Origin of the sequence: Aquamicrobium terrae (genome assembly GCF_040545735.1) — a bacterium.
Taxonomy (GTDB): Bacteria; Pseudomonadota; Alphaproteobacteria; order Rhizobiales; family Rhizobiaceae; genus Mesorhizobium; species Mesorhizobium terrae_A.
In genome coordinates this window covers 1-113,779 of the sequence record NZ_JBEPML010000005.1, presented here as the reverse complement: position 1 = coordinate 113,779, position 113,779 = coordinate 1, and the positions used below count along the sequence as shown (strand labels likewise).

Here is a 113,779-nt window from a genome sequence, read left to right as displayed (position 1 = left end):
GTTGCAGAGCGCCCGCGACAACCAGCTCGTCGGCTACGGCCTCGTCATCGGCCTTGCCGGCTCGGGCGATAGCTTGCGCAACTCGCCCTTCACAGAGCAGTCGATCCGCGCCATGCTGGAAAACCTCGGCATCGCCACCGAGGGCGGCAGCGCTCGCGCCCGCAACGTCGCCGCCGTCATCGTCACCGCCAACATGCCGCCCTTCGTCCAGTCCGGCGCCCGCATCGACGTCACCGTCTCCTCCATGGGCGACGCCACCTCGCTGGCCGGCGGCACGCTGATCATGACGCCGCTGAAGGCGGCCGACGGCGAAATCTACGCGGTCGGCCAGGGCCCGGTCATCGTCTCCGGCTTCAGTGCACAGGGACAGGCCGAGCAGGTGACGCAGGGCGTGCCGACCGCCGGCCGCGTGCCCAACGGCGCCATCATCGAGCGCTCCGTGGCCGCGGAATTCGGCGATCAGGCCGAACTGACCCTGCAACTGCGCAATCCGGACTTCTCGACCGCCGTGCGCATCGCCGACGCCATCAACGCCTACACGCGCCAGCGCTTCGGCGCGCGGGTGGCGGCCGAGCGGGATGCCCGTACCATCTCCATCCGCAAGCCGAAGAACATCTCGGCAGCCCGCTTCTATGCCGAGATCGAGAACCTCATCATCCAGTCGGACACCCCCGCCAAGGTGGTGATCGACGAGCGCACCGGCACCATCGTCATCGGCAATCAGGTCCGCATCTCGCGCGTCGCCATCAGCCATGGAACGCTGACCGTGCGCATCACCGAGGCGCCGCGTGTCGTGCAGCCCGAGCCCTTTTCCAGGGGCGTGACGGCGGTCGAGCCCGATACCGCCATCGACGTCCAGCAGCCGGACGCGCGCGTCGCCGTACTCGACGGCCCCGATCTGCAAACGCTGGTCTCCGGCCTCAACCGCCTCGGCGTGAAGCCGGACGGCATCATCGCCATCCTGCAAGGCATCAAGTCCGCCGGTGCCCTGCAAGCCGATCTCGTGGTGCAGTAGCCATGCCGATTCCGAAAAACAGCCGTCAGATCCTTCTTTGCGCAGCCTTCGTCGCGCTGGCATCCCTGCCCGCCGGTGCCGGCGAGGTGCGTCAGGTGCTGCCCGGCGCACCGGCTCCCCTCCCCCCGCAGGAACTGACGCGGGAGGCCGCGCCTGCCCTCGATGCCTCGGCCCTCGACCCCAATGCCAGCGAGGTCCAGCGCTTCTGCTCCAACATCGCCGACGCCGCCCGCGACCGCCGCTATGCCTTGCAGGCGGCCGAGCTGCAGCAATTGCAGGGGGAAGTCGACAAGCGCATCAAGGCGCTGGAGGAAAAGCGCCTCGAGTATGAAACCTGGCTCAAGCGCCGCGAGGTGTTCCTCGCCCGCGCCGAAGAGGGCGTGGTTTCGATCTATTCGGGCATGAAGCCCGATGCCGCCGCCGAGCGGCTGGCGATGGTCGAGGCGGAACTGGCCGCCGCGATCCTGATGAAGCTCGATGCCCGCAAGGCGAGCGTCATCCTCAACGAAATGGACCAGAAGGCCGCCGCCAGGCTGACCAGCGTCATGGCGAGCGCCGCACGCAGGACGGACCCCTCATGATGCGCAGGCTTGCACTCATCCTGGCTTGTTCGGCGCTGGCGGGCTGCGCCTCGGACCTGCGCGAGGTCAACAGGGAGCCGACGCTCTCCCCGGTCGGTTCCGGCATCGAAGGCGGCAGCGTCTCGGTCTACCAGTATCCGGAAACGCCGGCCAAGCCGGTCAAGCGCTTCTCGCTATGGGACGACCGGCAAAGCCGCCTGTTCACCGATCCGCGCGCGCTGCGCGCCGGCGACATCCTCACCGTCAACATCAAGATCAACGACCGCGCCCGCTTCAAGAACCAGAACGACCGCAGCCGCACCGCCAGCCGCACGCTGGGCTTCGACGCCAACATCGGCTGGGACGGCTCTTCCACCGGCGGCGCGGGCGACGGCAGCCTGAAATCCAAGACCGTGACCAATGCCGACGGCGCGACCGAGCGCTCGGAAAACATCATCCTCAACGTGGCGGCGGTGGTGACCGAGGTGCTGCCGAACGGCAACCTGATGATCAAGGGCTCGCAGGAAGTGCGCGTCAATGCCGAGTTGCGGGTGCTGCACATCGCCGGCATCGTGCGCCCCTCCGACATCGGCGCGCAGAACACGATTTCCTATGAGCGCATCGCCGAGGCCCGCATCTCCTATGGCGGACGCGGCCGTATTTCCGAAATCCAGCAGCCGGCCTATGGCCAGCAGATACTGGATCAGGTCCTGCCGTTCTAGGAAGCAGCGCGATGGCGATGGCAGATGCCGAAACCGCACCGATGGCCAAAGGACCGTCGATCCTCATCCAGATCGCCATGCTGGCGGGCCTCACCGTGGTCGCGCTCGGCATGGGCTGGGGCGCGGGTGCCTACCTGAAAAGCCAGCAGGCCGCGGCGCCGAAGCCCGCACAGACAAAAGCGGCGGGGTCCGAGGCGGCACCGGCAGCTTCCAGCGTCAAGCTGGTCACGCAGGACCTTCCGCCGATCACCACCAACATGGCCGCGCCGACGGAAACCTGGGTGCGCATGGACCTGTCGCTGCTGCTCGATCTTCCACTGCCGACGGAGACGGTGGCCGCCATACACCAGGACCTCCTGGCCTTCATGCGTACCGTCAAGATGCATCAGGTCGAGGGGCCGAGCGGCTTCCAGCATCTCAAGGCGGACCTGCGCGAGCGGGCCATGATCCGCAGCGACGGCAAGGTCCGGGACGTGCTCATCAGGACGCTCGTATACGAATGAGAGCATTGGCACTCGCAGGCGCCGTCCTGCTGGCTCTGACGGGCGCCGCCGCCGCGCAGCAGATCGACCTTGGCGGCATCGGCCAGATGAGCGGCTCGACGGTCGGCACCATCATCCAGCTTTTCGGGCTGGTCACCGTGCTGTCGGTCGCGCCCGGCCTGCTCATCATGGTGACCAGCTTCACCCGCTTCATCATCGCCTTCTCGATCCTGCGCGCCGGCATCGGCCTGCAATCCACGCCGGCCAACCTGATCCTGATTTCGCTGTCGCTGTTCATGACCTTCTACGTCATGTCGCCCACCTTCGACCGGGCCTGGAACGAGGGCGTGCAGCCACTGATGGAAAACCGGATCGAACAGGCCGAGGCGATGGACAAGATTGCCGACCCGTTCCGCACCTTCATGCTCGACAATGTCCGCGACAAGGATTTCGACCTGTTCGCCGACCTTGCCCGCGAGCGCGGCCAGACCGTGTCGCGCGAGGAGGTCGACCTGCGCATCCTCGTGCCGGCCTTCATGATTTCCGAGATCAGGCGCGGTTTCGAGATCGGCTTCCTGATCGTGCTGCCCTTCCTCGTCATCGACCTGATCGTGGCCACCATCACCATGGCCATGGGCATGATGATGCTGCCGCCGACCGTGGTGTCGCTGCCGTTCAAGATCATGTTCTTCGTGCTGATCGACGGCTGGAACCTTCTGGTCGGCTCGCTGGTGCGCTCCTTCACCTGAAGACGGCCGGAAAACGCCTGCTTACCAACCGTTAACCACGTTGCTTATGCTTTTCGAAGCAACTTTCCGCCATAGTCCCGGAAATGGCGGTTGATCGCGCTTGGCAGATCATTGGCATGATGCCGTACCGTCATACCGGCCGGCCCGGTATGTCATTTTCCCAGTAAAATCAGGGTACGTGTATCCATGGCCAGTATCATGACCAATTCGTCGGCTTTGACGGCGCTTCAGAGCCTGAACGCCACCAACAAGTCGCTTGAAACCACCCAGAGCCGCATTTCCACCGGTTACCGCGTCGCCACCGCTTCGGACAACGCCGCCTACTGGTCGATCGCCACCACCATGCGTTCGGACAACAAGGCCAACTCGGTCGTGCAGGACGCCCTCGGCCTCGGCGCCGGCAAGGTGGACACCGCCTACACCGCGATGAACAAGGCCATCGAGGTGGTCGACAAGATCAAGGAGAAGGTCCTGCTGGCCAAGACCGCCGGCACCGAGGACCGCGCCAAGATCCAGAGCGAAATCGACACCTACGTCGCCCAGCTCAAGGACAATGTCGGCGGTGCCAACTACGCCGGCTCGAATCTGCTCAAGACCGACTCCACCGCCGACTCGCAGAAGCTGAGCGTCATCACCTCCTATAACCGCAGCGACACCGGTGCGGTGACCACCGGCACCATCGATGTCTCCTTCGGTTCCACGCGTCTCATCGATTCCGACGCCGGCGGCGCAGCTACCGGCATTCTCGACAAGACCGGCACGGCCTCCGGCGCCTGATCCTGGAAATCGACGTCACGGACGTTACCGGCGTTACCGGTCACTCCGATGCCAATGAGGGCGCTTCCTTCGACAAGCTGCTGACCGACATCGAGTCCGCCCTGGCCGACATGGCCACGGGTGCTGCCGAACTCGGCGCCGCCAAGGCCCGCATCGACCTGCAGTCCTCCTTCGTGTCGAGCCTTTCCGACTCGATCGACAAGGGCGTGGGCCAGCTCGTCGACGCCGACATGAACAAGGAGTCGACCCGTCTGCAGGCCCTGCAGGTCCAGCAGCAGCTCGGCATCCAGGCGCTGTCGATCGCCAACGGCAACTCGCAGCAGATCCTGTCGCTGTTCCGTTAAGGACAGGCCGGCTTCAGCCGGCATCCCAACAAGATGGAAGGCCGCGCTTCACCCGAAGCGCGGCCTTTTCCTGCTCTGCGGCCGGTTCCCTCAAGCCTCTTAATCGTCTGTTAACCACGACTGCGTAGTTATGGTTAACCGGAAGTTTCGCCACATGGCAAAACGGAACGATTTGTTGACCGAGGGGTGGCACCAGTGTCGAGCATCATGACGAATGCATCCGCGATGACGGCTTTGCAAAGCCTGAGCGCGACCAACAAGGCCCTTGAGCAGACTCAAGGGCGCATTTCGACCGGCTTCCGCGTGGCCGAGGCGAGCGACAACGCCGCCTACTGGTCGATCGCCACCACCATGCGCTCGGACAACAAGGCCAACTCGGTCGTGCAGGATGCGCTCGGCCTCGGTGCCGGCAAGGTCGACACCGCCTACACCGCCATGAACTCGGCGCTCGATGTAGTCGACAAGATCAAGCAGAAGGTCCTGCTGGCCAAGGCCAGCGGCGTCGAAGAGCGCGCCAAGATCCAGAGCGAGATCGACACCTATGTCGCCCAGCTCCGCGACAGCATCGGCGGCGCCAGCTATGCCGGCTCGAACCTGCTCCAGACCACCGGCGCCACCGGCAAGGTCTCGATCATCTCGGCCTACAACCGTGATTCCGGCGGCACGGTTTCCACCACCACCATCGACATCGCCTTCACCAACATCAGGCTGATCGACTCGGGCGTCACGCCGCCGGCGGCAGGAACCGGCATCCTCGACACGACCACCGGCGCCGTTTCGGGCGTCTCGATCCTCAACATCGACCTGACCGATCTCTCGGGCGTGACCGGCGCCGACGAAACGGCCAAGTTCGACAATCTTCTGACCGACATCGAATCTGCCCTGGCCAAGATGACGGACGCTGCCGCCGAGCTTGGCGCCGCCAAGTCGCGCATCGACATGCAGAAGGATTTCGTCTCCAAGCTGATGGACTCCATCGACAAGGGCGTCGGCCAGCTCGTCGACGCCGACATGAACAAGGAGTCCACTCGCCTCCAGGCCCTGCAGGTGCAGCAGCAGCTCGGCATCCAGTCGCTGTCGATCGCCAACACCAATTCGCAGAACATCCTCGCCCTGTTCAAGGGCTGAGGTAACCGCCTTCCTGCTTCTGCCTGATCGGGCTGCCCCACCGGCGGCCCGATTTCATTTTCGCACAAGCTTCGCCAGCTAGGCTCTGCATGGGCCAACATGCGGGAGCCGTGGGGCAGTGCCGGAGCAGATCCAGACCATCATCGACAACCTCAAGGGGTTCGGCACCAGGCGCCTGGCGCTGATGGGGGCCATGGCGGCCCTGATCATGGCCACCATCGTCGTCGGTTCGATCTACCTGAACCGGCCCGCCTACGAGACCCTTTACGTGGGACTGGAACGCTCCGACATCAGCCAGATCGGCGTGGTGCTGGGCGATGCCGGCATTCCCTTCGACGTCGGCTCTGAAGGCACCAGCGTGCTGGTGGCGACGGGCAGCACCGCCCGCGCCCGCATGCTGCTGGCCGAGAAGGGCCTGCCCAACAGCGCCAATGCCGGCTACGAACTGTTCGACAATGTCGGTTCGCTGGGGCTGACCTCCTTCATGCAGCAGATCACCCGCGTGCGGGCGCTGGAAGGCGAGATCGCGCGCACCATCCAGTCGCTCGCCGGCATCAAGGCCGCGCGCGTCCACATCGTCATGTCGGAGCGGGCGAACTTCCGCCGCGAGGAACAGCAGCCTTCGGCTTCCGTCGTCATCCGCTACGGCGGCGTCGATGGCGTGCGCACGGCCGAGTCGATCCGCCATCTCGTTGCCGCCGCCGTGCCCGGCCTCGGCGCCGAGAAGGTGACGGTGCTCGATTCCGCCGGTAAGCTCCTGGCCGCCGGCGACGATCCGTCCAACACCAGCGCCGCGCGCGCCCTCGGTGTCGAACAGACCGTCGAAGCCCAGATCGAGGACAACATCCGGCGCGCCCTGACGCCCTATCTGGGCACCGACAATTTCCGCGCCAGCGTCAAGGCCGACGTGAACACGGATTCGCGGCAGATCGAGGAAACCACCTTCGATCCCGCCTCGCGCGTCGAGCGTTCGGTGCAGAGCGTGCGCAACAACGAGGCGAGCAGCCAGCGCCAGTCCGCCGTCCCCACCAGCGTCGAGCAGAATCTGCCCGAGACGCAGCCGGTCGCCTCCGACGGGCCGCAGTCCAGCTCGCAGAACGACCGCCGCGAGGAGATCACCAACTACGAGATCAACTCCAGGCGCGTCGCCACCGTTTCGAACGGCTATACGGTCGACCGCATGTCGGTCGCCGTGGTGGTCAACCAGCAGCGCCTGCTGTCCGTGCTGGGCAAGGACGCCACGCCCGAACAGCTTGCCGAGCGCGTGGCCGAGATCCGCAAGGTCGTCGCCTCCGCCACCGGATTCGACGAGAAGCGCGGCGACGTCATCGACGTGTCGGCGGTCGAGTTCATCGACGGGCTCGACGGGGAAGCCCTGCCGCAGCCCGGCATGATGGAATCGCTCGGCAAATACACCGGCACCCTCATCAACGCCGCCGCCTTCGTGACCGTCGCCTTCCTGGTCGCCTTCTTCGGGCTGCGGCCGATGGCGGCCGCGCTGACCGCCCGGCCCGCCCCGGCGCTGGCCGGCTCGAGTTTCGAGGAGATGCAGCGCTCCCTGCCGACGCCGGACATCGCCGCCGACAGCGCCGAAATGCCGGCGCTGGCCGATGCCACCTATGCCCCGGCCCCTGCCCCGCAACTCGACGACATCGGGCGCAAGCTGCGCCCTGCTCCTCAGGAGCGGCTGGTGCGCATGGTCGACCTCAACGATGAACGCGCCGCCCAGATCCTGCGCAAATGGGCCGCCGCCGAAAGCGCCGCCACGCCCATCGAGGCGGCCGCCTGATGTCCACGCTCGCGCTCTGGGATCTGCTGCCGGATTTCGGCCCCGCAAAGGGCCAAGCCGAAGCGCCGGCCCATGCGGCGCCCATGCACAGACCCGCGGAACCCGATATCGGCACGCTGATCGCCGAGGCGGTCGCCAACGCCGAGGCCGAACTCGAAGCGCGTCTGGCCGAGGCGCACGCGGCGCAATTGGCCGCAGTCCAGGAAGCTGCGGCAAACGAGTCGCGGGCGTTCATGGAAACCCTCGGCGCCGATATCGGCGAGCGCATCGCGGCACGCATGGACCAGTTGCAGGAGCAGGTTTCCCAGGCGATCGGCGCGGCGGCCGCCCGCACAATCGGCGGCCTCCTTTCGGATGCATTGCGCGAGCGGTCGCTGGCCGCACTGGCCGAAAGCATCGGCGCGGCCCTCGACGACGCCGAGGCGATCCGCATCCAGGTTCACGGCCCGGCGCATCTCTACGAAAAGCTTGCCGTCATGCTCGGTGACCGCACGAAAAACCTCGACTTCAGCGAGGCTCCCGGCTTCGACCTCACCGTCTCCATCGATGAGACGGTGATCGAGACCCGCATGAGCGAATGGTCGACAGCCTTGTCCGAGATGTTGTCATGAGCACCAGCGCCACCGACGAACCCCGGCAGGAGATCATCATCGTCCGTCGCAAGCACAACGAGGACGAGGCCCATCACGGCGGCGTGTGGAAGATCGCCTTCGCCGACTTCATGACGGCTATGATGTGCTTCTTCCTGGTCATGTGGCTGATCAACGCCGCCAATGAGCAGACCCGCGCCGCGGTGGCCAGCTATTTCAACCCGATCAAGCTGATCGACCGCAATGCCAGCCGCAAGGGGCTGGAGGATCTCGGCGATGGCCCCGCCTCTTCCGGACGGGCGGAAAACGACCCGTTGGAAGCCCTGGCCAAGATCGGCACGGACGGCGAAGGCAATGCCGGTTCCGTGAAGGAACAGAACGAGCTGGAAAGCGCCGGTGCGCCGACGCTTTCGGCGGACGAGAAGCTGTTCGCCGACCCCTATGCGGTGCTGGCCGAGATTGCCGCCAATACCGGTCGGCTGCAGAACATCAGCGAGAAGGGCGACGGCGGCGCGCAGAATTCCGGGCCTGCTTCCGGCGCCTCCGGCGGCGAATTCTACCGCGATCCGTTCGCGCCCGATTTCTGGTCGCAGCAGATGACCGACCCGATGGCCGAGGCGAGCGCCGAGGGTCCGAAATCCGAGGGACAGGACAAGGCGGAGCCTGCCGAGCCGGCCAAGCAGGCCGAGCCGGCAACCGTCGTGGAGGAAGTGAACCGCATCCTGGAGGCGGCCGAGGCCCCGAAGACGGAGATTGAACCGCGCGAAGACAAGCCCGCGCCGGCCGAGCCCAGCCAGAAGACCCGGCAGGCCGCAGCGGACATTCGCGAGCAGATCGCGCAGGCCTTCGGGACCGGCGACAAGATCGGCGACGGCATATCGGTGGAAGCCACGGATCGCGGCGTCATCCTCTCGATCACCGACCAGCTCGACTTCGGCATGTTCGAGATCGGTTCGGCGCTGCCCCGGCGCGAGCTCGTCATCGCCATGGAGAAGATCGGCAAGATCCTCGAGGAGCAGAAAGGATTTTTGTCCATCCAGGGTCACACCGACGCCCGCCCCTTCCGCAGCGCCGCCTATGACAACTGGCGCCTGTCCACCGCCCGCGCCCATGCCGCCTACTATATGCTGGTGCGCGGCGGCGTCGACGAGAGCCGCATCAAGGAAGTGTCCGGCTTCGCCGACCGCGAGCCCAGGAACAAGGCCGACCCGCTGGCCGCCGTCAACCGCCGCATCGCCATCCTGCTGGAGACGCAAGGATGAGGCGCCTCCCCCTGTGCTGGTCCCTCGCCGGCCTCTGGCTCGCCCTGCCGGCGCAGGCCGCGGCGCCGAGCGAAGGCTTGCAGCCCTATCAGCTCGTGCGTTCGCTGCAGCTGGTGCAGGACCGCATCGCGGCCGGCGACCATGCGGCCCTGCCCATGCAGGGCAAGCTGCTGGAACTCACCGACGCGCGCCTGCGCAAGGCCGCCACGGCGGACTTCGCCGAGCCGCGCAACTTCCGCGCTTTGCTCGTCTACGGCATGAGCGGCGGCAATCCCGTTACCTTGCAGACCGCCGTCTCCCGCCTCCAGCTCGACGACCGCGACAAGGCGCTGGCCACTGGCGTGATCGCATACCTGGACGGCGACCCGGCCACCGCGCTGAAGGCGTTTGAAAGCCTCGACCTGACTGCCCTTCCCGACGACATCGCAACTTTCGTGGCGCTGGTGAAGGGCTCGCTGCTCGCACGCGAGGCTCCCGCCACGGCCCTCGGCCTGCTCGACAAGGCACGGCTTCTGGCCCCCGGAACGCTGGTGGAGGAAGCGGCCCTGCGCCGCTCGATCACCATTGCCGCGACCGCCGCGGACGCCGAACGCTTTTCGCAAGCCTCCACGCAATATGTGGCCCGCTTCCTGCATTCGCCCTATGCCAGCCAGTTCGCCGACGCTTTCGTCGCCGGCGCGGTGGCGCTCGACCCTGCCATGGGGCGCGACAGGCTGGCCGGCATCGTGTCGCTGATGGATACGGAGCGCGGGCGGGTTATCTGGCTGCGCATCGCCCGCAGCGCCGCCATCGAGGGGTTGAGCGACCTGTCGGCTTTCGCCGCCGCAAAGGCCAGGCTCGGCGATGACGGGACCAGCAGCGGCGACGACCCGCGCACCCTGCTCTATTCCGGCCTGTCCAACGTGACGGGCGAGCCGGTGAAGGACCTGGCCGAGAAGCTGCGCGGGATCGACCGCGACAAGCTCTCCCCCGGCGACCGCATGCTGCTCGATGCGGCGCGCGCCATCACCAGCGAGGTGGTGGCCCCGCCTGCCGGCGTCTTTGCCGATGATCCCGCACCGAAGGCCGAGCCGGCAGCCCGGCAGGCCACGACGCCCGAGGCGGTTTCGCCGCAGGACGAGGCGGAACTGCCTCTGGTCGAAGGCATCATGCCGGAGCCGGAAGCGAAGCCGGCTGCCCCGGCACCGGCGGTCGCCGCCGACAGACCCGTGGCGACGAAGCCGGACCAGACCGACGAGGCCATCGCCAACATGCGCCGCACGATCGACAAGATCGACCAGTTGCTGGGGACCGCACCGCTATGAGTGTCAGCATCGCACAGGCCCTGACCGTCGCCGCCCCCCAGGCGACAGCCGGCCGACACGGCGGCAAGGAAGACACCACCGATTTCGGCGAAGTCCTCGACCGCCACCCGGGCAGGCGCGCTGAAACCGGGACCGGCAGGAAAATGGCCGTCCCCGGTCCCTCCGACGACGGGGACAAAAGCACGGTCGAACGTGACGAGGCACGGCACGACAAAGAAGACAGCGCCCAAGCCGGCACCATGCCCGGCATGGCTCCGCCAGTTGCCGAGCGCCTGCCGCTGCTGATGAGCTGGCGCGAAATGGAACGCGCCGCCTCTCCCGCCGACAACACCAACGGTGAGGAGATGGCCCCGGAGGAGCCGCTGCCGCGGCGGCCGGAAACCGCCGCCATCCCGGCAATGAACGACGGCCGCTCCGGACATCCGGTCCCGAACGAGGCAAAAGCCTTCAGGGCCTTCCCCGCAGCGGAGAAGCCGGCCATGAGCGAACCGGCTTCGCCGGCTGCCACACCAGCCGGCATGCAGGCCGAAAGCCAGCCGGAACCGGATTTGCCCGTCAGCCTCCGGCCGCAGGCCGAAGCCGACGACCCGGCCACGCCCGGTCCGCGTGCGGATGCGCGCCCCCGGCAGGAGCCCGTTCCGCGTGTGACGGTGACGGCAGCGCAGAGTTTCGCAGCGCCCGCACCCCTCGCTTCCGACCCGACATTGGCGGGACTGGTGGCATCGATCGCCGGCGACGAAGGCTTGAAACAGGCCGTTTCCGCCCCCGCCTTGCCAGCTTCTTGGGCGCAAAAAAACGCCGCCCCGGCCTATACGCTCAGGATCGAGCTGCACCCGGCGGAGCTTGGCATGGTCAGCGCCCGCCTCCATCTGGCGGGAGATCAACTCTCGATTGAAATCGCGCCGGACACCCATGAGGCATGGCGCCACCTGTCCTCCGACAGCGAAACCATCGTCCGCTCCATGCGCGATCTCGGTTTCGACATCGCCAAGGTCACGGTGCTGCCGCCTTCGGGCACTGCAACGCCGGCCGCGCGCGCGGATGCGGCAGGCTTTGCCGGCCGCGACGGTTCGGCCTTCCAGCCCGGCCAGTCAGGCAGCGGGGGCGGCTCGCAAGGGGAACGACATGCATCCGGAGGCACCGCGTATGACAGCGAAACCAGCGCGCATCCGCCATCGTCTCCTCGCGGCGATAGCGGCGGCGGCCTTTACATCTAGCTTTCCGGCGCTCCCGGCCAAAGCTTCTGCCAATGCCTGCGAACGGGAGATATTGCGCGCCTCGGAACGCTACGGCATCCCCGCCGGCATTCTCTACGCCGTCGGCCTGACGGAAACCGGAAGGAAAGGCAGCCTCCAGCCCAACGCCTTAAATATAGAAGGAAAAGCCCTGTTTCCCAAAAGCCGGGCGGAAGCGGTGGCGGCTTTCAACGACGCCCAGCGGCAGGGCCGGAAGCTGATCGATCTGGGTTGCATGCAGGTCAACCACCACTATCATGCCGGCAATTTCCGCAGCGTCGAGGACATGCTCGATCCGCGCCGCAATGTCGACTACGCCGCCCGCTTCCTTGCCAGCCTCCATGCCCGCCACACGACATGGTCGATGGCTGTGGCCCGCTACCATGCCGGCCCGGACAACGACCCCGCGCAGAAGGTCTATGTGTGCCGCGTCATCGCCAACATGGTGGCGGTCGGGTTCGGCAAGTGGACGGACAATGCCCGCGCCTTCTGCCGGCCGTGAATTGTAGCCAGGCCACCCTGTCCGGCATGAAAACCTCCCGAACGACATAGAAACAAGCGGAACCGCCTACAACCAGAGCGTTTGTCCACTCCCCAAAATCATGGCCATAAAAATTGACGGTTGGTCAGGATTCCGGCCCGCCGTTAACCCTTTCCAAGGGGTTAATGAATTGATTCGGAAGGCGGGCCGATGATCGTGGTCGTAGACGAACGCGAACTCGTAACTGCGGGTTTCAACTCACTTTTCGACAGGGAAGGCGTAGCCTGCACTGGTTTCGCGCCGACCGAGTTCGACGAATGGGTGTCGAGCGCGGCGGAAGACGATCTGCGCTGCGTCAGCGCCTTCCTCATCGGCGATTGCCGCGAGGGCAGCATCTCGCCGCGCCAGATCAGGGGCCGCACCGGCGCACCGGTGATCGCGCTCAGCGAACAGAACTCCCTAGAGAACACGCTGAAACTGTTCGAAAGCGGCGTCGACGACGTGGTGCGCAAGCCCGTCCACATCCGCGAGATCCTCGCCCGTATCTCCGCCATCCGCCGCCGCGCCGAGACCGAACCGGACTACACCGAGGTCGGCCGCATGCGCATCTTCATGGACGGGCGCGACCCCGAAATCGACGGCCAGCCGCTGCCGCTGCCACGCCGCGAGCGCCGCATCCTGGAATTCCTGGCCGCCAATCGCGGCCGGCGCGTCACCAAGACCCAGGTCTTCAACGCCATCTATGGCATCTTCGACGACGAGGTCGAGGAGAACGTGGTGGAAAGCCACATCTCCAAGCTGCGCAAGAAGCTGCGCGAGAGGCTCGGCCACGATCCGATCGAGTCCAAGCGCTTCCTCGGCTACCGGCTCGTTCTGTGATGGGCACCGAGGCCCGCACCAGCCTCGCGCAAGACAGACGGCCTATCCTGTTTCCCACACAAGGTGGATCTGAGGAGACGTCTCGATGAGCCTCTATGGAATGATGCGGACCAGCGTTTCCGGCATGGCTGCCCAATCAAGCCGGCTGGCGACCACGGCCGACAACATCGCCAATTCCGACACCACCGGATACAAGCGCGCCTCGACCGAATTCTCGTCCATGATCATGCCGAACACCGGGCGCAGCTACACCTCCGGCGGCGTGACCACGACGGTCATCAATTCGATCAGCAAGCAGGGCATCCACAAATACACCACCTCGGCCTCGGATCTGGCCGTGGACGGCAACGGCTTCTTCGTCGTGCAGGACCCCAGCGGCACCAATTTCCTCACCCGCGCCGGGGCCTTCGTGCCCGACGGGATGGGCCGGCTGGTCAATGCCGGCGGCTTCCAGCTCATGGCCTATGAATACGGCACGGCCCCGACCGGCGGCGTCGGCGACTATGGCGGCCTCGTTCCGGTGACGATCCCGCAGGCAGGTTCCGATCCCGAGGCAAGCACGCAGGGCGCCTATCACGGCAGCCTGCCATCGGGCGCAACCCCGGTCGCAGCCGGGGACCTGCCCTCCGCAAACGGCGCCAGCGCCCAGTACACGGCGAAATCGTCCCTCGTCGTCTATGACACGCAGGGCAACCAGAAGACGCTGGACGTGTATTTCACCAGCACCGGCCCCGATAGCTGGGAAGTGTCGGTGTTCGACCGTGACGATGCCGCGACCGGCGGCTCCTTCCCCTACGCGAACGGGCCGCTCGGCACCACGACCCTGAACTTCAACCCGGATGGAACGCTTGCCGGCGCCGGCACCCTGGCGCTGACCGTGCCCAACGGCGCGGCCCTCAACCTCGACCTGTCCAGCCTCAAGCAGGTGGGCAGCGAGTTCAAGGCCATCGGCGAAGTGAACGGACACCCGGCCACTTCCGTGGAGAAGGTGGAAATCGGCCGCGACGGCACCGTTTATGCCCTCTACAGCGACGGCACCACGCTGGCCCTCTACACGATTCCGCTGGCCGAGGTGCCGAGCCCGGACCGCCTCACCGTCCTGCCCGGCAACGTGTTCACCGTCAGCGGCGATTCCGGTCCCGTCACCATCGGGCGCGCCGACAGCGAGTCGCGCGGGTCCATCGTCTCGGGCGCGCTGGAGAATTCCAACGTCGATATCGCCGAGGAACTGACCGACATGATTGCCGCGCAGCGCAGCTACACGGCCAATTCCAAGGTGTTCCAGACCGGCTCGGAACTGATGGACGTCCTCGTCAACCTCAAGAGATAAGGCGGCGCCAGCCGTGAACCTTTAGCATGTCGCTGTCATCCGCACTCAGCATCGCACAATCGGCGCTTCTTTCGACGTCGCGCCAGACCAATGTTGTGACGCGCAACGTGGCGGATGCCTCCAATCCGGACTATTCGCGCCGCATCGCCCAGGTCGTTTCCAATGCGCCGGGGGCGCGCATGGTCGTCGTCCAGCGGGCCGTCGACCAGCAGCTTTTCCGCCAGAACCTCTCCGCCCTGTCGGCCTGGAGCGGCCAGAGCATCCTGTCGAGCGGGCTCGACCGGCTGCAACTCGCCGTCAACGGCGTCGACAATGCCGGCTCCGCCTCCACGGCCATCGGCAAGCTGCACAATGCGCTGCAACTCTACGCCACCACGCCGTCGAACCCGAATGTCGGCGCGACGGTCATCGACGCGGCCCGACAGGCGGTGCGCTCGCTCAACAGCGGCACCGAAGCCATCCAGGCCTTCCGCGCCGATATCGACAGCCAGATCGCGACCTCGGTCGGCGAGCTCAACCAGTTGCTGGCCCAGTTCGAGAGCGTCAATAAGGCGATCGTTGCCGGCACCCGCACCGGCACCGACGTTTCGGACGCGCTCGACAAGCGCGACGCGCTTCTGAAGAAGATTGCCGAGCATGTGCCGGTCACCACCCACCTGCGCGCCGACAACGACATGGTCATCACCACCACCGGCGGCGTCACCATGTTCGAGACGGTGGCGCGCCCGGTAAGCTTTACGCCCTCGCCGGCCTACGCGCCGGGCATGGCGGGCGCCACGGTCTATATCGACAACGTGCCGGTCGCGGGCAGCACCGGCGAGGCTTCCGGCAAGCTGGCCGGCCTGCTGCAATTGCGCGACGGCGCCTCGGTCACCATGCAGGCGCAACTCGACGAGATCGCCCGCGGCCTCATCGGCGCCTTCGCCGAAACCGCGCCGCCGCTGCCGGACGCAGCCGGCCTGTTCACCTGGTCGGGCGCGCCGGGCGTGCCCGGAACCCTGGTCAACGGCCTGGCCGGACAGATCTCGATCAATGCCGCTTTCGATCCCGACCAGGGCGGCAACGTCAACCTGCTGCGCGACGGCGGTGCCAACGGCGCCGCCTATGTGGCGAACACGGGAGGCACGGCCTCCTTCGCGGACCGGCTGATCGCGCTGGGCGACAGGCTCGACCAGCCGATGACGTTCCATCCCGCCGCCGGCATCACCGCCGCTGCCAGCGTCACCGCCTATTCCGCCAACGCCATCGGCTGGCTGGAGAATGCCCGCCAGCAGGCGACGACGTCTGCCAACACCAAGGAAGCATTGGCCGCGCGCACCGCCGAGGCCCTGTCCAACGCCACGGGCGTGAACATCGACATGGAAATGTCGCTCATGCTCGACCTCGAACACACCTACCAGGCATCCGCCCGTCTGCTCAGCACGGTGGACGAGATGCTGAAAACGCTACTGAACGCCGTCTAGGACCTGCCATGAAAGCAGTTTCCGTCTCCTCCGCCGCCATCTCCAACGCAATGCGCTATTCGCAGACGCGCATGCAGGTCGATCTGGTCAAGGCCCAGAAGGAGATGGACTCGGGCAGGGTCGCCGATACCGGCCTCGCACTGGGGGCCAGAAGCGCGCAGGCGGTGAATTTCCACCGCGATCTCGACCGCCTGAACGCGCTGGTCGATTCCAACGCGCTGGTGTCCGCACGCCTGAAGTCGACGCAGGATTCGCTCGGCCAGATCGTCTCGGTCACGCAGGATCTCGTCAATGCGCTCACCGTGGCCGTCGCCGGCGATTCGCCCGACAGCGTCACCGCCAAGAGCGGCAGCACCATGCTGCAATCGCTGACCACGATCCTCAATTCCAGCATGAACGGCGAATATCTGTTCGCCGGCACCAACACCGATGTGCGCCCGGTCGAGGACTACCTCGACCCGGCCTCGCCGGCCAAGGCGGCCTTCGACGCCGCCTTTCATGCCCGTTTCGGCTTCACCAAGGACGACCCGGCCGCCGCCGACATCTCCGCGGCGGACATCGAATCCTTCATAACCGACCTCGTCGAGCCGCAGTTCCTCGGCGCCGGCTGGGAGGCCAACTGGTCGAACGCCACCGACCAGACCATCGTCAGCCGCATCGCCCTCAACGAGACGACCCCGGCCTCGGTCAGCGCCAACAACGAAGGGCTTCGCAAGGCCGCCATGGCCGCCGTGCTGGCCTATGAGGCCTTCTCCGGCAATCTTGGCGAGGAGGCCAAGTCGGCCGTGGCCAGGCGCGCGCAGGCTCTCGCCGGCGAGGCCATCGCCGATCTCGGGCAGTTGCAGTCGCAGACCGGCATCATCCAGAACCGCGTTTCGGAAGCCAGCACCCGCATCAACACGCAGATCGACCTGTTCGAGCGGCACATCATCGACCTGGAAGGCGTCGACCCCTACGAGGCCGCCAACCGCGTCAACGACCTGATGGCCCATATCCAGACTTCCTTCGCGCTGACAGCGCGCATCCAGCAGCTCAGCCTGCTGAACTACCTCACCTGACGGGGCGGATTTGCGATGTACCAATTCTCCTACGCCGACATTCAGACCGACTCGGTGGCCGACGCCAGGGACCGCGAGCACCAGTTGCTGAGCCGTTCCATCGACATGCTGACGGCGGCGGCCGCCGCCGGCCCCGAGACCCGCGAGGCCGTCGAGGCTCTCCATTTCACGGCGCGCGTGTGGGCCACGCTCCTGGAAGACCTCGGCTCCAGCGACAACGCCCTGCCAAAGGAACTGCGCGCCAACCTCATCTCGATCGGCCTGTGGGTGCTGCGCGAGGCCGAGGACATCCGCCAGGGCCGGACGACCGATTTCCAGGGCATCATCGAAATCTCTCAGATCATCCGGGACGGCATCCAATGAAGAGCACCCTCAAGCTCTCCCTGAAGGCGAATGAGAAGATCTACATCAACGGCGCCGTCATCCGCCCGGACCGCAAGGTCACGATCGAATTGATGAACGATGTCCAGTTCCTGCTGGAGAACCACGTGCTCCAGCCGGAGGACGCCAGCACGCCGCTGCGCCAGCTCTATTTCATACTGCAGGTGATGCTGATGAACCCGCAAGGCGCGCCGGATGCCCGCGACATGTTCCGCAAATCGCTGCCGCTGCTCCTGGCCAGCTTCAAGGACGAGCAGATCCTTGCCAGCCTCAAGCAGGTCGACCGCATGGTCGGCGAAGGCGATGTCTATGGCGCGCTGAAAGCCATCCGCGCCCTCTATCCGATCGAGGAGGCCGCCCTGCGGGGCGGCCGCGACCGGGAGTTGCACGAGCGCGAACCGATAGCCGTGGGAGCCTGATGACCATGAACGTCGACATGACCACCTCCATCCCCAATGGCGCCAACCAGGCTTCCTCCGCCCGGTCCAAGGCCATGGTGGACTACAATTCCTTCCTGCGGCTGCTGATCGCCCAGATGAAGAACCAGGATCCCACCCAGCCGATGGATTCCACCCAGTATGTGGCCCAGCTCGCCACTTTCTCGCAGGTGGAGCAGTCCATGCAGGCCAACACCAAGCTGGACCAGATCCTGCAGGCATCCAGCCTGTCACAGGCCACCGACCTGATCGGCCATCATATCAGCTCCCTCGACGGCGAGGTTTCCGGTATCGTCAAGGAGGTGCGCATCTTCTCCGACGGCATGGTCGGCATCCTGGAGGACGGGACCCAGGTGCTCATCGGCCCCGGCGTCAGCATCAGCGCGCCGCCGGCCGGCAATTCGGACGGGGAAACCGGAGAAACGCCGGCGTAGGAACGCCTGGGGCATGCGAGCCCCGGAGCGGAGGACCGGGCTGAAGCCATGAACGAAGCCGATGCGCTCGACATCATGCAATATGCGGTGTGGACGGTGCTCGTCGCCTCCGCGCCCGTGGTGCTGGTCGCCATGATCGTCGGCATCGGCATCGCCCTGGTGCAGGCCCTGACCCAGATCCAGGAAATCACCCTCACCTTCGTGCCCAAGATCGTCGCCATCATGCTGGTGGTGGCGCTGTCCGGTCCCTTTGTCGGCAGCCAGATTTCCGCCTTCGCCAACGTCATCTTCGAGCGCGTCGAAAACGGTTTCTAGACCAGTTCCGCCCCCTGCACCGGTCCACGTCCGCCACCACCTGCCCCGGCACTTGACAGCGCGACGCGACGCATCCTTGTTAGGCACAGGCCTTCTCCGAACCGGGCCCCGCTCCATATTGGCGACGAACAATCCGGATTGAAGAGGTCCGCCAATGGCGGAACGAGACGCTTGATCGACGACGAAAACGGCACGCATAAGAGCTCGACCCTCGCCCCTTTCCGGCACGGTATTTTCCGCGCAGTGTGGACAGCCAGCCTCGCCTCCAATTTCGGCGGGCTGATCCAGAGCGTCGGCGCGGCATGGCTGATGACCTCCATCACCACCTCCTCCAACATGGTGGCGCTGGTCCAGGCCTCGACGGCACTGCCGATCATGCTGTTCTCGCTCGTCTCCGGGGCCATTGCCGACAGCTTCGACCGCCGCAAGGTGATGCTTGTGGCGCAGGGCCTCATGCTGCTCGTGTCGGTGCTGCTCACCATTTTCGCCTACCAGGGCCTCATCACACCCTGGCTGCTCCTGTCCTTCACTTTCATGATCGGCTGCGGCACCGCCCTCAACAATCCCTCATGGCAGGCATCGGTGGGAGACATGGTGCCGCGCGAGGACCTGCCGGCGGCCGTGGCGCTGAACTCGATGGGCTTCAACCTGACCCGCTCGGTAGGCCCGGCCATCGGCGGCATCATCGTCGCGGCGGCCGGTGCCGCCGCCGCCTTCGCCGTCAATGCCGCCAGCTATGTGGCGCTGCTCACCGTCCTGTCTCGGTGGCAGCCGAACCTCACGGCCTCCAGGCTGCCGCGCGAGACGTTGGGAGCGGCGATGGGTGCCGGCATCCGCTACGTCGCCATGTCGCCCAATATCGGCAAGGTCCTGTTGCGGTCGTCCGTATTCGGCTTCACCAGCGGCTCGATCCTGGCGCTGCTGCCGCTGGTTGCACGCGATCTGGTCAGGGGTGGCCCGCTCACCTACGGCATCATGCTGGGGGCCTTCGGCCTCGGCGCGGTGGTCGGCGCGCTGCTCAGCGGCCGGCTGCGCCAGATGCTCGCCAGCGAGGTGATGGTGCGCTGTGCCTTCATCGGCTTCTCGATCTGCGCGCTGACCGCGGCCCTCAGCTCCAATGCCTGGCTTACCGCCGCGGGCCTGCTGATCGGCGGTGCCTGCTGGGTGCTGGCGCTGTCGCATTTCAACATCACGGTGCAAATGTCTACCCCGCGCTGGGTGGTGGGGCGGGCGCTTTCCATCTACCAGACATCGACCTTTGGCGGCATCGCGCTTGGAAGCTGGGTATGGGGCGTGGTGGCCGAAGCGCATGGCGTCGAAGCGGCGCTCATCGCCTCCTCCATCTCCATGCTGGTCGGCGGCGCCCTCGGCTTCGCCGTGCCGTTGCCGCAACTGACGACGATGAACCTCGATCCGCTCAACCGCTGGACCGAGCCGCTCCTGTCGCTCGACCTGAAACCGCGCAGCGGCCCCATCGCCATCCTGATCGAATATGTCATCAGGGAAAAGGACCTGCCCGAATTCATCGAGCTGATGGCCGAGCGCGGCCGCATCCGCCGCCGCGACGGCGCCCGCAACTGGACGCTGGCGCGCGATCTCGAGAACCCCGACATCTGGATCGAGAGCTACCACACGCCCACCTGGCTGGAATATGTGCGCCACAACACCCGCGCCACCTTTGCCGATGCGGAGATCTCCGAGCGCATCCGGGCGCTGCACAGCGGCTCGGAACGGCCGCGGGTGCGCCGCATGATCGAGCGCCAGACCAGCGCACAGCAGGCCATCGTCACACCCAAGGGTCCGATCGACCTGCACTGACCGTGCCGTCCGGGAATGCCCCTCGCGTCAGCCTGCCAGCGGCCGGGCCTTGAGCCAGAGAAACAGCGGGATGCGATTGTAGCGCTGAAGGCCCGCAGTCTCCGGCGCCGGCAACGGCTCGCGCAGCGCCGTGATGGCCAGCCCGGCATCTTCGAGCGCCGCCGCATAGGATTCGAGCGGCTGCGACCAGCCCGCGAAATCCATGCGCAACCCATCCCGCTCTTCCATGCCCTCGAAGCGCTCGATGCCGAAATAGCTGCCTTCCAGCATGAACGGGGCGTCCAGTTCGGGGCCCGCGAAGCGGCCACGGTCGCGGAAGGGATGCACCAGCGAAACGATCAGCTCGCCGCCCGGCTTCAGCACGCGGCGGATTTCCTTCACCGTGGCCGGCACGTCCTGCACGTCCATCAGCACATTGTAGGCGACGGCCTTGTCGAAACGCCCGTCCTCGAACGGTATCGCATCACCGCCGGCCACCACATAGACGTCGGCCGAATCCGCCTGCCGGGCAGCCTCGATCATCTCGGCCACCGGATCGAGGGCGGTCACCCGATAGCCGAGCGCCTTCAATTCGCGCGACACCCTGCCCTCGCCGCAGCCTACGTCGAGCACATCGCCTGTGCCGCTGCCGATGAACGCCAGCAGCGCATCGCGATAGGCCCAGAACGCGTCATGCCCCGGCGCCCGCGCCCAGCGGATCCAGTCCGCCGCCACCCGCGTCCAATGATCCTTGTCATCCTGCCCGTTCATGACGCCTCCTGTGCTTTCCATCGCAAAGGCGCGGTCTATAGCGGACCGGCGGGGCGGTTTCCACCTTCGCCCTCCCATTCTCGCACAAGCTTCGCCTTCTAAGGTTGCAGCGCCCGAACTGCGCGCCGGCGGGCATGGAATGTGGAGAAGCAGGTGGCCCTGGCAGAAACAGCGATATCCGGCAGCGCCGGCAAGAACAGCCGCGACATCTTCTTCGCGCTGGGCATCGTCGTCATTCTCGCAGTGCTGTTCCTGCCGATTCCCGCCTTCCTGATCGACATGGGGCTGGCCTTTTCCATCGCGCTGTCGGTGCTGATCCTCATGGTCGCGCTATGGATCCAGCGCCCGCTCGACTTCTCCTCGTTCCCGACCATCCTGCTGATCGCCACGATGCTGCGCCTGTCGCTCAACATCGCCACGACGCGCGTCATCCTCTCGCACGGCAACGAAGGGACGCATGCGGCGGGCCACGTCATCTCGGGCTTTTCCAGGCTCGTCATGTCGAGCGACTTCGTCATCGGCCTGATCGTGTTCCTGATCCTGATCGTGGTGAACTTCATCGTCATCACCAAGGGCGCGACGCGTATCGCCGAGGTCGGCGCGCGCTTCACCCTCGACGCCATTCCCGGCAAGCAGATGTCGATCGACGCCGACCTTTCCGCCGGCACCATCGACGACAAGACCGCGCAGCTGCGCCGGCGCGAACTGGAAGAGGAATCCTCCTTCTTCGGCTCCATGGACGGCGCGTCGAAATTCGTGCGCGGCGACGCCATCGCCGGCCTCATCATCACCGCCATCAACATCGTCGGCGGCATCGCCATCGGCTATCTGCGCCACGGCATGAGCATGGGCGAGGCCGCCGACGTGTTCATCAAGCTTTCGGTCGGCGACGGCCTCGTCACCCAGATTCCGGCGCTGATCGTCTCGCTGGCCGCCGGCCTGCTGGTCTCCAAGGGCGGCACGCGCGGCTCGGCCAACCAGGCCGTGTTCGGCCAGCTCGGCGCCTACCCGCGCGCGCTCTATGTCGCCGCCTCGCTGCTGGCCCTGCTCGGCCTGATGCCCGGCCTGCCGCTGTTCCCCTTCCTGGTGCTGGCCTGCGCCATGGCCGGGCTCGGCTACGTCATCCCGATGCGCCAGAAGCGCGAAGAGGCCGCCGAGGAGAACGCCCGCAGGACCGAGGCCGCCGCCAAGGCCGACGAGGAAAAGAACTCGGTCAAGGCCTCCCTCGCCACCGCCGAGATCGAGCTGCTGATCGGCAAGCAGCTTTCGACGCGGCTGCTCACCTCGCATCAGGAACTCGCCTTCCGCATGGGCAAGATGCGCAAGAAGTTCGCGCAGCAATACGGCTTCGTGGTGCCCGAAGTGCGGCTGACCGATGACTTCGCCATTCCGCCCAAGAGCTATCAGATCAAGATCCACGGCACGGTGGTGGCCGAATACGAGATGCGCGTCGGCGAGATCATGGTGCTGCTGGGCAACCGCACCCTGCCCGACATTCCGGGCGAGGAGGTCAAGGAACCGGCCTTCGGCATGCGCGCCTATTCAGTGCTGGAAACCTTCGCCGAGGATTTGAAGCGCGAGCGCTTCACCTTCGCCGACAACATGTCGGTGCTGCTCACCCACCTTTCCGAGGTGGTGCGCAACAACCTGCCGCAGCTTCTTTCCTACAAGGACATGAAGGCGCTTCTGGAACGCCAGGACCCGGAATATCGCAAGCTTGCCGACGAGATCTGCACCACCCACCTCTCCTATCCGGGCCTGCAGGCGGTTCTGAAGCTGCTTCTGGCCGAGCGCGTGTCGATCCGCAACCTGCACCTCATCATCGAGGCCATCGCCGAGATCGCGCCGCATATCCGCCGCACCGAGCAGATCGTCGAGCATGTGCGCATCCGCATGGCCCAGCAGATCTGCGGCGACCTGTCCGAAGGCGGCGTGCTCAAGGTGCTGCGGCTCGGCAACCGCTGGGACCTCGCCTTCCACCAGAGCCTCAAGCGCGACGCCAAGGGCGAAATCCGCGAATTCGACATCGACCCGCGCCAGCTCGAGGAATTCGGACAGGACGCCACCAAGGCGATCCGCAGCCATCTGGAGGCCGGCGAGCGTTTCGTGCTGGTCACCGCGCCCGACGCACGCCCCTATGTGCGCATGATCATCGAGCGCCTCTACCCGACCTTGCCGGTGCTCAGCCATGTCGAGATCGCGCGGGGCGTCGAAATCCGCGTGCTGGGGACGATTTCGTGACCCGCTTGAGGCACTTGTGAGCGTGACCGGGGCTGTACCCCCACCCCTGCCCGGAACGGGTCCATGACGGGTCTTGCCGATCTCAGCCAGACCGCCATACTGGCGGCCTTCCTAGCCTTCTGCCGCATCGGCGCGTGCATGATGGTGATGCCCGGCTTCTCCAGCGCGCGCGTGCCCATGCAGGTGCGCCTGTTCACCGCCGTCGCCGTCACCATCGCCCTGCTCGCCTTCCTGTGGGATCGCATCCACCCCTTCGTCGATGTGCGTCCGTCCATCCTCGCGCCGATGATCGTCTCGGAGCTGCTGGTGGGCGGCCTGATCGGCGCGCTGACCCGGCTCTACATGGAAGCGATGCGCTTCATCGGCACCGCCATCGCCATGCTGATGGGGTTCAACAGCATGGGCGGCACGGCGATCGAGGAGGCCGATCCGCAGGGGCCGCTTGCCGCCCTCATCTCAATGTCGGCGCTGCTTCTCCTGTTCGTGTTCGACTTCCATCAGGAAATCATCCGCGCCCTCATCGCCTCCTATTCGATCGCGCCGGTCAACGTGTTCTTCAACCCGCAGGCGGCGCTGATCGACGTGGCCGACACGGTGTCGGAGAGCTTCTTCCTCGTGCTGCGGCTGGGCAGCCCCTTCATCGCCTATGCCATACTGGTCAACCTGACCGTCGGCTTCGTCAACAAGCTGACGCCGCAGATCCCGATCTACTTCATCTCCCTGCCCTTCGTCGTCGCAGGTGGGCTGATCCTGTTCTATTTCGCCTTCTCGACCATGCTTTCGCTGTTCGCCAACGGCTTCCTCGGCATGACGCTGGCAAGGTGACCCCATGACGCCACGCACCCGGCGCCTGAAGAAACTCGTCAAGGTCCAGGACCAGCTCAAGGCCCTGCACGAAATGCGCCACGCCATGCACCTGGCCGCCGCCGCCGCCGCAAAGCGCGAGGCCGAGGAACTGGTCGCCGGGTTCGACGCACCCGGCTCGCTGTCTTCCCTGTTTCCGGAGGTCTACCATCGCAGGATCGCCGATGCCGTCACCCGCGCCGGGACCGAGCTTGAGATGGCTCACGGCGAGGCGGCGCAACTGGCCACGGCAACGGCACGCACCAACATGGTGCAGCGTGATTACCGCGAGGCCCGGCGCGCCGACGAACGCCGCCTCGCCGAGCGCACTTTGCTCGACCTCATCGAGCAGAAGCAGGCCGGCAAGTAGACTCACGTCAGCCTGCGGCAAGCTTTCCGAGGCATGATCTAACTTGAGAAAAACGGCGGAAGGTTCTTTTCTTGGCGATCTCTCCCCCCAGCGACATCGTGCTCGACGTGGCCCGCGCCGCCGATCCGGCCGATGTCCGCAAGGCCCATGCCGAGTTGCTGAACCGCACCGGCGGCACGGACGCCGCATTCGAGGCCGCCGGGACCGCATCCGTTGCGGCGCGCGCGCCAAAGCCGGCGGACGGCGCCGGCAGCTTCAAGCGCTTCGAGGCGATGGTGCTGCAAACCTTCATCGAGACCATGCTGCCGAAGGACGCCGAAGGCGTCTACGGCAAGGGGTTCGCCGGCGATATGTGGAAGGCGCGCATGGCCGAGCATCTTGCCGACGTGGTTTCCGATCGCGGCGGCATCGGCATCGCCAAATCGCTGGCTGCCGCCCAGTATCTCACCGGATCATACGGGGAAACCATCGTGCCGGTCTCGGCCAATCCGCAAAAAGCCGAACTGAACGATCAGCTCAGCATGTCCTCGTCGCTCGTCCACCAGATCCAGATGCGGATCGTGCGCTCGCTCGGCGATGCCGGTCCGGCCCAGACAGAGCTCCCCAGCAAGTAAGGCAGGGTCATGAACGAATATTCCGAATTCACTCCCGCCCTGCCCGCCCGCCTCGGTTCCGCGGACCCTGCCGCCTCGTCCGTCGCGCCCGGAAGCCTTGCCGCCATCATCGGCCGCATCGAGGAGGCCGTCGAAGCCGAAACCGCCGCCATCCGCACCGATCCCGGCTTCGACATCAAGGCCTCCAACGCCCGCAAGAGCCGCTATCTCTATGAACTGAACCGCGCGATGAAGACCGGGCGACCGGAAAACCTGGCCGAACATCGCGACGGGCTCCAGCGCCTGCGCCAGAAACTGGCCCGCAACGAGGCGGCGATCCTGGCGCATCTCAACGCGGTGACCGAAGTGGCCAACCTGCTGAAGAATGCGATCCAGCACGCCGAGGCCGACGGCACCTATTCCGCCGGCGGGTTCGGCTGGGCGCAGCCATGATCCGGACAGCCCCCGCGCCATGATAAAGTTCGTCGTCGCAGCCCTCTGGATAAGCGCCGCCACGGTCGGCGCCGTGTTCTATTCGTTTCAGAATTCCGGCAAGGACGACAATGCGGCACCGGCACCGGCCCTTTTCGGCGGCCTCGATTATGTGAAGACGGACATCATCACCGTACCGGTGGTGCGCAACGCCAGGGTCGACGGCTATTTCATCGCCAGGCTGGTGTTCACCGCCGAGCCTGCCAAGCTCAACAAGCTTTCGGTGCCGCCTTCGGCGCTGATCGCCGATCAGGTCTATTCCTACCTCTATTCCAATCCCCAGTTCGATTTCTCCGACCGCGCCGCGCTGGACCTCGATGCCTTCCGCGCCGGGGTTCGCGACAACATCAATGCCCGCGTCGGCGACAAGCTGGTCCACGAAGTGCTGGTCGAACAGGTCGATTTCCTGACCAAGGACGACATCCGTGACAATGCCAAGCGTCGCCGAAAGCCCGCCACGCAGCCAGCGGAGGCACCGCAGGCCGGCACACATTGAAGAGACGGATTGAGCGTTTCCCTTGAAATCACGTTGACGTAAACGTCAATACCAACCTATAAAGCGGCGAACGGTGCGCGATGTGCCCTCTCTTGGGCGCGAGCATTGCCCCGTAAACGCAACAGCGCAAGAGCGCGAAAATCACGGGAAGAGAGCCATGGGCGTGCAGGACATTGCAGACAGGCTGAAGTCGCAGGTCGAGAGTTCCGGTTTCGACCGGTCGGTGAAGTTCGATACGGGAAGCGACGGCGTGATCCTGATCGACGGCGCCAGCATCTCCACCACCGACGGCCCGGCCGACTGCACCATCAAGCTTTCGCTCGACGATCTGGAAGCGCTGCTTGCCGGCGAGCTGAACCCGACCATGGCCTTCATGAGCGGCAAGCTGAAGATCGAGGGCGACATGTCGATCGCCATGCAGCTCAGCCAGCTCATCGGCTGATCCGCGAGACGCCGATCCGCAGAAATGAAAAAGCCGCCTGAGCAAGGCGGCTTTTTTCGTTCAGGCAGCGTGCGTCCGTTCGTTGCGCAGCTTGCGGCCGGAGGCGGTGATGATCCCGCACGCACCGTCCAGTGTGCCGCCCGCCAGTTCCAGCGCCAGCAGGCGATGGCGCTCGTAGGGCCCCGGCATGGCAAGCGTGCCGGTGCGCTCGGCCGAAAAGCCGAAGCGGCTGTAATAGGGCTCGTCGCCCACCAGAAGGATCGCGCCATGGCCAAGGCGCTCTGCCTCGGCGATGGCCTGGCGCATAAGCGCCGAGCCGATGCCGGCGCTCTTCACTGCCGGCTCGACGGCCAGCGGCCCGAGCAGCAGCGCGGGCCGGCCGCCCGCGCCAAGCGTGACGTTCCACAGCCGCACCGTGCCGAGCAGCGCGCCCTCGGCCGAGCGGGCGACGAGCGCCAGCCCTTCCGCCGGCCTGCGGCCGCGCCGCAGCTTCTCGGAAGACTTGCGCTTGCGCCCCGGCCCCATGGCACGGTCGAGCAAGGCCTCCCGCGCTGCCACGTCGGCAGGCAGTTCGGCTTCCACAGTGAATGCCGGCAGGTGCTGGACAACACCGGCGGTCTGGAAATCGGTGGTGGCGATGGCAAGGCTGTTCATGTCCGCGATCCTTCACAGGCGGATAATTTCCACGAGCGAACCTGCGCGCCGGCAAACGCATGGCCCCGAAGCCTGTTTGCTTCGGAAAGGACCATGCGTCAGTGAGGTTTCACCGGCGCACAGATGATCTGACGGGTTGCGACCCGTCAGATCACGTAGGATCGGAGAGGCTCGAAGCCGTTGAAGGCGACCGCCGAATAGGTGGTCGTGTAGGCTCCGGTGCCTTCGATCAGCACCTCGTCGCCGATGGTCAGCGACAGGGGCAGCGGATAGGGCTTCTTCTCGTACATGACGTCGGCCGAATCGCAGGTCGGGCCGGCCAGCACGCAGGGCTCCACCGCATCGCCGTCACGCGGGGTGACGATCGGGTAGCGGATGGCCTCGTCCATGGTCTCGGCCAGGCCGCCGAACTTGCCGATGTCGAGATAGACCCAGCGCACATTGTCGTTGTCGGCCTTCTTCGAGATCAGCACCACCTCGGACTTGATGACGCCCGCATTGCCGACCATGCCGCGGCCCGGCTCGATGATGGTCTCCGGCAGGCGGTTGCCGAAATGCCGCGACAGCGCCTCGAAGATCGCCTGGCCATAGGCCTGCGCGGCCGGCACGTCGCTGAGATAGCGCGTCGGGAAGCCGCCGCCCATGTTGACGAGCTTCAGCACGATGCCCTCGGCGGCGAGCTTGGCGAACACTTCCGCCGCATCGCGCAGCGCGCGGTCCCAGGCGGTGAGGTCCGTCTGCTGCGAGCCGACATGGAACGACACGCCATAGGCATCGAGGCCGAGTGCGGCGGCATGGCGCAGCACGTCGACGGCCATCGCCGGCACGCAGCCGAACTTGCGCGACAGCGGCCACTCGGCGCCTTCGCCGTCGGTCAGCACGCGGCAGAACACCCGGGCACCCGGGGCGGCGCGGGCGATCTTCTCGACCTCTTCCACACAGTCGACCGCGTAGAGGCGGATGCCGAGCTCATGGGCACGCGCGATGTCGCGCTCCTTCTTGATGGTGTTGCCGAAGCTGATGCGGTCGGGCGACGCGCCGGCATCCAGCGCCATCTCGATCTCGGCGACCGAGGCGGTGTCGAAGGACGAGCCCATCGAGGCGAGCAGGCGCAGGATCTCGGGCGCGGGATTGGCCTTCACCGCGTAGAAGATGCGCGAATCGGGAAGCGCCTTCTCGAAGGCGCGATAGTTCTCCTGCACCACGTCGAGATCGACGATGAGGCACGGCCCGCTCGGACGTCGGGTGGCGAGGAAATCGAGGATACGCTGAGTGGCCATCGGCTTGTCTCCATCGCGCCTGAAAGGCGCGCGCAAAGGCTGCGTCATGCGGGCGCGCGGCCTCGCTTGAACGCGGTGGACAAAGCGGGAAGGGAATCTGCGGGGAGCCGGCCGGTGGAGACACCGGAACCCCGAAACGCCTTTCCGCGGCGATGAGCTGAAGCCTTGCCCGGCTTCGGCTCGCTTTGTCTGCCTTGGCTTGGATGGGAGATCCCAACCGCACTGCCGGCAATGAAGGTGTGCCTCTTCAGTAACCCCGATCTATGGACGATCGGCAGACACCAGAAAGGCCCGCACCGTCGTTGCTTCAAGACGTCCTCGATCAGGTGGTTGGCCACTTGACCGACCGGGCTCGTTACTTCCCGGGTACCGTCCCGACTGTCCTCGCCATTCGAGGGGCCGGGGGACGCCCACAGGCACGTGCGACTTTGGGCAAGCGCGATATAGGTACATCGTCCGTCACAATCAATTAAATTCTTCGCCTGCCTTGAAAAAACACCGGCATCGAACAATCCTGTCATCATCGTTTCATGCATGGAGACGATGGCTGCCCCGCTTGTCCCGCTGAAGGAAGATCCATGGATACGCTGACCCGCATGCGCGCATTCATAGATGTGGTGGAAGCGGAGGGTTTTTCGGCCGCGGCACGGAAGATTGGCCGCTCCAAGGCGCTGCTTTCCAAATATGTGCGGGAGCTGGAGGACGAGCTGGGCGCGCTTCTGCTCAACCGCACCACGCGCCAGTTCTCGCTGACCGAGGCGGGGCACACCTATTACAAGCGGGCCTCCGAGATCGTGCGCGAGATCGACAGCCTCGCTGATTCGGTGCGCGAATCATCGGGCGACGTGCGTGGCCGCATCAAGCTCTCGGCCCCCCGCACCCTGGCCGACGCACCGATCGGCCAGTCGCTGATCGATTTCGCCAAGGCGCATCCCGACATCGTGCTGGAGATCAATCTCGACGACCGCTTCGTCGATCTGGTCGAGGAGGGTTTCGACCTTGCCATCCGCATTTCGCGGCTGGAAAGCTCGTCGCTCATCGCCCGCAAGCTGGCGCCGTTTTCGGTGCGCGTCTGCGGCGCGCCGGACCTGATCGCCAGGTACGGCACGCCGACCCGGCCGCAGGACCTTGCCGGCATGCCCTGCATCGTCGACACCAACGGCCGCTGGCTTGCCAACTGGCCGTTCAAGGGCGAAAGCGGCGACACCATCAGCGTGACCGTCTCCGGCCCCATCGAGGTGAACAGCCCGATCGCCGCCCGCGCCGCCGCCGTCTCCGGGCTCGGCTTTGCCGGCCTGCCCGACTTCATCGCCGCCCCGGAGATCGCCGCCGGGCGGCTGGTGCCGGTTCTGGACGACAGGGCCCTCGAGGGTGGCGGCATCTTCGCGGTCTATCCGCACCGCCGCTACCTGCCGGCCAAGGTGCGGGTCTTCGTCGACTATCTGGCCAACTGGTTCAAGGCCCGCGAAACCTCGTGACAATGGCGGTCCGGTCCCATTTTCGCCCCGTTTGTGATAATCCTCGGGCACGCGGCGCAAGCACGGGAACCATGACGATAAAGAAGCCCTTCAAACACACGGTGCTGAAGGCCGGGGTGGCATTGTCCACACTGCTGGCCTGCACCGTCCCGGCAAGCGTGCATCCGCATGTGTTCGCCGAAGCGCGCCTCGACGTGGTGCTCGGTTCCGACCATCAGACAGTGACGGCGCTGCGCCATCTGTGGCGCTTCGACGACCTGTTCTCCTCGACCGTGCTGATGGAGTTCGACGCCAATGCCGACCTCAAGCTCGACGATGCCGAGCTGCAGGAGGTGGCCAGCACCATCCACGCGTCGCTGGCGGAGTTCAACTATTTCCAGCTCGTCACCGTGGACGGCAAGGACGTCAAGATGAAAGCGCCGGCCAGCATCATGGCCAATTTCGAGAACAACCAGCTCATCATCCTGTTCGAATCGCAGCCGGAAACGCCGATCAGGCTCGCCGGCGATATTCGCCTCGGCGTCTACGACCCCACTTTCTATACGGCCATCGACTTCACCGAAGACGCCAACATGGCGGTGGAGGGCCTGCCGCCCTCCTGCACGCGCACGATCATCCGGCCCGATCCCGACACCGCTCTGGCCGAAAACCAGCAGACCCTGACCGAGGCCTTCTTCAACGACCCGGCGGGCACCGACATGAGCAAGATCTTCGCCACCAAGCTCGAACTGAAATGTCAGGCATGAGGACCGCCCCGTGAACAAGACCTTCGTGCGCACGACGCTCGCTTTCCTGACCCTTGCCTACGTGGTGGCCCATTTCGCCGGTCACGCCCATGCCCAGAGCTCGCTCGGCATCGGCACCAACGACGCCATCGTGCCCTCGAGCGGCCTGTTTTCCAGCCTGATGATCTGGATCAACCAGCACCAGCAGGCCTTCTACCGCTCCCTGTCCACCGCCATGAAGGCGCTGCGCGACGACGGCGGCCAGGTCTGGCTGCTGGTCGGCCTGTCCTTCGCCTATGGCGTGTTCCATGCCGCCGGGCCGGGCCACGGCAAGGCGGTCATCTCCTCCTACATGCTGGCCAACGAGGTGGCGCTGCGCCGTGGCGTCATGCTCTCCTTCGTCTCCGCCTTCCTGCAGGCGGCCACCGCCATCGCGGTCATGCTGCTCGCCTATTTCGTGCTGCGCGGTACGTCCGTGTCGATGACCAACGCCGCGCACTTCCTCGAAATCGCCAGCTATGTCTTCGTCACCGGCTTCGGCGCCTGGCTGTTGTGGAAGAAGGCCGGACCGCTGGTGAAGCGGCTCGCCGGCGCCGCTCCCGCGCACAGCCTGTCAGCCGCGCATGCATCCCATGCGCATCACGATCATGATCATCACGACGGACATTGCGGCCACGATCATCATCATGGCCACCATCACGACCATGCCAATCACCATGAGGACGGCGCCGTGTGCTCGACTTGCGGCCACTCGCACGCGCCCGATCCCACGCTGCTCTCGTCCGAGCGCTTCGACTGGCGCACGGCATGGTCGGCCGTCGCCGCCGTCGGCCTCAGGCCCTGCTCCGGCGCGCTGATCGTGCTGTCCTTCGCCCTGCTGAACGGCCTGTGGCTGGCCGGCATCCTGTCGGTTCTGGCCATGGCGCTCGGCACGGCGATCACCGTCTCGGCGCTGGCGGTGCTGGCCGTCACGGCCAAGAACTGGGCGGTGATGCTGGCCGGCGGCGGCAGGCTCGGCAACCGCATCCACACCGCCATCGAGATCGGCGCCGCCGCCTTCATCTTCCTCGTCGGCCTGACGCTGCTGTCGGCAAGCCTCAGCGTATAGCTAGTTTTTGTTGCGGCTGCGGGAGCGCAGCCAGAAGAACACGAACGGTGCCAGCAGCACCAGCGCGACGACCAGCGCGCCAAGCACCGGCGAGATCTTGCCGACCGCCAGCATGATGGTCGGCACGAAATAGAGGAACACGCAAAAGACCCCCAGGATCAGGAAGGTGGCGAGCGCCGTCTGTCTGGTTTCGCGGTCCATCGTCGTTCCTCGGCTGGCCGGCGGCCCTCGGGCCGCCCGTCTCAATGATAGTGACGATGCTTTGCCACGTCCGGCTGCGAATGGCCATGGTGTCCGTCATGATCGCCCTCGCCGTCGGCGCAGCGGTCGAACTCGGTCTCGACCGTCGCGTGCTCCACGCCATGCTCCGCCGCAAGGCGGGCCTTGATGGCGGCGACGACCGGAGATGCCTCGACGCCCTCGTCGAGGCAGGCGTGCAGCGTCGCCATATGCCTGGAACCGTCCAGCGACCACAGATGCACGTGATGCACCTCGCGCAGGCCGGCGACATTGGCCCTGAGGTCGGCCGCGATCGCATCGCGGTCGAGCGTGTCCGGCGTGCCTTCCAGAAGCAGGTGCGCCGCCTCGCGCATCAGCCGCCACGCCGTCGACAGGATGATGACCGCGACCAGCACCGACAGGATCGGATCGATCGGGTTCCAGCCGGTGGCAAGGATGATCAGCGCCGCCGCGATCGCCGCGACCGAGCCAAGCAGATCGCCCACCACATGCAGGATCGCGCCGCGCATGTTGAGGCTTTCGCGGTCGCCGCCGTGCAGGATCAGGAAGCCGGCGATATTCACCAGCAGGCCGAGCGTGGCGATGACCAGCATCGGCGCGCCAAGCACCGGCGGCGGCTCCAGGAAGCGCTGCCATGCCTCGTAGACGATCCATATCGCGATGACGAAAATGGCGATGCCGTTGGTGTAGGCGACCAGCGTCTTGACCCGCCCGAAGCCGTAGGACATCCGGCTGGTGGCCGGCCGCTCGGCCAGATGGAAGGCATACCAGGCTAGGCTGAGCGCCAGCGTGTCGGTGAGCATGTGACCGGCATCGGCCAGCAGCGCCAGCGAGTTGGTGAACAGGCCGCCCAGCGCTTCGGCCACCATGAAACCGCCGGTGAGGCAGGCCGCGAACATGACCCGGCGCTTGTCGGTGGAGCCGTGCACATGCGCGCCGCCCCCGCCATGTCCATGGGCACCATGATCATGCGGTGCGTGGTCGGGTCCGTCATGGTCATGCGAATGGGCCATGCCAAGCAGCCTTTCAGGCGCCGAAGGCGGCGCGAAACTCTTCCAGCCTTTTCACCTGCCTGCCTTCCGCGTCGAAATTCGACGGGTCGAGCCAGGTCTCATAGGCCCTTTTCAATGCGGGCCATTCCTTGTCGATGATCGAATACCATGCCGTGTCGCGATTTGCGCCCTTCACCACCATGTGCTGGCGGAAAAGGCCCTCGAAGCGGAAGCCGAAGCGTTCCGCCGCGCGCTTGGAGGGCGCGTTGGCGTCGTTGCACTTCCATTCATAGCGGCGATAACCCAGTTCATCGAGCACATAGGCCGCGAACAGGAACTGCGCCTCGGTGGCGGCCGGCTTGCGCGATATCAGCGGCCCCCAATAGATGTTGCCGATCTCGGCGACGCCATTGGCCGGATCGATGCGCATCAGCGTCTGGCGCCCGGCCACCTTGCCGCTGGCCTTGTCGATGACCGTAAAGAACAGCGGATCGGGGCTCGCCTCGACCTTGTCCAGCCATGGCTGGAAGGCGGCGCGATCCGGCGGCGGCACATCCGGCAGCCAGGCAAAGCGCGAACCGGCATCCGGCACCGACGAGGCCTCGAACAGGCCATCGCCATGGCGTCCTGCATCCAGCGGCTCCAGCCGCACGAACCTGCCTTCGAAAACCTTGCGCTCGGGGCGCGGTCTGGCCTGCCAGTCGGTCAGGTCTTCAGCCATGGTCACTCTCCCTCCGGATTTGCCGTACAAGGCTCACAGGAAAGCGCCCGGTCGGTAAGAACCAGCGAAGCGGGAGAAATGTTCCAAGCTGGCGCTTCATCCTCTGCCGACAAAAGGCATCTTGGCCGCCATCACCGTCATGAACAGCACATTGGCATCGAGCGGCAGGCCGGCCATGTAGACGACCGCCTCCGCCACCCGCTCGACATCCATCACCGCCTCGACCGCAACGCTGCCGTCGGCCTGCTGGATGCCGGCCGCCATGGGGGCTGCCATTTCGGTCATGGCGTTGCCGATGTCGATCTGGCCGCAGGCGATGTCGAACGGCCGGCCGTCGAGCGCCAGCGTCCTGGTAAGCCCGGTGATCGCATGCTTGGTGGTGGTGTAGGGCACCGAGCCCGGACGCGGTGCATGAGCCGAGATCGACCCGTTGTTGATGATGCGCCCGCCCATCGGGCTTTGCCGGCGCATGGCGCCGAACGCGGCCCGGGCGCACAGGAAGGAACCGGTGAGGTTGACGCCCACCACCTCGTTCCAGCTCTCGACCGGAATCTCATCGATGGGGGCAGCCTTGCAGCCCATGCCGGCATTGTTGAAGAGCAGATCGACCCGCCCGAACATCTCGATGGCGACGGCGAACAGGTCCTCCACCTGCTCCGGCACGGTCACGTCGCAGGAAACCGCCAGACCCTTCGCCTCGGTGCCGGTAACCTCACGCACCGCCGCGTCCAGCGGCTCCTTGCGGCGGCCGCAGAACACCGTGTTCCAGCCGTCGCGCAACAAAGCCTGCGCCACGCTCCTGCCGATGCCGGAGCCTGCGCCGGTAACGATTGCCGTTCCCTTGATTGCCATGCCTCTTCCTCCATACCCGCCCAGCGATTGCAGAACCGGGCATCCAAGGCAAGCATACAAAAAGGGCGGTCATTCGCGACCGCCCCAATTTGCGTACAGCGCCCGGGAGGAGGAAGGCGCCGCGCCTGGATGGAATGCTGCGCCCATAAGGTTAACAAGACTTTAACGGGCTTGGCGCCTTACCAGGGCGAACCGGGAACCGGTGCCGGCTGCGGCGCGCCGGACGACGTGACCGTCGCCTCGACATGATCGACGAGCTGGTCGGGCAGACCGAGCCGGCCCGCCAGAAGGTCGAGATAGCCGCGCTCGGCGCGGGTGTCGGCGTTGATGGCAAGGCGCGAGGCGGTGTAAAGCTCCACCTTCTGCGCTTCCGTCCTGGCCGTGGCGACCAGCGCGTCGAGGTCGAGCGGCGATTCCAGTTCCGCCTTCAGGAAAGCCTCAGCCTCGGCATCCAGCCCCGAAAGGCTGAGCTTCTCGCCGATGCGGCGCTTCTCCTCGTCATCGATCTTGCCGTCCGCCTTTGCGGCGGCGATCATGGCGCGCACCAGCGTCAAGGCGAATTCGGCCTCGCCCTGCGGCGCCTGCGAGGGATGGAACTCGGTATCGGCCGGCGGCGGCAGCAGCACCTGCTCGTCCGTCGACGCGGTTTCAGCCGGCTTCTTGCCGTTCTGGTAGTTCTGATAGGCCTTGTAGGCGAGACCGCCGATGGCGGCCAGCCCGCCCAGCTTGAGCGCCGCGCCTCCAACCTTGCGGCCGGGTTCCGTGCCCAGAAGAACGGCCGCGATCGCGCCGGCCGCCAGGGGATTGTCCTTGGCCATCTGGATCGCCTGTCCGGCCTTGTCGCGCACCGTTCCGGTGGTTCCGGGCACCTGCGAACCGAGCAGGTCGTCGAGAAGCTTCTTGGGATCGAACATCGGCACCTCCGCTAGAACAATTCCAGGAAAAGGTGGAAACCGGTTTCCTGTCGGGGACAGGTAGGGCGGCGACCTTGTCATTACAATGACGCCGCGCGTCGAGCCCGAATAAAAGAGCGGCGGATCAGCTTCCGATATGTTCCCTGCCGCGGCGGGCGGCCAGTTCCACCTGGCGCTGGCGCTCGGCATAGCGCGCCCGGTCTGCGTCGGTGCGGCTGTCATGGCAGTAATCGCAGGAGATGCCGGGGCTGAATTTCGGCGAGGCGCGTTCGGCCGGCGTCAGCGGATGCCGGCAGGCGCGGCACAGTTCCGCCTCGCCTTCCTCCAGCCCGTGCGTGACCGACACGCGCTCGTCGAAGACGAAGCACTCGCCTTCCCACAGGCTCCGGTCGGCCGGCACCTCCTCCAGATATTTGAGAATGCCGCCCTTGAGGTGGAATACCTCGTCGAACCCGAGCGATTTCACGAAGGCGGTCGCCTTCTCGCAGCGGATGCCACCGGTGCAGAACATGGCGATCTTGCGGTTTTCCAGTTCGCCCCTGTGCCCGTCCACCCATTCGGGGAATTCACGGAACGTGGCGGTGCGCGGATCGACCGCGCCCTTGAAGGTGCCGAGCGCCACTTCGTAGTCGTTGCGCGTGTCGATGACGATGGTATCGGGGTCCGAGATCAGCTCGTTCCATTCGGACGGCATGACATAGGTGCCGACACTCTCCAGAGGATCGATGCCCTCGACGCCCATGGTCACGATCTCGCGCTTCAGCCGCACCTTCATGCGGTGGAAGGGCATTTCGGCCGCCTGGCTGTATTTGACGTCGATCCCGGCCAGCTCGGGCTGGGCGTCCAGATACGCGACCAGTTCGGCAACCGCCGTCTCGCTGCCGGCGACCGTGCCGTTGATGCCTTCGTGCGCCAGAAGCAGCGTGCCCTTGATGCCATGCCCGCAGCAGAAGGCGGCCAGCGGCGCGCGCAGTTCCTCGAACCGCTCCAGCCGGCAGAAGCGGTAGAGGGCGGCAACGCGGAAGGGCTCCGGAGCGGGGTTTTCGTTCATGGCTCCGGGCCTAGCGCTTCCCGATCGTGGATTCAAGATGCCTGCACGCAAAGCGAAAGGCACGCAATTGCCATGCGTTTCCGGCGTTCGAGGCCCGGGATAACGGATTTCGGCCGGCTTTTTATGCCCGCTCTGCGAACCCGGCTGAAACTGGCTCCCGTCAACGGAGTTTCCAAGGGGGAGCCAGAGCCGATGTTCAGCGATGCCGTCATTCGCGAAGCACATGCCGCCGCCGGGCCGGCGGGGATCGAACCCGCCGCGCTGCTTGCCGTGATGGAAGTGGAGAGCGGCGGGCGTCTGTTCGCCACCGTCAACGGACGCAGCGAACCGCTGATCCGTTTCGAGGGCCACTATTTCGACCGCCGCCTGACCGGCAAAAAGCAGGCCCGCGCCCGCGAACTCGGCCTTGCGGCCCCGGCAGCGGGCGCGGTCGCCAATCCCTCGACCCAGGCCGGACGCTGGGCCTTGCTGGGCAGGGCGACGGAGATCGACGCCAAGGCGGCCTATGAATCCACTTCCTGGGGCATCGGGCAGGTGATGGGCGCGCACTGGCTGTGGCTCGGCTATCCCAATGTGCAGACCCTGGTGGCCGAGGCGCGTTCCGGCGCGGCCGGCCAGATCCGGCTGATGGTGCGCTACATCGACAAGGCCGGGCTGGCCAGATCGGTCAACGCCCATGACTGGCCGGCCTTTGCGCGCGGCTACAACGGCCCCGACTACGCCCGGAACGGCTATGACAGGAAACTTGCCGCCGCCTACCAGCGCCATGCAGCCGCAGCGAAGGCTTCCTCCATGGGCCCTCTGCTTCGGCTCGGCTCCCGAGGCGATGCAGTTGCCGAATTGCAACGCCGCCTCACCCGGCTCGGCTATCCCTTGCAGGCGGACGGCCTGTTCGGCCGGGCAACACAGGCGGCTCTGCGCAACTTCCAGAGGGATCGTGGCCTCGTCCCGGATGGTATAGCCGGCCCGCAAACCCATGCCGCGCTGGCAAAGGCCGACGCCGGCCTGCTGCCGCGATGGTGGCGCAGGGTGAAGGCCGGCATTGCCGGGCTTTTTCGTCGCACCTGACCTCGTCGCTCACATGGACTTGCCAAATTGCCTGTGTTAAATCGGTTGAATTACCGGTTCAGTGAAAGATTGCCATGTTGAACAAGTCCGAAAAGCTGGTTTCCCTGCTCGGCGGCCAGCCTGTGATCCCCGTGCTCAAGATCGCCGACGCCAAACAGGCAGTGCCGCTGGCCCGGGCGCTGGCGCGAGGCGGCCTGCCGGCCATCGAGATCACGCTGCGGACTGCCGACGCGCTGGAAGCGATCCGCCGCGTCGCCGGCGAGGTCGAGGAGGCCATCGTCGGCGCCGGCACCATCCTCGATCCGGCGCAATATGACGCCGCAGCCACGGCAGGATCGCGCTTCATCGTCAGCCCCGGCATCACCAAGGAATTGCTGAAAGCATCGGCCGACAGCGACGTGCCCTTCCTGCCCGGCGCGATCACCCCGGGCGAGATCATGGCCGGCAGGCAGGCCGGGCTGACCTTCCTGAAATTCTTCCCCGCCGAACAGGCCGGCGGCGCCGCGTTCCTCAAGGCGCTGGCTTCACCCATCGCCGACGTGAAATTCTGCCCCACCGGCGGCGTCAGCGCCGTCAATGCCCGCAGCTATCTCGACCTGCCGAACGTGATTTGCGTTGGTGGCTCATGGGTCGCCCCGGACGATCTCGTCAAGGCAGGCGACTGGGGCCGCATCGAGGAACTGGCGCGCGAGGCGGCGGGGTTGCGCAAGCCAGCGTAGAAAGCCGGCCTGCATGAAAAAAAGCGCCTGCGGGCAGGCGCTTTTTGGATCGATCCCGGCACCGGGCCGCTTTCGGTGTCAGCCCGAAACCTCAGTTCACCTTGGGCTCGAAGCGGGCCACGGAGAGGAAGTTCACCGCCGTTCCGGTGAACTGGTTGGCCTTGGCCATCTCGTTGCGGGCCTTGAAGCCGGTCGTATAGACCTCGGTCGGTGCCGTGCGAACCAGATTGTAGGCATAGCGCGGTGCCGTGGCGGCGTTCGAGGCCTTCACCACATACTCGCCGGAATTGAGCGCCCAGCGCGCAAGCTGCGGCTCTGCGGAGACGACGACGGCCTTCGGATCGGGCTTGGCGGCGCCGGCGGTCGGGCGGGCGTCCTTGCGCGTCGTCTTCACCGATCCGCCGATGGCGCCGGCCGGATCGGCCGGCTGCTCGATAGCCGCCGCGCGCGGCGAAGCGGTGACGGCGTCGATACCGGTGGGGTCGACGAAAGCCGAGCGCGGCGACGGTACCGCCGCCACCTGATACTCGCCGGCATCGGCCTGTTCCAGCAATGCCTTGACCTCGTCGTTCGGACGGGCGGTGGGCACCACGGCAAGATTGTCCGCACCCGGGCGCATCTCGTCGGCGGCCAGCGCCAGCAGCGCCGGCGCATCCTCGGTCGCGGCCTCAGGCTTCAGGGCCTGCTCCGGCCGGAAGCTCGGCACCGGGATCACGGCTGGACCCTCATTGGCAGCGACCTGCGGGGCCGGCTCGCCACTGGCCTGGCCGAACGGCACATTGTCCGGCGTCGGGCTCAGGGCCGCCGTCTGCACGGGGCTGACATCGGCTGCGCCGAACGGAACCGTGTCAGGCGTCTCGACGCCCACCTCGGCCTTGGGTCGCGGCGCGGCACCCGGCAGCGGAATGCTTCTGGCAGGCAGGGCCGCGATAATGGTCTCCGGCGTCTCCTGCGGCTCGTCGGCCATTTGCGGCAGCTCGGCGCGGTTGGCCTGGTCGGGCGACAGGACGGCGATGCCCGGCAGCGTCTCCTGTCCGCCGGAAGCCGGCTTCTTCGCAGCCGTCGCAACCGGCTTCTTCGGCGCCGGTGCGGCCGCCACGGCCACGCCGTTATCCTCTTCCTCGTCGGCGCCGCCGCCGAAGAGAGCCGCGAGCAGGCCGCCGGACTTGCCGGTCGACTTGGGCGAACCGGCCAGCGCGATGGCGGGCGAGCCGGCGGCGCTGCGCGCCTTGTAGGCGGCCAGCGCCTGCTCATAGCCCGGCAGCGGCTTGCCGTCGCTCGGCACATGCAGCGTCTTGCCGTCGGGGAACACGCGCGCCAATTCCTTGCGGCTGATGCCCGGCCAGTGGCGGACATTGCCGACGTCCATGTGGACGAAGGGCGAGCCGGAGGTCGGATAGTAGCCGACGCCGCCGCCCTGCATCTTGAGGCCGATGTCGCGCAGCTTCTTCAGCGGCACGCCGGGAATGAAGAAGTCCATCGCCTTGCCGAGCATGTGCTGGCTCTTCTTGGCGACGCCGCGGCTGCGGCCGCGCAGCATGGAATTGGTGGCCGGCGAACGATAGGCGCTGACGACGTGGATATAGTCGCGCGAGCCGCTCGCCCGATAGGCTTCCCACACCAGGTCGAGCAGGCGCGGGTCCATCTTGGTGGGCTCGTTGCGGCGCCAGTCGCGCAAGAAGACGTTGAGCTTCTTCAGTCCGGCCTGATCGTAGCGGCCGTTGCGCTTGAACACGATCTCCGCCTTCTCCTTGGTGTGGAGATTGTGGAGCTTGAGCGCCCTCACCTCCGCCTGCGCGGCGGTGGCGGAAACCGAATAGAAACCGAAAGCGCATACCGCTGCCACCAGCCATTTGGTGAAGCTGCCGCAGGGATGCCGACCGATTTTATGCCGTTCGCTTCTGTTCAAATCAAAAGGCCTTGCAGGCTGCCGTTTGTCCCCGGATTTGAGCAAACGGATATGGATTAACCAAACCCGAATATCAATCCTAATGGTTAATCAACGCTTATTGAAGGCCAAATGCGGTGACACCGTGGCAGGATCTGGGCCAAATGCACAGAAGGTCCGTCATGGTAAACGAGAAATTTATGAAACGTTAACAGCTTCTTGCCGGGGATCGCTAAGTCTGCGACTCATCATCGGCTGCGCCGCGTACGGCGTCGGGGTCAATGCCATATTCCCTGAGCTTGCGGTAAAGCGTCGAGCGGCCGATGCCGAGACGGCGCGCCACTTCGCTCATGCGGCCATTGTAATGGTCGATGGCGAATCGGATCATTTCCAGTTCGACGACGGCCAGCGCCCGCACATCGCCGCGCTCGTCGAGCATCGGCAGCAGGCCAGGCCGCAGCTTCGGCGGCGGGCCTTCCGGGGCTGCCTGCGCTTCGGGCTGGCGGGGCCTGGCGACGGCCGGATCGGCAGCAGGCGCCCGGCCGCGATCGAGATCGACGGTGCCCTCCACCAGTGCCCGGATCTGCGGGAACTCCTCCTCGGTCAGCGTCTCGCCTTCGCACAGCACGGCGGCGCGGAACACGGCGTTTTCGAGCTGCCTGATATTGCCCGGCCAGTCATAGGCCTCGAGCAGCGCAAGGGCACGGTCCGATATGGCGCGCGGCGGCCTGCTCACCACCACGCTGTGCATGAAATGCCGCACCAGCAGCGGGATGTCCTCGCGGCGTTCGCGCAGCGGCGGCACGAAGATCGGGAAGACGTTGAGCCGGTAGAACAAATCCTCCCGGAACCGGCCGTCCTTCACCTGCTGGATCAGGTCGCGATGGGTGGCCGAGATCAGCCTGATGTCCACCTTCACCGTCTGGCGCCCGCCGACCGGATCGACCTCGCCTTCCTGCACGGCGCGTAGCAGCTTCACCTGCACGTCGAGCGGCAGGTCGCCGATCTCGTCGAGGAACAGGGTGCCGCCATGCGCCTCCACGAACTTGCCGGTATGGCGCTCGGTGGCGCCGGTAAACGCCCCCTTCTCATGGCCGAACAGGATCGATTCCACCAGATTCTCGGGAATCGCGCCGCAATTGACGGTGACGAAGGGCCTGGTGCGGCGGTCGCTGCTGCCCTGAATGGCGCGCGCCACCATCTCCTTGCCGACGCCGGACTCGCCCTCGATCAGGATCGGGATGCGCGAGGCCGCCGCCTTCTGGCCGAGCCGCACCACGCGCTCCATCGCCGGGCTGCGGGTCAACAGGTCCCGGAAAGTGAGCACCCCGCCCCGCCTTGCCGCGCGCCGGGTCGCGCCCTCCGCGGCGCCGACCTTCAGGGCCCCGTCGATCGCCGCCCGAAGACGCTCCGGCGATGCCGGCTTGACCACGAAATCGAAGGCACCGTGGCGCATCGCCTGCACCACCGTCTCGATGCCGCCCTGCGCCGTCTGCACGATGACCGGCACGCGGATGTCGCGCTCGCGCATCGCCTTGAGCACGCCGATCCCGTCGAGGCCCGGCATCACCAGGTCGAGGATGGCGACCGAGATATCGCCCGGCCCCTCCAGCGCTTCGAGGCCGGCCTCGCCGCCATCGGTGACGACGGCCCTGTGGCCGAATTTCGAGACGGCCGCCTCCAGCAGCCTGCGCTGGACCGGATCGTCATCGACTATGAGCACGGAACCTGACATCAATGCCCGAACACCCGCCGAATTTTTCCCCTATGGATCAACTTGGCACAGGGTTCTAAATAAGGTTTCAAAAAAGCCGGTGAATGAATTGTTTCGCATTTGACCGGCTTTGACCCGCACCGAACCACCAGTCTCGAAAGGTTTCCCATGCCCCTCTTCCCGGACAGACAGTTTGCCGCGTCATCTGCCGCGCATGGCAAGGCAGAGCTCGGCGACCTGCCGGAGTGGAACCTGTCCGACCTCTATGCCGGCATCGACGCCCCCGAACTGAAGCATGACCTTGAAAAGGCGGCAAGGGATGCGGTGGCCTTCGAGGCGCGCTGGAAGGGCAAGCTCGCCGCCGAGGCCGGGCGCGGCAGCGAGGGCGGGCTGGACGCGGCCATGCGCGACTATGAGGCGCTGGAGGAACTGGTCGGCCGCATCGTCTCCTATGCCGGGCTGCTCTACACCGGCGACACCTCCGACCCGGTCCGCGCCAAGTTCTACGGCGACGTGCAGGAGAAGATGACCGATGCCGGCTCGCATCTCCTGTTCTTCGGGCTGGAATTGAACAAGATCGACGACGCCCTGATCGAGAAGGCACTGTCGGAAGATGCCGGCTTCGGCCGCTACCGGCCTTGGATCGAGGACCTGCGCAAGGAAAAGCCCTTCCAGCTCGAAGACCGCGTCGAGCAGCTTTTCCATGAAAAGTCCGTGACCGGGCGCGGCGCCTGGAACCGCCTGTTCGACGAGACCATGACGGCGCTGCGTTTCACCATCGATGGCGAGGAACTGACGCTGGAGCCGACGCTGAACCGGTTGCAGGACGCCAGCGGCGACGTGCGCCGCAAGGCGGCCGAGGCGCTTTCCGAGACCTTCGGCAAGAACATCCGCACCTTCAGCCTCATCACCAACACGCTGGCCAAGGACAAGGAAATCTCCGACCGCTGGCGCGGTTTCGAGGACATCGCCGATTCCCGCCACCTCGCCAACCGCGTGGAGCGCGAAGTGGTGGACGCGCTGGCGGCCGCCGTGCGCGAGGCCTATCCGCGTCTGTCGCATCGCTATTATGCCATGAAGGCGCGCTGGCTCGGCATGGAAGCCATGAACCACTGGGACCGCAACGCGCCGCTGCCCGAGACGCCGCAGGCGGTCATCGGCTGGGACGAGGCGAAGCGCACCGTGCTCGACGCCTATCACGGCTTCTCGCCGCAGATGGCCGACATCGCCAGCCGGTTCTTCGAGCGCAACTGGATCGACGCCCCGACGCGCCCCGGCAAGTCGCCGGGCGCCTTCGCCCACCCGACCGTGCCTTCCGTCCATCCCTATGTGCTGCTCAATTACATGGGCAAGCCGCGCGACGTGATGACCCTTGCCCATGAACTCGGCCACGGCGTGCATCAGGTGCTGGCCGGCGGACAGGGTGCGCTGATGGCCTCCACGCCGCTGACGCTGGCCGAAACCGCCTCCGTGTTCGGCGAGATGCTGACTTTCCGCTCGCTGCTCGACCGCACCTCCGACAAGCGCGAGCGCAAGGCCATGCTCGCCCAGAAGGTCGAGGACATGATCAACACGGTGGTGCGCCAGATCGCCTTCTACGAGTTCGAGCGCAAGGTGCACACCGAGCGCAAGAACGGCGAATTGACGTCCGAGCAGCTCGGCCGGTTCTGGCTGGAGGTGCAGGCCGAGAGCCTCGGCCCGGCGATCAGGCTGCGCGAGGGCTACGATACCTTCTGGGCCTACATCCCCCACTTCATCCACTCGCCCTTCTACGTGTACGCCTATGCCTTCGGCGATTGTCTGGTGAACTCGCTCTATGCCGTCTATCAGAACGCCGAAAGCGGCTTCCAGGAGAAGTATTTCGACATGCTGCGCGCCGGTGGCACCAAGCATCACTCGGAGCTGCTGAAGCCGTTCGGCCTCGACGCCACCGACCCCGGCTTCTGGCAGATCGGCCTCGGCGTCATCTCCTCGCTGATCGACGAGCTGGAGACGCTGGACAAGGCGACGGCCTGAAACCGGGTGCGACGTGTCCAGTCCTCCCTTCATCCTGTTCCGCAACGACCCGGACGGCAGCGAGATGCTGTTCGAGCGCCCGTCCGAGATCGTTGCGCCTTTCGAGCCCGGCGCATTCGAGAGCGCATGGGACAAGCTCCAGGCCGCGCATGAAGCCGGGAAATGGCTGGCCGGATATCTCTCCTACGAGGCCGGCTATCTGCTGGAACCGAAGCTGGTGCCGCTCCTGCCCGATGGCCGGCGCGCGCCGCTGTTGTGCATCGGCATCTTCGACGCGCCGCAGGAGCGGGACGTTCCCGCCCCCGCCCATGCACCGAGCAACGGGCCGATCTACGATGCACGGGCGAGCTGGTCGTTCGCCGACTACGAAAAGCGCTTTGCCCGCCTGCACCGGCACCTGCGCGAGGGCGACTGCTATCAGGGCAACCTGACCTTCCGCGTCGACGCGCAATGGTCGGGCGAGCCGCTGGCCGCCTTCGATGCGCTGACCGAACGCCAGCCGGTGCGCTATGGCGCGCTGGCCTCGCTGGGTTCAGGCCCTGTCGTGCTGTCGCGCTCGCCCGAACTGTTCTTCGAGGTCGACGCCGAGGGCTGGATCGAGACCCATCCGATGAAAGGGACCGCGCCGCGCGGCGCGACGCCGGCGGAAGACGAGCGGCTGAGGGAATTCCTGCGCACCGACGAGAAGAACCAGGCCGAGAACCGGATGATCGTCGACCTGCTGCGCAACGACATTTCGCTGATCTCGGAGGTCGGCTCGCTCGACGTGCCGGAACTGTTCCGCATCGAAAGCTACCCGACCGTCCACCAGATGGTGAGCCGGGTACGGGCGAAGCTCCTGCCCGACCTGTCGCTGCGCGGCATCTTCGCGGCCCTGTTCCCGTGCGGGTCGATCACCGGTGCGCCGAAGATCAGGGCGATGGAGGTGCTGCGCGACCTCGAGACCGGTCCGCGCGACGTCTATTGCGGCGCCATCGGCTGGGTCGCGCCGGGTGGAGAAATGCGCTTCTCCGTCGCCATCCGCACCATCTCGCTCTTTGCCGGCGGCGAGGCCGTCTACAATGTCGGCGGCGGCGTGGTGTTCGATTCCACGGCCGAGGAGGAGTATCGCGAATGCCTGCTGAAAGCCCGTTTCGCGACGGGGATGGTCCCGGCTTCAAGCTGATCGAGACGCTGCGCTGGGAGCCGGCGAGCGGCTTCCTGCGGCTGGAGCGGCATCTGGCACGCCTTGCCGCCTCGGCACGCGAACTCGGCTTCGCCTGCGACCCGGCTGAAACCGGACAGGCACTGCACCGGGCGGTTGCCGGGAAGGATGCGCCGCAGCGCATGCGCCTGCTTCTTGGACCTGACGGCGAGCTGGACGTGACGGCCCAGCCCTTCCAGCCGCTGCCAGACGGCACGGTCTGGAAGCTGCGGCTGGCCACAACGCGCCTCTCCTCCATCGACACGCTGTTGTGCCACAAGACGACACGTCGCGATCTCTACGACCGCGCCCGCGCCGAACATCCGGCGACCGAAGCGGACGAGGTGCTGCTCGCCAATGAACGCGGCGAGGTCTGCGAAGGCACCATCACCAGCCTGTTCGCCAATTTCGGCGACGGCGTGCTTGCCACCCCGCCGCTCGGCTGCGGCCTGCTGGCCGGCGTGCTGCGCGGCGAGCTGATCGATCAGGGCCGCGCCCTTGAAGCCGTCGTCACGCCCGAATCCCTGCGCTCGGCGCAGGCGCTGTTTGTCGGCAATTCGTTGCGTGGCCTCATTCGTGCCCGGCTGGTGCCCTGATTGCCGACCTTCCCGCTGCTTGCTATGCAAGTGTGGTGACAGAAGCACTATCGCCCTTGCCAGCGGAGCCGGCCTACACGCCCTATGACGGCTCGACCAGGCCCTTCACCATCGGGCTGAAGCCGCTCGACCTGGCGAAATGGATCGAGATCGACCGCCATTTCGAGTTCCAGATGGCCGAGAAGCGGCGCGTCTATGCCGAGCACGGTGCGCTGGCTTTCGTGGAGGAAGAAGGCACCGAGGCGGTGCAAGTCGAGGTGCTGGAGCTTCTGACCGCCCATTTGCGGGCATATTTCCCCGAGCGCTATCAGGACCATGACGGCCAACTCGCCGCCATCGGGCAACCGCCGCCTGAGCCCGGCCTTCCGCCGTTGAAAACCGCCTCCCTGCTCATTCAGGAAGACCTCATCGTGATGCGCAGGAGCGCCGATGGCTGGCGGCTGGTGGCCGGCGCGCTGTGCTTTCCGTCTTCCTGGTCGCTGCGCGAGAAGTTCGGCCGCACCATGCAGGACATCCACATTCCCGTGCCCGCCTTCGGCCCCGGCACCCGCACGGCCGGGCTCATCGAGCGCATTTTCGACAATCTGGCCGTCGAGCAGCCGGTGGAGCGTTTCAACTGGTCGATCCAGGCCGGCGACGCCCTTTACCATCCGTTGTCCGACCGGCAGCGCATCGACCGCTCCGGGCGGCGGCTGTCGCGTCTCGACGGCGACGATCTCGCCGCCAGCACCTTCATGCGGGTCGAGCGCCAGACCCTGCGCAAGCTGCCGGCAAGCGGCGACATCCTGTTCACCATCCGCATCTTCCTCGACCCGCTGGGCGTCCTGGAACGCCATGCGGATCGGGCGGTGCTTGCCGCGTCCTTCGCCGCCCAGCTTTCGGCGCTGGATCAGTCGCAGCTCGACTACAAGGGCCTGGCCGCCGACCGCGACCGGCTGGTGGCATTGCTTCACCATATGTCGAGATAGGCGGACCGGATCGCGGAACCGGCATTCGGCTTGCCGGTTTTCACTGGTATGTGACAGAAATCTGTGATTGTAGCGCCCACCTGCGGCAACGCCGCCGACCGTCACCCAACAGGGAGCATGCGAAGAATGGCGAATGCGAAATGGCCGGTTCACGGCGAGATCACCGGCCCCATCGTCATGATCGGCTTCGGTTCCATCGGGCGGGGGACGCTGCCGCTGATCGAACGTCATTTCCGCTTCGACAAGTCGCGCCTCACCGTGATCGATCCAAGCGACGCCAACCGCAAGCTACTGGACGAGCGCGGCATCGCCTTCGTGCAGAAGGCCGTCACCAACCAAAACTACAAGGAATTGCTGACGCCGCTGCTCACCGCGGGCGAAGGCCGGGGCTTTTGCGTCAACCTTTCCGTCGATACCGGCTCGGTCGACCTCATGCGGCTCTGCCGCGAACTCGGCGTGCTCTACGTCGATACGGTGATCGAGCCCTGGCTCGGCTTCTATTTCGACGACAAGGCCGACAATGCCTCGCGCACCAACTATGCGCTGCGCGAAACGCTGTTGAAGGAGAAGCGCAAGCGGCCGGGCGGCACCACTGCCGTCTCCACCTGCGGCGCCAATCCGGGCATGGTCTCCTGGCTGGTCAAGCAGGCGCTGGTCAACCTTGCCGGCGATCTCGGCCTCGACCTGCCGGAACCGCCGGCCCCGGGCGACCGCGAGGGCTGGGCCAGGCTGATGCGCGAGGCCGGCGTGAAGGGCATCCACATCGCCGAGCGCGACACCCAGCGGGCGAAGAAGCCGAAGCCGCTCGGCACCTTCTGGAACACCTGGTCGGTCGAGGGCTTCATCGCCGAGGGCCTCCAGCCGGCCGAGCTCGGTTGGGGCACGCATGAGAAATGGATGCCGAAGAACGCCCGCACCCACAAGAAGGGCTGCGGGGCGGCGATCTATCTCGACCAACCCGGCGGCAACACCCGCGTGCGAAGCTGGTGCCCGACGCCCGGCCCGCAATACGGCTTCCTCGTCACCCACAACGAGGCGATCTCGATCGCCGATTTCTTCACCCTGCGCGGCAAGAAGGGGGGCGGCAAGAAGGGCAAGGTGCACTACCGCCCGACCTGCCACTATGCCTACCATCCCTGCAATGATGCCGTGCTGTCGGTGCACGAGATGTTCGGCGCGGCCGGGCGCCCGCAGGACATACAGCACGTTCTGGAAGAGAACGAGCTGGTCGACGGCGTCGACGAACTCGGCGTGTTGCTCTACGGCCATGACAGGAACGCCTACTGGTACGGCTCGCAGCTTTCGCTGGCCGAGGCGCGCAAGCTGGCACCCTATCAGAACGCCACCGGCCTTCAGGTCAGCTCCGCCGTTCTGGCCGGCATGGTATGGGCGCTGGAGAACCCGGAGGCCGGCATCGTCGAGGCCGATGAAATGGACTACCGGCGTTGCCTCGATATCCAGTCGCCCTATCTCGGACCGGTGAACGGCTACTATACCGACTGGACCCCGCTGGAGAATCGCCCTGGCCTGTTTCCGGAAAACATCGACGCCAGGGACCCGTGGCAGTTCCGCAACATATTGGTGCGATAGCCGGCAAGTCCCCCTGCCCGCACAGCTTGCAATCGTGCCGAAATCGCGCGATTGAACAGAGGCGGATCGAGGAGAAGCGCAAGATGAACATTCCCCGTAAAGTCGTAACGGCCGGCATGGCCATGGTCGCGGCCGGCGCGCTTGCCGCCTGCACCACCAGCCCGCCGCCCCCGCCCGGCGCCGGCGGCGGCATGCGCAGCGGTGTCGAAGGCTCGTGGATCGATGCGCAGGGCACCGGCCTTTCGACCTTCACCGGCGGCGCCTTCCAGACCGTGGCCACGGATACCGGACAGAAGCTGTCCGACGGCAGCTACCGCATGACCGGCCCGAGTTCCGTCGAGATCACCGGCACCTCGCTGATCCGCCAATCGCCGATCAGCTTCAATTGCCTGATGGTCTCCACCAGCCAGCTCAACTGCACCAGCGCCACCGGCCAGAACTTCGTCCTGACGCGCCGGGCGTAGACCCGCACGAGATAGGGCATGCGGCGTATCGTCCGCCGCATGCAGGTGCGGCTAGACGCAGCATTGCATAGTTGCATCACGACGCTAGGTTCTGCGGCTCGTAGAGAAAGCGAGCGTATGACCAACACCGCACAGACCGCCGTCACCACCGTTACCCCTTCGGCAATGCAGGCCGGCCAGTCCGCCGCCCGCCCCGTCAAGGTCGGCGTCATGCTGCTCAATCTCGGCACGCCGGACGGCACCGAGTTCAAGCCGATGTGGCGCTATTTGCGGGAATTCCTGTCCGATCCGCGCATCGTCGAGCTGAACCGGCTGATCTGGTACCCGATCCTTTATGGTCTGGTGCTGACGGTCCGTCCGAAGAAATCCGGCGAAAACTACGCCCGCATCTGGAATCGCGAGCGCAACGAGTCGCCGCTCCACACCTTCACCCGCGCGCAGAGCGAGAAGCTGGCGGCGGCGCTGCGCGACCTGCCCGGCGTCACCGTCGACTGGGCCATGCGCTACGGCAACCCGTCCACGGGCAGCGTGGCCAAGAAGCTGGTCGAGCGCGGCTGCGACCGCATCGTGTCCTTCCCGCTCTACCCGCAATATTCGGCGACCACGACGGCGACCGCCAACGACCAGCTTTTCCGGGCCCTGATGAAGATGCGCCGCGCGCCGGCCGTGCGCAGCGTGCCGCCCTATTATGACGAGCCGGTCTATATCGAGGCGCTGGCCACATCGACCCGCAACCACCTCACCACGCTCGATTTCGAGCCGGAGATGATCCTCGCCTCCTACCACGGCATTCCGAAAGCCTTCTCCGACAGGGGCGATCCCTATCGCCGCCACTGCCTCGAAACCACGCGCCTGCTGCGCGAAAAGCTGGGCTGGGGCGAAGACAGGCTGATAACCACCTTCCAGTCCCGCTTCGGCGCGCAGGAATGGCTCCAGCCCTACACCGACGCAACGGTCGAGAAGCTGGCCAAGGACGGCATCAGGCGCATCGCCGTCATCAATCCGGGCTTTTCGTCCGATTGCATCGAGACGCTGGACGAAATCGGCCGCGAGGTTCGCGACGAGTTCATCCACGCCGGCGGCGAGAAGTTCAGCCACATCCCCTGCCTCAACGACAGCCCCGAGGGCATGGCGGTGATCGAAACGCTGGTGCGGCGCGAACTGGCCGGCTGGGCCTGAGGCCGTGCCAACCTGTTGAGCAAGCCCTGATTGTCACGCCACCGAAACACCCTTAAGGGTTAAGGTGGCGGATACAGTCGAGGGATAGAAGCCGATGCTTGCAGGATTCGATATCGTCATACCGGTTCTGGCGGTGCTGGTGCTTTTGGTGCTGTTCACCGGCATCAAGACCGTTGCGCAGGGCTATAACTACACCGTCGAGCGATTCGGCCGCTACACCCGCACCCTGACCCCCGGCCTCAACCTGATCATTCCCTTCGTCGACCGCATCGGCGCGAAGATGAACATGATGGAACAGGTGCTGGATGTCCCCACGCAGGAAATCATCACCCGCGACAACGCCATCGTCGCCGTGGACGGCGTCGCCTTCTATCAGGTGCTGAACGCCCCGCAGGCGGCCTATCAGGTGGCCGGGCTGCAAAACGCCATCCTCAACCTGACCATGACCAACATCCGCACGGTGATGGGCTCCATGGACCTCGACGAGCTGCTCTCCAACCGCGACACCATCAACGAGCGCCTGCTGCGCGTCGTCGACGAGGCCGCCCATCCGTGGGGCATCAAGGTCACCCGCGTCGAGATCAAGGACATCAACCCGCCGGCCAATCTGGTCGAATCCATGGCCCGCCAGATGATGGCCGAGCGTGACAAGCGCGCCCAGATCCTCGCCGCGGAGGGCCTCAAGCAGTCGCAGATCCTCGAGGCCGAGGGCCGGCGCGAAGCCGCCTTCCGCGATGCCGAGGCGCGCGAGCGCGCAGCCGAGGCCGAAGCGCGCGCCACCCAGGTCGTCTCGGAAGCCATCTCCAAGGGCGACCTTCAGGCGCTGAACTATTTCGTCGCCCAGAAATACACCGAGGCGCTGGCCAGGATCGGTTCTGCCACGAACTCCAAGGTCGTTCTGATGCCGATGGAGGCGTCGTCGCTGATCGGCACGCTGGGCGGTATCGGCGAGATCACCAAGGAAGTGTTCGGCAACGGTGGTTCCGCCAGCGCCGCGCGCCAGGCTGGCGGCCGCCCCCCGGTCGTGCGCCCGACCGACACTTGAGGCAGACGGCAGGCAACGGCCATGATCGCGCATCTTGTTTCCGAACTCGGCCCATGGAACTGGATGGTGCTTGGCCTCATCCTGCTCGGGCTCGAGCTTTTCGCGCCCGGCGTCTACCTGCTGTGGATCGGCATCGCGGCGCTGATCGTCGGCACCGCATCGCTGCTGTTGTGGGACACTGGCTTCTGGGGCTGGCAGGTCCAGGTGCTGCTGTTCCTGATCCTGTCGCTCGCCTGCGCCTATTTCGGCAAGAGGTTCGTGACCTCGCGCCAGGGCGACACCGACCAGCCGCTGCTCAACCGGCGCAGCGCGCAGATGATCGGCCGCACCGCCACGCTTGCGGAGCCGATCCGCGACGGGCGCGGGCGCGTCCAGCTCGGCGACACGCTGTGGCGGATTTCAGGCCCCGACCTTCCGGCCGGAACCCGCGTGCGGGTGACCGGCGCCAGCGACACCGATCTGGAACTGACCGTCGAGCCCATCGAATAAAGCCACTCCGGGAAGCGGCCTGAACCCGCCGAGTCAGTATCGCGCAAACACCGTGCTGTGTTCGGCCCCGAACAACAGGACCTCATAGGTATCCGGCGTGCTGGCGGTTTCCATGCCGGGCGAACCCATCGGCATGCCCGGCACGGCGAGGCCTATGCCGGAAGGCTTTTCCTCAAGCAGGCGCCGAACTTCCTTTGGCGGCACATGCCCTTCGATGACATAGCCATCGACGACGGCCGTGTGGCAGGACTGGAGCGCGGCGGGAACGCCAAGCTGCATCTTCAACGGGGTGAGGTCTTCCACCAGCCGCTCACGGACCTCGAAGCCTTCGGCGCGCATGTGGCCGATCCATGCCTCGCAGCACTGGCAGGTCGGCGAACGCGCGACCTCGACCGCCGCCGATGCGGCCTGTGCCGTGCCTGCCAGTCCGGACCCGAAACCAAGGCTCACGCAGGCGCCCGCCAACGCGAACAGGGTGCGGCGGTTCAGTCTTTTCATCTGGGCGGTCCTTTCGCAAATCGCACGATCCGGCGGCAAGGCCGCCGGCGCAGGGCAGGATGCGACCTTCCAGCGCTGGAAGGTCAAGCCCGCTTGCGAAGAATCAGGCGAGGGTCAGGCAGCGCCGAGGCGCAGCAGGTCGTGGAAATGCACGATGCCGACCGGGTGGCCTTCCTCGGCCACCACCAGCGCGCTGATCGAATGCTGGTTGAGCAGCGCCACCGCCGCACCCGCGAACATGTCGGGATCGATCGTCTTAGGCGAACGCGTCATCACATCGTCCACCACGGTCTCCGCCAGGTTGCGGTGCAGGTTGCGGGCGAGGTCGCCATCGGTGATGATGCCGACCAGCTTGCCCGCATCGTCGACCACGCACACGCAGCCGACCCGTTTCTGGGCCAGCGTCGCCACCGCTTCCGGCATCTTGGTGCCGGGCCGCACCACCGGAATCTGGTCGCCCATGCGCATGATCTCGGAAACCCGCGTCAGGTTCGCGCCGAGCTGTCCGCCCGGATGGAAGGTGCGGAAATGCTCCGGCGTGAAGCCGCGCGCTTCCAGAAGCGCGATGGCCAGCGCATCGCCCATGACGAGCTGCAGCAGCGTCGAGGTGGTCGGCGCCAGGCCGTGCGGGCAGGCTTCCGTCACGCGCGGCAACAGCAGCACCACGTCGGATGCCCGCGCCAGCGCCGATTTCTGGCCGGAGGTGACCGCGATCATCGGGATCGAGAAGCGGCGCGAATAGGTGATGATGCCCTTCAGCTCCGCCGTCTCGCCCGACCAGGACAGCGCGATGATGGCGTCGTCGGGGGCGATCATGCCGAGATCGCCGTGATTGGCTTCCGAAGGGTGCACGAAGAAGGCCGGCGTGCCGGTCGAGGCGAGCGTCGCCGCGACCTTGGAACCGATATGGCCGCTCTTGCCGACGCCGGTGACGATCACGCGGCCCTTGATGGCGGAAATGGTTTCGACCGCATCGCAGAACTGGGCTGCCAAACCGTCCTGCAAGGCCTTGGTGAGGGTAGCGAGGCCCTCCTGCTCGGTCGCGAGGGTTCGTAGCGCCGATTCCACGGCAGCTTGCTGATAATCGGGGATCTTGGGCTTGGTCATGGGCGTGCGCTTAGCGCGTCGGGCGCTCCATGTCCAATAATTTGCTCCCGCCCGCCTGCCGCCGGCCCGCTTTCAACCCTCCATTAACCATCGCCGTTTACGGTTCGGTAAGCATGGCGCGCCAGCGCCTTTTGGGGTCGTGATGCCGCGTTTCAACTCCACATCGGGAGCCGTCCGGCGCGTGGGCAAGCTGCGCGCGCTGCTGCTTGCGACCAGCATCCTGATGCCCTTCACCGCCCCTTTGGCGCAGGAGATGGAGCTGCGCGGCAACATGGCCGAGCCGCTGGTCCCCGACATCCGCACCCGGCAGGGCACGCCGCCTTCGCCGCCTGCCGCGCGTGCCGCAGCGGATGCGCCCGATGCCGGCGGCGGCTCCGCCGACGGTGTCGATCCGCTGGTCGATCCCCCGCTGACCGCGACACCGGAACCCGAACCGCGCCGCCGACCGGCCTCCGCCATTACCGAGCAGGATGTGGATTCGCCGCCCAACCCGCGCGCCGCCGCCGTCAACCCCGAGGAGCCGACCCGTCTCAATCCGCGCGAAGAGCCCACCGGCGCCATAGAGCAGGTGCGCCGCGCCCCGGAGGACGATCCCTTCGCGGCGCCCGGCATCAGGATGGGCACCTTCCTGCTGCGCCCCTCCCTCGAACAGGGCCTGACGGCGACTTCCAACGCCGATGGCGGCGCCGGCGGCCACTCCGCCGTGCTGTCCGAAACGACCTTGCGCCTCAACGCCGCCTCCGACTGGAACCGGCACTCGGCCGGGATCGACGGCTACACGACCTATCGAAAGTCCATTTCCGGCCAGGATGTGGAAGACGCCCGCGGCCGCATCGACGCCCGGCTGAACCTCGACCTCGACCATGAATGGCGTGCCACCGGCAGGCTCGGCTATGAAGCGTCGCCGGAATCGGCCTCCTCCCCCGTGGTCATCACCGGAACCGCGTCGCGGCCCACCCGCCACCAGATCGACGGCAGCATCGGCCTCGAGAAGGCACTGGGCAAGCTGCATCTCGGCCTCACCGGCGAGGTCGAGCGGGAAATCTATGAGGATGCCAGGCTCTCGACCGGCGGCAACCTCTCGCAGAAGCACCGCAACTCGACGCTCTACGCGGCAAGGCTGCGCACCGGCTACGAGATTTCGCCGGCATTGACCCCCTTCGTGCAGGCCGAAGGCGGACGGCGCATCTATGACGAGCGCGTCGATCCGGACGGCTACCGCCGTTCCGGCAACCTGCTGGGCGCCAGCATCGGCACGCAATTCGATTTCGGCGAGAAGCTGGGCGGCGAGATCGCCGCCGGCTGGCTGCGCGAGAGCTTCGACGACGACCGCCTCGGCGCGCTGTCGGCCGCCACCATCGACGCCAACATCAGGTGGTCGCCGCAGCGCGGCACCAATATCGGGTTGCGGGGCACGACATCCCTTGAAGGCACGACCGCGCCGGGCGAAAGCGGCTCCGTGCTCTATGCTCTGCGCCTGACGGGCGAGCGCGAAATCCGCGCCAACCTGACCGCCAATGCTCTTCTCGGCATCGACTGGCGCAACTACAGCGGATCGAACGACCGCGACGTGATCTACACCGCCGAGGCAGGCCTCACCTGGTGGATGAACCGCTATGCCGGGCTGACCGTGCGCGCCTCCCACGAAACGGTCGACAGCAACATCACCGGCCGCAGCGCCAAGACCAACAGCATTTATCTGGGCCTCACCGCGAGACGCTAGACAGACCATGAACTCGGAGGCTTAGGGCGGCCTTCGACCGCCCCAAGCCATCGATCAGGCAGGCTTGATCTCGTCAAGCAGCCCGCGGATGGTTCCGGCCATCGACCCGTTCAGGTCGCTGCGCCACAGGGCGAACGCGACATTGGCCTCGACAAAGCCTTCCGGCGAGCCGCAGTCATAGGTCCGGCCTTCGTAGCGATAGCCGTAGAAGGGCTGTTCCTCGGCGAGCCGCAGCATGGCGTCGGTGAGCTGGATTTCGTTGCCGGCCCCTCTCTCCTGCCCCGCAAGGATCTCGAAGATTTCCGGTTGCAGGATGTAGCGGCCGTTGATGTAGAAATTCGAGGGCGCGGTACCGGGCGCCGGCTTTTCCACCATACCGGTGATGCGGAAGCCCGTATGGACGTCCTCGCCGCGCCCGACGATGCCGTATTTGTGGGCCTCGGCCGGATCGCATTCCTGCACCGCCACGATGTTGGAACCGGACTTTTCGTAGAGCTCGACCATGGAGGCGAGGCAGCTCTTGCGGGACTGCATGATCATGTCCGGCAGGAGCAGGGCGAAAGGCTCGTCGCCCACCAGCTCGCGCGCGCACCACACGGCATGCCCAAGGCCCAGCGGCACCTGCTGGCGGGTGAAGCTGGTCTGGCCGGGAGCCGGCTGGAGGCGCTGCAGGCGTTCGAGCTGGTCGGTCTTGCCGCGCTGCTCGAGCGTGTCGTAAAGCTCGAACTGGATATCGAAATGATCTTCGATGACCGCCTTGTTGCGGCCGGTGACGAAGATGAAGTGCTCGATGCCGGCCTCGCGCGCCTCGTCGACGACATATTGAATGACAGGCCGGTCGACCACCGTCAGCATCTCTTTCGGGATGGCCTTCGTGGCCGGAAGGAAGCGCGTGCCCAGCCCCGCAACCGGGAAGACTGCCTTTCTTACTTTCTTCATAATCTCAGCGTCTCACTTTCTTCTGCCGGCCGCAAACGGCCGACAATCACACGGCTAGCATTGAGGAATACTGAATGACCAAATTCGGGCGTTCCCCCTGCTTTAAACCCGTCCATGCACATTTTCGTTCCCGCAGGGACCTATGGTAAACTAAATCCTAACCGAATTCCGGCAATGGATGGCTTTCCGGCAGATCTTAGGAGAACCAGATGTCCGATCGCAAAGCACGCCCCTTCATGCGCGCCCTGACCGTGGCAGGCCTGTCATTCGCCCTGCTGATGCCGGCGGGTTCAGCCTTCGCCGATGCCGGCTTCCGCCAATGGGTGGCCAGTTTCCGCACCACCGCCGTGCAGAGCGGCGTTTCCGGCGCCGTCTACGACCGCGCTTTCCGGGGCATCACCGAGATCGATCCGGTGGTTCTGGAAAAGGCCCGCTACCAGCCCGAATTCGTGGCGCCTGCCTGGGATTATTTCGACAACCGCGTCCATGACGAGTCGGTCGCCACCGGCCGTGAAATGGCGCGCAAGTGGAAGCCGTGGCTCGACCGCATCGAGCAGCGCTTCGGCGTCGACCGCCATGTGCTGCTGGCGATCTGGTCGATGGAATCCAACTACGGCGAGATCCTCAAGCGGCAGGACGTGATGCGCTCCGTTGTGCGCTCGCTGGCCACGCTGGGCTATGCCGACAAGCGCCGGGCCAAGTTCGCCCGCACCCAGCTCATCGCCGCGCTGAAGATCCTGCAAAGCGGCGACATCGACGAGAGCCACCTCACCGGCTCGTGGGCGGGCGCGATGGGCCACACCCAGTTCATCCCCACCAGCTATCAGGCCTATGCCGTGGACATGGACGGCAACGGCAAGCGCGACATCTGGGGCTCGATTCCCGACGCGCTGGCGACCGCCGCCAACCTGCTGCGCAAGAACGGCTGGCAGAGCGGCCGCACCTGGGGCTACGAGGTGGTGTTGCCGCCCGGCCGCAAGTTCCCCAGCGGCTCGATGTCGCTCGACAAATGGGCATCCATCGGCGTCAAGCGCGCCAACGGCAAGCCTTTCGTCAGCGGTTCGGAGCAGGCCGAGCTGAAGGCTCTCGACGGCCGCCAGGGGCCCGCCTTCCTCGTCATCAAGAACTTCTCGGTCATCAAGCGCTACAACAATGCCGACAAATATGCGCTGGCCGTGGGCCTCCTGGCCGACCAGATCGCCGGCTATGGCGGGCTGGCGCAGGACTGGAACCGCCCCTTCACCAAGCTGAGCTTCACCGAGCGGCAGGAGCTGCAGCAGCGCCTGTCGGCCTACGGGTACTATGACGGCAAGTTCGATGGTAAGATCGGCTCGGGCTCGCGGGCGGCGATCATGGCCTTCCAGGCGCAGGCAGGCATGGAGCAGGACGGCCATCCGAGCATGGAAGTGCTGTCGCGGCTTCGGCGCAAGTAGCCGCCACATCCGATCCCCCAGCGCCGGACGTCTATGTCGCGACCGGCGCTTTCGCAGGGAAGGGTCGCCCAAGGAAGGGGTCACAAGGAGAGGTCGGCTTGGCTTTGCCACTGACGCAACGGATCGGAAGGATCAGGAAGCCCGCTTTCGCGGGCGTCGTCGTCCTGATCTTCGGCATGGGCGCGGCCTTGCAGGCCCCGCCGGCCCTTGCGCAGGATTTGCAACTGCGGCCCTGGCTGCGCAACCTGTTTTCACCGCGCCGAGCCGAGCGCGTTGAACCTCCGGCCGAGGCTCCGCAACGGCAACGGCCGAGGGCAGGCGGGGGCGAGCCCCGCAAGAAGAGCGCGGCGCGCAGCAAGCCCACGCAACCGGCACCGCCTCCCGTACCCGTGGTCGAGAAGGCCGAGGATGCGCGGGTCGTGCTGGTGGTGGGCGATTTCATGGCCAGCGGCCTGGCCGACGGGCTGACCACCGTCTTCGCCGAGAACCCGGCCGTGCGCGTGGTGGACCGCTCCAACGGCTCCTCCGGTTTCGTCCGTGACGACTATTACAACTGGCCGGGCGAGATCGGCGGCATATTGCAGACCGAGAAACCCGCCGTCGTGCTGGTAATGATGGGCTCCAACGACCGCCAGCAGATGAAGGTCGGCGACACCCGCGAGGCCCCGCGCACGGAAGGCTGGACCGCGGAATACCAGAAGCGCACGGTGGCTTTCGGCAAGCAGATCGCCGACGCGAAGCTTCCCTTCCTGTGGGTGGGCATGCCCTCCTTCAGGCCCGGCAGCATGACCTCCGACATGCTGGCCTTGAACGAGATCTACCGTGACGCCGCCGAAACGGCCGGCGGCGAGTTCGTCGACATCTGGGAAGGCTTCGTCGACGAGAACGGCGCCTTCATCTCGCGCGGGCCGGACATCAACGGCCAGCCGGTGACGCTGCGCGGCGAGGACGGCATCAACATGACCCGCGCCGGCAAGCGCAAGGTCGCCTTCTACACGGAAAAGCCGCTTCTGAAGCTGCTCGGGCTGGCCTCGCCCAATGCGACAACCGCCGCTCCCGTGCCGCTGGCGCCGGCCCCGGACGCACCCAGCGCCCCGCAGGCCCCGCTCGACCGCACGCCGCCGATGCTACTCAGCGATCCGGCGCTGGACGGCGGCACCGAACTGCTCGGCGCCTCGCTGCCGACTCCGAACAACAACGCCGGGAAGGCGCAGGACAAGCGCGAGCCCGCCACCGCCTCTCCCGGCCGGGCCGACAATTTCACCTGGCCGCCGCAGCGCAAGGCGACCATTGCCGCGCCGGACGGCGCCACGGGTTCGGTAGCGCGCGGGAACTGACGGCTGGAGAGACCCTTTCCGGTCGCTTTCGCTTCGCTGCGGCAGACTTCCGGGATCACGATGGCGTGGTTGCCGCAGCAATTCAGGTGAGGCCCCCAACCTCTCCGCCTGCACGAAGGAAGGCTACTATTCGCGACGCCGCTGGCCCTCTCTCCCCGCAGGCGGGGAGAGGGTAAGGGTGAGGGGCCGTTTCTACCGGAACTGGAAATGATCTAAGAGCGGCGGACGCCCGAATAAATTCGGGCTGCCGCTCTATCTGTTTGTTTTCGCCGCATTTATGCGACGTCAAGTGATTCCACTTGCCTACAAAATGCTTCAGCGCGGCAGCAGCGTCGCGCCCATCAGCGCCTCGTCGATGGCACGCGCGGCCTGACGGCCCTCGCGGATCGCCCACACCACCAGCGACTGGCCGCGCCGCGCATCGCCGGCGGCGAACAGGCGCTCGACGCTGGTGCGGTAGTCGCGGTCGTTGGCGGCGATGTTGGTGGAACGGCGATTGTCGATCATCGTCTTCATGCGCCCGCCAAGTTCCGACAGCACCCCTTGGCTGAACGGACCCGCGAAGCCGATGGCGATGAAGGCGAGGTCGGCGCGGATGACGAATTCCTTGCCGGCAATGGGCTTGCGCTTTTCATCCACCTCGCAGCACTTCACGCCGGTGAGCTTACCGTCCTCGCCGATGAATTCCAGCGTCGCCACCTGGAACTCGCGCTTGGCGCCCTCGGCCTGGCTGGAGGAGGTACGCATCTTGGTCGCCCAATAGGGCCACACCGAAAGCTTGTCCTCCTTCTCGGGCGGCTGCGGGCGGATATCGAGCTGGGTGACGCGCACCGCGCCCTGCCGGAAGGCGGTGCCGACGCAGTCGGAGGCGGTGTCGCCGCCGCCGACCACCACGACATGCTGGCCATTGGCGAGGATCGGAGGCGCCGGCCACGCCACCGACTGGATGTCTTCCCCGCCGACGCGGCGGTTCTGCTGCACGAGATAGGGCATGGCGTCGTGCACGCCGTCGAGGTCAGCGCCGGGAATGCCGGCGGCGCGCGGCGTTTCGGAGCCGCCGCAATAAAGCACCGCGTCATACTCGGAAAGCAGGCTGTCCATGCTCTTGTCGACGCCGACATTGACGCCGCAGAAGAAGGTCACGCCCTCGCCCTGCATCTGCTCGATGCGCCGGTCGATGAAGTGCTTCTCGATCTTGAAGTCCGGGATGCCGTAGCGCATCAGCCCGCCGGGGCGGCTTTCGCGTTCGTAGACATGCACCTCATGGCCGGCGCGGCCGAGCTGCTGGGCGGCGGCCATGCCGGCCGGGCCCGAGCCGATGATGGCGACGCGCTTGCCGGTCTTCGTCTGCGGCGGATAGGGCCGGATGTAGCCGATCTCATAGGCCTTGTCGGCCAGCGCCTGTTCCACCGTCTTGATGGCGACGGGAATGTCCTCGAGGTTCAGCGTGCAGGCTTCCTCGCACGGCGCGGGGCAGATGCGGCCGGTGAATTCCGGGAAATTGTTGGTGGAGTGCAGGTTGCGGATCGCCGTCTCCCACTCGCCATTGTAGACGAGGTCGTTCCAGTCCGGGATCTGGTTGTGCACCGGGCAGCCGGTCGGCCCGTGGCAGTAGGGAACGCCGCAATCCATGCAGCGCGCCGCCTGCTTTTCCACCTCGCTGTCCGACATGGGCAGCGTGAACTCGCGAAAATGACGGATACGATCGGAGGCCGGCTGGTACTTGTGGACCTGCCGGTCGATTTCCAGAAAACCTGTTACCTTGCCCATGATGGTTCCTTGACCTTTTCGTGCGGCCCGCAGGCGCATGGCGCGCGGACCGTTCGTACGGGCGCCGAAAATTCCGGGCGCCCAGCGCCCGGCGGTTCGGGAGCCGCAATCATGCGGCCCGCAGCTTAGCGCGGACGCGCTCCCGGTTTGAGGTCCGGCGGAACCCCATAGAGGAAGAGCAGCGTGCCCATCCCTATTCCGCTGCCACGTTCATGCGGGCCCGCTCCATTTCCTGCAGGGCGCGCCGGTATTCGACGGGCATCACCTTGCGGAATTTCGGCCGGTAGCTCGCCCAGTCATCGAGAATGGCACGGCCCCGCTGCGACCCCGTATAATGAACATGGTTGAGGATGAGCTGGTAGAGCCGCTCCTCGTCATGGCTGGTCATGTCGTCCGACACGTCCACCCTGCCCTTGTGGTCGATGTCGCCGCCGTGGTGATGCAGCTTCTCCAGCATGTCATCCTCCTCCGGCACGGGCTCCAGCTCGACCATGGCCATGTTGCAGCGCTGGGCGAAGTCCCCCTCCTCGTCGAGCACATAGGCGACGCCGCCAGACATGCCCGCCGCGAAGTTGCGCCCGGTGCGGCCGATCACCACCACCACGCCGCCGGTCATGTACTCGCAGCCATGGTCGCCCACGCCTTCCACGACGGCGATGGCGCCGGAATTGCGCACCGCGAAACGTTCGCCCGCAACGCCGGCGAAATAAGCCTCGCCCTCGATGGCGCCGTAGAGCACGGTGTTGCCGGCGATGATGGAATCCGCGGCGACGATCTTGGTGTCCTGCGGCGGGCGGATGACGATGCGGCCGCCCGACAGGCCCTTGCCGACATAGTCGTTGCCGTCGCCGATCAGGTCGAACGACACGCCGCGCGCCAGGAAGGCACCGAAGGACTGGCCGGCGGTTCCCGTCAGCGTGACCGAGATCGTGTCCGGCCGCAGCCCCTTGTGGCCGAAGCGGCTGGCGACCTCGCCGGACAGCATGGCGCCCGCCGAGCGGTCCACGTTGCGGATCGGCACCTCGATGCGCACCGCCTGCTTCGCCTCCAGCGCCGGCATGGCCTGCGCGATCAGCTTGCGGTCGAGCACATCGTCGATCGGGTGCTTCTGGCGCTCGGTCCAGTGCGTCTGTTCGGCCGGCGCGTCCGGCTTGTGGAACAGGCGGGAGAAATCGAGCCCCCTGGCCTTCCAGTGGTCGATGAGTGCCCGCTTCTCCAGCAGTTCGGTGTTGCCGATGATCTGGTCGAGATGGGTGAAGCCCATTTCCGCCAGCAGCTCGCGCACCTCTTCCGCCACATAGAAGAAGTAGTTGATGACATGCTCGGGCGTGCCCTTGAAGCGCTTGCGCAGAACCGGGTCCTGCGTCGCCACGCCCACCGGACAAGTGTTGAGGTGGCATTTGCGCATCATGATGCAGCCGGCCGCGATCAGCGGCGCGGTGGCGAAGCCGAATTCGTCGGCTCCCAGCAGCGCGCCGATGATGACGTCCCGGCCGGTGCGCAGACCGCCGTCGACCTGCAGGGCCACGCGGCTGCGCAGGCCGTTCAGCACCAGCGTCTGGTGGGTTTCGGCGAGGCCCAACTCCCACGGGCTGCCGGCATGCTTCAGCGAGGTGAGCGGCGAGGCGCCCGTGCCGCCGTCATAGCCGGAGACGGTGATGTGATCGGCGCGCGCCTTGGCGACGCCGGCCGCGACCGTGCCGACGCCCACCTCCGACACCAGCTTGACCGAGACATCGGCCCGCGGGTTGACGTTCTTCAGGTCGTAGATGAGCTGCGCAAGATCTTCGATCGAATAGATGTCGTGGTGCGGCGGCGGTGAAATGAGGCCGACGCCCGGCGTCGAATGCCGGGTCTTGGCGATGGTGGCATCGACCTTGTGGCCCGGAAGCTGACCGCCCTCGCCGGGCTTGGCCCCTTGCGCGACCTTGATCTGCATCATGTCGGAGTTGACGAGATATTCGGTGGTCACCCCGAAGCGGCCGGACGCGATCTGCTTGATCGCCGAGCGCTCGGGGTTGGCCCCGCCGCCCGGCAGCGGCAGGTAGCGGTCCGGCTCCTCGCCGCCCTCGCCGGTGTTCGACTTGCCGCCGATGCGGTTCATGGCGATGGCCAGCGTGGTGTGCGCCTCGCGGCTGATCGAGCCGAAGGACATGGCGCCGGTGGAGAAGCGCTTGACGATCTCCGACGCCGGCATCACGTCGTCCAGCCGTACCTTCTTGCGACCCACCTCCTCGGCCGTCCTGATCCGGAACAGACCGCGGATGGCGTGGGCGCTGGCAGCCGCGTCGTTGACCTGCTCGGAGAACTGCTTGAAGGTCTCGGCCGAGCCGTGCCGCACCGCATGCTGCAGGGTCGCCACCGCATCCGGCGTCCAGGCGTGGGCCTCGCCGCGCATGCGGAACATGTATTCGCCGCCCACTTCCAGCGCCCGGCGCAACACCGGGTCGTCGCCGAATGCGGAGGCGTGGCGCGCGACCGTCTCGGCGGCGATCTGCTCGAGCCCCACGCCCTCAATCAGCGTGGCGGTGCCGGTGAAGTACTTGTCCACGAATTCGGACTGCAACCCGATGGCGTCGAAAATCTGGGCGCCGCAATAGGACTGGTAGGTCGAGATGCCCATCTTGGACATGACCTTCAGGATGCCCTTGCCGATCGACTTGATGTAGCGGGTCACCAGTTCCTGCGCGTCCACTTCCGGCGGGAACTGGCCCTTGGTGTGCATGTCGATCAGTGTATCGAAGGCGAGATAGGGGTTGATCGCCTCCGCGCCATAACCGGCGAGACAGCAGAAATGGTGGATTTCGCGCGGCTCGCCCGATTCCACCACCAGCCCGACCGAGGTGCGCAGCCCCTTGCGGATGAGATGATGGTGCACCGCCGCCGTGGCCAGCAGCGTCGGGATGTCGATGCGGTCCGGCCCGATCTGGCGGTCGGAGAGGATGATGATGTTGTAGCCGCCCGCCACAGCCGCCTCGGCGCGCTCGCACAGCCGCTCGATGGCGGCCGGCATGCCCGCCGCCCCTTCGGTCGCCGAATAGGTGATGTCGATGGTCTTGGTGTCGAAGCGCTCCTCGGTGTGGCCGATCGAGCGGATCTTCTCCAGATCGGCATTGGTGAGGATGGGCTGGCGCACCTCGAGCCGCTTGCGACGCGAGGAGCCGATAAGGTCGAAGATGTTCGGCCGCGGCCCGATGAAGGAGACGAGGCTCATCACCAGCTCCTCGCGGATCGGATCGATCGGCGGGTTGGTGACCTGCGCGAAGTTCTGCTTGAAGTAGGTGTAGAGCAGCTTCGGCTTGTCCGACATCGCCGCGATCGGCGTATCCGTGCCCATCGAGCCCACGGCTTCCTGCCCGGTGGTGGCCATCGGGGCCATCAGCAGCTTCAGGTCTTCCTGGCTGTAGCCGAAGGCCTGCTGGCGATCGAGCAGCGACACGTCCTTGCGCAGCGCGCGCGGTTCGACCGGGTTGAGGTCCTCCAGGATGAGCTGCGTGTTCGCCAGCCACTTCCTGTAGGGATGCCTGGTGGCGATCTCGGTCTTGATCTCCTCGTCGGTGACGATGCGCCCCTTTTCGAGGTCGATCAGCAGCATGCGCCCCGGCTGCAAGCGCCACTTGGTGACGACATGCTCTTCCGCCACCGGCAGCACGCCGGCCTCGGAGGCGAGGATCACGCGGTCGTCGTCGGTGACGATGTAGCGCGCGGGCCGCAAGCCGTTGCGGTCCAGCGTTGCGCCGATCTGGCGACCGTCGGTGAACACCACGGCGGCCGGTCCGTCCCACGGCTCCATGAGGGCGGCATGATACTCGTAGAACGCCTTGCGCTCCTCGCTCATCAGCTTGTTGCCGGCCCAGGCTTCCGGGATCAGCATCATCATGGCGTGGGCGAGGCTGTAGCCGCCCTGGAACAGGAATTCGAGCGCGTTGTCGAAACAGGCCGTGTCGGACTGGCCTTCATAGGAGATCGGCCACAGCTTCGAGATGTCGTTGCCGAACAGCTCGCTGTCCACCGAGGCCTGGCGCGCCGCCATCCAGTTGTTGTTGCCGCGCACCGTGTTGATCTCGCCATTGTGCGCGACCATGCGGTAGGGATGCGCCAGCTTCCACGACGGGAAGGTGTTGGTGGAAAAGCGCTGGTGGACGAGGATCAGCGCCGATTCGAAGCGCGGGTCGAGAAGGTCCCTGTAGTAGGCGCCCACCTGATTGGCCAGGAACATGCCCTTGTAGACGATGGTGCGCGCCGACAGCGACACGCAATAGGAGCCGACGTCGCGATTGTCGTTCTCGGCATAGATGCGGCCGGAGATGACCTTGCGCAGGATGAAGAGCCGGCGCTCGAACTCGTCGTCGTCGCCGGCATCGGCGGGACGGCCGAAGAACACCTGCCGGTGGAACGGCTCGGCGGCCACGATGTCCGGCGCCCGGGACAGCGAGGCGTTGTCGACCGGCACGTCGCGGAAGCCGAGCACCGCGAAGCCTTCGGACTGCGCCGACTCGACGATCACATCGTCGATATGGGCGCGCAAGGCGGTGTCCTGCGGCATGAACCAGTGGCCGACGCCATAGCCGCCGGCTGGCGGCAGTTCGACGCCCTGCCCCGCCATCTCCTCGCGAAAGAAGCGATCCGGAATCTGGACCAGCACGCCGGCGCCGTCGCCGACCAGCGGGTCGGCGCCCACCGCGCCGCGATGGGTCAGGTTCTCCAGCATCTGGAGGCCGTCGAGGACGATCTGATGCGACTTCACGTTCTTCATCTGGGCGATGAAGCCGACGCCGCAGGCATCGTGCTCGTTGCGCGGGTCGTAGAGGCCCTGCGCGGATGGCGGTATGCCTCGGGTAGCGATGCGTTTGAAGGTGGCCGCCTCGGTCTGTGCGGCCGGCCTCAGGTCCGTCGTCACAGATGGCGTCACATGCGTCATCGCTGTCATCCTCCATTTTCGCGCCGGAGAGGCGTCTGGTTGCCTAGGGAGCATCCGGCTCCCGGTTGGGTATGCGTACCGCTGGCGAGAACTCTTCGAGCCCCGCCGGTCAGCGGGGAAAAGCCGCTTGCGCCACCAGTCGGATCGATCATCGTACTATACGCTGATCCGGACTGCCTTGCGCGGATAAATAAGACAGCATTACTGTCCTAAATTTCTATGGCAGAAATCAAAAAAGCGCACAAGACCGATTCATGAAAAAAATTCGCGCTTTTGGATAGAAAGTTGCGGAGGCACCCAGCCGGGAGAAACTTTCCGTCGATCCTTGCAAGACCGCTGCCCTTCCTCCCGGCATGCATGCGCCGCAGTCATCCCGCGCATCTTGTCAGCCGCCCGCGAAACGGCTCAATTGCGCGCCGGAACCCACCTCAGCAATGGAGCCGCAAATGTTCTTCGCTTCCGACAACTGGGCAGGCGCCCATCCTGCCATTGCCGCCCGCCTGTCGGGTGCGGCCGGCGGCTTCAGCGCCGCCTATGGCGATGGCGATCTCGACAAGGCGGTCTGCGACCGCTTCGGCGAAATCTTCGAACACGAGGTGGCGGTGTTCTTCGTGGCGACGGGCACGGCGGCCAACGCCCTTTCGCTGGCCTCATACGGCAAGCCCGGCGGCATCTCCTTCTGCCATACGCAGGCGCATGTCATGGAGGACGAGTGCGGCGCGGTGGAATATCTGTCCGGCGGCGGGCGCCTGCATGGCATAGGCGGCGCGCTCGGCCGCATCGACCCCGGCGAACTGGAGCGCGCGCTCGACCGTTTCGTGCCGGAATTCGTCCACGCCGGGCGCCCGACCGCCGTTTCCATCACCCAGTCGACCGAAATCGGCACCGTCTATTCGCTGGACGAGATCGCCGCGATTTCCGCCCTCGCCAAGCGCCATTCCCTGCCGCTCCACCTGGACGGCGCCCGCTTCGCCAACGCGCTGGTCGCGCTGGAGACGACGCCCGCCGAGATGACATGGAAGCGCGGCGTCGACATCGTGTCCTTCGGCGGCACCAAGAACGGCTGCTGGTGCGCGGAAGCCATCGTCGTGTTCGACCCTGGCCGGGCCCGCGAGCTTGCCTTCCTGCGCAAGCGCGCCGGCCAGCTCTTTTCCAAATCGCGTTTCGTCGCGGCCCAGTTCGACGCCTATTTCCGTGACGATCTGTGGCTGGAGAATGCCCGCCATTCCAACTCCATGGCTGCCAGCCTTGCCGCCGCCATCGAGGCTGCGCCCGGCCTGCGCCTTGGCTGGCAGCCGCAGGCGAATGAGGTCTTTGCCGTCATCACCGACGACCGTGCGGAAAAATTGCAGGCGGCAGGCGCCGCCTTCTACGACTGGCCGCTGCCGGCAGGCTCCACGGAAACGCTTGGCGAGAACGAAAAACTCTACCGTTTCGTCACCAGCTTCGCCACCACGGCGGAAGACATCGACCGCTTCGCCTCCCTCGTCGGCTGACACCGGCCAACAAAAAAGCGGCGCGGGTTTCCCCGCGCCGCCTCTCTCTCGGGAGGAATGAGAGAAGATCAGTTGACGGTCTTGGCCTCGATCTGCCTGGACGTATCGCCATTCACCGAGGCGATCGCGATCTTGCGCGGCTTCAGTTCCTCGGGAATGTTGCGCTTCAGGTCGATGTGCAGCAGGCCGTTCCGGAGGGCCGCGCCGACGACATCGACGTGATCGGCAAGCTGGAAGCGGCGCTCGAAGGCGCGCGAGGCGATGCCGCGATAAAGCAACTCGGAGCCGTCGCTTTCCGTCTCTTCCTTGCGCTCACCCTTGATGGTCAGCACATTGCGGTGGGCCTCGATGGAAATCTCGTCCTCAGCGAAGCCGGCCACCGCCATGGAAATGCGATAGGCATCCTCGCCGGTCTTCTCGATGTTGTAGGGCGGATAGGACTGGCCACCTTCGGGCTGGGCAAGCGTGTCCAGCATGCCGAAGAGGCGGTCGAAGCCTACGGTCGAGCGGTAGAGGGGGGAAAAATCAACGTGACGCATGGTGTGTTCTCCTGTCGAGCAACAAGGTTTGCGTTGTGACCCTTCGGAAGCCCTGACTGGGCACTTCCTGAGCCAGCGGCCCCGACATCGGCGACCGCCCGATACATTTGGGGGCACCCAAAAACACTTTCAAGGCCTCGGCGAAGGCGTCGATGAACGCCCGATGAACGCGGCGCTCAAAACCCGTTCAGGTGACCTTGGCTATTCCTATAGCTGCAACGGAAAGGCGCCGATGCCAGACCAGAGCCGAACCGGATGTAACGTCCCTTCCATCCGGATCGTCAGCGGCCGGAAGTCGTTTAAGGCGACTTCCGGCTCCGCTTGCTCATTTTCCGCGTGCGCTTTTGCTGGAATTGCTCTTGCACGGGATTTCCTTTGCAATATGCCTCGGCCCTTCCTATCACCATGGCCTGACCCGCAGCACAGGCCGACGGCCGGATGACAGAGCATTTCTTCAACACCCCGGACAACCCGCTTCCCGACAATGCCGTCGGCGGGTTCTTCAAGGCCCGTGACGGCAGGCAGATCCGCTATGCCCGTTTCGCGGCCACGGGTCGGCCCGAAAAGGGAACCGTGATCCTGCTCCAGGGCCGCAACGAGTGCATCGAGAAATATTTCGAGACGGTGCGCAACCTCTCCGCACGCGGCCTCGGCACCGCGACGCTCGACTGGCGCGGCCAGGGCGGCTCCGACAGGCTGATCCGTGACCCGCAGCGCGGCTATGTCCGCAGCTTCCGCGACTATGCCGACGACCTGGACATATTCTTCAAGGAAATCGTGCTGCCGGACTGTCGCGGCCCCTATTACATTCTCGCCCACTCGACCGGCGCGCTGGTCGCCCTGCTCGCTTCGCCCAGACTGGTCAACCGCGTCCAGCGCATGGTGCTGCTCACGCCCTTCCTCGGCATTCCGGGGCAGTGCTATTCGATGAAGGCGATCCGGCTGATGACGACGGTACTCACCCTGCTCGGCCTCGGCCGCCTCTATGTCAAATGGGGTCCGCCCAAGGCCGCTGCGCCCTTCGAAGTCAACGAGCTGACATCCGATCCGGCGCGCTACAGGCGCAACACCTCCATGTTCGACGCGCATCCCCGCCTGGCGCTCGGCGGGCCGACCGTGCGCTGGCTGCGCGCCGCAAGCGCCGCCGCCCTGGCTGTCAGCCGGCCGGACTTCATGGCCCGCATGCGCATCCCCACGCTCATCGTCGCAGCCGGGGCCGACACCGTCGTCTCCACCCGGGCGATCGCCCGCTACGCCAGATATCTGCGCCTGTCGTCGCTGCTGACCATCGATGGCGCCCGCCACGAAATCCTGCAGGAAGCCGATTTCTACCGCGAACAGTTGCTCGCGGCCTTCGATGCCTTCGTGCCGGGCAACGAGGAAGAAATCTTCACCGCCGCCTGAGCGGACCTAGCCTTTACGCAGGTCGAAACCGGCTCCCGCTTTCGGGCGACAGGCTCATCCACGTAAAGCAGCCATGGCGGCCTCGTGCAATTGCGGCGTGGCGGCGGCCAGGATGTCGCCGCCGTTTTCGGCCGGACCGCCGTCGAACGTGGTGACCACGCCCCCCGCCTGCTCGATGATCGGGATCAGCGCCACGATGTCATAGGGCTTCAGCCCCGGGTCCATGACGATATCGACGCATCCCGCCGCCAGCATGGCGAAGGCGTAGCAGTCGGTGCCGTAGCGGGCCAGCCGCACCTTGCCCTCGAAGCTGTTGTAGCGCTGGCGCATGTCGCCCTTGAACAGGGCCGGCGTCGTGGTGAAGGAGATGGCGTCGGCAAGGTTCACCGTCTTGCGGGCCGACAACCGCCGCGCGCCGCCCGGCCCGTCATAATGCGAACCGGAACCGTCGGCATAGAACAGCTCGCCGGTGAAGGGCTGGGACATCATGCCCGCCACCGCATCGGCATCCACGGTCAACCCCACCAGGGTGCCCCACACGGGCAAGCCGGAAATGAAGGCGCGGGTGCCGTCGATCGGATCGATCACCCACACATGGCGGCTGGTAAGGTTTTCGCTGCCATGTTCCTCGCCCAGAATGCCGTGTTCCGGGAACTCCGTGTTGATGAGCCGGCGAATAGCCAGTTCCGCCTGCTGGTCGGCTTCAGTCACCGGATCGAAGCCGCCCGCCTCCTTGTTGTCGACGGCGCCCTGGGCGCGGAAACGCGGAAGGGTCTCGGCCGCGGCGACCTTGGCGACCCGCCGGAGGAAATCGGGTGAAATATGCAATTCGGTCTCCTGAGGAATGCGACGGGCCGTTGCCTGTCCGGGCAAGGCTTCGTCATAGCAAAGAAGGCGGCAAAGTCACGTGGCAGAGAGGACTTATTCGGCGGCCAGCGGCGGGGCGAGGAAATGATGATCGGACAGCGCCATCAGGTCGGCGCAGAACTGCGTCATGTCTGCGACCAGCGCGTCGAAGCCGGCGGTCTTCTCCAGCGTGCGCTCGTTCATGTAGAGGCCGCGATTGATCTCGACCTGCACCGCATGCGCCTTGCGCGCCGGGCGTCCGTAATGCTCGGTGATGAAGCCGCCGGCATAGGGCTTGTTGTGGGCAACGGAATAGCCCATCGCCGAAAGCAGATCGATCGCCGTGGCCGTCAGCGCGCCCGAGGCCGAGGTGCCGAAGCGGTCGCCGACGATGAAATCGGGCCGCAGGCCGGTCTCGCTCACGCGCACCCCGGCCGGCATGGAATGGCAGTCGATCAGCACGGCAAAGCCGAAGGCGGCCTGGGTCCGCGCCAAAAGCCGCTTCAGCGTCTCGTGAAACGGTTTGTAGACGGTTTCGATCCGCATCACCGCCTCGGCCAGCGGCAGCCGGCCGGCGTAGATGTCGAACCCCTCCCCCACCAGCTTCGGCACGGTGCCGAGCCCGCCCGCCACCCGGGCCGAACGGATGTTGCAGTAGGGCGGCACCGGCTCCACGAACATGCGCGGATCGAGCTCCCAAGGTTCGCGGTTGGCATCGAGATAGGCGCGCGGGAAATTGGCCGCCAGAAGCGGCGCGCCGAGCATGACCGCACCACCGAACAGCTCGTCGACATAGCAATCCTCCGACCGGCGCACATCATGCGCGCCGAGCCTGCTCATGGCCAGGAAGCGCTCGGGATAGTGCCGGCCGCTGTGCGGCGAGCTAAACACGAAGGGCACACGCTGCTCTGCGGCGGCCCGCACCTCGAAGGCGGGTACAACCGAAAAATCCTCGGCCGCTGTCGTCAATTTCGCTGAACCTCTGGAGGACGCCACGTCATATTTCGAAACTGCCATCCGGCGCGGGGCCTGTCCAGCATTTCGCTTCGGCAGCGCTCGCGGCAGGGCAAGTGCCGTCTTCACTTGATCTTTACCACGACCGACTCATATACAGCGTAATTATCGGGCTTGGCATGAGCCGGCCGAGTTGGTGATTCGGACGGGACACTATGGCACGCATTCTGCTGGCGGAAGACGATGACGATATGCGACGCTTCCTGGTCAAGGCGCTGGAGCGCGCCGGCTACCAGGTGAGCGACTTCGACAATGGCGCGAGCGCCTATGAGAGGCTGCGCGAGGAGCCCTTCTCGCTGCTCCTGACCGACATCGTCATGCCCGAGATGGACGGCATCGAGCTGGCGCGCCGCGCCACCGAGATCGATCCCGACCTCAAGGTGATGTTCATCACCGGCTTTGCCGCCGTCGCCCTCAACCCCGATTCCAAGGCGCCGCGCGACGCCAAGGTGCTGTCCAAGCCGTTCCATCTGCGCGACCTCGTCAACGAGGTGGAAAAGATGCTGCAGGCGGCGTGAGGCGATAAAATTTCCGCCCCGCGCTATTGACGGCCCGGGGCAAAAATGATGTATGCGCGCCATTGGATGGGCGTATAGCTCAGCGGGAGAGCACTTCGTTGACATCGAAGGGGTCCCAAGTTCGATCCTTGGTACGCCCACCATCCAATCCAGTCATTTGACAGCGGTGCACATAGCTCCCCTCAGGTTCGGCGAACCTTTGCGCGGTCACGAGACTTTGTCCGCCGCCTGCTCGAATCCGCCTTATTCCGTCAACATTGTCTGCGCTCGCGCAGCCAGGACGGCGTCCCCTCGCACGGGATCCGTGCCGTTATTTCGGGAAGGGCAGAATGAGAGCTTTTATCGCGGCCGGTGTCGTGTTCTTTTCGGCGAGCCTGTGCCTGTCGGCCGCGCCGGCGCTTGCCGACGTGCAGGAGCGGCTCAAGGTCGTCCTGGACGACGTCGCGGCATTGACTCCGCTGCGCACCGTGGTCATCGCCCATGACGGCGAGACGATAGCCGAGCGCGGCTATGGCGGCCATTCCGTCACCGCTCCCGCGAACATCAAGTCGGCCTCCAAGACCATCGTTTCGGCCATGGTCGGCATCGCCATCGACAAGGGCCTGCTCGAGGGCGTGGACCAGCCCGTCGCCGGCCTGCTCGCCAGCTACCTGCCCGATGCCCCGGACCCGCGCCTGCGCGACATCACCATCGGCCATCTGCTGTCGATGCAGGCCGGCCTCGAACGGACCTCGGGCCAGAACTATGGACGGTGGGTGGCGAGCCGGGACTGGGTCCGCTTCGTCCTGGCCCAGCCCTTCGCCGACGAGCCGGGCGGATCGATGCTGTACTCGACCGGCTCCACCCACCTGCTCTCCGCGATCCTGACCCGTGTCGGCGGCAAGTCGACCCTCGCCCTGGCACGGGAATGGTTCGCCGACATCGACGACTTTTCGATCGCGTCCTGGGATCGCGACCCGCAGGGAATCTATTTCGGCGGCAACCAGATGGCGATGAGCCCGCGCTCGCTGCTGGCCTTCGGTGAGATGTACCGCAAAGGCGGCGTCGCCGAAAACGGCGAGCGGGTGGTCTCGGCACGCTGGATCGAGGAATCCTGGCGCGTGCGCACCCATTCGCGCTTCACGCAGGACGGCTATGGCTACGGCTGGTTCCAGCGCAACATTGCCGGCGAAGACGTCTCCTATGCCTGGGGCTATGGCGGCCAGATGCTCTACATCGTGCCATCCGTCGGCCTGACCGTGGTCATGACCTCGGACGAAAGCGCCCCCTCGGGACGCACCGGCCACCGCGAGGACCTGCATGGGGTGCTCGGCCGCATCATCGAGGCGGTGAAGACCGGAGACACCACATCCAACTGAAGGCGGCCGGTCAGCCCAGCCGCAACGCCACCACGCCGGCGACGATGAACAGCGCCGAGGCCGCGCGCCAGGCGGTCATCTTCTCGCCCAGCGCGAACACGGAGATCGCCATGGCGAACAGGATCGAGCTTTCGCGGAGCGAGGCCACCGAGGCGATCGGCGCTTTTGTCATCGCCCACATGGCGATGGCGTAGGCCCCGCCGCTGAGCAGGCCGGTGAACAAGCCGAGCCGCCATTCCACGGCCAGCGTCTGCGCCAGCCGCCTGCCGCGATAGACGAGCGCCAGCAGCGTCGCCACGATGCCGTCGCACACGAACAGCCACGCGGCATAGCTGAGCGCCGTGTGCGCCTCGCGCGCGCCCAGCCCGTCAGCCAGCGTATAGCCGGCGATGAACAGCGAGGTAGTGAGCGCATAGCCCACGGCCGCCGGATTGAGCGCCGCCAGCCGGCCGCCGCCGCGCAGCGACATCAGGAAGGTGCCCGCCGACAGGAGCAGGATGCCGGCAAGCGCGAACGGGCCCGGCACCTCGCGGATGAGCGCGACGCCGCCGATGGTGGTGATGAGCGGCGCGCTGCCCCGCGCCAGCGGGTAGGTCTGGGCCAGATCGCCCACCTCATAGGCGCGGATCAGGAACAGCCGGTAGCCGATATGCAGCACCAGCGACACGCCGATCCAGATCCATGCCATGCGGTTGGGGAAGGCGACGAAGGGCAACAGCGGCAGCGAGGCGACGGCCATGCCGAGCGCCGTCAGCGAGATCGAGGCGAAGCGGTCGAGCCGGACCTTGATCAGCGCATTCCACGACGCATGCATCAGCGCCGCGGCGAGGACGGCGCTGAAGACGGCAAGGGTCATGTCATTCACCTGCTGCTTTCGCGTTGTGTACCAAGCCGGCTTATCATTTCGAGCCGGAACTAAAGCTTCGCCGCCCCTCTTGCAATGCGCAGGAGCGGGGCCATGCTTTGGTCCACCCCGGTGCCGGAGCGGCTTGATTTGGAAGCATCGCCCGTATAGCCGAGGGTTAGTCGGGTCCGGGAAGGAAGATTTCGTGGCAGATCAGCTCCATGACGGCGATGCTCGGGCACAGCCGATGCTGGAGGTCGAGCGGCTGGTGCGCCGGCTGGGGCCGGGCTTCACGCTCGGCCCGATCGACCTGTCGATCGGAGCAAGGCAGATCGTGTGCCTGGTCGGCCATTCCGGCTGCGGCAAGTCCACCCTGCTGCGCCTGATTGCCGGCATCGAGCGGCCGGACAGCGGCACGGTCAGGCTGGACGGCAAGGCGCTGGCCGGGCCGGGTGTGTTCGTCGAACCGGAGAAGCGCAATATCGGCTTCGTGTTCCAGGACTATGCGCTGTTTCCCCACCTGACGGTGAAGCAGAACATCCTGTTCGGACTGCGCAAGCGGCCGCGCGAGGAGGCGCGGGCACGCGTCGCCATGCTTCTCGAACTCACCGCGCTCACCGCGATGGCCGGCCGCTATCCGCACATGCTGTCGGGCGGCGAGCAGCAGCGCGCCGCCCTGGCCCGCGCATTGGCCCCGGAGCCGTCCATCGTGCTCATGGACGAGCCGTTCTCCAACCTCGACCGCGACCTGCGCGAGCGGGTGCGCCACGAAACCATCGCACTGCTGCGCCGCACGGCGACGACCGCGGTGATCGTCACCCACGATCCGGAGGAAGCGCTGTCGACCGGCGACCGCATCGTGCTGATGAAGTCCGGCCAGATCGTCCAGAACGGCACCGGACGGGACCTGCACGACCGGCCGGCCGACCGCTACGCGGCCGAGTTCTTCAGCACCTTCAACCGGGTTCCCGGCATCTATCGCGGCGGCGCCCTCCACACCGCCCTCGGCGCCTTCCCGTGCCGGCTCGATCTTGCCGAGGGCAGCGAAGCGCTGGCCTTCATCCGTCCCCAGGCGGTCTGCCCCTGCATGGCTTTGGACGGCCTTTCGGGCGCGGTGCGCTCGCGCAGCTTCCGCGGCGAGATCGAGCAGCTCGAACTCGATGTCGAAGGCCTCACGGCGCCGCTTGTGATGCGCACCACGCAGCGCCTGAACATACAGGACGGCAAGCTGCGCTTCCGCATCGACCCCGAGACCGTGCTGGCCTTCACGGCCGCCTGAGCCAGGCCGCAATGAACTTTCCGTGATCGATCGCAAACTGGTCCAATGAAACTTGACTAACTGGATCATAAATGGTGCAGCGCATGTGCAACCCAACACAGGAGGAGAGGTTCCATGCGCAACGCACATTTCAAGACGACGCTTCTCGCCGCCGCCTCATTACTTGCCGTTGCCAATGTGGCCTCGGCAGCGGAAGTGAGCATCTACACCACCCGCGAACCCGGCCTGATCCAGCCCTTGCTGGATTCCTTCAGCAGCTCCACCGGCATCAAGGTCAACACCGTCTTCCTCAAGGACGGCCTTGCCGAACGCGTGGCTTCCGAAGGTGAAAGCTCGCCGGCCGACATCCTGATGGCGGTCGATGCCGGCAACCTCGTCGACCTCGTCGACAAGGGCGTGACCCAGCCGGTCGAATCCGCCGTGCTGAGCGAGGCGATCCCCGCCCAGCTCCGCGACGCCGACGGGAACTGGTTCGGCCTGTCCATGCGCGCCCGCGTGGTCTACGCCGCCAAGGACCTCGACCTCGACGCCATCACCTATGAGGACCTGTCCGACCCGAAATGGAAGGGCAAGGTCTGCATCCGTTCCGGCCAGCACCCGTACAACACCGCCCTGATCGCCGACTACATCGCCCATTACGGGCCGGAGGACACCGAGAAGTGGCTGACTGGCCTCAAGGACAACCTCGCGCGCAAGGCCGCCGGCGGCGACCGCGAGGGCGCCAAGGACATCCTCGGCGGCGTCTGCGACATTGCCGTCGCCAACTCCTACTATGTGGGCCTTATGCGCTCGGGCAAGGGCGGCGACGAGCAGAAGCAGTGGGCCGATGCGATCAAGGTCGTCCTGCCGACCTTCAAGGACGACGGCACCCATGTGAACATTTCCGGCGCGGCCGTCGCCAAGCATGCCCCGAACAAGGAAGAGGCGGTCAAGCTGCTGGAATATCTGGTTTCCGACGAAGCGCAGAAGATCTACGCCGAAGCGAACTATGAATATCCGGTCAAGGCCGGCGTCGCCGCCGATCCGATCATCGCCGAGCTTGGCGAACTGAAGATCGACTCCAAGCCGCTCACCGAGATCGTCGGCCACCGCAAGGCGGCCAGCGAACTGGTCGACAAGGTCGGCTTCGACAACTGACATGGATGAAGGGCGCCCGCCACGGGTGCCCTTCCTTTTTTCATGACCATGGCGGCGACAGGCTTCAGGCAAAACGGCAGGCGGCGCTCCGGCGCCGTCTGGCTCATTGCGGCCGGTGCCACGGCATTCGCCGTCGCCCTGCCCTTCCTCGCGCTTCTGGTCGAGGCGACGCAGGGGTCCGACGGGCTTTGGACGCATCTTTTCTCGACCATCCTGCCCGTCGCCCTGCGCGACACGCTGGTCCTGCTTGCCGGCGTCGGCCTCCTTGTCGCCGCCCTCGGCACCGGCACGGCATGGTTGGTCACCGCCTATGAGTTTCCGGGGCGCCGCATGCTGGAATGGGCGCTGCTGCTGCCGCTGGCCGTTCCCACCTATATCGTCGCCTATGCCTATCTCGACATATTGCACCCGATCGGCATCGTGCAGGATACGCTGCGCAACCTCCTCGGCTATTCCAGCCCGCGCGAATTCCGCCTGCCCGACATCCGCTCGATGACGGGCTGCATCCTGCTGCTCGCCTTCGTGCTCTACCCCTATGTCTACATCGCCACCCGCGCCATGTTCCTGACCCAGCCTGCCAGCCTGATCGAGGCGGCCCGCACGCTCGGCGTTTCCCGCCGCGCCGTCTTCTGGCGCGTCGCCCTGCCGCTGGCCCGCCCCGCCGTCGCCGTGGGCATCAGCCTGGCGCTGATGGAGACGCTGAACGACATCGGCGCCGCCGAATTCCTCGGCGTGCGCACCCTCACCGTCTCGATCTACACGACCTGGATCACCCGCTCCGACCTGCCGGGCGCCTCGCAGATCGCGCTGTCGCTGCTGGTCGTGGTGGTGGCAGTGGTGGCACTGGAGCAATATGCGCGCCGCAGGCAGCGCTTCGCCGCCGGCGCCCAGCGCAGCGGCAAGAGCTTCGAGCGCCAGCGCGTGTCCGCTCCCGTCGGCCTGCTGCTCCTCCTCCTCGGGCTGGTCCCGGTGTCGATCGGCTTTGGCGGGCCGGCCCTCTACCTGGCCACCGAAGCCTGGGCGCGCATCGGCTATGCCGGCCTGCCGCCGCGGTTCTTCCCTATAGCATCGAGCACGATCGTGTTCTCGGCGGCCGCCACCTTGCTGACGCTGGTTCTGGGTGCTGCGGCAGCCTACGCGGCCCGCATCCGGCCGGGCGGTGTTTCCGCCACCGCCTTCCGGCTCTCCACCATCGGCTATGCCGCGCCCGGCACGGTGGTCGCCATCGGGCTGGTGATCGTGCTCGGCGGCTTCGACCGCACGGTGAACGCGCTAACCGGCTCCTGGTTCGGCATGTCCACCGGCCTCATCTTCCTCGGCTCGGGCGCGGCACTGGTCTATGCCTATACGGCGCGCTTCCTCGCCATCTCGGCCGGCGGCATGGCGGCCGGCCTCAGCCGCATTCCCCAGTCTCTGGACGAGGTGTCCCGCACGCTGGGAGAAACCGCCTCCGGTACCATGCGGCGCGTTCACCTGCCGCTGTCGAAGACGGCGCTCGCTGCCTCCGCCCTGCTGGTATTCGTCGATTGCGTGAAGGAACTGCCGGCGACCCTGCTTCTGCGGCCGCTCAATGTCGAGACGCTGGCCACCCATCTCTATGGCGAAGCGGCGCGCGGCACCTATGAGGAAGCGTCGATCTCGGCGCTCGCCATCGTGCTGATCGCCATGCTGCCGGTGGCGCTTCTGTCGCGGGTGGGCTCGGAACGCAATCTGCGGCAGGGAGATGCCGCGCCCCTGCCCCAGGCGCTGCCGTCAGTTCAGCAGCATCACGTCGCCTGACGAGAAGCTGACCTCCACCTTGTCGCCGATCTGCGGCGGCGGCGTAGCGGGATTGTTGAACGTGTCCAGCGAAACCGTGCTGTCGCCCGTGCGCACGCGAACGCGGATCACCGAGCCGAGGAACTGCACGTCGGCGATCTCGCCCGCCATCAACACGTCGTCGCCCTTCCTGCGGTCGAGCGTGATCGCCTCGGGGCGCAGCGCCAGGGACAAGGCATCGCCCGGCCGCGCCCCGTCGAGCTTGTCCTTGAGCGCGATCTCGCCGGTGCCGACCCGCACCTTGCCGGACTCGGCCAGCCGGCCTTCGAGGATGTTGAGCGTGCCGACGAAACCGGCCACGAAGCGTGTCGCCGGCCGGTTGTAGATCTCGAAGGCGGTGCCCACCTGCTCGGCCTTGCCGCCATACATGACCACGATGCGGTCGGAGATGGACAGCGCCTCCTCCTGATCGTGAGTGACGAAGATGGTGGTGATGCCGAGCTTCTTCTGGATGGAGCGGATTTCCTCGCGCAGCGACACGCGCACCTTGGCGTCGAGCGCCGACAGCGGCTCGTCGAGCAGCAGCACCTTGGGCCGCGGCGCCAGCGCGCGGGCCAGCGCGATGCGCTGCTGCTGGCCGCCCGAGAGCTGATAGGGATAGCGCGACCCGAACTCGCCTGCCGGCAGCTTGATGATGTCGAGCATCTCGGCGACACGGCTGTCGATCTCTGCCCTGGGCACGCCCGCGACCTTGAGGCCGAAGCCGATGTTCTGCGCCACCGTGAGATTGGGAAACAGCGCATAGGCCTGGAACACCATGCCGATGTTGCGCTGGTTGGGCTTCAGCGTCGTCACATCCTTGCCGCCGATGACGATGCGCCCGCCGCTCGGCTCCTCGAAGCCGGCGACCATGCGCAGCACCGTGGTCTTGCCGCAGCCGGACGGGCCGAGGAAGGACACGAATTCCCCCGCTTCGATATCGAGATTGAAGTCCTGCACGACGGTCGCGGTCCCGAAGGATTTGCGCACATGCTGGATCGACAGGAAGGGTTCTGGCATTGGCTCAGCGCTCTCCATTCTCAATGCTGGACGCCCGGCGCCTTGGGCGCGAACTTCGAGACGAACTGGATCAGGGCCATGCAGCCCCAGGTGATGGCGAAGGCGATCACCGCCAGCGCCGCCGGCTCATAGGCGCGGTTGGCGCCGAGCAATTGCATGTAGGGCCCGAAGGACGGCCGGTTGAGCAGCGCAGCCATGACGAACTCGCCGATGACGATGGCGAAGGTGATGAAAGCGCCCGACAGCACCGCCACCGCCACATTGGGCAGGATGACGCGCGCGAGGATGGTCACCCATCCGGCGCCGAGGCTCTGGGCGGCTTCGGTCAGGGTGGCGACGTCGATGGCGCGCAGGCCCGTATCCACCGCCCGGTACATATAGGGCAGCGACAGGATCACATAGCCGAACATCAGGAGCAGGTTGGTGCCCGTCGCCGAGCCGGTCAGCGGCAGCCAGGACGAGGTGTTGTAGAGGCGGATATAGCCGAAGACGATGACGATCGGCGGGATGATCAGCGGCAGCAGCGTGATGAATTCCAGGATCGGCCGCCAGCGCGTCAGCTTCAGCCGCACCCAGTAGGCGGTCGGCACCACCAGCAGCACGCCGAACGCGATGGTGGCGAGCGCCATCACCACCGAATAGGTGAAGGTCTGCTGGAAGCGCGGATCGGCCAGTACCGTCCAGTAGGCGTCGAGCGTATAGGCGCCTCGACGCATCTTGAGCGAGAATTCCGCCGTGCTGACCAGCGGCAGGACGAAGTAGAGCGCGCCGAGACCGAAGAACAGCCAGGACCAGATGCGGTTCAACCTCATTTCACCCACCTCTCGCTGCGCGACCGAAGCCAGATGTAGATGAAGTTGGCGATGCCGGTGACGACGATCATGCCGAAGGCCAGCGCATAGCCGAGATGCGGGTCCTGAAGCACGTCGCCGCGGATCTGCGCGAACAGCAGGATCGGCACGATGGACAGCGAGCTGCCGGTCAGCGCATAGGCGGTGGCCACGGCGCCGAAGGCATTGGCGAACAAAAGCGCGAAGGTGCCGAGCAGGCTCGGCCACAGGATCGGCAGCGCCACCATGCGCCAGTACTGGAAGGGCGAGGCGCCGAGGATGGAGGCGGCCTCGCGCCATTCGCGCCGCATCCCGTCCAGCGCCGGCGTCATGATCAGGATGGTCAGCGGGATCTGGAAGAACAGGTAGGTCAGCGTCAGCCCGCCGAAGGACAGGATGTTGAAGCCCATCGCATAGATGTTGATGCCGAACCAGTCACGCAGGATGAGCGTGACGAGGCCGAGCCGGCCGAAGGTGGCCAGGAAGGCGAAGGCCAGCGGAATGCCGGCGAAGTTGGAGGCGACGCCCGAGAAGGTGAGCATCGGCGAGCGCAGCCAGCCCGGCAGGCCGCCCAGCACCATGGCCCACGCCATCAGGAAGCCGACCAGGCAGCCGAGCAGCGCCGAGGCGAGGCTGATGCGGATCGAGATCCAGTAGGCCGCCATGATCGACGGCTGGAACAGGTTGACGATGTTGTCGAGGGTGAACTCGCCCGCCGCGTTGCGGAAGGAGCCGACCACGATCTGCATGGTGGGCAGCACGAGGAACAGAAGCGCGAACAGCAGGAACGGCACCACGCCCAGCCAGGCGAATGACAGGCGCGGGCGCGCTGTTTGCGCAGCCGGCGCGGCGATCGATTGACTCATGCGCGATTATCCCTCCTGCCGGACCGCCATGCACCCTTAGCGGTATCCCGGACGCTTCCGGCGCGGCACAGGAAGCGCCGCGCCGTGGTCGGTTCTGCCTACTGGACGTTGGCGCCGACGACGCTGTCCCAGCCGCCGGTGACGGCGTTCTTGTTGGCGTCCTGCTCCTCAAGCGAGGGGAACACGGCCTTGGTGTAAGCCTCGGCCGGCGGCAGCTTGTCGAGGACTTCCTGCGGCACCTTGCCTTCGGAGACGAGCTGGTTGAAGCGCGCCGGGTGGCAGTAGCCCTTCAGGAAGCCGAGCTGGCCCTCGTCGGAATAGATGTATTCCAGCCACAGCTTGGCCGCGTTCGGGTGCGGCGCGTAGGCGCTGATCGCCTGGGCATAGACGCCGGCGACGACGCCGCTCTTCGGCACCACGACCTCGACCGGCGGGTTGCCGTCCAGCGTGTCGCGGTCGGCGAGCGCGTTGTAGTCCCAGCGCACGATGATCGGCGTGGTGCCCTGCGCCAGCGACGAGGCCTTGCCGATGACCGGCACGAAGTTGCCCTTCTCGTTGAGCTGCTTGAAGAAGTCGAGGCCGGCTTCCGAAGCTTTGGAGGCATCGCCGCCCGCGGCCGCGAGGCCGGCGGCATAGACCGACAGGATGGCCTGGTTCGCAGCACGCGGATCACCCGCCAGCGCGACCGAATTGGCGTATTCGGGCTTCAGCAGGTCGGCCCAGTCCTGCGGCACTTCCTTGACGATATCGGTGTTCACCTCGAAGGAGAGCACGCCGTAATAGCCACCATACCAGTGGCCCTCGGGGTCCTTCACTTCGATGCCGTCGAAGGTCGAGACCTTGTAGGGCAGGAGCAGGCCTTCCTTGGTCGAGGACGGGCCGAAGGCGAGGCCCACGTCGATCACGTCAGGTGCCTGCGGGCCGGTGTTGCCCTTGTTGGCGCGGATCGCCTCGATCTCGTCGGCCGAACCCGCGTCGGGGTTCAGTTCGTTGAGGCTGATTTCCGGATATTTGGCCTTGAAGCCGGCCAGGATGCCTTCCCAGCCACACCAGTCGTGCGGCAGGGCGATAACGCTCAGCATGCCCTCCTTCTTGGCCGCCTCGACGATTTCGTCCATCGACTGGGCGGACGAAATGGCCGACGTGACCATCAAAGTGGCTGCCGTTATGGACAGTACCTTCCCCGCAAACTTGTACATCTCGTTATCTCCGTTGAGCTGACGCCTTGTGACGCCTGCGACGCGGTACCGAGTTCATGTGACGTTCGCATGAAAGCCAGATGAAACCTTCCCGCCCCAAAGTGAAAGGCTAAACCAGTTTTGCCGATCCTAGCAATCGGCCGATATTGTTTTCCGGCTAATAGCTTCTCCCTCCTGTTCCCCTCTGGTGGTTGCGTTCCAATCCGGGCGGCCTGCGCCGCTTCTCAGACGGCTCCGGCGATGGCGCTTTCAAGCAGCTTGAGCGCGCCATCCCTGGTCAGCTTGAGCGGGTTGCCGCCGGCCGTCGGATCGACGATCGCCATGTCCGCGATCAGTCCCTTGCGCGCGTCATCCATGTCGAGGTCCTTGATCAGGCCGGGCAGCGTGTGCGGCACCTTCAGTTCCTCACGCAGCTTCAGGATGGCTGCGGCAAAACCGTCGAAACCGCCCTCGATGCCGCAATAGGCGGCGAGCCGCTCGATGCGCGCCTCGATCGCCTCGCGGTTGAAGGCGAGCACATAGGGCATGAACACCGCGTTGGTCATGCCGTGGTGGGTGTCGTAGAGCGCGCCGATCGGATGCGACAGCGAATGGATGGCGCCGAGCCCCTTCTGGAAGGCGGTGGCGCCCATGGCGGCCGCGCTCATCATGTTGGCGCGGGCGAGGAGATCGGAACCGTCGCGGAACGCCTTGGGCAGGTTTTCCAGCACCAGCCGCACGCCCTCCACCGCGATGCCGTCGGCCATCGGGTGGTAGCCCGGCGCGCAATAGGCCTCGAGGCAGTGGGCCAGCGCATCCATGCCGGTGCCTGCGGTGATGAAGGGCGGCATGCCGGCGGTGAGTTCCGGATCGGCGATGACGATGGCCGGCATCATCTTCGGGTGGAAGATGACCTTCTTGGTGTGCGAGGCCTCATGGGTGATGACGCCGGCGCGGCCGACTTCCGAGCCGGTGCCGGCGGTGGTCGGCACGGCCACGATCGGCACGATCTTGTCCGCATCGGCGCGGGTCCACCAGTCGCCGATGTCCTCGAAATCCCAGACGGGGCGGCTCTGGCCCGCCTGGAAGGCGATCAGCTTGCCGAGGTCCAGCGCCGAGCCGCCGCCGAAGGCGATGACGCCGTCATGGCCACCCTTGTTGAACACCTCGATGCCGGCGGTGAGGTTGGCTTCGACCGGGTTCGGCTTCACGTCCGAGAACACGCCATGGGGCACCTTGGCCGCGTCGAGGATGGCCAGCGTCGACGCGGCCAAGGGAAGCTTCGCCAGTCCCGGATCGGTGACGAACAGCGGGTTCTTGATGCCCGAAGCGGCAAGCGACTCCGGCAGTTCCTTGATGCGCCCCACGCCGAAAAGCACGGTGGTCGGGTAGTTCCATTTGGAGACGGGATTGGTCATGTGAGTGTCTTTCAGCGGGATATTGAAGTGGCGGCAGGGGCAGCGTCGTCCCCGACACCGGGAAGTGGAGCCGTTCGGGAATGGACCCCGGCTCGCGGTCGCTTTGCTCCCGTGGCAGGGATAACGAAAGTCATCAGATTTCTTCCCTCAGGTGATAGCTCTTCGGCCGGGTCAGATTGTCGTAGCCGATGGCCGACAGCGCCGCGCCCTTGCCGGTGTCCTTGACGCCGGTCCATACCAGCGCCGGATCGAGATAGTCGCAGCGGTTCATGAAGATGGTGCCGGTTTCCACCCGGTCGCCGATCGCCACCGCATGCTCGGTGTCGGTGGTCCAGATCGAGGCGGTCAGCCCGTAGGGGCTGTCGTTCATCAGCGCGACGGCCTCCTCGTCGTTGCGCACTTTCATGATGCCGACGATGGGCCCGAAGCTCTCCTCGCGCATGACGCTCATCTGGTGGTCGACATTGGTCAGCACCTCCGGCGCCAGATAGGGCGAGCCGGCGACGTCCTTGTCGACCTTCATGTTGATGTGGGCAGTGGCGCCCTTGCGCAGGGCCTCGGCCTTCTGCTCGCGGATCAGGTCGGCGAAGCGCGCCTGCGCCATCGGCCCCATGGTGGTCGCCTGTTCGAGCGGATTGCCGACGACATAGTTCCTGGTCTCGGCAATGAAGCCCTCGACGAATTCGTCATAGACTTTCTCATGCACATAGACGCGCTCGATGCCGCAGCAGCATTGCCCGGTGTTGAAGAAGGCCCCGTCGACCAGATTGGCGACCGCGTGGCCGATCTTCGCATCCGGCAGCACATAGGCCGGGTCCTTGCCGCCGAGTTCGAGGCCGAGCGTCATGAAAGTGCCGGCCGCCGCCTTCTCGATGGCGCGGCCGCCGCCCACCGAACCGGTGAAGTTGACGTGGTCGATCTTGCCGGAGCCGAGCAGCTTCTCGGTCTGGCCGTGGCTGAGCACGAGGTTCTGGAACACGCCCTTGGGCAGGCCGGCCATCTCGAAGGCCTTCGCGAAGCGCTCGCCGACCAGCAGGGTCTGGGCCGCATGCTTGAGGAGCACGGTGGAGCCCGCCATCAGCGCCGGCACGATGGTGTTGACGGCGGTGAGATAGGGATAGTTCCACGGCGCGATGACCATGACGACCCCGAGCGGCTCCTTCTTCACATAGCGGCGGAAGCCCTCCTTCGGGTTGGAAGCCGGCACCGGCTTCAGCGCCTGCTCGGCGATCTCGACCATGTAGGAGACACGCTCCTTCACCCCGCCGAACTCGCCGCCATAGCGCACCGGCCGGCCCATCTGCCAGGCGATTTCCGGCACGATCTCGTCGGTCATGGAGACCAGCGCCTCCAGCATGGCGAGCATGTATTTGCCGCGTTCGGCAATCGAGGTCTGGGCCCAGGCGACCTGCGCCGCGCGGGCCCGCTCGACCGCGGCGTTGACCGCCTGGTCGGTCGCGACCGGCCGCTCGGCATAGATGGAGCCATCGATGGGGGATATGAGCTTGACCGTCTCGGTCATGGTGGTTGGTCCTTCGTCAGTTGAGGCGGCCGGGAAAGCCGCCCGTTCTCATGTCTGTCCGTTCCGGACGGAGGCAGGGCCCCGCCCGGACATGCTTGCCGGTCAGTAGCGCTCGAAACCGCGATGCAGCTCCCAGTCGGTGATGCGCCGGTCGTATTCCATCTGCTCCCAGCGCGCCGTATGCACATAATGCTCGATCACGTCCTCGCCGAAGGCTTGCCTGAGCATTTTCGACTTGAGCATGGTCTCGGTCGCGTCGCGCAGGGTCTTCGGGATTTCCGGCAGGCGGGCGGCCTGGTAGGCGTCGCCGACGAACGGCTTCTGCAATTCCAGCTTCTCGTCGATACCGGCAAGGCCCGCCGCGATCAACGCCGCGAAGGCGAGGTAGGGATTGAGGTCGGCGCCGCCGATGCGGCATTCCATTCGGATGGCCTTGGTCCCCTCGCCGCACAGGCGGAAGCCGGCGGTGCGGTTGTCCTCCGACCACATGATCTTGGTCGGCGCGAAGGTGCCGGCCTGGAAGCGCTTGTAGGAGTTGATGTAGGGTGCCAGGAAGTAGGTGTATTCCTTGGCATATTTGATCTGGCCCGCCGACCACTGGCGGCCGAGTTCCGACAGGGTCCACGGCGCGTCCTTGTCGAAGAACAGCGGCTTCTTGCCGTCTGCGCTCCACAGCGAGTTGTGGACATGGCTGGAATTGCCGGCCAGGTCGTAATTGTACTTGGCCATGAAGGTCACGGCCTTGCCTTCCTGGTCGGCGATCTCCTTGGCGCCGTTCTTCAGGAACACATGCCGGTCGGCCATTTCCATGGCCTCGGCATAGCGCACATTGATCTCTTCCTGGCCCGGCCCCCACTCGCCCTTGGAGTTCTCGATCGGGATGCCCGCCGCATGCATCTCGTTGCGCAGGCGGCGCATGTAGCCTTCTTCCTTGGTGGTGATGCCGATCAGATAGTCGCCGATATAGGGCGAGGCCGTGTTCAGGTTCTGCCAGCGCTTCTCGCGGGCGGAATCATACGTCTCCGACAGCAGGAAGAACTCCAGTTCGGAGGCGAAATAGGCCAGGTAGCCACGTTCCTCCAGCCGTTTGATCTGCCGCTTGAGGATGCCGCGCGGCGAATGCGGCAGGTCCTCGTGGGTGTGGTGGTCCTGCGAGTCGCACAGCACCAGCGCCGTCTTCTCCAGCCACGGCACCGGGCGGATGGTGGAAAGGTCCGGCTTCATGACGAAATCGCCATAGCCGCGCGACCAGCTTGCCGCCTTGTAGCCCGGCACCGGCTCCATATCGATGTCGTCGGCCATCAGATAGTTGCAGCCATGCGTTTCTTCATAGGCGGAATCGACGAAAAACTGCGCGAGGAAGCGCTTGCCGATCAGGCGGCCCTGCATGTCGATCGCCGCCGTGAGCACGGTATCGATCTCGCCCGCGGCGACTGCGCTCTTCAATTGTTCGAAAGAGAGTTTTCCGGCCATTCTTTTCTCCGCCGCGCGCGCGGCCGCATGATTGCTGGTTCGGTTTGATGTTCGTCGAGGGGAATGCCCGGCCGCCGGAGCGGCCGGGCGATGTCAGTGTCAGCTATAGCGGTATGGCGCACCGGCCTTGGTCATGGACTCGTTGTATTTCTTGATGATGTCGACGACCTTCGCCGCGCGCGGGCTCTGGCCCGCGACCTCGTCCCAGAACTTGAAGGCCTCGTCCTCCACCGTCTTCCACTCGTTGGAAGGAATGGTGGTCAGCTCGAGCTTGCCTTCGTTGCGGTACTTCGCCTCGCCGGCCCAGTACCAATGCTGGCGATAGTAGTGCGATGCGTCCATCGCCAGCCGGAAGAGCTGCTGCAGATGCTCCGGCACGGCGTTCCACTTGTCGGTGTTGACGAAGTAGGAGCCGGCCCAGGCGCCCGACAGCGGGTTGGTCAGGTAATATTTCAGCACGTCGGCCCAGCCCACCGTGTGCATCTCGGTGATGCCACACCAGCACACGCCGTCGAGTTCGCCGGTCTGGATCGCCGGCTCGACGTCCTCATAGGGCAGCGACACCGGAATGACGCCGAACTTCGAAAGGAACTGGCCGCCGGTCGGGAAGGTGTAGACGCGCAGGCCCTTGAGGTCTTCCAGCGAGTTGATCGGCTTGGTGGTGCCAAAGTTGCAGGGGTCCCAGGCGCCGGACGACAGCCAGGTCACGCCCGGGATCTCGGCATAGGCTTCCTCCCAGATTTCCTTCAGGCCATGCCAGTGCCACAGCGCCGGCACGTCGAGCGAGTAGCGCGAGGCGAGCGGGAAATAGGCGCCGAACACCTTCACGTCGACCGGCGCGGCGGCGGAATCGTCGTCGCTCTGCGCGGCGTCGATCGTGCCGGCCTGCACCGCCCGGAACAGCTCGCCCTGCGGCACGAGCTGGTCGGCGGTGTAAAGCTCGATCTCCATCTCGCCATTGGCGGCCTTGTTGAACCAGTCGATGGAGTTCTTGATGACATGCTCCGCCAGCGCCGGGCCGGCATAGGTCTGCAAGCGCCATTTGATCGGAGACTGTGCCTTCACATAGGGTGTCGCCAGCACGGTCGCGCCGGCCGCACCTGCACCGGTCAACACGGTCCTGCGCAGGAAATCGCGTTTGTTGAGCGTGGTCTTCTCTGTCATTTCCGTTTCTCCTCTGTCGGTTTATCAGGCGGCAATCCAGGGTCCCTGCGGATAGTGGGCCCTTTTCTTCCTTCCCTCACATCGCCTTGTAGGTTTCGGGCAGCCACAGGGCGATCTGCGGGAAGATCATCAGGATGATAATCGTCAGCACCATCAGCAAGAAGAAGGGGATGATGGATCGGTAGATGTCGGCCAGCGTGATCTCGGGCGGCGCCATCGCCCGCATCAGGAACAGGTTGTAGCCGAAGGGCGGCGTGATGTAGGCGATCTGGCAGGTGATCGTGTAGAGGATGCCGAACCAGATCGGGTTGAAGCCGAGCGACTTCACCAGCGGGATATAGAGCGGCGCGACGATGACCAGCATGGCGGTGTCGTCGAGGAACATGCCCATGATGACGAACGACAGCAGCATCAGGATCAGGATGGTCCAGGGCGAGAAGTCGTAGGTGTCGACCAGCAGCGCCTTCACGGCCTTGACCGCGCCCAGCCCGTCATAGACCGAGCTGAAGCACAGCGCCCCCAGGATGATCCACATGAACATGCACGAGATGCCCAGCGTGTTGCGGCTGGAATCCTCGAACACCTGGCGGTTGAGGTTGCCGGCCCACCACGCCGCACCCACCGAAAGCAGGGCGCCGACCGCCGCGCTTTCGACGAGGCTGGTGACGCCGGTCATGAACAGCGTCATCATGACGGCGAAAATGGCCAGCGGCAGGATACCGGAGCGCAGCAGCCGGAATTTCTCCTCCCATGTGATCTCGGCCCGTTCCTCTTCCGGCAGCGCCGGCCCCATTTCCGGCTGCAGCTTGCAGCGGATGTAGACGTAGAGCGCGAAGATGACCGCCATCAATATTCCGGGGCCGATTCCCGCCAGCCACAGGTCGATCACCGGCGTGCGCGCGATCATGGCATAGAGCACCAGCACCACGCTCGGCGGTATGAGGATGCCGAGAGACGAGCCCGCCTGGACGACGCCGGTCACCATCGCCTTGTCGTAGCCGTGACGCAGCAGTTGCGGCAGCGCGATCGTCGCGCCGATCGCCATGCCGGCGACCGACAGGCCGTTGAGCGCCGCGATCAGCACCATCAGGCCGATCGTGCCGAGCGCCAGGCCGCCTTTCACCGGCCCGAACCAGACATGGAACATGCGGTAGAGGCCGGAAGCCATGCCGGATTCCGACAGCATGTAGCCCATGAACACGAAGAACGGCACCGTGATCAGCGGATACCAGTTCAGCACCTGGAAGGTGGCGTTGAAGGGCATCTCGAAGGAGCCCTGCCCCCACAGCCACAGGGCCGCTGCCGAGCCGACGAACCCGATGACGCCGAACACGCGCTGCCCGGTGAACAGCAGCACCATCATGGTGCCGAACATGAAAAGCGTGATGAGTTCCGAGCTCATGTAATCGGCTTCCCGCGCCAGATGGCGACGTCCTTGAAAAATGCGGAGATGCACTGGAGCAGCATCAGGAAGACGCCGGCCGTCATGATCGTCTTGATCGGCCACAGCACCGGGCTCCAGGCCGTATAGTTCTTCTGGTTGTAGACGATCGCATAATGCGTGCTCGACAGCCCGCCGCCGAACAGCACGACCAGATAGAAGATGACGAAGAGGATGGTGAAGGCGTCGGTGATCGCCCGCCGCCTGGCGTCGAGGCGGCCATAGAACAGGTCCATGCGCACATGCTGGTCGAGTTGCAGCGTGTAGGCGCCGCCGAGCAGGTAATAGGCGGAGATGAGGAATTGCGACATCTCCAGCGCCCAGTTGATCGGCACGCCGGTGACGATGCGCGAGAACGTCGAAGCCAGCAAAATGCCGCCCATGACGAAGAACAGGTACATGGCGATGCGCCCGACCCGGTAGTTCAGCGCGTCGACATAGCGCACGTAAAGCCTGATCGGTTCAGGCATCGGCTTCTCCCTTGTCCACCACCTTCCCGCCGCGGATATGAATCTTGCCCAGCAGCGAGGCGAGCAGTCCGGCCCATTTGCGCTGGCCGGCCGTATCGGCGATCTCGTCGTTGCGGATTTCGATCATCGCGCAGGCCAGCCCGCGCGAGCGCGCATGCCGCTCCAGCGTGAAATAGACGAGATCGGCCGGCGAATAGGGTTCGTTGGCGCCCACCTTGATGCCGGCCACGCCGTTCAGCGCCCGCAGCAGCGGCACCGAGATGCGCTCGTCCTCGTCATGGATAATGCCGATATGCCATGGCCGCTGCTTGCCGAAATAGACCGGCGTGTAGGAATGCACCGACACCAGCCGCGTCTCGCGCCCCGCGGCCAGCCGCTCCTCGACGGTTGCCGCGATCGTGTTGTGGAACGGCCGCCAGACCAGGTCGACCCGCGCCTGCCTTTGCTCGGCCGTCAGCCCGGCATTGCCGGGAATGGCGGTGGTCTCGCTGACCTCTGGGATCAGATTGTGCGCGTCGAGCGGCCGGTTGCAGTCGATCACCAGGCGCGACACGCAGGTTTCGATCAGCGTGGCGTCGAGCGCCTTGGCCAGCATGGTCGCCACCGGCAGCGCGCCGGGGTCCCAGGCGATATGGCGCTGGAACTCTTCCTCGGCCAGGCCGAGCGTGCCGAATTCGGGCGGCATATGGTTGGAGGCGTGGTCGCAGGTGAACACGTAAGGGCTTGTCCCGCCGGGGTTGGTGACCCTGACCGCCTGCTCCGCGATAGCCTGTTTGGGTTGCCCGTTCCCCATCGTGCTCCGTTCCCCAGGCGATGTATCATATATTACTTATTGTTTTTCATTTCGCCTTGACGGATGATTTCATACATATTGTCCAGCTTTGTCAAACCCGTTTTCGCAAGAACCGGCACAACGCCTTCACGATGGGGACAGCATGACCTCCAGCATTGCCGAACTGATCGCCGAACGCATCGACACGATGCCCGCCGGCGAACGCCGGGCCGCCCAGACGCTGGTCGCCAGCTATCCGCTCATCGGCCTGAAGACGGTGGCCGATTTCTCGCAGCAGGCCGGCGTCTCCTCTCCCACGATCCTGCGTTTCGTGGCCCGGCTCGGCTTCCACAACTATGCGGAGTTCCAGGCGACGCTTCAGGACGAGCTGGCCGCCCAGCTCCAGTCGCCCGCCTCGCGCACCTATGCCCCGAGCAGCCGCGGCAAGGGCGCGGTATCGCCCATGCTGGAGGCGACGCTCGACAATCTGCGCGAGACCTTCCGCCACATCACCGACCGGCAACTGGAGGAAATCGCCGCCTGCATGGCGGCGCGGCGCGGCCACATGTTCCTGATCGGCGGCCGCTTCACCGATCCGCTGGCCCGCTACATGGCCGCCCATCTGGCCATCATCCGGCCGAACGTGTTCCATCTGGCCGGCCAGGAAAGCATGTGGCGCGACCGCCTCATCGACATGGGCAAGCATGACGTGGTGCTGATCTTCGACATCAGGCGCTATCAGGACAGCCTCCTGCGCTTCGCGGAGAAGGCGCATCAGCGCGGCGTGGCCATCGTGCTCATCACCGACCAGTGGCTGTCGCCCATCGCCCGCTTCGCCAGGCACGTCGTGGCCGGCCGTACCGCCATGCCCTCGGCGTGGGACTCCTCCGCCGCACTTTTCGTCATCGCCGAATCGCTGATCGACGCCGCCACCCGCCGCCTCGAGGCCGAAGGCGCGCGGCGCATCCGCGAAATGGAAGGGCTGCGCTGACGCCGGTCCGCGGACCGCCGGGCCGCTTCGGAAACGAAACCAGGCGCACACCACAAACGCGCCGGAAAGCGGCCGCTACAACCTTACGCAGATTTAATGTGCTTTGGCGGCGGAGAATTGTCATAAAGGCTCAGTACCGGGCATTTCATGCGTTTCGTGGTACCCTGCGTCAAAGGCTCCGAGGCTGGAGCGCGACGCGCAGCTTGGCAGACGACCGGAGTGCTGATGACAGCCTGGAAGCAGATCCTGTTCGCGATAGCGATTCTCGCCGTGGCCGCGGTTGCGGGCTACATGTTCGTGCCCGGATCGGCCGCCACCCTGGCCCGCCTCGGCATCGGTCCTGGGGAAGGCCCGGCCACCGCCACCGGCTCGATCGGCGGCGGCTCCGGCCAGCAAGAGGGAGGCGGCCGCAGCGTCTCGGTGATAACCGTTCCGGCCTCCATGGCGACCATCAACGACCGCCTCAGCGCCATCGGCACCGGCCGCGCCAAGGCGACCGTGGCGGTGACGCCCTACGGCTCGGGCCGGCTGACCGAACTGCTGGTCGAGTCCGGCGCCAGGGTGGAGAACGGGCAGGTCATCGCGAAGCTTGATTCGGCCACCGAGGAGATCGCCGTCGAGCGCGCCAGGGCCACCCGCGAGGATGCGGCCGCCCGGGTCGAGCGCATCCGCCAGCTTCGCTCCTCCAATGCCGCCACCCAGGTCCAGCTCACCGATGCCGAGCTTGCCCTGCGCAACGCCGAGCTGTCCCTGCACGATGCCGAGGTCGCGCTGGAGCGCCGCTCGGTCACTTCCCCCATTTCCGGCATCGTCGGCATCCTGCCCATCGAGGCCGGCAACTACGTCACCAGCCAGACCTCGATCGCCACCATCGACGACCGCTCCTCGATCCTCGTCGATTTCCACGTGCCGGAGCGCTTCGCGGCCATGATCGAGATCGGCGCGCCGATCCGGGCGACGCCGCTGGCCAATCCCAACCGGGAATATGCCGGCACCGTCAGCGCCATCGACAACCGCATCGACGAGAAGAGCCGCACCCTGTGGGTGCAGGCCGCCATCGCCAACCCTTCCGATTCGCTGCGCGCCGGCATGTCCTTCCAGATCGCCATGCAGTTCCCCGGCGAATCCTATCCGGCAGTCAGCCCGCTTGCCGTGCAATGGGGCACGGACGGCGCCTTCATCTGGACCGTGGAGGGCGGCAAGGCCAAGCGCATCCCGGTGCGCATCGTCCAGCGCAACACCGAGAACGTGCTGATCGACGCCCCGATCAACGCCGGCACGGTCGTGGTCACCGAAGGCGTCCAGAGCGTGCGCGAAGGCGGCGGCGTCCGCATTGCCGGCGACGCGGCAAGGGCGCTGGGCGCGGACGGCTGAGCAATTCCAGCAAAACCGCGAGGCGGTTTGCGCCCGGAATTGCATCAAAACCAGGAGTTGGAGCGTCTCGCGATTCGGCGAAAAGCGGAGACGCTCCGGAATGACGAGAGCACGGCATGAACGATGAGATCAAGAATGGCGAAGCCGGCCTGACGGCGTTGTTCATCCGCCGTCCCGTGCTGGCCTTCGTGCTCAACACGCTGATCGCCGTGGCCGGCATCGCCGCCTTTTACGGGGTCGAGGTACGCGAATTGCCCGACGTCGACCGCGCGGTGATTTCGGTCAACACCGACTTCACGGGTGCGGCCGCCGAAACCGTCGACCGCGAGATGACCGATGTCATCGAAAGCGCGGTGGCGCGCGTCTCCGGCGTGAAGTCGATCTCGTCGCGCTCCTCCTTCGGCTCCAGCCGCATCACCATCGAGTTCAACGACGGCGTCGACCTCAATGTCGCGGCCTCCGACGTGCGCGACGCCGTGGCCCGCGTCACCAACCAGTTGCCGGACGAGGCGGACGCGCCGCGCATCGTCAAGGCCGACGCCAATGCCGAAGCCGTCATGCGGCTGGCCGTCACCTCGGACAACATGTCGGTCGAGGACATGACCGTCATCGTCGAGGACCAGATCGAGGACGCGCTGGCCGCCGTGCCGGGCGTGGCCGACGTGCAGATCTATGGCGACCGCGAGAAGATCTTCCGCATCGACGTCAACCAGGCACGCCTCGCCAGCCTCGGCTTCACCGTGGCGGACCTGCGCCAGGCCCTGGGCTCCGTCGCCTTCGACACGCCGGCCGGCTCCATCACCACCTCCGACCAGAATCTGATCGTGCGCACCACCGCCGAGGTCAACACGCCGGAAGCCTTCGAGCAGCTCTATATCGACGGCAGCACCCGCATCGGCGACGTGGCGACGGTCACGCTCGGCCCCGACATCGGGCAGAGCATGCTGCGCTCGGACGGCAAGGCGGGCATCGGCATCGGCATCGTGCGCGCCGCCGAATCCAACACGCTCGACATTTCCGAGGGCGTGAGGGCCGCGGTCGGCACCATCCAGCAGAACCTGCCCGAGGGCATGACCATCAAGGTCACCTCGGACGACGCGGTGTTCGTCAACGGCGCCGTGCACGAGGTCGAGATCGCGCTGGTGCTGGCGGTGTCGATCGTGCTGATCGTCATCTACGCCTTCCTGCTCGACTGGCGCGCCACGCTCATCCCCGGCCTGTCCATGCCCGTGGCCATGATCGGAACCATCGCGGCGATCTACCTGGCCGGCTTCTCCATCAACATCCTCACCCTGCTTGCGCTGGTGCTCGCCACCGGCCTTGTCGTCGACGACGCCATCGTGGTGCTGGAAAACATCGTGCGCCGCCGCAACCAGGGGCTCGGCCCCCGCGCGGCCGCCGTGCTCGGCACCCAGGAGGTATTCTTCGCCGTCGTGGCCACCACCGCCACGCTGGTCGCCGTCTTCGTGCCGATCTCCTTCATGCCGGGCCAGACCGGCGGCCTGTTCCGCGAATTCGGCTTCGTGCTGGCGATTTCGGTGCTGCTTTCCTGCGTGGTGGCGCTGACGCTGTGCCCCATGCTCGCCTCGCGCATGCTCACCTCCGCCGCGCTCCACCATGAAGGGGGCACCGGCATCGGCGGCCGCATCGGCTCCAGGCTCGGCGCGCTCTACAAGCGCTGCCTCGCCGCCTGCCTCAACGCCCCGTGGCTGGTGGTTCTGGTGGCCGTCCTGTTCGCCGGCCTGGCTGTCATCCTGTTCGGCACGATCCGGCAGGAACTGACCCCGACCGAGGACCGCTCGGCCGTCCTGCTGCGTGTCAGCGCCCCGCAGGGGGTGAGCCTCGACTACACGGCCGCGCAGATGCGCACCATCGAGGACCTGATCGAGCCGATGCGCCGCACCGGCGAGATCGAAAGCACCTTCCAGTTCGCCGGCAACAACGGCAACTACAACAGCGGCTTCATGGTCGTCACCCTGGCGCCGTGGGAAAACCGGACCCGCAGCCAGCAGGAGATCTGGTCGGAGATCAACGGCCTTACCCGCCAGATGCCGGCCGTGCGCGTGTTTCCCGTGCAGCCGAACAGCCTCGGCATCCGCGGCGCCGGCAATGGCCTGCAATTCGCGCTGGTGGGCAACGACCGCACGGCGCTGAGCCAGGCCGCCGACCGCATCATCGCCACCATGGAACAGGACCCGCGCTTCGAGCAGCCGCGCCTGTCCATCGACCCTTCGCAGCCGCAGCTTTCCGTCGCCATCGATCGCGAGCGCGCCTCCGACCTCGGCATCGACATCACCGGCCTTGCCACCACGCTGCAAGCCATGCTCGACGGCAACGACATCGGCGACGTCTATGTCGGCGACCGCGCCTTCGGCGTGAAACTGGTGTCGACCACCAACCCGATCAACGATCCGACCGATCTGGAGAACATCTTCCTCAAGACCGGCGACGGCCGCTTCGTGCCGATGTCGACCATCGCCACCCTGACCGAGAGGTCGGTGCCGCCCACCCTGACGCGCGAGCAACGGCAGGCCTCGGTGGCCATCACCACCGACCTGCGCGCCGACTTCGCCCTCGGCGACGCGCTTGGGGAGGCGCGCCGCATCGCCGAGCCGCTGATGCCATCGGGCGCGCGCCTGCTGCCGCTGGCCGAAGCCGCCACGCTGGGCGAGACCAATACCGGCATGATCACCGTGTTCGGCTTCGCGCTGGTCATCATCCTTCTGGTGCTGGCCGCCCAGTTCGAAAGCTTCGTCTCGGCCATCATCATCATGGCGACGGTGCCGCTGGGTCTCGCCTGCGCCATCTTCGCGCTGATCCTCACCGGCACCAGCCTCAACGCCTACAGCCAGATCGGGCTGGTGCTGCTGGTGGGCGTGATGGCCAAGAACGGCATCCTCATCGTGGAATTCGCCAACCAGCTCCGCGACCGCGGTCTGGGCGTACGGCAAGCCATCGAGGAGGCGGCCAATGTGCGCCTGCGCCCAGTGATGATGACCATGATCTGCACCGTGCTCGGCGGCCTGCCGCTGGTGCTGGCCAGCGGCGCCGGTGCCGAGGCGCGCATCGCGCTCGGCTGGGTCATCGTCGGCGGCCTCGGCCTCGCCACCGTCTCCACCCTGTTCCTCACGCCGGTCGCCTATCTGCTGCTCGGCCGCTTCGTGACGCCCAAGGTGCAGGAGCAGAACCGCCTGCGCAGAGAGCTGGAAGAAGCCGCCTACACCAATGTCGAGCCGGCCGAATAGGGCGTTCTCGCACCGCGCGGCACCATTGCGCGGATGACAGGGCCGGCACGGCCCTGTATTGCTCCTGCCCGGGCGACAACCGATTCCGGGATCAGGAGAAGGCACCCGCATGGAACCGATCACACTCGACCAGCTTCTGGCCAGCGTCGGCAAGGAAGTCGGCGTCTCGCCATGGCGGGCAGTCACCCAGACGATGATCGACCAGTTCGCCGACGCGACCGACGATCACCAGTTCATCCATTGCGATCCCGAACGCGCGGCGCGCGAAACCCCCTTCGGCGGCACCATCGCCCACGGCTTCCTGCTTCTGTCCCTCCTCTCGGCCATGACCTTCGAGACCCTGCCGCCGCTGGACAAGGGCAAGATGGGGGTCAATCACGGCTTCGACGAGATCCGCTTCATGGCGCCGGTCAAGACCGGCTCGCTGATCCGCGCCCGCTTCGTGCTGGCCGACGTCAAGGCCCGCCCCTCCGGCTGGGTGCAGGTCACCCATGACGTGACGGTGGAGATCGAGGGCTCGAAGAAGCCGGCGCTCACCGCGCGCTGGCTGACGCTGACCTTCGTCGAGCCCGAAGCCTGACGCCGCGGCACGGGCTTGCCCCCGCTCGCATGAGGGATATATTCAAACCCGTGGAGGATACCCGCAAAGGCAAGAGCGTGTCGTCGGCCGTGCAGCAGCGCCGCGAGCGACACAAGGAGACGCTGCGATCCGACCTGATCGCCGCCGCGCGCCAGCTCGTGCAGGAAGAGGGCTATGAGGGCCTGACCATCCGCAAGCTGGCCAAGCGGGTCGGCTATGCGCCGATGTCGGTCTATTCCTATTTCGCCGACAAGCAGGATATCCTGCTGGCGCTGGCGCAGGACCGGTTCGAAATCCTGGCACGCCGGATCGAGGAGAACACCGCCGACGATCCGCTGGAGGCGCTGCGTGCGGTGATGGCCGAATATGCGGCCTTCGGCCTCGGCAATCCCAACGAATACCGCACCGTCTTCATGACCGAGAAGACCCGCCCGCCGGCCGGCATGACCTTCGAGGAACTGGACACCAACAATCCTGCCATGCAGGCGCTGCTCGGCCGCGTCGAAGCCTGCATCGCCGCGGGCCACCTCAAGGGCGACCCCTTCGCCATCGCCACCATGTTGTGGAGCGTGGGCCATGGCACCATCTCGCTGCTCATCACCTTCCCCTTCCACGCCTTCGGCGACCGCGAAGCCTATGTGAAGCGCATGTGCGACCTTGCGCTCAAGGGCCTGAGCGGACAGGACGTGCCGCCACTCAGCGACAATCCCGACAGATCCTGCCGGCCGAACGGGACGTAGGAAAGGCCGTCTTCACGCGCGGCTCTCTCACCCTGCCCGCGAGCCGGGAGGCGTCACAGCAGGTTCCCGGCTCCGATATTACCTCCCCATAGGGGGGCAGTATTCAGGTTTGACTGGCGAGCTTGAAACGCTCGTCATCCCGGCCAAGGGAGCGTCAGCGACCGCGAGCCGGGATCCATTCCGGAACCTTCGAACATTACGGAATGGATGCCGGACAGCCTGCCTTCGCTTCGCTGTGGCAGACTTCCGGGACGACGATGACGTGGTTGCCGGAGCAATTCAGGTCCGGGGAAACCGCTCCTGATCTCCCGCCTTCGCGAAGGAAGGACACCATTCACGACGTCCCCCCTCCTTCCCCTTTTGCGGGAGAGAGAGAGATGGCGGCGGGGTGACACAGTTCGGTCGGTGTGAGGAAATCCGGCCCCTTGATTCGTACATGTACGAATCCCACTTGAAGTCGCCTCCGGTATAATGTACATGTACGCCATAAATTACACGTACGATGATCGGAGAAAGATCATGAAGTCCGCCATAGTTGCCTTGTCCGCCCTGCTCGCCCTGTCGGGCGTCAGCATGGCTGCTTCCCAGCCGGCATCGACCACTCCCGCGACGGTCTGCGTCGCGGTCGACCCGGCGTCCGGCAAGAAAGTGAAGATCGATTGCGCGTCGACGGGTTCGATCGACAAGACCGACTCGCAACACAAGACTGCTCGCCCGCGTCTCGGCATCGACGTCAGCCCGTGGGTTCCGGGCCTCTGATTCGCCGTTGACGACCGGATGAATCCAGATGGCGGGCGGCTTTCGGCCGCCCGTTTTTGATTCACCAGCCCGTTCCGGAAGATATGCGGTCAGCGACCCGGCTTGCGGCCCGGCACCGTCTTGGACTGTCCGGGCTTCTTCGGTCCACCGGGAATGGCCGATGACGTCACCGAAACCGGATCGCTGGCCGGGAACGTATCCTCCAGGCCCTCCTCCAGTTCTTCCATGGTGCCATGGGCCTTTCGCTCCTTCTCGAGCGACTTGACCGCCGCTGTCTTGCCGCGTGCTGCGCTTGCCGGTTTTGCGTTGCTTGCCATTCCAGTTTCTCCCCGGGGACGCCCATTAAAGGGGCGTCAGGAGAAACCCGCTTCCCCCGCCTCGGGTTCCCTCAGGCGGCCGCGTCGCGAGCGCCTTCCGCCAGCAGGCCGAAGACGTAGTCGGAGAAGGAGCGCCAGCATTCCACCCGGAATTCCTGCTCCCCCACCCGGTGGAGCAGGATTTCCGCCTTGCCGAGCACCGTGCGCGAGCAGGCGCCCACGGCGAACGCCGCCAATGCCAGGTCCTGCGGGCATCCCGCTTCTATCGCGGTTTCCGCCGCCGGCCCGCTCACCGCGAAGGCGACGTTGCGGTGCGAAACGTCGACCGCCGAATGCAGGCCCTTGGCCTTGCCGCAATCGGCCAGCGCATCGCCGCCCTTCTCGTCGATGACGAACCATTCGTCCGGACCGAGCCACAGCACTGTGCGGCCCGCCTTGCCGGCGGACGTCTTGGGCTTTTGCGGCAGGGTGACGCCCAGCGCCCGCGACAGCGAACCGACGGCTTCCTCCGGGGCGCGCAGCGACACGCGGTTCGCCGGCGGCAGAACCGTCACCTTCACCCCGCTGGCCAATATTTCCTGCCCGGCCAGGGCCGGACGCCGCTCGGCCGCCGCGCCCGCCTGCACGGTCTTTGCTGCCGCCTTAGCCATTGAGACGCTCCCCCTTCTCGTCGAAGAACACCATGCCGGTGACCTCCACCTCGATGGTGCGGTCCGGCATGGGTACGTAAAGCGTTTCGCCCAGACGCTTGCGCCCGCCCTCGACCAGCGCCAGCGCGATGGAATGGCCGCAATTTTCCGACCAGTAGCTGGAGGTGACATGGCCGATCATCTTCATCGGCACCGGCTGCTTCGGGTCGGCGACGACCTGGGCGCCCTCCTCCAGCACCACATTGGGATCGCGGGTCCTGAGCCCGACGAGTTGCCTGCGCCCCTCGGCCAGCAGATCGGGCCGCTTCAGCCCGCGTATGCCGACGAAATCGGCCTTCTTCTTGCCCACCGCCCAGTCGAGGCCGGCATCGTTGGGTGTCACCGTGCCATCCGTGTCCTGTCCGACGATGATGTAGCCCTTCTCGGCGCGCAGCACATGCATGGTCTCGGTGCCGTAGGCACATGCGTCGTGCTTCTGCCCTTCCTCCCATAGCGCCTCCCACACCGCTTCGCCATAGTCGGCGGGCACGTTGACCTCGAAGCCGCGCTCGCCGGAGAACGACATGCGGAACAGCCGCGTCGGCACGCCGCAGATCCTGCCCTCGCGCACCGACATATGCGGCATGGCCTCGTCGGAAAGGTCGATGCCCTCGACCAGCGGCGTGATGATGTCGCGGCTTTTCGGGCCCTGCACGGCGATCACCGCCCATTGCTCGGAGATCGAGGTCAGCCACACCTTGAGATGGGGGAACTCGGTCTGGAGATAGTCTTCCATGTGGTTCATGACGCGCGCCGCACCGCCGGTCGTCGTCGTCACATGGAAGCGATCCTCGGCCAGGCGCCCGACCACACCGTCGTCATAGATGAAGCCGTCCTCGCGCAGCATCACGCCATAGCGGCAGCGGCCGACTTCCAGCTTTTGCCACGGATTGGTGTACATCAGTTCCATGAAAGCGGCAGCATCCGGCCCCACCACCTCGATCTTGCCGAGGGTGGAAGCATCGAACAGGCCGGCACTCCTGCGCACTGTCACGCATTCGCGGTTGACGGCGGCATGCATGTCCTCGCCGGCGCGCGGAAAGTACCAGGCGCGCTTCCACTGGCCGACATCCTCGAACACCGCGCCGTGGCGCTCGGCCCAGCCATGCATGGCGGTGCGCCGCGTCGGCTCGAACAGCCTGCCCCGCGCATGGCCGACGATGGTGCCGAAGGTCACCGGCGTGTACGGCGCGCGGAACGTCGTCAGACCCACTTGAGGAATGGCTTTGCTGAGTTCTTCCGCGGCAATGGCAAGGCCATGCATGTTGGAGGTCTTGCCCTGATCGGTCGCCATGCCATTGGTGGTGAAGCGCTTGACATGCTCGATGGAATGCATGCCCTCGTGTACCGCCTGGCGGATGTCCTTGGCCGTCACGTCGTTCTGGAAGTCCACGAAGGCCTTGACCGTGGTGCCGGCTTCCGCGCCCGGCCCCGCACCCAGCATGCCGCGCGACCAGTTCTCGCTGGACTCCACCTTCGGCTTGGCAACCTTGGCCGCCTTGCCGCCGGCCTCCTTCGCCGCCTTCGCGCCGGCCGCATAGGCCTCGTCGATGGTGGCGGCCAGGCCGTCCGTGCCGTTGCAGGCGCCGGCCGAGATGCAGTCCTGCGCATAGGTGCCGGGCAGGAAGCGCTTCACCTCGTCGTTGAAGGCAACCTTGCCGCGCGACTGCGAGAACAGGTGCACCGAAGGCGTCCAGCCGGCCGACATCAAAAGCGCATCGACCGGAATGGCGCGCTCGCCGTCACCCCCGGTCCTCGGCTTCACGGTCATGGAGTTGATGCGCAGCCGCCCGCCGACCCTGACCACGCCGCGCCCGCCATGGATCTCGATGCCGAGCGCGCGAGCCTCGTCGACCATCGGGCCGGACGGATTGTCGCGCAAATCGACGATCGCGGCGACATTGACGCCGGCCTTCTTCAGGTCGATCGCCGCCGCATAGGCGCTGTCATTGGCGGTGTAGACGCCGACATTTTTGCCCACCGCCACGCCGTAATGGTTGAGGTAGGTGCGCGCCGCCGAAGCCAGCATGATGCCCGGCCGGTCGTTGTCGGGGAACACCATGTGCCGCTCGATGGAGCCGGTGGCGAGCACGACGCGCTTTGCCCGTACCTGCCACAGCCGCTCGCGCGGCAGGCCGCTTTCCGGATTGGACAGATGGTCGCTCACCCGCTCGGCGAGGCCGATGAAATTCTGGAGGTAGTAGCCGAAAGCCGTGGTGCGGGTCAGCACCCGCACATTGTCCATCGCTGCAAGCCTGGCAGCCGCCGCCTGCGCCCAGTCCCAGCCACCCTGCCCGTCGACAACCGCGCCCGATTCGAAGCGCAGGGAGCCGCCGAGTTGGGCCTGCTCGTCGCAGATGACGACGCGCACGCCGGTCTCGGCCGCCGCAAGCGCCGCGGCAAGGCCCGCTGCGCCGCCGCCCAGCACCAGCACCTCGCAATGGGCGAAGCGCGCCGCGTAATGGTCCGGGTCCGGCTGGTCCGGCGCCACGCCGAGGCCGGCGGCGGCGCGGATGCGCGGTTCGTAGAAGGATTTCCATGCCGCCTTCGGCCACATGAAGGTCTTGTAGTAGAAGCCGGCCGAAAACAGCGGCGAGGCAAGATCGTTGACCGCGCCCACATCCACGGCAAGCGACGGCCAGCGGTTCTGCGACACCGCCGTCAGCCCGTCATAAAGCTCCTGCACCGTGGCGCGCACATTGGGCGTCTTGCGCGAGGCATCGCGGTGGATGCCGACCAGCGCATTGGGTTCCTCCGCGCCGGCCGAAAGGATGCCGCGCGGCCGGTGATACTTGAACGAGCGGCCGACCAGATGAACGCCGTTGGCCAGCAGCGCCGAAGCCAGCGTGTCGCCGACCACGCCGCTGTAGTTCTTGCCGTCGAAGGTGAAGCGCGCGGTCCTCGCCTGCGCGAGACGACCCTTGCCGGGAAGGCGGAAGGATTCGGCCATGGTCAATGCGTCCCCTCGGACAGATGGCGGCACGGTGCGAAGCTCCTCACTTGGCCGCTCCCGGCAGCTTCTTCGGCTTCGGCTCGCCCGCCTTGTAGGTCATGATGAAACGGTCGCTCACCGAATCGCGCACCGCGTTGAAGAAGCGCGCGCAGCCATGCATATGGCGCCAGCGCTCGTAGACGGTGCCGCGCGTGTTGGAGCGGATGAAGAAATAGGCCTCGAACGCCTCGTCGCTGATCGAGGCGATGTCGGCCGGGCGCGCTATATGCGCCTCGCCGGCATGCCGGAACTCGATCTCCGGGCGTTCTTCCTCGCAATAGGGGCAGCGGATAAGGAGCATGGTCTTCTTTCTTCAAATCCGGTTTTTCGCGGCGGCCGTCGCGGGATCGCCGGTATTGGGAACGCCGGCCGGTTCGATAAGGAGGATATGCGTTTCCTCCTCGGCCACCGGACAATGCTCGACGCCCTTGGGAACGACGTAGAGCTCACCCGGCCCGAGCGTGACGTCGCCATCCCTGAGGCGAATGCGCAGCCGGCCTTTCAGGACGAGAAAGAAATCGTCGGTATCGGGGTGGGAATGCCAGTTGAACTCGCCCAGAACCTTCACGACCATGACGTCGTGGCCGTTGAAGTCGGCAACGATCTTGGGCGACCACCGCTCGGAGAACAGCGAAAGCTTTTCGGCGAGATTGACTGTCTGACTGGTCATTCCACGCCCCTCAGTGCGCCACGGCGGCGGCCGCCGCCTCGTCGATCAGCCGGCCGGTGCGGAACCGCTCCAGCGTGAACGGGGCGTTGATCGGGTGCGGCTCGTCGCGGGCGATGGTGTGCGCAAAGACATGCGCCGAGCCCGGCGTCGCCTTGAAGCCGCCGGTGCCCCAGCCGCAATTGACGTAGAGCCCCTTGACCGGCGTTTTGGCGAGGATCGGCGAGCGGTCGGGCGTCACGTCGACGATGCCGCCCCAGGAGCGCAGCATCTTCATGCGGGTGAACACCGGGAACATCTCGCAGATGGCGTCCAGCGTATGTTCGAGGATATGCAGGCCTCCGGCCTGCGAATAGGAGGTGTACTGGTCGGTGCCGGCGCCGATCACCAGCTCGCCCTTGTCCGACTGCGAGATGTAGGCGTGCACCGTGTTGGACATGATCACGCAGGGCACCACCGGCTTGACCGGCTCCGACACCAGCGCCTGCAAGGGATAGCTTTCCAGCGGCATGCGCACATCGGCCATGTTCATCACCACCGACGTGTTGCCGGCCGCCACCACGCCGATCTTCTTGGCACCGATGAAGCCGCGCGCGGTCTCCACGCCGGTAACGGCGCCGTTCGGCCCGCGCCGGATGCCGGTGACCTCGCAATTCTGGATGATGTGGACGCCGCGCGCGGAAGCGCCGCGCGCATAGCCCCACGCCACCGCATCGTGGCGCGCGGTGCCGCCACGCCTTTGCAGCGATGCGCCCATCACCGGATAGCGCGCATCGCGCGAGATGTTGAGCGGCGGGCAATACTCCTTCGCCTGCTCGGGCGTCAGCCACTCATTGTCGATGCCGTTCAGCCGGTTGGCATGGACATGGCGCTTCAGCACCTGCACGTCATGGACGTTGTGGGCCAGCATCATCACGCCGCGCGCCGAATACATGACGTTGTAGTTGAGGTCCTGCGACAGCCCGTCCCACAGCTTCAGCGCGTGGTCGTAGATGCCGGCCGATTCGTCATAGAGGTAGTTGGAGCGGATGATGGTGGTGTTGCGGCCGGTGTTGCCGCCGCCCAGCCACCCCTTCTCCAGCACCGCCACATTGGTGATGCCGTGTTCCTTGGCGAGGTAATAGGCGGTGCCTAGCCCATGGCCGCCGGCACCGACGATGACGACATCGTACTCGGCCTTCGGCTCCGGCGACGTCCACTGCGCCTCCCATCCCTTGTGACCGCGCATGGCTTCCCGCGCGATGGCGAACACCGAGTATTTCTTCACTTTTCCACGCCTCGCGATGAGCAGCGACATCCCCAATGCCGATGCCATCACTATCACTACCCAAACCGCCCTGCCACCCCATGCGCTGTTTGCGACGACAGGTGCCGCTTTGCGCAAGCCGGAAAGGCCGCGACGCGAGGGGCAGGTATCGGGTGGCTCCGGCACTGGCGATTTGGCACCTCTCCCGTCGAAGCCGGATTTGGCCGGCATCCACGCAGGAAAGGGAAAACCATGTTCTCGCTCGTCAACAAGGTCGCCATCGTTACCGGAGCCAGTTCCGGCATCGGCCGCGCCGCGGCCAGGCTGTTCGCCGAACAGGGCGCGGCCGTCGTCATCGGAGCGCGACGCAAACCGGAACTCGACGCCCTCGCAAGCGATATCGGGCAAAGCGGCGGCCAGGCCGTCGCCCTTGCCGGGAACGTCAATGACGAAGCCTATGCCAGGGCGCTGGTGGAGATGGCGTGCGACAGCTTCGGCGGCCTCGACATCGCCTTCAACAATGCCGGCACCACAGGCTCCATGGGCCCCATTCCGGACATGACGCAAGCCGCATGGCGCGAGACGCTCAACACCAATCTCACCAGCGCCTTCTTCGCCGCCAAACACCAGATACCGGCGATGCTCGACCGCGGCGGCGGCTCGCTCATCTTCACCGCCAGTTTCGTCGGCGTCACCGCCGGCATGCCGGGCATGGCCGCCTATGCCGCGGCCAAGGCCGGGCTCGTGGGCCTGACCAAGGCGCTGGCGGCCGAATACGGGCCCGGCGGCCTGCGGGTCAACGCCCTGCTCCCCGGCGGCACCGATACCCCCATGGCCACCGCCTCGACCGAAGAGGAATGGGCCTTCATACGCGGGCTGCATGCCTTGAAACGCGTCGCACGGCCGGATGAGATCGCCCGCTCCGCGCTCTTCCTCGCCTCGGAAGCGTCGAGCTTCACCACCGGCACGGCTTTGCTGGCCGATGGCGGCGTCTCCATCAACCGCACCTGAGACCCGGCCTCATCCCACCTGTGGGTATCGCGCCGCCCCAGCTTCGCAAGCCGGGCGGCGTAGTGCTAAAGGCTTTCATCATTCGTCTACGCAATCCCGAGCGCAAAACCGCAGCGCACTTTTGCTGGAATTGCTCTAAGGAGCTGCAATGAGAGTCGACATTGACATGGGAACGGCCTCCCCCGGGAAGCCGGCCATGATCGATCTTGAGGAACTGCTGGCCACCCGACTGCTCGTGCAGGGCAATTCGGGCTCGGGCAAGTCGCATCTTCTGCGCCGCCTGCTGGAGCAGAGCGCACCCTGGGTGCAGCAATGCATCATCGATCCGGAAGGCGATTTCGTCACCCTGGCCGACAAGTTCGGCCATGTCGTCGTCGACGCCCAGCGCACCGAGGCAGAGCTGACCCGCATCGCCGGGCGCATCCGCCAGCATCGCGTCTCCGCCGTTCTCAATCTGGAAGGGCTGGACGTCGACCAGCAGATGCGCGCCGCGGCTGCCTTCCTCGGCGGCATGTTCGATGCCGAGCGCGAGCACTGGTATCCGGTTCTGGTGGTGGTCGACGAAGCCCAGCTCTTTGCACCCGCCGCAGCCGGCGAGGTCTCCGACGAGGCGCGCCGCCTCTCGCTCGCCGCCATGACCAATCTCATGTGCCGGGGCCGCAAGCGCGGTCTGGCCGGCGTCATCGCCACCCAGCGGCTGGCCAAGCTCGCCAAGAACGTCGCGGCGGAAGCCTCCAACTTCCTCATGGGCCGCACCTTCCTCGACATCGACATGGCCCGCGCCGCCGATCTCCTGGGCATGGAGAAGCGCCAGGCCGAGATGTTCCGCGACCTTGCGCGCGGCTGCTTCGTGGCGCTGGGGCCGGCCATGTCGCGCCGCCCGCTGCCGATCACCATCGGAAATGTCGAGACCTCGGCGCGCTCGGTCAGCCCCAGGCTGATGCCCCTGCCGGAAACGCCGCAGGACGCCCGCGACCTCGTCTTCACGCCGGGCCCGGAAGAAGCCCGCATGCCGGTGCGCAAGCCGGCTCCCCAGCCCATCCCCACCGCCGACCTGATGGCCCAGCTCGCCCGCCCGCAACCGGCGCCCATGCCACCGCCGGTCGAGCCGATGTTCCCCGAAATCGACGAGGCCGAGCGCGAAGCCGGGATCGATGCGGTGCTGAGGGAGATTCTGGAAGACCCCGACGCTGGCTTCCGCACCGACGCCGTTCTCTACCAGGATTTCCTGGTGCGCTGCCGCATCCGCCGCGTGGCCGGCGAGCCGCTGCAACTGGCCGCCTTCCGCCGCCGGCTGGCCGTCGCCCGCGCCGGCGTCGACCGCAAGACGGCAGGCGGCGAGGCATGGCCCCTCGCCCTCCAGCTTTCCGAAAACCTGCCCGACGATGTGCAGGGCGTGTTCCTGATGGTGGCGCAGGCGGCCGTCACCGGCGCGCCCTGCCCGCCCGACGCCACGCTGGCGCGCGCCTACGGCACCCATTCGGCACGCCGCGCCCGCCGCCTGCTGACCTATTTCGAGGAACGCGACCTCGTCGTGGTCCGCACCGATTTCCACAACAACCGGGTCGTGGCCTTCCCCGATCTCGGCTGCGAGACGGCACCGGGCGATCCGAACGCGCCCGACGAGGCCGCACCTTCGGCTGACGCCGCCGAATAGATGCGCAAACACCCGCAAAGCCACGGCAGATCGCGATTTCTTGTATGGACAAGGAACCCCCGTTCTGCTACTAGCCGCCGCAAATTCGTGGCGGAGTCCGTCACGGAGGCTGGCGGCTATGGCCGTTCGCTTGATGGATTCTAACCCGAGAGACAGGAACGCCCGTGCAGGTACTCGTCCGCGACAACAATGTTGATCAGGCGCTTCGCGCCCTCAAGAAGAAAATGCAGCGCGAAGGCATCTTCCGTGAAATGAAGATGCGCGGTCACTACGAGAAGCCGTCCGAGAAGAAGGCCCGCGAGAAGGCGGAAGCTGTGCGCCGCGCGCGCAAGCTGGCCCGCAAGCGCGCCCAGCGCGAAGGCCTCCTCCCCGGCGCCGCGCGTCCGGCCCCGGCAGCCCGCGCCGCGCGCTGATCCGGTCTGTTTTTCGCCCTTTTCGAGGGTTATCGAGGTGGCGCGATTCCGGTCGCGGCCACCTTTTGTATTTGAGCGGGTTTTTTGGCCGGGACACGACGCAAGCGGCGGGCTAGGGTCAGCAGGACAAAGCGAGGACAAGACAGCGATGGGAGCATTGAGCGAACGGCGCGCCGCCCGTTACGGATTTTCCACGGCCGCCATTCTTTTGGGCGGGTTGGTGCTGGCGTCCTGCCAGTCCGGTCCCGCCGTGGACCTGGCCAATGTCGATGTCGCGCAGGCTTCCACCGAGAACATTTCCTCGCTGACGCAGGTGGTGAGCGCCAATCCGCAGGATCCCGAGGCCTATAATGTGCGGGGCTCCGCCTATGGCCGCGGCGGCCGCTACCAGCAGGCGCTCAAGGATTTCGACACCGCCATCTCGCTCAACCCGAATTTCTATCAGGCCTACGCCAACCGCGCGCTGATCTACCGCTTCATGGGCGATCAGAACAAGGCGATGGCCGACTACAACCGCGCCCTCCAGATCAATCCGAGCTACGACGCCGCCTATATCGGCCGCGGCAATGTCTACCGGCAGGCCGGCCGCACGCAGGAGGCCTTCAACGACTTCCAGAAGGCGATCCAACTCGACACCACGGATGCGCGCGCCTACCACAATCGCGGCCTGATCTATCAGGGCCAGGGCCAGCATGCCTATGCGATCGAGGACTTCTCGACCGCCATCTCGCTGGCGCCCGATGCCTCCGAGCCCTACAACGGCCGCGGCCTCTCCTATCTGGCCATGAAGCAGGAGGACAACGCCTTCGCCGACTTCAACATGGCCATCAAGCTCGATGCCAAGAACGCCGAGGCCTGGACCAACCAGGCGCTGATTTACGAGCAGCGCGGCGAAAAGGCGAAGGCGGCCAAGTCCTACCGCGAGGCGGTGCGCCTCAAGCCGACCTATCAGCCGGCCAAGGACGGTCTCTCCCGCACCCAGTAGGCGACTTCCTTCGCCTCACCATGCGTAAACCGGGCCGCAGCCGATCGACACGGCTGCGCCATGATCGCGCCACGGTTCGACGCAACGTATGAAGCTCCCAAGCGTTGACCGGCATGGCGATTGCGCCACTGACCGATCAGGATTCCAGGAGTTCTCCCATGATCAAGAAACTTGTCGCCGCTGCCGCCCTCGGCCTCTTGTCCCTGACGGCCGCCGCCAATGCGACCGGCCAGTTCGAGCTTGGCGTGCTCGATTGCAAGATCGATGGCGGCACCGGTTACCTCATCACCTCCAACAAGGGACTGGCCTGCACCTTCAAGCCGTCCGACGGTCGCGCGGCGGAATATTACAGCGGCATCATCTCCAAGCTGGGGGTGGACCTCGGCAAGACCCATCAGGGCAGCCTCACCTGGGCCGTCCTGGCCGCCACCCGCGACTATGACAGCGGCAAGCTGGCCGGCAATTATTTCGGCGTCAATGCCGAGGCCAGCGTCATCACGGGCGGCGGCGCCAACCTGCTGCTCGGCGGCTTCCAGCGTTCCTATGCGTTGCAGCCGCTCAGCGCCCAGGCGCAGACCGGCCTCAACCTCGCCGTCGCGGTGCAGTCGCTCGAGCTGGTGCATTCGCTGAAGTAAGTCCGGCAAACAGCCAGAGCTGAAAAAAGGGCGGACCCGGCTCCGCCCTTTTTTTCTTACACTTCGGCCGCCTTCAGCCGGTCGGCGACCAGCGCCGCCAGCCGGGCGGCCACCTCGTCCTTGGTCAGTTCCGGCCATTCCTCGGCGCCCGTCTTCGAGACGATGCGCACCCGGTTGCGGTCGCCGCCCATCACCCCGCCCGGACCGATGCCGCTGTCATGCGACACGTCGTTGGCGACGATCAGGTCCGCGCCCTTCCTGTCCAGCTTGGCCCGGGCATTCTTCAGCACCTCCTGCGTCTCTGCCGCGAAGCCGACGACAAGGAAAGGCCGCCGCGCATGATGGCCGATGCCGGCAAGAATATCCGGGTTTTCCACCATCTGCAGGGCCGGCGGTCCCTTGCCCGCCACCTTCTTGATCTTCTCGCCGGCGGCATCGGCGGTGCGCCAGTCGGCCACGGCGGCGACGAAGATGGCGGCATCCGCCGGCAGCAGGCTTTCCACCGCATCGCGCATCTGCCGCGCGCTTTCGACATGGGTGGTGGCGACACCGGCAGGATCGGGGATCGTCACCGGGCCGGAAACAAGCTGCACGTCGGCCCCCAGTCGGGCAAGGGCCGCGGCAATGGCATGGCCCTGCTTGCCGGACGAGCGGTTGGCGATGTAGCGCACCGGGTCGATCGGCTCATGGGTGGGGCCGGACGTGACGATGATGCGCCGGCGCGCGAGCGGCCTGGCGGCCGGGCTTAGCAAGCCTTCGATTGCGGCGACGATCTCCAACGGTTCGGCCATGCGCCCCTCGCCCGCCTCGCCGCTTTCGGCCATCTCGCCCCGCATCGGCCCGACGAAGGCGACGCCATCCTTCGCCAGCGTCTCACGGTTGCGGCGCGTGGCCGGATGCGCCCACATCCTGGGGTTCATGGCAGGCGCAATGAGCACGGGCTTGTCCGTTGCCAGAAGCACCGCCGAGGCCAGATCGTTGGCAAGGCCGTTGGCCAGCTTGGCCATGAGGTCGGCGGTGGCCGGCGCCACCACGACGAGGTCGGCCTCGCGCGCCAGGCGGATGTGGCCGACATCCTGCTCGTCCTGCCGGTCGAACAGGTCGGTGAACACATGGTCGGCGGCCAGCGCGCCCACCGCCAGCGGCGTGATGAACTGCTGCGCCGCCTGCGTCATCACCGGGCGCACGGCGGCGCCCCGCTCACGCAGGCGCCGGATGAGGTCGAGCGTCTTGTAGGCGGCGATACCGCCGCCGATGATGAGCAGGATGCGCTTGCCGGAAAGGGTCATGCCGGGGGAACGCCCCAAGGATTGATGACGTGGATACCGCAGCCCTCGAAATCGACGACATTGCGCGTGGCAACGGCAAAGTTGTGGGACGCCGCAATAGCGGCGATCTGGCCATCCAGTTCCTTCACCGGCTTGCCTGCCTTACGCCGTCGCGCGGATAACCTGGCATAGGGAAGGGCATCCTGATCTCCAAAGGCAAGGATCGGGGTTTTCATCCGTTCCATGAGGAAAATGTGGAGTGCCTCCGCCAAGGCCTCCTTGCGTCTTCCATCCGGCAAAAGTGCAAGCCCGTACAACAACTCCGCCTTGGTTATGGACGTGATGTAAATGTCTTCGATAGGCTGGCGCCGCAACCATGCGGCCACCTTGGCGTCCACAGAGGGCTTCATTGCCTCGGATACGACATTGGTATCGATGACGATCATTCCCAATCCTTGAAAGGGGGATCGCGCTCTGCAAAGCCGCGGGCCGGGACTTCCAGTTCAAAGCCACCATGTGGCTCGACCAGATCACGGATCGCGTCATACAGATTATCGAACTGGGCGAGTTGTTCGGTTCGCCGAGCCTCACGACGCAGAATGGTGCGCACCTCTTCCTCAAGCGACACGCCGTGCCGGGCCGCCTTCAATCTGAGCTGCTGCTTCGTCTCATCATCTACATTTCGAACCGTGAGCGTCGCCATGGAAGCCTCCCGTCACGCCGCAAATGTAGGCACTGCTAGCAATGCAGTCAATCCAGCCGCTCAGACGAGCTCCCACGCTATATAGAGCAGCGTCAGCGCAATCACCCAAAGCGCCAGCCGGCCGGAACGGGTATGGCGGGCCTCGGCCTTGCCGATGGCGTGCGCGGTCGCCTCGTCGAAGCGCAGCCCGTGCTCGGCCATGTGGTCGAGTTCGCGCGACAGGCGTTCCGTGCGCTGCGCCATCTCGGGCATGTGCCGCGCCAGCGCCGTCAGCGCATGCAGCCCCTCGCGCGCGTCGGCCAGCATGCCGCGCGGGCCGAGATTGTCGCGGATCCAGCCGCCGACCACCGGTTCCGACGTCTTCCACATGTTGAAGGCCGGATCGAGCGTGCGCGCCACGCCCTCCACCACCACCATGGTCTTTTGCAGCAGGATCAGTTCCGGCCGCGTCTGCATGTCGAACAGTTCTGTCACCTCGAACAAAAGGGTGAGCAGCTTGGCCATGGAGATGGTCTCGGCCGGCTGGCCGTGGATCGGCTCGCCGATGGCGCGGATCGCCTGCGCGAAGGCGGCGACATCGTGCTTCGCCGGCACGTAGCCGGCCTCGAAATGCACCTCCGCCACCCGCAGATAGTCGCGGGTGATGAAGCCGTAGAGGATTTCGGCGAGGAAGCGGCGCTCCTTCTTGCCGAGCCGCCCGGCGATGCCGAGGTCGACGGCGACGATGGTGCCGTCCGCCTCCACGAACAGATTGCCCGGATGCATGTCGGCATGGAAGAAGCCGTCGCGCAGCGTATGGCGCAGGAAGGACTGGATCAGGTTGGCGGCGATCGCCTTGAGATCGTGGCCGGAGGCGGCGAGCGCGGCGACATCGTTCATCTTGATGCCGTCGACCCACTCCATGGTCAGCACATCGCGGCCCGTGCGCTCCCAGTCCACCGCCGGAACGCGGAAACCGGGATCTTCCCCGGTGTTCTCGCCAAGTTCGGAAAGGGCGGCGCCTTCCAGCCGCAAATCCATCTCGATGCGCGTGGTCTGGGCCAGCGTCTCGGTCACCTCGACCGGCCGCAGCCGGCGGCTGGAGGGGATGTAGCGTTCCTGCAGGCGCGCGGCGAGGAAGTAGCTTTCAAGGTCCTGCAGGAAGCGACGGCGCACGCCGGGGCGGATGACCTTGACCGCCACCTTGCGGCGGCCTTCGGGATAGTCGACCTCGGCCGGATGCACCTGGGCGATGGAAGCCGCCGCCACCGCATCGCCGAAACCGTGGTAAAGCTCCCCGACCGACCGCCCCAGCGACGCCTCGACCGCAGCCTCGGCCTCGGCCTTGGGGAAGGTCTGCATCTTGTCCTGCAACAGGGCGAGGTCGAGGGCGATGTCGTTGCCGACGACATCGGGGCGCGTGGCCAGGAACTGGCCGAGCTTGACATAGGAGGGCCCGAGCCGCGCCACCGCATGCGCCAGCCGGTCGGTGCGCCCCTGCCGCAGTGCGCGGCGGCGCGTGAACATGGTGGCCACCTGCCAGCCGAACTTCGGCAGGCCCGAAAGCTGGTCGCCCGGAAAGGCCGCGACCACGCCCTCGCGCACCAGCACCCAGCCGGCCCTGACGAGCCGGAACGCCGCCCCTGCACTGCTCATGAGGCCTGTCCCGTCAAAGCTTCCAGCCCGAATGCAGCGCCGCTATGCCGCCGGAATAATTGCGGAAGCTCACCCGCTCGAAGCCGGCGTGCCGGATCATCTCGGCGAAATTGTTCTGGTCGGGGAACTTGCGGATCGATTCCACGAGGTAGGAATAGGGCTCGCCGTCGCCGGTCACCATCTTGCCGATCCGGGGAATGGCGTTGAACGACCACGCCTCGTAGAAACGGTCGAGCCCCGGCAGGTCGACATCGGAGAATTCGAGGCACAAGAGGCGCCCGCCCGGCTTCAGCACCCGGAAAGCCTCGGAAAGGGCGACATCGATGCGCGGCACGTTGCGGATGCCGAAGGCGATCGTATAGGCGTCGAACGTGGCGTCGGCGAAAGGCAGTTCCTCGGCATTGGCCTCGACGAAATCGAGATGCGGGGCCAGCCCGTTCTTTTCGGCGCGCTCGCGCCCGACCTGCAGCATCGAGCCGTTGATGTCGAGCACCGTGGCATGGGCGTTGCGCCGGCTGGCCTCGACAATGCGGAAAGCGATGTCGCCGGTGCCGCCGGCCACGTCCAGCACCTTCCAGCCGGGCCGCTTCGGCGGGTTCAGCCAGGCGACCATGGCATCCTTCCACAGCCGGTGCATGCCCGCCGACATCAGGTCGTTCATCAGGTCGTAGCGGTTGGCAACCTTGTGGAACACCTCGTTGACCAGCGGCTGCTTCTCGCCGGTGCCGACCTGCCGGAAGCCGTAGGAGGTTTCCATGCCGCCGTGGGCGGTGGTTCTTTCAACTGACATGATCATGATCCGCCTTGAATGCGGGCGGACCATACAGGAACCGATTTCGCCGCGCCATGGCCTTGGCCCCCGATTTGACCGGTGAATGGTCGCAGGGTCCCTGTGGACTTTGGCGCCCGCAGCCTGCATAGGCCTTTTCTAATTTCCTTCCACCCTTCACTATTCAGTACGAATTGGCGCAATTCCAGAGCGGGACGACTTTCCGTCCGGAATTGTCAGGCAAGCAACGAGCCGGAGAAGACCATGCAGGGCGTCACCGTCGTCGATCATCCGCTGGTCCAGCACAAGCTGACCATCATGCGTGACAAGAACACTTCGACGGCGGGATTTCGCCGCCTGCTGCGGGAAATCTCCCTGCTGCTCGGCTACGAGGTGACCCGCAATCTGGAACTCACCACCACCACCATCGAAACCCCGATCGAGACGATGGAGGCCCCGGTTCTCGAGGGCAAGAAGCTGGTCTTCGCCTCGGTGCTGCGCGCCGGCAACGGCCTGCTGGAAGGCCTGCTCGACCTCGTGCCGGCGGCGCGCGTCGCCCATATCGGGCTCTATCGCGACCACGACACGCTCGAGGCCATCGAATATTTCTTCAAGGCGCCGGGCGATCTCGGCGACCGGCTGGTGATCGTGGTGGACCCCATGCTGGCCACCGCCAACTCGGCCATCGCCGCGGTCGACAAGCTGAAGGCGCGCGGCGCCACCAATCTGCGCTTCCTGTGCCTGCTGGCCGCGCCCGAAGGCATCGAGCGCTTCACCGCCGCCCATCCCGACGTTCCGATCTACACCGCCTCGATCGACCGGCAATTGAACGAAAAGGGCTATATACTGCCCGGCCTCGGCGATGCGGGCGACCGCATGTACGGGACGAAATAAGCGGCAACGCACAACCGGAAACGCGACCGATGACGACCGAGGCGGAAAGGCTGGTCACGCTGGAAATGCGTGCGGCCGAACAGGAAAAGACTATCGAGGAACTGTCGGGCCAGATCGCCGAACAGTGGAAGGTGATCGACCGCCTTCAAAAAAGGCTCGATGCGCTGACTACGCGGTTTCTGGAACTGGAGGAACAGGCGTCGCCCGAAATACAGGTGACCAAGCCGCCGCATTGGTGAGCGGCTGGCGATCAGGCGAAAGAGAGCTTTCGGACTGCCTGAACCACTTCGCGTCATCAACTCTGATGGTTTTGATTGTCTCTGAGCCTTGCGTTGAGGGTTATGATGATCTTTCGCATGGTCGCTGCGATTGCGAGGATCG

Annotated in this window: 107 protein-coding genes, 1 tRNA gene and 1 pseudogene (1 of these 109 cut by a window edge); 67 read left to right on the top strand and 42 right to left on the bottom strand. The window is 65.9% G+C overall.

The features are described from left to right. From ABID37_RS09285 to ABID37_RS09180, 22 genes and pseudogenes are all read left to right on the top strand, one after another. On the top strand, positions 1-1,015 hold the 3' portion of the coding sequence (locus ABID37_RS09285; RefSeq protein WP_354193982.1) for a flagellar basal body P-ring protein FlgI. Its footprint begins 224 nt before the window's first position; the window shows 1,015 of its 1,239 coding nt (coding positions 225-1,239); its start codon lies beyond the left edge, outside the window; the stop codon is at positions 1,013-1,015. Between the two features lie 2 nt (positions 1,016-1,017). Further along, complete coding sequence (locus ABID37_RS09280) at positions 1,018-1,596, top strand: MotE family protein (RefSeq protein WP_354193981.1); 579 nt, start codon at positions 1,018-1,020, stop codon at positions 1,594-1,596. Then, positions 1,593-2,297, top strand: a complete 705-nt coding sequence (gene flgH, locus ABID37_RS09275) for a flagellar basal body L-ring protein FlgH (RefSeq protein ID WP_354193980.1) — start codon at positions 1,593-1,595, stop codon at positions 2,295-2,297. Before ABID37_RS09280 ends, flgH begins: the two co-directional genes overlap by 4 nt. A gap of 11 nt (positions 2,298-2,308) precedes the next feature. Next, positions 2,309-2,800: a flagellar basal body-associated FliL family protein gene (locus ABID37_RS09270; RefSeq protein ID WP_354193979.1), complete on the top strand. Its 492-nt coding sequence runs from the start codon at positions 2,309-2,311 to the stop codon at positions 2,798-2,800. Further along, a complete protein-coding gene (gene fliP / locus ABID37_RS09265; RefSeq protein WP_354193978.1) occupies positions 2,797-3,528 on the top strand; it encodes a flagellar type III secretion system pore protein FliP in 732 nt (243 codons plus the stop codon). The genes ABID37_RS09270 and fliP overlap by 4 nt, the downstream gene beginning before the upstream one ends. 186 nt (positions 3,529-3,714) lie before the next feature. Then, a pseudogene (locus ABID37_RS09260) lies at positions 3,715-4,649 on the top strand (flagellin N-terminal helical domain-containing protein). Between the two features lie 195 nt (positions 4,650-4,844). Beyond that, the gene (locus tag ABID37_RS09255; protein WP_354193977.1) at positions 4,845-5,777 is read left to right on the top strand and encodes a flagellin N-terminal helical domain-containing protein; all 933 of its coding nucleotides are present in this window, start codon (positions 4,845-4,847) and stop codon (positions 5,775-5,777) included. 118 nt (positions 5,778-5,895) lie between these two features. Further along, entirely contained in the window at positions 5,896-7,566 is a 1,671-nt protein-coding gene (fliF, locus tag ABID37_RS09250; RefSeq protein ID WP_354193975.1) for a flagellar basal-body MS-ring/collar protein FliF, read from the top strand. After that, the gene (locus tag ABID37_RS09245) at positions 7,566-8,177 is read left to right on the top strand and encodes a hypothetical protein (RefSeq protein WP_354193974.1); all 612 of its coding nucleotides are present in this window, start codon (positions 7,566-7,568) and stop codon (positions 8,175-8,177) included. The genes fliF and ABID37_RS09245 overlap by 1 nt, the downstream gene beginning before the upstream one ends. Then, a complete protein-coding gene (locus tag ABID37_RS09240; protein WP_354193973.1) occupies positions 8,174-9,418 on the top strand; it encodes a MotB family protein in 1,245 nt (414 codons plus the stop codon). The genes ABID37_RS09245 and ABID37_RS09240 overlap by 4 nt, the downstream gene beginning before the upstream one ends. Further along, positions 9,415-10,722, top strand: a complete 1,308-nt coding sequence (locus ABID37_RS09235; protein ID WP_354193972.1) for a MotC family chemotaxis protein — start codon at positions 9,415-9,417, stop codon at positions 10,720-10,722. Before ABID37_RS09240 ends, ABID37_RS09235 begins: the two co-directional genes overlap by 4 nt. Then, positions 10,719-11,939: a flagellar hook-length control protein FliK gene (locus ABID37_RS09230; RefSeq protein WP_354193971.1), complete on the top strand. Its 1,221-nt coding sequence runs from the start codon at positions 10,719-10,721 to the stop codon at positions 11,937-11,939. Before ABID37_RS09235 ends, ABID37_RS09230 begins: the two co-directional genes overlap by 4 nt. After that, the gene (locus ABID37_RS09225) at positions 11,869-12,459 is read left to right on the top strand and encodes a transglycosylase SLT domain-containing protein (RefSeq protein WP_354193970.1); all 591 of its coding nucleotides are present in this window, start codon (positions 11,869-11,871) and stop codon (positions 12,457-12,459) included. The genes ABID37_RS09230 and ABID37_RS09225 overlap by 71 nt, the downstream gene beginning before the upstream one ends. A gap of 189 nt (positions 12,460-12,648) precedes the next feature. After that, positions 12,649-13,317: a response regulator transcription factor gene (locus ABID37_RS09220; protein WP_354193969.1), complete on the top strand. Its 669-nt coding sequence runs from the start codon at positions 12,649-12,651 to the stop codon at positions 13,315-13,317. Positions 13,318-13,402: 85 nt separating this feature from the next. Next, positions 13,403-14,647, top strand: coding sequence for a flagellar hook protein FlgE (locus ABID37_RS09215; protein ID WP_354193968.1), 1,245 nt, complete (start codon positions 13,403-13,405; stop codon positions 14,645-14,647). A gap of 26 nt (positions 14,648-14,673) precedes the next feature. Continuing rightward, positions 14,674-16,110, top strand: coding sequence for a flagellar hook-associated protein FlgK (flgK, locus tag ABID37_RS09210; protein ID WP_354193967.1), 1,437 nt, complete (start codon positions 14,674-14,676; stop codon positions 16,108-16,110). Positions 16,111-16,118: 8 nt separating this feature from the next. Next, positions 16,119-17,168 carry a flagellar hook-associated family protein gene (locus ABID37_RS09205; protein ID WP_354193966.1) on the top strand — a complete coding sequence of 350 codons (1,050 nt, stop codon included), beginning with the start codon at positions 16,119-16,121 and terminating at the stop codon, positions 17,166-17,168. Between the two features lie 15 nt (positions 17,169-17,183). Beyond that, complete coding sequence (flaF, locus tag ABID37_RS09200; RefSeq protein ID WP_354193965.1) at positions 17,184-17,531, top strand: flagellar biosynthesis regulator FlaF; 348 nt, start codon at positions 17,184-17,186, stop codon at positions 17,529-17,531. Further along, on the top strand, positions 17,528-17,968 hold the full coding sequence (flbT, locus tag ABID37_RS09195; protein WP_354193964.1) for a flagellar biosynthesis repressor FlbT: 441 nt from the start codon (positions 17,528-17,530) through the stop codon (positions 17,966-17,968). Before flaF ends, flbT begins: the two co-directional genes overlap by 4 nt. Before the next feature lie 5 nt (positions 17,969-17,973). Continuing rightward, positions 17,974-18,420: a flagellar hook assembly protein FlgD gene (gene flgD / locus ABID37_RS09190; RefSeq protein ID WP_354194288.1), complete on the top strand. Its 447-nt coding sequence runs from the start codon at positions 17,974-17,976 to the stop codon at positions 18,418-18,420. A gap of 48 nt (positions 18,421-18,468) precedes the next feature. Next, positions 18,469-18,735 carry a flagellar biosynthesis protein FliQ gene (gene fliQ, locus ABID37_RS09185; RefSeq protein WP_354193963.1) on the top strand — a complete coding sequence of 89 codons (267 nt, stop codon included), beginning with the start codon at positions 18,469-18,471 and terminating at the stop codon, positions 18,733-18,735. A gap of 171 nt (positions 18,736-18,906) precedes the next feature. Next, on the top strand, positions 18,907-20,553 hold the full coding sequence (locus ABID37_RS09180) for an MFS transporter (protein ID WP_354193962.1): 1,647 nt from the start codon (positions 18,907-18,909) through the stop codon (positions 20,551-20,553). Positions 20,554-20,580: 27 nt separating this feature from the next. Here the strand turns inward: ABID37_RS09180 and ABID37_RS09175 are convergent, their stop codons facing one another. Next, entirely contained in the window at positions 20,581-21,303 is a 723-nt protein-coding gene (locus tag ABID37_RS09175; protein WP_354193961.1) for a class I SAM-dependent methyltransferase, read from the bottom strand. Between the two features lie 153 nt (positions 21,304-21,456). On the opposite strand from ABID37_RS09175, the gene flhA reads away from it, so the two are divergent. From flhA to ABID37_RS09140, 7 genes are all read left to right on the top strand, one after another. Next, positions 21,457-23,544 (top strand): flagellar biosynthesis protein FlhA, encoded by a 2,088-nt coding sequence (flhA, locus tag ABID37_RS09170; RefSeq protein ID WP_354193960.1) that lies wholly within the window; start codon positions 21,457-21,459, stop codon positions 23,542-23,544. Between the two features lie 63 nt (positions 23,545-23,607). Next, positions 23,608-24,369 (top strand): flagellar biosynthetic protein FliR, encoded by a 762-nt coding sequence (fliR, locus tag ABID37_RS09165; RefSeq protein WP_354193959.1) that lies wholly within the window; start codon positions 23,608-23,610, stop codon positions 24,367-24,369. 4 nt (positions 24,370-24,373) lie between these two features. After that, positions 24,374-24,757, top strand: coding sequence for a hypothetical protein (locus ABID37_RS09160; protein WP_354193958.1), 384 nt, complete (start codon positions 24,374-24,376; stop codon positions 24,755-24,757). 71 nt (positions 24,758-24,828) lie between these two features. Continuing rightward, a complete protein-coding gene (locus tag ABID37_RS09155) occupies positions 24,829-25,371 on the top strand; it encodes a rod-binding protein (protein ID WP_354193957.1) in 543 nt (180 codons plus the stop codon). A 9-nt stretch (positions 25,372-25,380) separates the two neighbouring features. Then, a complete protein-coding gene (locus tag ABID37_RS09150; protein WP_354193956.1) occupies positions 25,381-25,803 on the top strand; it encodes a hypothetical protein in 423 nt (140 codons plus the stop codon). Positions 25,804-25,822: 19 nt separating this feature from the next. Next, positions 25,823-26,338 (top strand): hypothetical protein, encoded by a 516-nt coding sequence (locus ABID37_RS09145; protein ID WP_354193955.1) that lies wholly within the window; start codon positions 25,823-25,825, stop codon positions 26,336-26,338. A 157-nt stretch (positions 26,339-26,495) separates the two neighbouring features. Next, positions 26,496-26,780, top strand: a complete 285-nt coding sequence (locus ABID37_RS09140) for an SCP2 sterol-binding domain-containing protein (RefSeq protein ID WP_354193954.1) — start codon at positions 26,496-26,498, stop codon at positions 26,778-26,780. A 60-nt stretch (positions 26,781-26,840) separates the two neighbouring features. On the opposite strand, the gene ABID37_RS09135 is transcribed toward ABID37_RS09140, so the two are convergent. Then, a complete protein-coding gene (locus ABID37_RS09135) occupies positions 26,841-27,434 on the bottom strand; it encodes a GNAT family N-acetyltransferase (RefSeq protein WP_354193953.1) in 594 nt (197 codons plus the stop codon). A 146-nt stretch (positions 27,435-27,580) separates the two neighbouring features. Further along, on the bottom strand, positions 27,581-28,714 hold the full coding sequence (gene odc2, locus ABID37_RS09130) for an ornithine/lysine decarboxylase (RefSeq protein WP_354193952.1): 1,134 nt from the start codon (positions 28,712-28,714) through the stop codon (positions 27,581-27,583). A 578-nt stretch (positions 28,715-29,292) separates the two neighbouring features. On the opposite strand from odc2, the gene ABID37_RS09125 reads away from it, so the two are divergent. From ABID37_RS09125 to ABID37_RS09115, 3 genes are all read left to right on the top strand, one after another. Beyond that, on the top strand, positions 29,293-30,192 hold the full coding sequence (locus ABID37_RS09125) for a LysR family transcriptional regulator (RefSeq protein ID WP_354193951.1): 900 nt from the start codon (positions 29,293-29,295) through the stop codon (positions 30,190-30,192). A gap of 71 nt (positions 30,193-30,263) precedes the next feature. Further along, positions 30,264-30,938 (top strand): DUF1007 family protein, encoded by a 675-nt coding sequence (locus tag ABID37_RS09120; protein WP_354193950.1) that lies wholly within the window; start codon positions 30,264-30,266, stop codon positions 30,936-30,938. Positions 30,939-30,948: 10 nt separating this feature from the next. Next, the gene (locus ABID37_RS09115) at positions 30,949-32,025 is read left to right on the top strand and encodes a nickel/cobalt transporter (protein ID WP_447074056.1); all 1,077 of its coding nucleotides are present in this window, start codon (positions 30,949-30,951) and stop codon (positions 32,023-32,025) included. Here the strand turns inward: ABID37_RS09115 and ABID37_RS09110 are convergent, their stop codons facing one another. The 6 genes from ABID37_RS09110 to trhO form a co-directional block, all read right to left on the bottom strand. Beyond that, on the bottom strand, positions 32,026-32,226 hold the full coding sequence (locus ABID37_RS09110; protein ID WP_354193949.1) for a hypothetical protein: 201 nt from the start codon (positions 32,224-32,226) through the stop codon (positions 32,026-32,028). 41 nt (positions 32,227-32,267) lie between these two features. Then, complete coding sequence (locus ABID37_RS09105) at positions 32,268-33,278, bottom strand: cation diffusion facilitator family transporter (RefSeq protein ID WP_354193948.1); 1,011 nt, start codon at positions 33,276-33,278, stop codon at positions 32,268-32,270. 13 nt (positions 33,279-33,291) lie between these two features. Beyond that, positions 33,292-33,978: a GNAT family N-acetyltransferase gene (locus ABID37_RS09100; protein WP_354193947.1), complete on the bottom strand. Its 687-nt coding sequence runs from the start codon at positions 33,976-33,978 to the stop codon at positions 33,292-33,294. 96 nt (positions 33,979-34,074) lie between these two features. Beyond that, on the bottom strand, positions 34,075-34,830 hold the full coding sequence (locus tag ABID37_RS09095; protein WP_354193946.1) for an SDR family oxidoreductase: 756 nt from the start codon (positions 34,828-34,830) through the stop codon (positions 34,075-34,077). A 179-nt stretch (positions 34,831-35,009) separates the two neighbouring features. Continuing rightward, entirely contained in the window at positions 35,010-35,744 is a 735-nt protein-coding gene (locus tag ABID37_RS09090; RefSeq protein WP_354193945.1) for a tellurite resistance TerB family protein, read from the bottom strand. A 124-nt stretch (positions 35,745-35,868) separates the two neighbouring features. After that, positions 35,869-36,795, bottom strand: a complete 927-nt coding sequence (trhO, locus tag ABID37_RS09085) for an oxygen-dependent tRNA uridine(34) hydroxylase TrhO (protein ID WP_354193944.1) — start codon at positions 36,793-36,795, stop codon at positions 35,869-35,871. Positions 36,796-36,987: 192 nt separating this feature from the next. Here trhO and ABID37_RS09080 point away from each other — a divergent pair, with 192 nt between their 5' ends. Together ABID37_RS09080 and ABID37_RS09075 are read left to right on the top strand one after the other, a co-directional pair. Continuing rightward, on the top strand, positions 36,988-37,863 hold the full coding sequence (locus ABID37_RS09080; RefSeq protein ID WP_354193943.1) for an N-acetylmuramidase domain-containing protein: 876 nt from the start codon (positions 36,988-36,990) through the stop codon (positions 37,861-37,863). Between the two features lie 74 nt (positions 37,864-37,937). Further along, positions 37,938-38,582, top strand: coding sequence for a 2-dehydro-3-deoxy-phosphogluconate aldolase (locus ABID37_RS09075; protein ID WP_354193942.1), 645 nt, complete (start codon positions 37,938-37,940; stop codon positions 38,580-38,582). Between the two features lie 91 nt (positions 38,583-38,673). Here the strand turns inward: ABID37_RS09075 and ABID37_RS09070 are convergent, their stop codons facing one another. Then, on the bottom strand, positions 38,674-40,428 hold the full coding sequence (locus ABID37_RS09070) for a peptidoglycan L,D-endopeptidase MepK (protein WP_354193941.1): 1,755 nt from the start codon (positions 40,426-40,428) through the stop codon (positions 38,674-38,676). A gap of 274 nt (positions 40,429-40,702) precedes the next feature. Next, complete coding sequence (locus ABID37_RS09065; protein ID WP_354194284.1) at positions 40,703-42,205, bottom strand: sigma-54-dependent transcriptional regulator; 1,503 nt, start codon at positions 42,203-42,205, stop codon at positions 40,703-40,705. 147 nt (positions 42,206-42,352) lie between these two features. Between ABID37_RS09065 and ABID37_RS09060 the strand changes: the two genes are divergently transcribed. From ABID37_RS09060 to ABID37_RS09020, 9 genes are all read left to right on the top strand, one after another. After that, positions 42,353-44,200 carry a M3 family oligoendopeptidase gene (locus ABID37_RS09060; RefSeq protein ID WP_354193940.1) on the top strand — a complete coding sequence of 616 codons (1,848 nt, stop codon included), beginning with the start codon at positions 42,353-42,355 and terminating at the stop codon, positions 44,198-44,200. Between the two features lie 64 nt (positions 44,201-44,264). After that, on the top strand, positions 44,265-45,365 hold the full coding sequence (locus ABID37_RS09055) for an aminodeoxychorismate synthase component I (RefSeq protein ID WP_354194282.1): 1,101 nt from the start codon (positions 44,265-44,267) through the stop codon (positions 45,363-45,365). Next, positions 45,314-45,979: an aminotransferase class IV family protein gene (locus tag ABID37_RS09050; protein ID WP_354193939.1), complete on the top strand. Its 666-nt coding sequence runs from the start codon at positions 45,314-45,316 to the stop codon at positions 45,977-45,979. Before ABID37_RS09055 ends, ABID37_RS09050 begins: the two co-directional genes overlap by 52 nt. A gap of 35 nt (positions 45,980-46,014) precedes the next feature. Beyond that, on the top strand, positions 46,015-46,947 hold the full coding sequence (locus tag ABID37_RS09045; protein ID WP_354193938.1) for a heme-dependent oxidative N-demethylase family protein: 933 nt from the start codon (positions 46,015-46,017) through the stop codon (positions 46,945-46,947). A 126-nt stretch (positions 46,948-47,073) separates the two neighbouring features. Then, positions 47,074-48,537 (top strand): homospermidine synthase, encoded by a 1,464-nt coding sequence (locus ABID37_RS09040; RefSeq protein ID WP_354193937.1) that lies wholly within the window; start codon positions 47,074-47,076, stop codon positions 48,535-48,537. Positions 48,538-48,620: 83 nt separating this feature from the next. Next, positions 48,621-49,001, top strand: coding sequence for an outer membrane lipoprotein Omp10 (omp10, locus tag ABID37_RS09035; RefSeq protein WP_354193936.1), 381 nt, complete (start codon positions 48,621-48,623; stop codon positions 48,999-49,001). Positions 49,002-49,166: 165 nt separating this feature from the next. Then, on the top strand, positions 49,167-50,180 hold the full coding sequence (gene hemH / locus ABID37_RS09030; RefSeq protein ID WP_354194280.1) for a ferrochelatase: 1,014 nt from the start codon (positions 49,167-49,169) through the stop codon (positions 50,178-50,180). A 94-nt stretch (positions 50,181-50,274) separates the two neighbouring features. Next, positions 50,275-51,225, top strand: a complete 951-nt coding sequence (locus ABID37_RS09025) for an SPFH domain-containing protein (RefSeq protein ID WP_354193935.1) — start codon at positions 50,275-50,277, stop codon at positions 51,223-51,225. A 21-nt stretch (positions 51,226-51,246) separates the two neighbouring features. Continuing rightward, positions 51,247-51,714, top strand: coding sequence for an NfeD family protein (locus tag ABID37_RS09020; RefSeq protein WP_354193934.1), 468 nt, complete (start codon positions 51,247-51,249; stop codon positions 51,712-51,714). A gap of 33 nt (positions 51,715-51,747) precedes the next feature. Here ABID37_RS09020 and ABID37_RS09015 read toward each other — a convergent pair whose 3' ends face one another. Next, entirely contained in the window at positions 51,748-52,212 is a 465-nt protein-coding gene (locus tag ABID37_RS09015) for a DUF411 domain-containing protein (RefSeq protein WP_354193933.1), read from the bottom strand. 114 nt (positions 52,213-52,326) lie between these two features. After that, positions 52,327-53,319, bottom strand: coding sequence for a KpsF/GutQ family sugar-phosphate isomerase (locus ABID37_RS09010; RefSeq protein WP_354193932.1), 993 nt, complete (start codon positions 53,317-53,319; stop codon positions 52,327-52,329). A 181-nt stretch (positions 53,320-53,500) separates the two neighbouring features. Between ABID37_RS09010 and ABID37_RS09005 the strand changes: the two genes are divergently transcribed. Further along, positions 53,501-55,042, top strand: a complete 1,542-nt coding sequence (locus tag ABID37_RS09005; protein WP_354193931.1) for an outer membrane beta-barrel protein — start codon at positions 53,501-53,503, stop codon at positions 55,040-55,042. 54 nt (positions 55,043-55,096) lie between these two features. Here the strand turns inward: ABID37_RS09005 and galU are convergent, their stop codons facing one another. Continuing rightward, positions 55,097-55,981: a UTP--glucose-1-phosphate uridylyltransferase GalU gene (galU, locus tag ABID37_RS09000; protein WP_354193930.1), complete on the bottom strand. Its 885-nt coding sequence runs from the start codon at positions 55,979-55,981 to the stop codon at positions 55,097-55,099. Between the two features lie 209 nt (positions 55,982-56,190). Between galU and ABID37_RS08995 the strand changes: the two genes are divergently transcribed. Then, the gene (locus ABID37_RS08995) at positions 56,191-57,414 is read left to right on the top strand and encodes a lytic murein transglycosylase (protein WP_354193929.1); all 1,224 of its coding nucleotides are present in this window, start codon (positions 56,191-56,193) and stop codon (positions 57,412-57,414) included. Between the two features lie 98 nt (positions 57,415-57,512). Continuing rightward, the gene (locus tag ABID37_RS08990) at positions 57,513-58,751 is read left to right on the top strand and encodes an SGNH/GDSL hydrolase family protein (protein WP_354193928.1); all 1,239 of its coding nucleotides are present in this window, start codon (positions 57,513-57,515) and stop codon (positions 58,749-58,751) included. Between the two features lie 315 nt (positions 58,752-59,066). On the opposite strand, the gene ABID37_RS08985 is transcribed toward ABID37_RS08990, so the two are convergent. Beyond that, the gene (locus ABID37_RS08985) at positions 59,067-60,521 is read right to left on the bottom strand and encodes a glutamate synthase subunit beta (protein ID WP_354193927.1); all 1,455 of its coding nucleotides are present in this window, start codon (positions 60,519-60,521) and stop codon (positions 59,067-59,069) included. 193 nt (positions 60,522-60,714) lie between these two features. Then, positions 60,715-65,442 carry a glutamate synthase large subunit gene (gltB, locus tag ABID37_RS08980; protein WP_354193926.1) on the bottom strand — a complete coding sequence of 1,576 codons (4,728 nt, stop codon included), beginning with the start codon at positions 65,440-65,442 and terminating at the stop codon, positions 60,715-60,717. Positions 65,443-65,888: 446 nt separating this feature from the next. Here gltB and ABID37_RS08975 point away from each other — a divergent pair, with 446 nt between their 5' ends. Then, positions 65,889-66,938 carry a threonine aldolase family protein gene (locus ABID37_RS08975; RefSeq protein WP_354193925.1) on the top strand — a complete coding sequence of 350 codons (1,050 nt, stop codon included), beginning with the start codon at positions 65,889-65,891 and terminating at the stop codon, positions 66,936-66,938. Between the two features lie 68 nt (positions 66,939-67,006). Here the strand turns inward: ABID37_RS08975 and ABID37_RS08970 are convergent, their stop codons facing one another. Then, positions 67,007-67,477 (bottom strand): Hsp20 family protein, encoded by a 471-nt coding sequence (locus ABID37_RS08970; protein ID WP_354193924.1) that lies wholly within the window; start codon positions 67,475-67,477, stop codon positions 67,007-67,009. 438 nt (positions 67,478-67,915) lie between these two features. Here ABID37_RS08970 and ABID37_RS08965 point away from each other — a divergent pair, with 438 nt between their 5' ends. After that, entirely contained in the window at positions 67,916-68,881 is a 966-nt protein-coding gene (locus ABID37_RS08965; protein WP_354193923.1) for an alpha/beta fold hydrolase, read from the top strand. Positions 68,882-68,935: 54 nt separating this feature from the next. On the opposite strand, the gene hisN is transcribed toward ABID37_RS08965, so the two are convergent. Then, positions 68,936-69,709, bottom strand: coding sequence for a histidinol-phosphatase (gene hisN / locus ABID37_RS08960; RefSeq protein ID WP_354193922.1), 774 nt, complete (start codon positions 69,707-69,709; stop codon positions 68,936-68,938). A 93-nt stretch (positions 69,710-69,802) separates the two neighbouring features. Further along, positions 69,803-70,744 (bottom strand): N-formylglutamate amidohydrolase, encoded by a 942-nt coding sequence (locus ABID37_RS08955; protein WP_354193921.1) that lies wholly within the window; start codon positions 70,742-70,744, stop codon positions 69,803-69,805. A 152-nt stretch (positions 70,745-70,896) separates the two neighbouring features. On the opposite strand from ABID37_RS08955, the gene cpdR reads away from it, so the two are divergent. The 3 genes from cpdR (at position 70,897) to ABID37_RS08940 (ending at position 72,617) form a co-directional block, all read left to right on the top strand. Further along, positions 70,897-71,259 (top strand): cell cycle two-component system response regulator CpdR, encoded by a 363-nt coding sequence (gene cpdR, locus ABID37_RS08950; RefSeq protein WP_183831847.1) that lies wholly within the window; start codon positions 70,897-70,899, stop codon positions 71,257-71,259. 68 nt (positions 71,260-71,327) lie between these two features. Continuing rightward, a tRNA-Val gene (locus ABID37_RS08945) sits at positions 71,328-71,402 on the top strand. A gap of 186 nt (positions 71,403-71,588) precedes the next feature. Next, on the top strand, positions 71,589-72,617 hold the full coding sequence (locus ABID37_RS08940; RefSeq protein WP_354193920.1) for a serine hydrolase domain-containing protein: 1,029 nt from the start codon (positions 71,589-71,591) through the stop codon (positions 72,615-72,617). Between the two features lie 10 nt (positions 72,618-72,627). On the opposite strand, the gene ABID37_RS08935 is transcribed toward ABID37_RS08940, so the two are convergent. Beyond that, positions 72,628-73,473 (bottom strand): EamA family transporter, encoded by an 846-nt coding sequence (locus ABID37_RS08935; RefSeq protein ID WP_354193919.1) that lies wholly within the window; start codon positions 73,471-73,473, stop codon positions 72,628-72,630. A gap of 235 nt (positions 73,474-73,708) precedes the next feature. On the opposite strand from ABID37_RS08935, the gene ABID37_RS08930 reads away from it, so the two are divergent. The 3 genes from ABID37_RS08930 to ABID37_RS08920 all read left to right on the top strand — a co-directional run bounded on the left by ABID37_RS08930 (position 73,709) and on the right by ABID37_RS08920 (position 77,656). Next, on the top strand, positions 73,709-74,740 hold the full coding sequence (locus tag ABID37_RS08930; protein ID WP_354194278.1) for an ABC transporter ATP-binding protein: 1,032 nt from the start codon (positions 73,709-73,711) through the stop codon (positions 74,738-74,740). Positions 74,741-74,854: 114 nt separating this feature from the next. Continuing rightward, positions 74,855-75,877 carry an extracellular solute-binding protein gene (locus ABID37_RS08925; protein WP_354193918.1) on the top strand — a complete coding sequence of 341 codons (1,023 nt, stop codon included), beginning with the start codon at positions 74,855-74,857 and terminating at the stop codon, positions 75,875-75,877. Between the two features lie 42 nt (positions 75,878-75,919). Beyond that, positions 75,920-77,656: an ABC transporter permease gene (locus tag ABID37_RS08920; RefSeq protein WP_354193917.1), complete on the top strand. Its 1,737-nt coding sequence runs from the start codon at positions 75,920-75,922 to the stop codon at positions 77,654-77,656. On the opposite strand, the gene ABID37_RS08915 is transcribed toward ABID37_RS08920, so the two are convergent. The 11 genes from ABID37_RS08915 to ABID37_RS08865 form a co-directional block, all read right to left on the bottom strand. After that, entirely contained in the window at positions 77,630-78,694 is a 1,065-nt protein-coding gene (locus ABID37_RS08915) for an ABC transporter ATP-binding protein (RefSeq protein WP_354193916.1), read from the bottom strand. The two genes, ABID37_RS08920 and ABID37_RS08915, sit on opposite strands and share 27 nt — an antisense overlap. Positions 78,695-78,714: 20 nt before the next feature. Next, positions 78,715-79,506: an ABC transporter permease gene (locus tag ABID37_RS08910; protein ID WP_435521549.1), complete on the bottom strand. Its 792-nt coding sequence runs from the start codon at positions 79,504-79,506 to the stop codon at positions 78,715-78,717. Beyond that, complete coding sequence (locus tag ABID37_RS08905; protein WP_354193915.1) at positions 79,503-80,390, bottom strand: ABC transporter permease; 888 nt, start codon at positions 80,388-80,390, stop codon at positions 79,503-79,505. The genes ABID37_RS08910 and ABID37_RS08905 overlap by 4 nt, the downstream gene beginning before the upstream one ends. A gap of 98 nt (positions 80,391-80,488) precedes the next feature. After that, positions 80,489-81,589, bottom strand: a complete 1,101-nt coding sequence (locus tag ABID37_RS08900; protein WP_354193914.1) for an ABC transporter substrate-binding protein — start codon at positions 81,587-81,589, stop codon at positions 80,489-80,491. A gap of 224 nt (positions 81,590-81,813) precedes the next feature. Continuing rightward, positions 81,814-82,986 (bottom strand): iron-containing alcohol dehydrogenase, encoded by a 1,173-nt coding sequence (locus tag ABID37_RS08895; RefSeq protein WP_354193913.1) that lies wholly within the window; start codon positions 82,984-82,986, stop codon positions 81,814-81,816. Between the two features lie 133 nt (positions 82,987-83,119). Further along, complete coding sequence (locus ABID37_RS08890; RefSeq protein ID WP_354193912.1) at positions 83,120-84,508, bottom strand: aldehyde dehydrogenase family protein; 1,389 nt, start codon at positions 84,506-84,508, stop codon at positions 83,120-83,122. Between the two features lie 102 nt (positions 84,509-84,610). After that, on the bottom strand, positions 84,611-85,981 hold the full coding sequence (locus ABID37_RS08885; protein ID WP_354193911.1) for a glutamine synthetase family protein: 1,371 nt from the start codon (positions 85,979-85,981) through the stop codon (positions 84,611-84,613). Between the two features lie 99 nt (positions 85,982-86,080). Beyond that, positions 86,081-87,145, bottom strand: coding sequence for a TRAP transporter substrate-binding protein (locus tag ABID37_RS08880; protein WP_354193910.1), 1,065 nt, complete (start codon positions 87,143-87,145; stop codon positions 86,081-86,083). Between the two features lie 76 nt (positions 87,146-87,221). Further along, complete coding sequence (locus ABID37_RS08875) at positions 87,222-88,547, bottom strand: TRAP transporter large permease (RefSeq protein ID WP_354193909.1); 1,326 nt, start codon at positions 88,545-88,547, stop codon at positions 87,222-87,224. After that, a complete protein-coding gene (locus ABID37_RS08870; protein ID WP_354193908.1) occupies positions 88,544-89,056 on the bottom strand; it encodes a TRAP transporter small permease subunit in 513 nt (170 codons plus the stop codon). Before ABID37_RS08870 ends, ABID37_RS08875 begins: the two co-directional genes overlap by 4 nt. After that, the gene (locus tag ABID37_RS08865; RefSeq protein ID WP_354193907.1) at positions 89,049-89,849 is read right to left on the bottom strand and encodes an N-formylglutamate amidohydrolase; all 801 of its coding nucleotides are present in this window, start codon (positions 89,847-89,849) and stop codon (positions 89,049-89,051) included. The genes ABID37_RS08870 and ABID37_RS08865 overlap by 8 nt, the downstream gene beginning before the upstream one ends. Before the next feature lie 142 nt (positions 89,850-89,991). Between ABID37_RS08865 and ABID37_RS08860 the strand changes: the two genes are divergently transcribed. The 6 genes from ABID37_RS08860 (at position 89,992) to ABID37_RS08835 (ending at position 97,517) form a co-directional block, all read left to right on the top strand. Further along, complete coding sequence (locus tag ABID37_RS08860; RefSeq protein WP_354193906.1) at positions 89,992-90,819, top strand: MurR/RpiR family transcriptional regulator; 828 nt, start codon at positions 89,992-89,994, stop codon at positions 90,817-90,819. A gap of 225 nt (positions 90,820-91,044) precedes the next feature. Further along, on the top strand, positions 91,045-92,193 hold the full coding sequence (locus ABID37_RS08855; protein WP_354193905.1) for an efflux RND transporter periplasmic adaptor subunit: 1,149 nt from the start codon (positions 91,045-91,047) through the stop codon (positions 92,191-92,193). 116 nt (positions 92,194-92,309) lie between these two features. Beyond that, positions 92,310-95,438 (top strand): efflux RND transporter permease subunit, encoded by a 3,129-nt coding sequence (locus ABID37_RS08850; RefSeq protein ID WP_354193904.1) that lies wholly within the window; start codon positions 92,310-92,312, stop codon positions 95,436-95,438. Positions 95,439-95,547: 109 nt separating this feature from the next. Further along, positions 95,548-96,018 carry a MaoC family dehydratase gene (locus tag ABID37_RS08845; RefSeq protein WP_354193903.1) on the top strand — a complete coding sequence of 157 codons (471 nt, stop codon included), beginning with the start codon at positions 95,548-95,550 and terminating at the stop codon, positions 96,016-96,018. Positions 96,019-96,068: 50 nt separating this feature from the next. Further along, positions 96,069-96,758, top strand: a complete 690-nt coding sequence (locus tag ABID37_RS08840; protein ID WP_435521548.1) for a TetR/AcrR family transcriptional regulator — start codon at positions 96,069-96,071, stop codon at positions 96,756-96,758. A 519-nt stretch (positions 96,759-97,277) separates the two neighbouring features. After that, positions 97,278-97,517, top strand: coding sequence for a DUF680 domain-containing protein (locus ABID37_RS08835; RefSeq protein ID WP_354193902.1), 240 nt, complete (start codon positions 97,278-97,280; stop codon positions 97,515-97,517). An 89-nt stretch (positions 97,518-97,606) separates the two neighbouring features. Here ABID37_RS08835 and ABID37_RS08830 read toward each other — a convergent pair whose 3' ends face one another. The 6 genes from ABID37_RS08830 to ABID37_RS08805 form a co-directional block, all read right to left on the bottom strand. Then, complete coding sequence (locus tag ABID37_RS08830; RefSeq protein ID WP_354193901.1) at positions 97,607-97,834, bottom strand: hypothetical protein; 228 nt, start codon at positions 97,832-97,834, stop codon at positions 97,607-97,609. Between the two features lie 71 nt (positions 97,835-97,905). Beyond that, positions 97,906-98,484, bottom strand: coding sequence for a sarcosine oxidase subunit gamma (locus ABID37_RS08825; protein WP_354193900.1), 579 nt, complete (start codon positions 98,482-98,484; stop codon positions 97,906-97,908). Further along, entirely contained in the window at positions 98,477-101,473 is a 2,997-nt protein-coding gene (locus tag ABID37_RS08820) for a sarcosine oxidase subunit alpha (protein ID WP_354193899.1), read from the bottom strand. Before ABID37_RS08820 ends, ABID37_RS08825 begins: the two co-directional genes overlap by 8 nt. Positions 101,474-101,519: 46 nt before the next feature. Next, the gene (locus ABID37_RS08815; protein ID WP_354193898.1) at positions 101,520-101,816 is read right to left on the bottom strand and encodes a sarcosine oxidase subunit delta; all 297 of its coding nucleotides are present in this window, start codon (positions 101,814-101,816) and stop codon (positions 101,520-101,522) included. A gap of 12 nt (positions 101,817-101,828) precedes the next feature. Further along, the gene (locus ABID37_RS08810; RefSeq protein ID WP_354193897.1) at positions 101,829-102,185 is read right to left on the bottom strand and encodes a cupin domain-containing protein; all 357 of its coding nucleotides are present in this window, start codon (positions 102,183-102,185) and stop codon (positions 101,829-101,831) included. A 10-nt stretch (positions 102,186-102,195) separates the two neighbouring features. After that, positions 102,196-103,449 (bottom strand): sarcosine oxidase subunit beta, encoded by a 1,254-nt coding sequence (locus ABID37_RS08805; RefSeq protein WP_354193896.1) that lies wholly within the window; start codon positions 103,447-103,449, stop codon positions 102,196-102,198. A gap of 231 nt (positions 103,450-103,680) precedes the next feature. On the opposite strand from ABID37_RS08805, the gene ABID37_RS08800 reads away from it, so the two are divergent. The 5 genes from ABID37_RS08800 to ABID37_RS08780 all read left to right on the top strand — a co-directional run bounded on the left by ABID37_RS08800 (position 103,681) and on the right by ABID37_RS08780 (position 108,129). Beyond that, the gene (locus ABID37_RS08800; RefSeq protein ID WP_354193895.1) at positions 103,681-104,439 is read left to right on the top strand and encodes an SDR family oxidoreductase; all 759 of its coding nucleotides are present in this window, start codon (positions 103,681-103,683) and stop codon (positions 104,437-104,439) included. Positions 104,440-104,587: 148 nt separating this feature from the next. Further along, entirely contained in the window at positions 104,588-106,096 is a 1,509-nt protein-coding gene (locus ABID37_RS08795; RefSeq protein ID WP_354193894.1) for a helicase HerA domain-containing protein, read from the top strand. Positions 106,097-106,260: 164 nt separating this feature from the next. Further along, positions 106,261-106,509 carry a 30S ribosomal protein S21 gene (gene rpsU, locus ABID37_RS08790; RefSeq protein ID WP_035024510.1) on the top strand — a complete coding sequence of 83 codons (249 nt, stop codon included), beginning with the start codon at positions 106,261-106,263 and terminating at the stop codon, positions 106,507-106,509. A gap of 148 nt (positions 106,510-106,657) precedes the next feature. Continuing rightward, positions 106,658-107,494, top strand: coding sequence for a tetratricopeptide repeat protein (locus tag ABID37_RS08785; RefSeq protein WP_354193893.1), 837 nt, complete (start codon positions 106,658-106,660; stop codon positions 107,492-107,494). Between the two features lie 158 nt (positions 107,495-107,652). Then, the gene (locus tag ABID37_RS08780; RefSeq protein WP_354193892.1) at positions 107,653-108,129 is read left to right on the top strand and encodes a DUF992 domain-containing protein; all 477 of its coding nucleotides are present in this window, start codon (positions 107,653-107,655) and stop codon (positions 108,127-108,129) included. Between the two features lie 56 nt (positions 108,130-108,185). Here ABID37_RS08780 and coaBC read toward each other — a convergent pair whose 3' ends face one another. From coaBC to ubiE, 5 genes are read right to left on the bottom strand one after another with little or no spacing between them, the layout of a single operon-like run. Continuing rightward, positions 108,186-109,418 carry a bifunctional phosphopantothenoylcysteine decarboxylase/phosphopantothenate--cysteine ligase CoaBC gene (gene coaBC / locus ABID37_RS08775; RefSeq protein ID WP_354193891.1) on the bottom strand — a complete coding sequence of 411 codons (1,233 nt, stop codon included), beginning with the start codon at positions 109,416-109,418 and terminating at the stop codon, positions 108,186-108,188. Further along, complete coding sequence (locus tag ABID37_RS08770) at positions 109,415-109,843, bottom strand: type II toxin-antitoxin system VapC family toxin (RefSeq protein WP_354193890.1); 429 nt, start codon at positions 109,841-109,843, stop codon at positions 109,415-109,417. Before ABID37_RS08770 ends, coaBC begins: the two co-directional genes overlap by 4 nt. Next, positions 109,840-110,100: a FitA-like ribbon-helix-helix domain-containing protein gene (locus ABID37_RS08765; RefSeq protein WP_354193889.1), complete on the bottom strand. Its 261-nt coding sequence runs from the start codon at positions 110,098-110,100 to the stop codon at positions 109,840-109,842. Before ABID37_RS08765 ends, ABID37_RS08770 begins: the two co-directional genes overlap by 4 nt. Before the next feature lie 60 nt (positions 110,101-110,160). Beyond that, positions 110,161-111,735: a 2-polyprenylphenol 6-hydroxylase gene (ubiB, locus tag ABID37_RS08760; protein WP_354193888.1), complete on the bottom strand. Its 1,575-nt coding sequence runs from the start codon at positions 111,733-111,735 to the stop codon at positions 110,161-110,163. Between the two features lie 13 nt (positions 111,736-111,748). Then, complete coding sequence (ubiE, locus tag ABID37_RS08755) at positions 111,749-112,525, bottom strand: bifunctional demethylmenaquinone methyltransferase/2-methoxy-6-polyprenyl-1,4-benzoquinol methylase UbiE (RefSeq protein ID WP_354193887.1); 777 nt, start codon at positions 112,523-112,525, stop codon at positions 111,749-111,751. Positions 112,526-112,768: 243 nt separating this feature from the next. Here ubiE and upp point away from each other — a divergent pair, with 243 nt between their 5' ends. After that, complete coding sequence (gene upp / locus ABID37_RS08750) at positions 112,769-113,398, top strand: uracil phosphoribosyltransferase (RefSeq protein WP_354193886.1); 630 nt, start codon at positions 112,769-112,771, stop codon at positions 113,396-113,398. Between the two features lie 29 nt (positions 113,399-113,427). Beyond that, positions 113,428-113,637, top strand: coding sequence for a SlyX family protein (locus tag ABID37_RS08745; protein ID WP_354193885.1), 210 nt, complete (start codon positions 113,428-113,430; stop codon positions 113,635-113,637). Positions 113,638-113,779 lie beyond the last annotated feature (142 nt).

Bases quoted from the DNA above. Each gene is read 5' to 3' on its own strand.
- ABID37_RS09060 (WP_354193940.1), top strand. From the start codon at position 42,353: ATGCCCCTCTTCCCGGACAGACAGTTTGCCGCGTCATCTGCCGCGCAT.
- ABID37_RS09205 (WP_354193966.1), top strand. From the start codon at position 16,119: ATGAAAGCAGTTTCCGTCTCCTCCGCCGCCATCTCCAACGCAATGCGC.
- ABID37_RS09145 (WP_354193955.1), top strand. From the start codon at position 25,823: ATGATAAAGTTCGTCGTCGCAGCCCTCTGGATAAGCGCCGCCACGGTC.
- omp10 (WP_354193936.1), top strand. From the start codon at position 48,621: ATGAACATTCCCCGTAAAGTCGTAACGGCCGGCATGGCCATGGTCGCG.
- ABID37_RS08845 (WP_354193903.1), top strand. From the start codon at position 95,548: ATGGAACCGATCACACTCGACCAGCTTCTGGCCAGCGTCGGCAAGGAA.
- upp (WP_354193886.1), top strand. From the start codon at position 112,769: ATGCAGGGCGTCACCGTCGTCGATCATCCGCTGGTCCAGCACAAGCTG.
- ABID37_RS09125 (WP_354193951.1), top strand. From the start codon at position 29,293: ATGGATACGCTGACCCGCATGCGCGCATTCATAGATGTGGTGGAAGCG.
- ABID37_RS08975 (WP_354193925.1), top strand. From the start codon at position 65,889: ATGTTCTTCGCTTCCGACAACTGGGCAGGCGCCCATCCTGCCATTGCC.
- ABID37_RS09225 (WP_354193970.1), top strand. From the start codon at position 11,869: ATGACAGCGAAACCAGCGCGCATCCGCCATCGTCTCCTCGCGGCGATA.
- fliP (WP_354193978.1), top strand. From the start codon at position 2,797: ATGAGAGCATTGGCACTCGCAGGCGCCGTCCTGCTGGCTCTGACGGGC.
- ABID37_RS09100 (WP_354193947.1), bottom strand. From the start codon at position 33,978: ATGGCTGAAGACCTGACCGACTGGCAGGCCAGACCGCGCCCCGAGCGC.
- flgD (WP_354194288.1), top strand. From the start codon at position 17,974: ATGAACGTCGACATGACCACCTCCATCCCCAATGGCGCCAACCAGGCT.
- flgH (WP_354193980.1), top strand. From the start codon at position 1,593: ATGATGCGCAGGCTTGCACTCATCCTGGCTTGTTCGGCGCTGGCGGGC.
- ABID37_RS08855 (WP_354193905.1), top strand. From the start codon at position 91,045: ATGACAGCCTGGAAGCAGATCCTGTTCGCGATAGCGATTCTCGCCGTG.
- ABID37_RS08900 (WP_354193914.1), bottom strand. From the start codon at position 81,589: ATGTACAAGTTTGCGGGGAAGGTACTGTCCATAACGGCAGCCACTTTG.
- ABID37_RS08800 (WP_354193895.1), top strand. From the start codon at position 103,681: ATGTTCTCGCTCGTCAACAAGGTCGCCATCGTTACCGGAGCCAGTTCC.
- ABID37_RS09110 (WP_354193949.1), bottom strand. From the start codon at position 32,226: ATGGACCGCGAAACCAGACAGACGGCGCTCGCCACCTTCCTGATCCTG.
- hemH (WP_354194280.1), top strand. From the start codon at position 49,167: ATGCAGGCCGGCCAGTCCGCCGCCCGCCCCGTCAAGGTCGGCGTCATG.
- ABID37_RS08905 (WP_354193915.1), bottom strand. From the start codon at position 80,390: ATGAGTCAATCGATCGCCGCGCCGGCTGCGCAAACAGCGCGCCCGCGC.
- ABID37_RS08870 (WP_354193908.1), bottom strand. From the start codon at position 89,056: ATGCCTGAACCGATCAGGCTTTACGTGCGCTATGTCGACGCGCTGAAC.
- ABID37_RS09160 (WP_354193958.1), top strand. From the start codon at position 24,374: ATGACGCCACGCACCCGGCGCCTGAAGAAACTCGTCAAGGTCCAGGAC.
- ABID37_RS09270 (WP_354193979.1), top strand. From the start codon at position 2,309: ATGGCGATGGCAGATGCCGAAACCGCACCGATGGCCAAAGGACCGTCG.
- ABID37_RS09010 (WP_354193932.1), bottom strand. From the start codon at position 53,319: ATGACCAAGCCCAAGATCCCCGATTATCAGCAAGCTGCCGTGGAATCG.
- fliQ (WP_354193963.1), top strand. From the start codon at position 18,469: ATGAACGAAGCCGATGCGCTCGACATCATGCAATATGCGGTGTGGACG.
- ABID37_RS08995 (WP_354193929.1), top strand. From the start codon at position 56,191: ATGTCCGATCGCAAAGCACGCCCCTTCATGCGCGCCCTGACCGTGGCA.
- ABID37_RS08955 (WP_354193921.1), bottom strand. From the start codon at position 70,744: ATGGCAGTTTCGAAATATGACGTGGCGTCCTCCAGAGGTTCAGCGAAA.
- ABID37_RS08910 (WP_435521549.1), bottom strand. From the start codon at position 79,506: ATGAGGTTGAACCGCATCTGGTCCTGGCTGTTCTTCGGTCTCGGCGCG.
- ABID37_RS09055 (WP_354194282.1), top strand. From the start codon at position 44,265: ATGCTGTTCGAGCGCCCGTCCGAGATCGTTGCGCCTTTCGAGCCCGGC.
- ABID37_RS08785 (WP_354193893.1), top strand. From the start codon at position 106,658: ATGGGAGCATTGAGCGAACGGCGCGCCGCCCGTTACGGATTTTCCACG.
- ABID37_RS08795 (WP_354193894.1), top strand. From the start codon at position 104,588: ATGAGAGTCGACATTGACATGGGAACGGCCTCCCCCGGGAAGCCGGCC.
- ABID37_RS08930 (WP_354194278.1), top strand. From the start codon at position 73,709: ATGCTGGAGGTCGAGCGGCTGGTGCGCCGGCTGGGGCCGGGCTTCACG.
- flbT (WP_354193964.1), top strand. From the start codon at position 17,528: ATGAAGAGCACCCTCAAGCTCTCCCTGAAGGCGAATGAGAAGATCTAC.
- ABID37_RS08985 (WP_354193927.1), bottom strand. From the start codon at position 60,521: ATGGGCAAGGTAACAGGTTTTCTGGAAATCGACCGGCAGGTCCACAAG.
- ABID37_RS09080 (WP_354193943.1), top strand. From the start codon at position 36,988: ATGTTCAGCGATGCCGTCATTCGCGAAGCACATGCCGCCGCCGGGCCG.
- ABID37_RS09150 (WP_354193956.1), top strand. From the start codon at position 25,381: ATGAACGAATATTCCGAATTCACTCCCGCCCTGCCCGCCCGCCTCGGT.
- ABID37_RS09050 (WP_354193939.1), top strand. From the start codon at position 45,314: ATGCCTGCTGAAAGCCCGTTTCGCGACGGGGATGGTCCCGGCTTCAAG.
- ABID37_RS08920 (WP_354193917.1), top strand. From the start codon at position 75,920: ATGACCATGGCGGCGACAGGCTTCAGGCAAAACGGCAGGCGGCGCTCC.
- flgK (WP_354193967.1), top strand. From the start codon at position 14,674: ATGTCGCTGTCATCCGCACTCAGCATCGCACAATCGGCGCTTCTTTCG.
- ABID37_RS09025 (WP_354193935.1), top strand. From the start codon at position 50,275: ATGCTTGCAGGATTCGATATCGTCATACCGGTTCTGGCGGTGCTGGTG.
- ABID37_RS09120 (WP_354193950.1), top strand. From the start codon at position 30,264: ATGACGATAAAGAAGCCCTTCAAACACACGGTGCTGAAGGCCGGGGTG.
- ABID37_RS09215 (WP_354193968.1), top strand. From the start codon at position 13,403: ATGAGCCTCTATGGAATGATGCGGACCAGCGTTTCCGGCATGGCTGCC.
- ABID37_RS08935 (WP_354193919.1), bottom strand. From the start codon at position 73,473: ATGACCCTTGCCGTCTTCAGCGCCGTCCTCGCCGCGGCGCTGATGCAT.
- ABID37_RS09135 (WP_354193953.1), bottom strand. From the start codon at position 27,434: ATGAACAGCCTTGCCATCGCCACCACCGATTTCCAGACCGCCGGTGTT.
- ABID37_RS08820 (WP_354193899.1), bottom strand. From the start codon at position 101,473: ATGGCCGAATCCTTCCGCCTTCCCGGCAAGGGTCGTCTCGCGCAGGCG.
- ABID37_RS09065 (WP_354194284.1), bottom strand. From the start codon at position 42,205: ATGTCAGGTTCCGTGCTCATAGTCGATGACGATCCGGTCCAGCGCAGG.
- ABID37_RS08830 (WP_354193901.1), bottom strand. From the start codon at position 97,834: ATGGCAAGCAACGCAAAACCGGCAAGCGCAGCACGCGGCAAGACAGCG.
- fliR (WP_354193959.1), top strand. From the start codon at position 23,608: ATGACGGGTCTTGCCGATCTCAGCCAGACCGCCATACTGGCGGCCTTC.
- ABID37_RS08890 (WP_354193912.1), bottom strand. From the start codon at position 84,508: ATGACCGAGACGGTCAAGCTCATATCCCCCATCGATGGCTCCATCTAT.
- ABID37_RS08770 (WP_354193890.1), bottom strand. From the start codon at position 109,843: ATGATCGTCATCGATACCAATGTCGTATCCGAGGCAATGAAGCCCTCT.
- ABID37_RS08815 (WP_354193898.1), bottom strand. From the start codon at position 101,816: ATGCTCCTTATCCGCTGCCCCTATTGCGAGGAAGAACGCCCGGAGATC.
- ubiE (WP_354193887.1), bottom strand. From the start codon at position 112,525: ATGTCAGTTGAAAGAACCACCGCCCACGGCGGCATGGAAACCTCCTAC.
- ABID37_RS08925 (WP_354193918.1), top strand. From the start codon at position 74,855: ATGCGCAACGCACATTTCAAGACGACGCTTCTCGCCGCCGCCTCATTA.
- ABID37_RS09240 (WP_354193973.1), top strand. From the start codon at position 8,174: ATGAGCACCAGCGCCACCGACGAACCCCGGCAGGAGATCATCATCGTC.
- ABID37_RS09095 (WP_354193946.1), bottom strand. From the start codon at position 34,830: ATGGCAATCAAGGGAACGGCAATCGTTACCGGCGCAGGCTCCGGCATC.
- ABID37_RS09075 (WP_354193942.1), top strand. From the start codon at position 37,938: ATGTTGAACAAGTCCGAAAAGCTGGTTTCCCTGCTCGGCGGCCAGCCT.
- gltB (WP_354193926.1), bottom strand. From the start codon at position 65,442: ATGACGCATGTGACGCCATCTGTGACGACGGACCTGAGGCCGGCCGCA.
- ABID37_RS08915 (WP_354193916.1), bottom strand. From the start codon at position 78,694: ATGCCAGAACCCTTCCTGTCGATCCAGCATGTGCGCAAATCCTTCGGG.
- galU (WP_354193930.1), bottom strand. From the start codon at position 55,981: ATGAAGAAAGTAAGAAAGGCAGTCTTCCCGGTTGCGGGGCTGGGCACG.
- ABID37_RS08835 (WP_354193902.1), top strand. From the start codon at position 97,278: ATGAAGTCCGCCATAGTTGCCTTGTCCGCCCTGCTCGCCCTGTCGGGC.
- ABID37_RS09020 (WP_354193934.1), top strand. From the start codon at position 51,247: ATGATCGCGCATCTTGTTTCCGAACTCGGCCCATGGAACTGGATGGTG.
- ABID37_RS09040 (WP_354193937.1), top strand. From the start codon at position 47,074: ATGGCGAATGCGAAATGGCCGGTTCACGGCGAGATCACCGGCCCCATC.
- ABID37_RS08965 (WP_354193923.1), top strand. From the start codon at position 67,916: ATGACAGAGCATTTCTTCAACACCCCGGACAACCCGCTTCCCGACAAT.
- ABID37_RS08885 (WP_354193911.1), bottom strand. From the start codon at position 85,981: ATGGCCGGAAAACTCTCTTTCGAACAATTGAAGAGCGCAGTCGCCGCG.
- ABID37_RS08850 (WP_354193904.1), top strand. From the start codon at position 92,310: ATGAACGATGAGATCAAGAATGGCGAAGCCGGCCTGACGGCGTTGTTC.
- ABID37_RS09105 (WP_354193948.1), bottom strand. From the start codon at position 33,278: ATGGCCCATTCGCATGACCATGACGGACCCGACCACGCACCGCATGAT.
- ABID37_RS08880 (WP_354193910.1), bottom strand. From the start codon at position 87,145: ATGACAGAGAAGACCACGCTCAACAAACGCGATTTCCTGCGCAGGACC.
- ABID37_RS08865 (WP_354193907.1), bottom strand. From the start codon at position 89,849: ATGGGGAACGGGCAACCCAAACAGGCTATCGCGGAGCAGGCGGTCAGG.
- ABID37_RS08970 (WP_354193924.1), bottom strand. From the start codon at position 67,477: ATGCGTCACGTTGATTTTTCCCCCCTCTACCGCTCGACCGTAGGCTTC.
- ABID37_RS08745 (WP_354193885.1), top strand. From the start codon at position 113,428: ATGACGACCGAGGCGGAAAGGCTGGTCACGCTGGAAATGCGTGCGGCC.
- ABID37_RS08875 (WP_354193909.1), bottom strand. From the start codon at position 88,547: ATGAGCTCGGAACTCATCACGCTTTTCATGTTCGGCACCATGATGGTG.
- ubiB (WP_354193888.1), bottom strand. From the start codon at position 111,735: ATGAGCAGTGCAGGGGCGGCGTTCCGGCTCGTCAGGGCCGGCTGGGTG.
- ABID37_RS08940 (WP_354193920.1), top strand. From the start codon at position 71,589: ATGAGAGCTTTTATCGCGGCCGGTGTCGTGTTCTTTTCGGCGAGCCTG.
- ABID37_RS08810 (WP_354193897.1), bottom strand. From the start codon at position 102,185: ATGACCAGTCAGACAGTCAATCTCGCCGAAAAGCTTTCGCTGTTCTCC.
- trhO (WP_354193944.1), bottom strand. From the start codon at position 36,795: ATGAACGAAAACCCCGCTCCGGAGCCCTTCCGCGTTGCCGCCCTCTAC.
- ABID37_RS08860 (WP_354193906.1), top strand. From the start codon at position 89,992: ATGACCTCCAGCATTGCCGAACTGATCGCCGAACGCATCGACACGATG.
- ABID37_RS09245 (WP_354193974.1), top strand. From the start codon at position 7,566: ATGTCCACGCTCGCGCTCTGGGATCTGCTGCCGGATTTCGGCCCCGCA.
- ABID37_RS09220 (WP_354193969.1), top strand. From the start codon at position 12,649: ATGATCGTGGTCGTAGACGAACGCGAACTCGTAACTGCGGGTTTCAAC.
- ABID37_RS09230 (WP_354193971.1), top strand. From the start codon at position 10,719: ATGAGTGTCAGCATCGCACAGGCCCTGACCGTCGCCGCCCCCCAGGCG.
- coaBC (WP_354193891.1), bottom strand. From the start codon at position 109,418: ATGACCCTTTCCGGCAAGCGCATCCTGCTCATCATCGGCGGCGGTATC.
- ABID37_RS08780 (WP_354193892.1), top strand. From the start codon at position 107,653: ATGATCAAGAAACTTGTCGCCGCTGCCGCCCTCGGCCTCTTGTCCCTG.
- flaF (WP_354193965.1), top strand. From the start codon at position 17,184: ATGTACCAATTCTCCTACGCCGACATTCAGACCGACTCGGTGGCCGAC.
- ABID37_RS08765 (WP_354193889.1), bottom strand. From the start codon at position 110,100: ATGGCGACGCTCACGGTTCGAAATGTAGATGATGAGACGAAGCAGCAG.
- ABID37_RS09175 (WP_354193961.1), bottom strand. From the start codon at position 21,303: ATGAACGGGCAGGATGACAAGGATCATTGGACGCGGGTGGCGGCGGAC.
- ABID37_RS09280 (WP_354193981.1), top strand. From the start codon at position 1,018: ATGCCGATTCCGAAAAACAGCCGTCAGATCCTTCTTTGCGCAGCCTTC.
- ABID37_RS09235 (WP_354193972.1), top strand. From the start codon at position 9,415: ATGAGGCGCCTCCCCCTGTGCTGGTCCCTCGCCGGCCTCTGGCTCGCC.
- cpdR (WP_183831847.1), top strand. From the start codon at position 70,897: ATGGCACGCATTCTGCTGGCGGAAGACGATGACGATATGCGACGCTTC.
- odc2 (WP_354193952.1), bottom strand. From the start codon at position 28,714: ATGGCCACTCAGCGTATCCTCGATTTCCTCGCCACCCGACGTCCGAGC.
- ABID37_RS08825 (WP_354193900.1), bottom strand. From the start codon at position 98,484: ATGGCTAAGGCGGCAGCAAAGACCGTGCAGGCGGGCGCGGCGGCCGAG.
- ABID37_RS09090 (WP_354193945.1), bottom strand. From the start codon at position 35,744: ATGTTCGATCCCAAGAAGCTTCTCGACGACCTGCTCGGTTCGCAGGTG.
- ABID37_RS08895 (WP_354193913.1), bottom strand. From the start codon at position 82,986: ATGACCAATCCCGTCTCCAAATGGAACTACCCGACCACCGTGCTTTTC.
- ABID37_RS09140 (WP_354193954.1), top strand. From the start codon at position 26,496: ATGGGCGTGCAGGACATTGCAGACAGGCTGAAGTCGCAGGTCGAGAGT.
- ABID37_RS09015 (WP_354193933.1), bottom strand. From the start codon at position 52,212: ATGAAAAGACTGAACCGCCGCACCCTGTTCGCGTTGGCGGGCGCCTGC.